The sequence below is a fragment of the Archangium primigenium genome (assembly GCF_016904885.1).
Classification (GTDB): domain Bacteria; phylum Myxococcota; class Myxococcia; order Myxococcales; family Myxococcaceae; genus Cystobacter; species Cystobacter primigenius.
This window is the reverse complement of sequence record NZ_JADWYI010000001.1, coordinates 4,108,535-4,223,877: the sequence shown is the minus strand read 5'-3', so window position 1 is coordinate 4,223,877 and position 115,343 is coordinate 4,108,535. Positions and strand designations below refer to the sequence as shown.

Below are 115,343 nucleotides of genomic sequence, written 5' to 3'. Positions count from 1 at the left end.
TGCGCCAGCTCCAGGAGCCCGAGCGGCTCACCGCGCTGCTCCAGGCCGTCCAGGCGCGACTCGCCCAGGTGGCGCCGGGCAAGCCCCTGTTCCTCAAGATCGCCCCGGACCTCACCCCCGAGGCCGTGGACGAGGTGGTGGACGTGGCGCGCGCCTGCGGGCTCGCCGGGCTCATCGCCACCAACACCACGATCGCCCGCCCCTTCGAGCACCCGGTGGCGAAGGAAGCGGGGGGCCTGTCCGGCGCGCCCGTGCGCGAGGCGGCCAACGCCGTCATCCGCCGGGCCTACCTGCGCGCCGGGGGCGCCCTGCCCATCATCGGCGTGGGCGGCGTCTTCACCGCCGCGGACGTGTACGAGAAGCTGCGCGCGGGCGCCTCGGTGGTGCAGGTGTACACGGGCTTCATCTACGAGGGGCCCGGCATGGTGCCCCGCCTGCTCGCGGGCCTGGGGCCACTGCTCGCGCGGGACGGCTTCGGCTCGGTGCGCGAGGCCATTGGCGCCGACCACCGCTAGGGAAGAAAGGCGCTCGCCGGGCCTTGGAGTTACACCGGCGAGCGCCCAGACCGTCCCGCTACTTCGTTGAGTCCTCGGACTGGATGTCGAGCGCGCCACTCACCGTGCTCACCTCGACCCGGCTCTTGCCATCGCCATAGCGCTTCGAGGCGGAGCCGAGCGTCACCGACTTGCCCTCGAAGCGGCCGCCGACCGAGGAGTACTCCACCTCGGCCCCCGCGCCGCGCGGCAGCTTGAGCGTCACGTCCCCCGACACGGTGGTCACCTCGGTCTTGCCGAGCACCTCGGGTACGAGCTCCACCTTGCCTTGCACCGTGACCACCTCCAGGGCCTCGCGCGAGCCGTGCACCGTGATGGACGACTCCACGCCCGTCAGATCCTGCTTGCCCGTCACCCCCTTCACCGTGAGCGGCGCGGAGACCACGCTCGCGTCCAGCGACGCGCCCCGGGGCACCTTCACCACCAGCGCCACCTCGGTCGCCTGGGCGCAGCTCTTCTTCTTGCTCGCGTCGCACGGGCCACAACACACCTCGATCTCCACCTCGTCCCCGTCCTGCTCGACCTGGATGAGGCGCTGGAGGTCCGTGCCGTCCGCGCCCCGCGCCTCCACCGAGACGGTGTTGCCGTCCACGCCCTCCACCTGGACCGAGCCCTTCACCAGGGAGATGCTCACCTCGGGCGTGACGCTCGTCTGTCCGCTCCACGTGAACGGGGAAGCGGGAGCGGCGGCCAGGATCAGCAGAAGGGGGGTGAGCATGCGCGGTGACCTCGAGGGAAACAGGGGGTTGCCCCTTCCCTACGGGTCACCGCGCCAACGATTTCATTCGCCTCGCACCACGCGGCGGTACAGCTCGTCGTGGCGGCGCACCATGCGCGTGAGCGACAGCTCCCGCTCCACGAAGGCGCGCGCCTCGGCGCCCATGCGCCGGCCGAGCTCCCGGTCCCCGAGCAGCGTGAGGAAGGCCTGGGCCAGCGTGTCGGGCTTGAGCGGCGGCACCACCAGGCCGCGCTCGCCGTCGGCCACCAGCTCCGGGTTGCCACCCACGTCCGTCACCACCATGGGCAGCCCCGCCGCCATGCCCTCCATCACCGCGTTGGACATGCCCTCGGCGCTGGAGCACAGCACGCCGAAGTCCGCCTGGGCGTAGATGGCGGGCACGTCGGCCCGGTGCTTGAGGAAGTGCACCCGGTCCGCGATGCCCAGCGTGCCCGCGAGCGCCTCCAGCTCCGGCCGCCGGGGCCCATCCCCCACCAGGAAGGCATGCAGGGCGTGGCCCGCGTCCCGCACGCGGGCCAGCGCGCGCAGCAGGTCCTCCTGCCGCTTCACCGGGTGGTTCATGTTCGCCACGTGCACCACCACGGGCGCGCCCTGGGTGTCCGGCAGCGGCGCCTGGAGCCCCTCGCGCACGCGCTGGTCGAAGCGCCGCAGGTCCAGCCCATTGGGGATGACGGAGATCTTCCCCGCGGGGATGCCCTCCTCCTCGATGAGCATCTTCTTCACGGCCTCGGCGTTGCCCACCACGTGGTCCGCCAGGAGGGTGAGCCCGCGCAACAGCGCGCGCCGCGCCTTGCCGTGCCAGTGCGCCAGGTCCAACCGCCCGACGATGACCTTGGCCCCGGCGAGCTTCGCCGCCGGCACCGCCACCATCGTCGCGTAGAAGTCGTGCACGTGGACGAGCTCCACCCGCTCGCGCTTGAGCCAGCGCGCCATGCGCGCCACCTGCGCGAGCGTGTTGGGGCTGGCCAGCGAGCCCTTCAGGGAGAACTCCTCGGGCTCGAGCCCCATCTGACGCAGGGGCTCCATGAGCGGCCCCACCGCGTCCAGCACGCACACCTGGACCTGGTAGCTCGAGGGCAGGCCGCGCAAGAGCTCCACCACCTGCACCTCGGTGCCCCCGAAGTAGAAGGACTTGGTGAACTGCACCAGGCGCAGCGGCGCCTCCCGCATCCGCGTGTCCTCACGCCGCATGGTTGCCGCCCTCCCAGACGCCACCCGCCAAGAGCTTCTGCCGCTTCTCTTCCCGCGCGCTCTCGCTCACCCGGACCTCGGCCCCCTGGGCGATGCGCTGCGCCGCCGCGGCCAGGCCGAAGAGCACGTAGAGGTGCGCGGACAGGATGTAGCCGGAGAACAGGTCACAGATGAGGTAGCCCGTCATGGAGGCCGCCAGGCCTCGGGCCATCCACCCCATGCGCGGGTCGCTCGAGGCCGCGAAGGCCCCGCCCGTGGCGCTGCCGGCGAACACCAGGAAGAACAGGAGCCCCACCCAGCCCAGCTCCCCGATGACGTCCAGGAAGATGTTGTGCGCCACGTAGGCCCGCGTGGCCTCGGGCGGCGCGTACAGCGGCCAGGCGTAGCGGAACGAGCCCGCGCCCACGCCGAGCAGCGGCTTGTCCAGGCTGATGCGCGACGTCACCTGCCAGGCGTAGACGCGGCCCATGGCCGAGGCGTCCTGGTGGAACGTCGTCACCGTCTCGTTGCGCTCCCAGAACGTCTTGGGCGCGAAGATGACGAAGCCCAGCGCCAGCGCGATGCCCAGGAAAACAGAGCGCATCTTCTTCTGCTCGCGCATGGCCCACACCGCCATGGCCACCGACAGGCCAATGAAGCCGCCGCGCGAGTAGGTGAACACGATGGCCACCGCCGCCATGATGATGGAGACCAGGCAGACGATCCTCCACGCCCAGCTCGTCTCCTTGCGCGCCACGAACGCCACCGCCAGCGGCACGATGATGGCCAGGTTCATGGCCGAGCGGTTCGGGTCCGCGTAGACCTCCACCCAGTGCGCGCGGTAGCCCTCGACGAGCGTCTCCGCCGTCCCCGTGAAGTGCTCGTTGATGACGCCATAGGACGTCACGATGGAGCCGAGCACCACCGCGCCACACACCGCCGCCAGCCGCTTGGGCGTGGTGATGACGTTGATGAGCGTCAGGTAGATGGCCGTGAGCTTGAACAGCTCGATGGCCGTGAAGCGGGACACCTCGGGGTTCACCGACCAGGCCACCGACGCCATCGCCAGCGCCGAGAAGCACAGGAGCGCCCCGCCGCGCATCCCATCGAAGTACATCGGTTCCGCGCGCCCCACCCGCCGCAGCGCCATGAACCCCGCGGCCAGTCCCGAGGTCAGCAGCGCCAGCCGCAGGGGCGCCAGCACGGGGAACCACACCTGGGGCAGCATGTACATCAGCGCCGCGAAGGTGGTCAGCGCGTAGAACGCCACCACGTCCCGGCGTTCCGCTTGATCGCCCAACTCCATCCGGACCCTCCTCCTCTCCCACGGCCCGACACCGCACGCGCGGACCGGACCTCACGCCCAGGGCGTCAGCAGGAGCCGTGCCACCCGTCCATGGGCGAAAAGTCCCGTGGATCCAGCACGTTGGCTCGCCTGCCCGGAGGGGAGCAGGAGGAGATCGGGAAGAATTACCGCTCGTTTCCCTCCATGGGCAGAAGAATGGACACGATGGAATCCAGGGTGCCCTCCTGGAGGAACGCCTCCCCCACCTCCTCCAACAGCCGGGCGAGGATCATGTCCACCCGGCGACGCAGCTCCGCCCGCGCGGACTCGGGCACGACAGGCTCCAGCACGTTCCGTGCGCGCGCGGCCACGTCCGGCTGGAGGCGCGGCGCGTCCGGCGTCCCGGTGAAGAGCTGGCGGCCGAGCTCCGCGCGCTGGGTCCGGGGCAGTGGCCGGGGATCCACGCGGCCCTCCAACAGGGCCTGGGCCACGGCGGCGGCGAAGAAGCGGTCCATGCCCAACACCCGTGGCTCCTCCGGGAAGCGGGCGAGCACCTCACGCGCGGCGGCGGGCGTGCCGCCCAGCAGCGCGCCGAGCAGCGCCACCTGCGCCTCGGCCCGGGTGAGTACCTCCTCGCTCGCGGCGAGCTCCCGGCGCGAGCGGAACGGCACGGGCTCCGCGCCCGGGACCTTGAGGGTGCGCCGGGGGCGCTTGCGGCGCAGGGCCTCCACCGCCACGGCCTCCTCGGGGAAGAGCAGCGGCGCGCCATCCACCTCGGCGAGCGGCGTCTTCATGAGCCGGTCCGCGCGGTACTTGAGCGCGAGCGTCAGGGAGAAGCCCACCTGGAAGATGCGCTGCATCTCCGTGTCGCGCACCACCTCCACCGCGCGTGAGGGCTGGCCCCCCGTCAGGTGCTCGAGCCCGAGCAACAGGTAGTCCCGGGCCATCTCGCCCACGCGGCGGATGGCGTCCATGTCCCCGGGCTCCTCCACCTCGGCCACCAGCGTGGCGTTGGCCAGGTGGCGCAGCTCCGCCTCCAGGTTGTCGCGCTCCTGCTCGCTCAGGCCGCTGAAGGCCGCCTCCAGGTAGTCCGGCTGGTCACGCTGGGCCACGAGCGCCGCGCCCACCTCGGGCGAGGGCCCCGGGCCGGGATCCACCCGGCTGAACAGCCGCACCGCGTCCTCCAGCGGCGGGAAGCCCAGGTCCTGCAGCCGCGCCGAGCGGAAGCGGTAGGCCGCCTCCTCCAGCTCGCCCGGCACGTCCCAGCGCGTGGCCTCCAGGAAGCGGATGGCCTCGAAGGGGTTGTCCGCGATGAGATCCGTGAGGAGCGTGCGCAGGGTGGTGAGCTCCACGCCCTCCAGGCCGTGGAACTCCACGAGGTAGCGGCCCTCGGGCGTCTCCATGGTGACGCCCGCCGGGTTCACGTCCGGATCCTCTTCCAGGTCGTGCAGCGTGGTGTAGGCGCGCACGATGAGCTGGAGCACCTCGGCGTCCGACTTGCGCAGCTTCTTGAGGAAGTCCTCGCCGCCCTCGCCTCGCGCGGCGCGCAGCCAGGCGAGCGCCGCGTGCGTGTCGAGCGTGTCGCGCCTCCAGGCGCCCAGGTCCACGAAGGTGCGGAACTGCTCGGGGGAGACGAGCTGGACGAGCTCGACCGCGTCGTCCAGGCCCACCTCCATGATGGTGAAGTAGAGGTCCTCCGCGGGCAGCGAGCGCACGAGCGCCCGGGCATGGCCCGACTCCAGGAGGACCTCCATGCGCTTGCGGCCGGAGACCGCCGCGAGTTGCCGACGCACGGTGCTCAGCGCGCGCTGGGTTTCCTCCGCCCTGCTTCCCTGTCCATTGCCATTGCCGGTCGACACGGCGGCGTGCCTAGCACGGCGCGGACGTGGCGCTCAACCCGCGTCAGTGCCGCCCCAACTGCCTGTCCCAGGCCGCCAGTCGCATGACCACCGTGAACTTGTAGCCGCTGGAGATGTCCGCGAAGTCCTCGGGCGCCAGCGCGGCGAGGCGCTCGCGCAGGAAGCCCGGATCGCGCAGGCGCTCACGGTGCTCGAAGTCGGGGTCCACGTCGACCAGGGCGGGCATCACCCGGAGCAGGACCTCCATGCACTCCTCGCGGGTCGCGTGTGCCATGCGTTCCACCGACCGTGACACGTGCTCACGCACCGCGATGGGGCCTCCGGGACACCACGCGTCCAGGGTCTCCCGGTAGAGGGAGCCGATGAGCTCCTCGAGTGTCTGTTGGGGGACGAGCACACCGAACGCGTAGCGGGGGCCCTGGAGCACGTCCCAGAAGCGCAGCAGCGCGGCGAGTCGCCGGGCCATGCGCTCCGCGCTCCGCAGTGGGTAGGGAGTCACCGCATGGAAGAGCGCGCCCCATGGGGTGCCCAGACAGAAGGACTCGAAGGCGCTCTCCGCGGACTGGCGCATCTCTTCTGGAACACCGGTGTTCAAGCCCATGAACGCGTGGGACAACAGGTGAACCCGCCACCGGGGCGCGGGAACGACGTCGAAGACGACGCCCGCTTCCATCTGCAGCTGTTCGCCAGGCTGGACCTGGAGCATCCGCTGCGGCTGCGTGAAAGCACCTGTGGTGACGTACTCCCGCGCCCATGCACGTCCCTTACTCCGCACGTTGCGCGAGACGGCGCCTGAGAGACCGTGGAGCATCGCGGGGAACTCGAGCACGGGTGATTGTCGAGAGGTCATCACATTCGGCCCTACCATGGAGGTTACTTGGGCATCAAGCCACGGGCTCCGTCCCCGACGCCAACGAGTGCGAGCGCGTCGCCGCTCATTCACTGACACTCCACGGGAAGGTAGACATGGCCCCGAAAGCCTTCGGGAAGGTCGCTCCCTTCATAAGCAGCCCGAATCGCTTGCTCGGCCAATTCACCGAGCGCTTCGGCTTCCGCGTCTGGGAGCGCTTCATCCGCTTGGGCCGCACGCTCCTTCCAGGACGCAGGGGACTTCGCACGCCGATAGCTCCAGCGGTAGAGCGTCACTCCAGGCTCTGGCGTACGCCAGGACAACTGCCAGAGCGCCCCACCCTTCTCGAAATCGATAAATAGGGAGCCATCGAAACCGGTGCCTCCCGTGAGTTTCTTGTCGAGCGCGACAACCTGATTCAGGGCCTTCAAATAGCGGCCCGCCTGCTCCCGTCCTTGCCTGCGCGACATCTCGTTATCTGGCTTGATTTCGAAGAGCACGAGGTCGCTGGCATCGGTGATATCCGGACGCAAAAGCCTGACGAACTCCGACAGACGGTGGCGATCTCCCAACCGCGCTCGCTCCACGATGTCCTGGAGATTGACGGTGTCGAGGAAGACAAGGTGAGAGGGGTGCTGCACGCGATACTGCCCGCCGATCGCGAAATGCGCTGCCCGGCCAAGAAAAGCGCCCCACGGCTCGGCGGAATCGGGCTTGCGGCCCGGGAGCTTGAGGGCAGGAGGCTCCGCGTGGGCGGAGAGCAACGTCCCCAGCAGCAGGAGACAGCCCATCAGCCGCCAGGCGCTCCTCGCCGTCCAGCGCATGCGCTCGTTCATGGAGGGAGCCCTAGTCGCGAACCCGGACCACCACCTTGCCGCGCGCCTGGCCCGACTCGGCATGGGCGATGGCCTCGCGCGTCTGGGCGAACGGAAAGACGCGGTCCACGTGGGGCCGCAGCGCGCCCGTGTCCACCAGGTCGCCGAGTGTCCGGAGCTGCTCGCCGCTCGGGTGCATGAAGAGGTACGTGTAGTGCGCGCCGTGGCGTCGGGCGGCGAGCGTCGCCCGGGCGCCGAGCAGCGCGAAGACGGGCCAGAGCATGGGAGACACGCCCCAGGTACGCGCCAGGGCCAGGGTGGGACGGTCCGTGATGGAGATGACGTGCCCGCCCGGGCGCACGCACCGGAAGCTGCGCAGCTGCGTGTCCGCGCCCACGGTGTCGAGCACCACGTCCGCGTCCCGCACCACGTCCTCGAAGCGCTGGGCGTGGTAGTCCACGACCTCGTCCGCGCCGAGCTGCTTCACGAACGCGTGGTTCTTCGCGCTCGCGGTGGCCACCACCCGCGCCCCGAGGTGCCGCGCCACCTGCACCGCCACCGCGCCCACGCCGCCCGCGCCCGCGTGCACCAGGATCGTCTGGCCCGCGGAGAGCTGTCCCACCTCCACCAGGGCCTGCCACGCCGTGAGGCCCACCAGGGGCAAGGACGCGGCCTCCTCGAAGGACAGCCGCGAGGGCTTGGGCGCCACCAGGGATGCGGGCACCACCACCTCCTCGGCGAAGGCCCCGATGCGGTCCTTGTCCAGGCGCGTCCACACCGCGTCGCCCGGCTTGAAGGCCGTCACCTCGGCGCCCACCTCCCGCACCTCGCCCGCGCAGTCGTTGCCGAGCACGAGGGGAAACCGGTACGGCAGCAGCACCCGCAGCGCGCCGTCGCGGATCTTCCAGTCCACCGGGTTGACGCTCGCCGCGTGCACGGCGATGCGCACGTCGTGAGGGCCCAGGGCGGGCGCGGGCAGCTCGCCCTCCTCGAGGACAGCGGGGCCACCGTACCGGCGGATGAAGAAGGCGCGCATGGGGACTCCAGGTTCGAAAGGAGCCCCCTGTCTACACCCACTTCACTCGCCCGGAGGATCTTCCCAGGAGAGGTCGAACTCGAAGTCCATCAACCCCCGGACGCGCGAGACCACCCGGGGCTCATGCGCCCCGCCCCGATCCATGAGTTCCAGGAGCAGGCCTTCGTGGAACGCGGGGGGCAGGAACTGCTCGCGCATGGTCCAGCGCCCGCTGCGAGGCCCCTGCCACACGAGGGAGTGCTCGCCCACGCTCGACGACATCCGGTAGCCGATGGGCGCGTGACTCACGATGCGCTTGGGTCCCTGGCCCGAGAGCTTGAGCAACATGCTGCCGGCGGTCGAGGACAGGAACCGGCTCACGCCCTGACGTCCCATGACGCGCAGGGCCGCCGACGCGCTTCCATGCCGCGCCACGAGCGAGGGCATCAGCAGCGCCAGCACCCGCAGCTGGCTGCTGACCGGGTAGTTGAAGAACTCCATGATGGGCCCGTTGCCGCACAGCGCGAGCGCCTGCCCCAGCAGGGCCTCATCCCCGAGCGCGCGCAACTGCTCCATGTAGGACTGGAGGAAGAACCCGCGGGTGGTGTGCTCGGGCAGCGCCCGGGCCACGCGCAACGCGAGATCGGCCTCCCAATCGTCCTCGGATGACATCGGTCCCTCTCCCTCCCGGCGCGGAGAGCATACCCACCCCGGCTGTCACCCTCCGCCGACGCTCCGTGCTCCGGGTTTCACCGGGCGCGGCTCCCGGTCCGGTCCGCCATCCGCGACGAGTTCGTGGCGCACCGGACCGAAGTCCTCGCCGGTGAAGGGCACGACGCCCAGCGCCTCGAGGAAGCGCGGGTCCTCCCGGAGCGACACGCGCAGGGGCAGCACCCGCAGCGGCGCGAGCAGCGCCTGGGCTCGGGGACGCGAGGGTGCGAGCACGTCCGCGAAGAGGTCCGTGCCCGCGTCGTCCCGCATCAACGCAGGGAGGTCGCGAGAGCCCGTGAGCGACTCGGGGGTGGGCGTCTCCGCTCAGCCCTTCACGCTGCCGAGCAGCGCGTCCCACACCTCGTCCAGGCCCATCTTCTCCGTGGCGGAGAAGGCCAGCACCGCCTCGCGCGGCAGGGACAGCTGCTCGGCGAGCGCCGAGAGCCGGGGCTTGCGCTTGGCCTTGGGCAGCCGGTCGATCTTCGTGGCCACCACGAGGATGCGCCGGTACTCCTGCAGGTAGTCGAGCGTCTGGAAGTCGTCCGGGGTGGGGCCCACCTCGGCGTCGATGATGCTCACCACGACCTTCAGGTCCCGGCGCTTCTCCAGGTAGGTGGTGATCATGGACTGCCACTCGGCGCGCTCGGTCTTGCTCACCTTGGCGAAGCCGTAGCCGGGCAGGTCGCAGAAGCGCACCAGGTGCGGCTTGCCGTCGCGCTCCACGTCCACGTCGAAGAAGTTGAGCGTGCGGGTGCGGCCGGGCGTGTTGGACACCCGCACGAGCTTCTTGCGGCCCGTGAGGGCGTTGATCATGGACGACTTGCCCACGTTGGAGCGCCCCACGAAGGCGATCTCCGGGGCGAGGCTGGTGGGGTAGCCCTTGGGCTCCACCGCCGTGGTGAGGAAGCGGGCGTCGAGGATCTTGATCACGCTAGTTCTTCTTGGACGCCTCGGGAGCGGCACTGTCCGCCCGGGCGTTCTTGTTGCCGGCCCGCTCGGCGGACCAGTGGTCGATGGCCTTGAGGGCCTCGACGAAGTTGAAGGGCTTGAGGGATGGGGACGAGGCGTCGTGGCAGGTGCGGCAGGACTTCTCGGACGGGTCCACCAGACCCACCAGCCGCGCCAGCTCCGCGTCCTTCATCACATACGAGGGGGAGTAGTGCTGCCCGGCGCCATGGCACGTCTCGCACGTGACGTGGGACACCGTCTGCGCCGACTGGTCCGGGGAGTGACAGGACAGGCAGCGGGCGTCCTTCTGCTGCGGGGGGGCGAGCGAGTCGCCCGCCCGGGCGTGCTTGGACTGCGTCCAGGCGTCATAGGCCGCCGGGTGGCAGCCCTTGCAGCTCTCCGGGCCGAGGAAATCCGCCGCCCCTGCGGCACCGCACAGGCCGAGGGCGACGACGAGGGTCAGCAGCGTGGGGCGCGAGGGACGCATCGGTCCGGTCACTAGCAGACGCATGTGGGACGAGCAAGGCGCGGGTAGGAAACACAAGCCCTTGAGCGCTTGAGCCGACATCGGGGAATCCGCTACATCCTAGGGATATGAAGACCCTCACCCTCGTCGCCGTGCTCCTCGCCGCCGCGCCCGTGGTGGCCAAGCCCTGGCAGGGAATCGAACCCGGCCAGACCCGGCGTGACAGTGTCATCAAGAAATTCGGAGAGCCCTCGCGTGCCATCACGGCGGACGGCAAGGAGACGATCGCCTACTTCGGCGACAAGGCCATCAAGGGCACCCAGCAGGTGCAGTTCACCGTGGACGTGGACAGCCAGCAGGTGGAGCGCATCTCGGTGTTCCCCGGCCCCGTGGTGGACATGGAGTCGGTGGAGAACACCTACGGTCCGGCCTGCCCGAGCGGCCGGGCCCCCGCCACGCCCTGCTACCAGAAGAAGGTGACGGACGAGTTCCGCACCTTCCTCTTCTACTCCCGGCTGGGGCTGGCCGTGTTCCTCAACGAGGACGGCAAGACGGTGCAGTCGCTCACCTTCAACGCCCTGGCGACGAAGTAGGCCCGCCGGTGAAGGTCTACGGACTGACGGGCGGCATCGCCTCGGGCAAGAGCACCGCGAGCCGGATGTTCCGCGAGCTGGGCGCCGAGGTGCTCGACGCGGACGTCATCGCGCGCGAGGTGGTGGAGCCGGGCACGCCGGGCCTCGCGGCCGTGGCGGAGCGCTTTCCCGGCGTGCTGGGGCCCGACGGGCGGTTGGATCGGGCGAAGCTCGGGGCGCGCATCTTCGGGGACCCGGCCGAGCGCGCCGCGCTCAACGGCCTGCTGCATCCGCGCATCCGCGAGCGCTTCCTCGAGCAGGCCCAGGCGCTCGCCGACGCGGGCGTGACGCGACTGCTCTACGACGTGCCCCTGCTCATCGAGAGCGGGCTGCACGAGACGATGGCGGGCGTGGTGCTCGTGTGGGTGCCGCGCGAGGTGCAGCGCGAGCGGCTGATGCAACGGGATGGCCTCGACGCGGCCGCCGCGGAGGCCCGGCTCGCGGCCCAGCTCCCCCTGGACGCCAAGCGCGCGCACGCGCATTGGGTGGTGGACAACGCGGGGGGCCTGGAGTCCACGCGCGCCCAGGTCCGTGACGTCTGGAATCAGTTGCGCGCACGAGACTAGGCCACGGCGGGTTCCACGGTATGCTGCGCGCCCCATATGAGTGACACGCGCAAGGAAGCCCCGGACACCGCCGGCACGTATTTCCTCACCGGCTTTCCGGGCTTCATCGGCAAACGCCTGGTCGAGCACATCCTCCGCGAGGAGCCCCGGGCGCACGTCTATGCCCTGGTGCAGCCCAAGCACCTCAAGGAGGCCCAGAAGCTCGCCGCCAAGCTCAAGGGCACGGGCGGCACGCTGGAGCTGCTCACCGGCGACATCGTGGACATGCACCTGGGCCTGTCCGGCGAGGAGTACCAGCGGCTGTGCGCGCGGGTGACGCACATCTACCACCTGGCCGCGGTGTTCTACCTGGGCGTGCCCAAGGAGACGGCCTGGCGCATCAACGTGGACGGCACGCGCAACGTGCTGGAGCTGGCGCGCGACTGCGAGCACCTGCGGCGCCTCAACTACTTCTCCACCTGCCACGTGTCCGGGGATCGGCTGGGCGTCATCGCCGAGGACGAGCTGGACTGCGGCCAGGCCTTCCGCAACGTATACGAGGAGACGAAGTTCCACGCCGAGCAGCGCATCCAACGCGCCGCGGCGAGCCTGCCCATCACCATCTTCCGCCCCTGCAGCGTGGTGGGCGACTCGCGCACCGGGGAGATCGACCGGTTCGAGGGGCCCTACTACCTGGGCATCCTCCTGGTGACGAGCCCGCTCGTCATGCCCATGCCCCTGCCGGGCAACGGCGTGGCCCCGCTCAACGTGGTGCCCGTGGACTACGTGGTGAAGGCCGTGTGGACGCTGTCGCACGATCCCCGCGCCGTGGGCCGCACCTTCCACCTGGTGGACCCCAACCCCATGAGCGCCCGCCGCGTCTACGAGCGCATCGCCGAGCAGTCCAACAAGAAGCTGCCCCGCTTCAACCTCTCGGCGCGCGCCGCGGACGTGATGATGCGGCTGCCCGTGCTGGAGAAGCTCGCCCGGCCCCAGCGCGCCGCGCTCGGCTACGTCAACCACCTGGCCATCTACAACTGCCACAACACCCTGGAGCTCCTGGACGGCACCGGCATCCGCTGCCCGCCCCTGGCCTCCTACCTGGATCAGCTCGTGGCCTACGTGCGCGAGCAGTACCGCCAGCGCCGCGAGCGCTCCTCCGAGGTGGAGGATCCCCTCGACCTGAGCCCCCCGCCGCTGGAGGACGACCCCTCCGACGCCGAGCCCCCCCGGAGTCGCTGATGCCCTCGCGCCACCCCCTCGCGCCCCTGCCCCTCCTCGGCCTCACCGCGCTGCTCGGCGCGGGGTGTCTGTCCACGACCGAGCCCCCCGCCCCGGTGGACCCCTGCGAGCCCAACCCCTGTACCCAGGGGGACAAGACGGCCTGCGTCAACGACAACGGCCGCGCGAGCTGCGTGTGCAAGGCGGGCACCATCCTGCGCCCCAACGGCGCGTGCGAGCCCCTGTCCGCCGCCAACTGCCCGGAGCACGCGGGCGACGCGGCCGAGCCGGATGACTGCCTCGCCCGGGCCGCGCCCCTCGCCACCGCCTCGGCCCTCACCGGGCGCACCATCGAGCCCGTGGGCGACTACGACTTCTTCCAGATCGACGGCACCGCGCGCACCATCTACACGCTCACGGCGGAGGCCTCGGCGGGCTCGCTCTTGCCCCGGCTGGACGTGTTCGATCCGCAGGGCGTGTGGCTCACGGCCCTGGACGCCACGACCTCGCCCCGGGTGAGCCTGGGCTTCAAGGCCCGGCTCAGCGCGCCCCACTACGTGCGCGTGAGCCACTCCCCGAGGGATCCCTCGCCCGGCACGGGCGCGTACACCCTGACGCTCGCGCCCTCCGTGGTGGACGACCATGGGGACACGGTCACCGAGGCCACGGGGCTCACCCCGAGCGCGGGCGGGAGCACCTCGCCGAGCACCCTCTCCGGCACCTTCGAGTACGGCCAGGACAAGGACGTCTTCTCCTTCCCGGTGACGCTCAACGCCGGCTACCGCGTGGAGTTCGACACGGCGGGCGGCCGCGTCATCCCCGCGCTCGCCGCCTACATCCGCGAGGACGTGCGCACGCCGTTCCGCACCGCGCAGAACGCCTTCATCGAGTTCCGCGCGGACTCCACCACCACGGTCTACCTGGAGCTGTCTCCGCCCACGGGCGCGACCGCCAGCTACTCCTTCAGGGTACTCGAGTTCCGCTAGCGCCCCGCGTGAGGATGACGTCCTGGTCCAGCAGCTGGACCAGGATGCCCAGCGTGTCCCGCCGCGACATGCCCGAGACGGCGAAGAGCGCCTCGTAGCTCGTGCGCCCGTCGATGCGCGACAGCAGGAAGCCCATGCGCGCATCCAGGCTGAGCTTCATCAACTCCGCCATGCGCAGCTTGAGCAGCGGCACCTGCCGGGTGTCCCCCAGCCGCTTCTCCCACTGCGTGCGCTGCACCTGCTCGCACCGCACGCGCGCCACCGCCAGCCGCCCATCCTCGGGCGCGCACCGCTCGGCCTTGTGCAGCAGTGCCAGGGCGCTCGTCACGTCCCCGAGGCCGAGCAACTCCTCCACGCCCACCAGGAGCGTGTCCACCTCGCGGGGCGGCTCGTCCTGGAGCGGCTCGTCCTGGAGCGGCTCGTCCTGGAGCGGCTCGTCCTGGAGCGGCTCGTCCGCGGCGGACTCCCGCTCGGACTCGGCCAGGTAGGCCAGCACGTCGTCGGTGATGGACGGCATGGAGGCCGTCGCCCCGGCCAGCAGCGACTCCTCGTCCTCCAACAGCACGACGCTCACCTCCACCAGGGAGGGCGTCACCGGCGCCGCGGCGAGCACGCCCAGGGCGGGCCCGGCGAGCACGGGTGCCAGTCCAGCGAAATGCGAAGGATCGCTCTTCATCACCCAGCCCCCTGCCTCACGCCAAGGACGAACCCCTCCCGAGACAGGAAAATCCGGGAAAGCGCGATGGCCTCTTGACATCCTAAGGAATCATGTTGTGGGAGTCAACGTTCTCGGCGGATTTTTGCAGGCTGAGAATATTTCGTGGACCCCCAGGCAACACGAAGCCCCGGCCCGCGGACACGCCCGTGAGCGGGGCGTGCGTGGCGGCACCGGGGCTCGGGAGCGGCCCGGGACGGAGGGGATGACTCAGGCGCGCAGGGCCTTCTCCAGCAGGCGCACGCCCTGGTCCAGGTCGTCGTGGGACACCGTATAGGCGGGGGCGAAGCGCAGCGTCTTCTCGCCCGCGGCGTTGAGCAGCAGGCCGAAGTCGCGGCACTTGGAGATGACGGGGGCGGCGTCCTGGAAGAGCTCCACGCCCACCAGCAGGCCCAGGCCGCGCACCTCCTTGATGACGGTGGGCAGCCGCACCTGCAGCTCGCGCAGGCGGCCGAGGAAGAACTCGCCCTTCTGCGCCACGTCGCGCAGCATCTGCGGCTCGCTCACCTTGCGGATGACGACGTTGGCGGCCACCGCGGCGATGAGGTTGCCGCCGAAGGTGGAGCCGTGCGTGCCCGGCGTGAGGCTCTGGCCCGCCTCCTCGGTGCACAGCATGGCGCCAATGGGCATGCCGTTGCCGAGCGACTTGGCCAGGCTGATGGCGTCCGGGAGGATGCCCTCGTGCTGGTAGGCGAAGACCTTGCCGGTGCGGCCCATGCCGGTCTGGATCTCATCCACGAGCAGGAGCAGCCCGTGCTCGTCGCACAGGGCGCGCAGGGCCTTGAGGAAGCCCGGGGGCGCCTGACGCACGCCGCCCTCGCCCTGGATGGGCTCCACGAGGATGGCCGCGGTGCGCTCGCTCACCGCGCGGCGCACGGCGTCGAGATCGCCGTAGGGCACGTGGGTGAAGCCCTCGGGCAGCGGCTCGAAGCCCTTGTGGTACTTGGGCTGGCCGGTGGCCGTGACGGTGGCCAGCGTGCGGCCGTGGAACGAGTTCTCGAAGGTGATGAGCTCGTAGCGGCCCGGCTGGCCCCGGTCCTTCTGCACCTTGCGCGCGAGCTTGATGAGCGCCTCGTTCGCCTCACCGCCCGAGTTGCAGAAGAAGGCGCGCGGCAGGCCCGCCGCCGCGGTGAGGCGCGCGGCCAGGTCGATCTGCGGCTGCGAGTAGAAGACGTTGGACACGTGCCAGAGCTTGTCGAGCTGGCCGCGCACCGCCGCCACCACCTCGGGGTTGCAGTGGCCCAGGCCGCACGTGGCGATGCCACCGAGCAGGTCCAGGTACTCCCGGCCATCCGCGTCCCACACGCGCGAGCCCAGCCCCCGCTCGAGCACGATGGGCTGCTGCTTGTAGTTCTGCAGCAGGTGCGCCTTCGCCTTGTCGATCCACTGCGCGTTCTTGGCCGGGGACGTGGGGGCGCGCGCCGCCTCCGGCTGAAGGGGGTTCAGGGTAGACACGGTGGCCATGGGGGAGCACTCCTAGGGGGGAACGGCTAGAGGATGTAACGCGAGAGATCTTCGTCTTGCACCACGGACGCCAGGCGCTCGCGCACGTAGACGGCGTCGATGAGCAGGGTCTTCGGTCCCTGCTCACTTGCCGAGAATGATACCTCGTCAAGCAGTCTTTCGAGCACGGTGTGCAGGCGCCGGGCCCCGATGTTTTCCGTCCGCTCGTTGACGTCCTGCGCGATGCGCGCGATCTCCACGACGGCGTCGTCGGAAAAATCCAGGCGCACGCCCTCGGTATCCATGAGGGCGGTGTATTGCCGCAGGAGTGAATTGCGCGGCTCGCGCAGGATGCGTACCAGGTCCTCGCCCCTGAGGGGCTCGAGCTCCACGCGGATGGGGAAGCGGCCCTGCAGCTCGGGGATGAGGTCGCTCGGCTTGGACACGTGGAAGGCGCCCGCGGCGATGAAGAGCATGTGGTCCGTCTTCACCTGGCCGTACTTGGTGTTGACGGTGGAGCCTTCCACGATGGGCAGGATGTCGCGCTGCACGCCCTCGCGCGACACGTCCGGGCCGGACTTGCCGCCGCCCTCGCGGCTGGCGATCTTGTCGATCTCGTCGATGAAGATGATGCCGCTGGTCTCCGCGCGCACGATGGCCTCGCGGTTGACGCGATCGGGCTCCAGCAGCCGCGCGGCCTCCTCCTGCTCCATGAGCTTGAGCGCCTCGGGCGCGCGCACCTTGCGCCGCCGCGAGCGGTTCATGCCCGGCATGTTCTTGAACAGCTCCTGGAGGTTGGCCCCCAGCTCCTCCATGCCCTGGCCCCCCATGCCGCGCATGAAGGGCGGCGCGCTGGCCTCCGCCGTCTCCACCTCCACCTCCTGATCATCCAGGGTGCCGGCGCGCAGCCGGGCGCGCAGCTTCTCGCGCTCGGCGTCCCCGAGCCGGGGCACCGCGGGGGGCGGCGGGGGCGGCGCCATGAAGCCCATGCCACCGGAGGGCCGCGCCGCGGGGCCATGGCCCGCGAGCAGCTGGGCGAGCCGGTCCTCGGCGAGCTCCAGGGCGCGCTCGCGCACCTTCTCCAGCTCCTCGTCGCGCACCAGCGCGATGGCGGCCTCCACCAGGTCGCGCACCATGGACTCCACGTCCCGGCCCACGTAGCCCACCTCGGTGAACTTGGAGGCCTCCACCTTGACGAACGGCGCCTGGGAGAGCTTGGCCAGCCGCCGGGCGATCTCCGTCTTTCCCACGCCCGTGGGGCCGATCATGATGATGTTCTTGGGGTGGATCTCCTCGCGCAGCTCGTCGGTGACCTGCTGGCGGCGCCAGCGGTTGCGCAGGGCGATGGCCACGGCGCGCTTGGCCGCGTTCTGGCCGACGATGTAGCGGTCCAGCTCGCCCACCACCTCGCGCGGCGTGAAGGCGGCAATCTTGCGGGGGTTGCTCATGGCGGCCCTCAGAGCTCTTCGTAGGTGACGTTGGAGTTGGTGTAGACGCAGATGTCGGCGGCGATCTGCATGGAGTGCGTGGCCACCTCGCGCGCGGACAGCTGGGTGTGGGTCATGAGGGCCCGCGCGGCGCTGAGCGCATAGGAGCCGCCGCTGCCCACCGCGGCGATGCCGTGGTCCGGCTCGATGACGTCCCCCGCGCCGGAGAGGATGAAGGTCTTCTCCCGGTCGGCCACGATGAGCAGCGCCTCCAGCCGGCGCAGGAAGCGGTCGGTGCGCCAGTCCTTGCCCAGCTCCACGCACGCGCGGGCGAGGTTCTTCTGGTGCTCCTTGAGCCGGGCCTCGAAGCGCTCGAAGAGCGTGAAGGCGTCGGCGGTGCTGCCGGCGAACCCGGCGAGCACCGAGCCGTCTCCGATACGGCGGACCTTCTTCGCCGTGTTCTTCATGATGGTCTTGTCGAGACTGACCTGACCGTCGCCCGCGATGACGACCTTCGACTCGCGGCGCACACAGAGGATGGTGGTGCCATGGAACATGTCCCCGGGTTTAACAAGCGCGCCCCGGCGTTTCCACGACACTCCCACGCTTCCCTGGACGGTTGTTGGGCGCCTCACGCCCGGGGGTGGGCGGCGTCGTAGACGGCCTGGAGCTGCTCCCAGCTCACGTGCGTATAGCGCTGGGTGGTGGACAGGCTCGCGTGGCCGAGCAGCTCCTGGATGCTGCGGATGTCCGCCCCTCCCCCGAGCAGGTGCGTGGCGAACGAGTGGCGCAGGGCGTGGGGGCTCACCTTGCGCTGCAGCGCGCACGCCAGCACGTGCGCGTCCAGGTGCCGGGCGATGCTGCGCGGCGTCAGCCGGCCGCCCCGGTGGTTGAGGAAGATGGCCTCCGGCACCTGGCCCGCGCGCGGCTCGGCCAGGAGCTCGTCCCGGCGCGCCAGGTACGCCTCGAGCGCGCGGATGGCCTGCGCGTTCACCGGGCACAGGCGCTCCTTGCTGCCCTTGCCCATCACCCGGAGGATGCGCCCCGGGCGGTCCACGTCCAACAGATCCAACCCGCACAGCTCGCTGATGCGCAGGCCCCCGCCGTAGAGGATTTCCAGGATGGCCCGATCGCGCAGCCCCAGCACCGTGTCCTGGGAGGGCACGTCGAGCAGCGCGAACAGCTCGTCCACGGGCATCACCTTGGGCAGCTTCTTGGGCTGCTTGGGGCTCTTGACGAGCTTGGCCGGGCTGCCGGGCAGGAGCTTCTGACGCACCAGGTACTTGTAGAAGCTCTTGATGCTGGCGAGCCGGCGCGCGCGGCTGGCCGGGGCGTGCTCCACGGCGAGCGTGCCCAGGTAGCCCCGGATGGCCGCGTGCGAGGCCGACAGGAGCGAGAGCTTCATGCGCTCGACGAGGTAGCGCTCGAAGTCCACCAGATCGATGAAGTAGTTGCGCACGGTGTGGGGGCTCGCGCCCTTCTCGTCCACCAGGTGGACCCGGAACTTCTCCAGCAGGGGCGACAGCGCGGCGGGACTCATGGGAGCTCCTAGCGTAGACGCCCCCCCGTGCCCCGCAAGCTTCCGCCCTCCCCTGGACGCACGGTCGGGTCGCGGAGACCCCCCCCGGGGACTATAGTGAACCTCGGGGGGTTCGTGGCCGGGCCCTTCATGCCAGGAGAGTCACCTTGAGCGGTTCGAGCGGTCCCGAGCGGCGTCGCCATCCCCGTCATCGGGTGCGTCTGCGCATCCAGTTCCTGAGGAACGACAGCGAGGTCGCCGGGGAGATCTTCAACATCTCGCGCTCCGGCTGCCTGCTCGTCACGCCCGTGAAGATGAACGAGGGCGAGCGCTTCAGCGTGTACCTGCCCACCCTGGGGCACTCCCAGGTCATCCAGGTGGTGCGCATCCGCCCGACGGGCATGTGGTTCGTGGTGGCCGTCAACTTCGAGCCGCAGCTGCTCGACGAGTCGGTGCTGCTCAAGCTCGCCAGCCAGGATACGGGCCCCCAGGAGGAGCCCGAGCAGCTCTTCTGAGCCGCGCGAGCCGCCGCGCTAGCCGTCCTTGCGCGCCACCAGCAGGTGCAAGCACCCGGTGTCCTCGGTCCACACCTCCCGCGAGCGCACACCGGGCAGTCCGTCCAGGAGCCGCAGCAGATCCTCCGGCTCGCGGTAGATGAGGTACCAGTCCAGCGCGGTCTCGATGAAGACGTGCATGGGGTTGCGCGCGTTGAAGTTGCCCACCACGAGCTGGCCGCCCGGGGCCAGTCCGTCCCACAGCTTCTGGGTGAGCCGCCGCGCGAAGCGCTCCGTCAGGTAGTCGAAGAGCCCGATGGAGTAGATGAAGTCCTGCGAGGCGGGCTCCAGGTCGCTGCGGTTGCGCAAGAGCTCCAGCACCGAGCCACACCACAACCGCAGGGCCGCGTGGTGCGTGGCGGGCAGCGCGCCCACGTGCGTGAAGTGCCCCAGCGCCGAGTCCAGCGCGCCCTGGTCCTGGTCCATCAACGTCACGCCCTCGAAGGCGATGTCGCGTGCCACCGCGACGAGCTCGGGCGCCGAGCCGGACGCCACGTTCATCACCCGGCGCGCTCCGCGTGCGTGCTCCTCGCGCAAGAGCTGGCTGAGCTTGTCCCGGCGGTTGCGCACCGCCTGGAAGCCCGGCAGCTCCAGGGCCCACGTGTCCATCCACCGCTCCTGCGGCGTCGTGCCCTCGGGCTCGCGCCGGTAGAGCGCCTCCATCATCATGAAGTCGCCCGCGTAGCCGCGGGGCTTCTCCCAGCAGCGCCGCAGCACCGCGCTCTTCCAGAAGAAGGGACCGGCCTGGGCGCGAAAGCGCTCCTGCTCCGGCGAGGCCCGCGTGAGGCCCGCCTGGCCGGGTGCACTCCCCGTACGCCACACCTCCCGCAGCAGTGCGTCCAATCGGGCCGCGTCATCGGCCGTGGGCGGTGATGCGATCCGTCCAGAATTTTCCAACTCCGCCAACCACGCACACAGCGTGGAAAGCGCGGCGTCGAAAGTTTCCGATGAGGCAGGAGCGACAGCGTGACGGGAGAGCGGGTTCAAGGCGGTCGTACCTAACCTGTGACGCTCACGCGATCCTCGGACGAGGACCCGGAGTCCCCATTGTGTCAGAATCAGAGAACCATGCCATCGCTTACCCACCAGGAATGCACGCAGCGAATGGACCTCGCTCCGGACTCGGCGACGGTGCGAGGCCTCATCTTCAATGCGGTCTTCAAGCTCGTGAAGCAGCACCACGGAGATGCGGCGAGCAATGAGTTGCGCGCCACCGTCTCGAAGAAACCGTTGGTGGATTTCTTCTCCTACTCCGCCCGCGATTTCCTCCAGGTCCTCTACCAGGCCGCGGAGCTGCTCGCGCCGCAGTACGGCTCGCACGAGTCCGCCATCCGGGCGTGCGGCGCGGCGGCCGTGGGCGGCTTCTTCGACTCGGGCGTGGGCCGCACGCTCACGCACATCATCGGCAAGGGAGACCCCAAGCGGCTCTTCTCGAGCGCGCCCACGGCCTACTCCACCACGGTGAGCTACGGGCAGCGCGAGTACGCGCTGCTCGGCGAGCGCAAGCTGCGCCTGCGCTTCACCGGGGACATGCAGCCGGTGGAGTTCCACCAGGGCCTCCTGGAGGCGGCGCTCCAGGGCATCGGCTGCCAGGGCCGCATCGAGGTGCAGCGCAGGGGGCTCGACGCGGCGGACTACATCATCGAGTGGTGAGCCCCAACACTCGGTGACTCACGGCCGCGCGGGGGCCACGTACACCCCCGCGCCCGCGCCCTTGAGCACGTAGACCGCGAGCGACTCGCCCGGCCCAGCGAAGTACACGGGCAGCTGGGCCCCCTGGTCGAGCAGGCGGCGCGAGTGGCTCTTCACGTCGTAGAGCGACACGTCGAAGGTGTCCGCGTCCATGCGCGCCGAGGTGGCCAGCACCCGCTCGCCGTCCTTGGAGAACTTGTAGCTGTAGATGCCCTGCAGCCAGGCGTCCGGCGCGGCCTCGGGCGCGGGGGGCAGCGTGAGCGCCTTGAAGTCACACGCGCGGCCCTCGCGCGTGCACCCCGAGCGGAAGACGAGCGCGCCGTTCTCCGGCGCGAAGCCGTAGCCGAACACGCCCGCCTGGGCCTTGCGCGCCTTCTCCTCGCCGCCCACCGCGTAGAGCATCAGGTCCACCGAGTAGATGGGCTTGAGGAAGCGCGACAGGTAGGCCACGTGCTTGCCGTCGGCGCCCCAGGTGAAGTTGGGCACGCGGCTGCCCACGAGCTTCGGCTCGCCGTCGGGCAGCGTCACCACGCCCATGAGGCCCGCGCGCGCGGACTCGTCGTACTTGGCCAGGAAGCCCAGCGCCCGCGAGTCCGGCGAGAAGGCGAGCTCCTTCACGCCGTCGCCCACCTTGCGGCCCGCCTCGCCCGAGGCCGGCCCCACCATCAGGTCGCCCAGCTGCTCGGGCTTGCCGCCGTCGTTGCGCGCCAGCCACTGGGAGTCCGGCGAGAAGGCGAACGCGGTGGTGCCCGTGGCCACCTTCTTGCCCTTCCACTCGGGGGCCTCGGCCACGTACAGGTCATACGTGCTCGCGCTGCCCCGCGACTGGTAGGCCAGGTAGCGCGAGTCCGCGGAGGACAGGTAGTCGCCCACCTGATCGCCCAATACGCGCGGCTCGGCCAGCGCGCCGGTGGCCAGGGGCTGCACCGGCACCGTCAACAGGCTGCCCGCCGCCCGGAGCTTGCGCTTGAAGAAGAGCGTCTGGCTGTCCGGGGAGAACTCCGCCGTGGCGACCTCGCCGCCCACCGGGCGGAACGGCCCCGCCGGCAGCGCGCCGAGCTTGAGCACGCCCCCATCCACGAAGGCCAGCTGCTTGCCGTCCGGGCTCGGCACGAAGTACGTCACCGCGTCGCCCAGGCGCTGCGGCTCGGCCGTGGGCTCGGCCAGCACGAGCGAGTGCAGCACCCCGGACTGGCTCGCCAGGTTGTAGCCGGTGAGGAACAGCACGTGCCGCGAGTCCGGCGAGAAGAGCAGCCCGCCGGGCACGTTCGTCACCCCGTCGCCAATCCTGCGCGGTTGGCCCCCCTCCACCGGCACCACGTAGAGCTCGCCCAGGCGCATCTGCGGCGGAATGCCCTCCACGGTGGGCTTGCGCGTCTTCTTGAGGAACGAGGCGAAGCGCCCGTCCGCCGACACCCGCAGGTCCTCGGCCGCGCCCTCCGCGAGGAGGATGCCCGTGCCGCCCGCGGCCTCCGCGTTCTGGGTGCCCGGGCGCGCCCGCCCCTTGGCCTCGCCCTCGCGCTTGCAGCCCGTCAGCGCGAGCACCACCAGGGCGCCCGTCAGGGCTCCCGTCGCCATCAATCGTCGGTTCATGCGCTCCTCCGGGGCTCGTCGCCAGGCGGCACGCTCGGCAGCCACGTGGCCAGGTCCGCGCGCGCGCGCTCCGCGTACTTCACCCGCTTGTCCGCCTTCTTGAAGCGTCCCTCCAGGGGCGGAAACAGGCCGAAGATGATGTTGGAGGGCTGGTAGTCGTAGTCCGCCGGGTGCGCCTCGCCCGTCACGTGGCGGTAGAGCGCGCCCAGGGCCGTGGTGGCCGGCGGCGGCAGGAACTCGGTGCCCGTGAGCCGCGCGTACACCGCCAGCGCCGCGAGGTAGCCGCACGCCGCCGACTCCACGTAGCCCTCCACGCCGGTGATCTGCCCCGCGAAGAACAGCCGCGACTCGGCCTTGAGCGACAAGTCCCGCCCGAGCAGCCGCGGCGCGTCGATGAAGGTGTTGCGGTGGATCTGCCCCATGCGCAGGAACTCGGCCTGGGCCAGGCCCGGAATGCAGGTGGAGAAGATGCGCTTCTGCTCACCCCACGTCAGGCGCGTCTGGAAGCCCACCATGTTCCACGACGTGCCGCCCTTGTCCTCCATGCGCAGCTGCACCACCGCGTGCGACTCGCGGCCCGTGCGCGGGTCCACCAGGCCCACCGGCTTCATCGGCCCGTAGGCCAGCGTCTGCTCGCCGCGATCCACCATGACCTCGATGGGCAGACACCCCTCGAAGTAGCGGGGTTCCTCGAACGCGTGCGGCTCGAGCTTCTGGCCCGCCTTCACCTCGGCGATGAAGCGCGCGTACTCGGACTCGGTGAGCGGCAGGTTGATGTAGTCGTCCCCGCCCCCCTTGCCGTAGCGGCTCGCGCGAAAGGCGATGGTCATGTCGATGGAGTCCCCCGACACGATGGGCGCGATGGAGTCGTAGAAATAGAGCTTCTCGCCCACGTAGCGCTCCAGGTCCCGCGTGAGCGCGTCCGAGGTGAGCGGGCCGGTCGCCACCACCACCACGCCCTCGGGCAGCACGTCCACCTCGCCGGCCACCACCTCCACGCCCGGCGCCTCGCGCACCGCGCGCGTCACCGCCCGGGAGAAGTCATCGCGCTGCACCGCCAGGGCGTCCCCGGCGGGCACCCGGTGCGCGTCCGCGCTGCCGAGGATGAGCGAGGAGAGCGCGCGCAGCTCCTGGTGCAGCAGCCCGATGGCGCTCTCCGGGTTGTCCGAGCGCAGCGAGTTGGAGCACACGAGCTCGGCGAACGTGTCCGTCTTGTGCGCGGGCGAGCGGCGCTGGGGCTTCATCTCCCGCAGCGTCACGGGCACCCCGCGCCTCGCCAGTTGCCAGGCGCACTCGCTGCCCGCGAGGCCACCACCAATCACCGTCACCCGCTGAAACGTCACGTCCTGCCTGCCTCTCTCCAGGCCCACCCGGGGCCGGTCCACGTGCGGCCCCTGTTAGCAGGCGCCCCCCCGCCCTGTCCTCGCCTTCCACGTCGGCGTGTCCACCCCGGACCCCCAGGGGCTCGCCCACTCGGCCGCTCCCCGGCCTTGCGAGGCGGGTAGGTGGGGGGGCCGCAGTTACCCTACCTCCTCGGAACTCCTACCTTTGGCCAGTTCAACCGCGCGCGAACCCACGAGCCGCGCGATTCATTCTCACGGGAGCCAGAGGCCATGAAGCGAGCCGACGACCTGCTGAACATCCGCAACCTGCTGCAGAAGCGGCGCCGCTCCATCCTCAACGCCACGGAGGGCACGCACCGCGAGCTCCGGGCGCTCAAGGATCAGGAGCGAGACCCCGAGTACGAGGAGCAGGCCCAGGCGGAGCTGGCCGACTACACCCTGTCCACGCTGATGGAGTCGCAGCGGCGCGAGGTGATGCTCATCGACGCGGCGCTGCGGCGCATGGACATGAACGTGTTCGGCGAGTGCGTGGACTGCGGGGGGGAGATCTCCATCGAGCGGCTGGAGGCCCTGCCCTTCGCCATCCGCTGCGAGGAGGACGCCACCACCCACGAGCTGGAGCAGCGCGGGGGCCACCAGCAGTCCATCCCCACGCTCTAGCGGGACCCCAGCCCCGGACACGGCCGGGGGAGCCCGAGGGCTCCCCCGGACGGCCTCACGCCGCCGTGGAGGCGTCGGGCGAGGGGTTCGGGGACGCGGCGGCCGCCGCGGCGACGGCCTCCGGATCCTGCACCTGCCGGCGGTAGTCGCACTCCTTGTTGGGACAGGCCACGAAGGGGCCGTCCCGCTTGGAGAACTTCTGCAGCAGGTAGGGCGACTGGCACTGCGGACAGGCCTCGGCGAGCGGCCGATCCCACGCGGCGAACTTGCAGTCCGGGTAGCGGTTGCACCCGAAGAAGATCTTCCCGAAGCGGCTGCGGCGCTCGGTGAGGTAGCCCTGCTTGCAGTCCGGGCACGACACGCCGATGGAGATGGGCTTGGACGTCTTGCACTCGGGGTAGCCCGAGCACGCGAGGAACTTGCCGAAGCGGCCGCGCTTGACGACCATGTTCTTGCCGCAGTTGGCGCACAGCTCGTCCGTGGTCTCCTCCTCCACGATGACGATCTTCCCCTCCACGTCGCGCTTGAAGTCCTTGGTGTTCTTGCAGTCGGGGTAGTTGGAGCAGGCCAGGAAGTGGCCCATCTTCCCCCACTTGATCACCATGATGTGGCCGCACTTCTCGCACGCCACGTCGGTCTTCACTTCCTCGCGCTTGACGTCGCGCATCTCCGTCTCGGCCTTCTCGAGCGTCTCCTTGAAGGGCTCGTAGAAGTCCTTGAGCACGGCCTTCCAGTTGGCCTCGCCCTCGGAGATCTGGTCCAGCTTCTCCTCCATGTTGGCCGTGAACGTCACGTCCAGCTCCTGGGGGAAGTGCTTGACGAGCAGATCGTTGCAGATGAGGCCCAGGTCCGTGGGACGGAAGCGGCCCTCGATCTTCTCCGCGTACTTCTTGTCCTGGATGGTGGAGAGGATGGCGGCGTAGGTGGACGGACGGCCGATGCCCCGCTCCTCCAGCTCCTTGACCAGGGTGGCCTCGGAGAAGCGCGGCGGGGGCTGGGTGAAGTGCTGCTCGTCCACGAGCTTCTGCAGGCCGAGCGTGTCGCCGTCGTTGAGCACGGGCAGGTCGCCCGTGGCGTCCTCGGCCGTCTCGTCGCCCGCGGCGCGCGCCTTCTCCTGGGCGGCCTCCTCCTCGGGGGTGAGGCTGGCGCCGTAGATGGCCAGGTAGCCGGGGAACTTGAGCGTGGAGCCCGAGGCGCGGAAGGTGGCCCGGCCCGCGGTGATGTCCGCGCTCGTCTGATCGTACACGGCGGGCTTGGTCTGGCACGCCACGAAGCGGTTCCAGATGAGCTCGTAGAGGCGGAACATGTCCGCGGCCATGTCGTCGTTCATCGCGTCGAACGCCGCCTTGACCTTGGCGGGCGGGTAGTCGAGCGACGTGGGGCGGATGGCCTCGTGCGCGTCCTGGGCGCCCTTCTTGGTGCGGTACACCACGGGCGCCTCGGGCAGGTAGTCCTGCCCGTACGTCTGCTGGATGAAGTCGCGCACGCCCGCCACGGCCTGGTCGGACAGACGGGTGGAGTCCGTACGCATGTACGTGATGAGCGCCGTCTGGCCCTCCTCGCCGAGCAGCACGCCTTCATAGAGCCGCTGGGCGAGCGCCATGGTCTTCTTGGCGGTGAAGTGCAGGCGGTTGGCGGCCTCCTGCTGGAGCTTGGAGGTGATGAAGGGGGCGGGCGCGTTGCGGCGCCGCTCGCGCTTGTCCACCTTGCTCACGGTGAAGGGCGCGCCCTTGACCTCCTCCACGAGGCCGCGCGTGGTGGCCGCGTCCTTGAGCTCCACCTTCTTGCCGTCCACGCGTGACAGCTTCGCCTTGAAGGGCGGCGGTCCCGAGGGCCCCTCGAGCACGGCGTCCAGCGTCCAGTACTCCTGGGGCACGAAGGCCTTGATCTCGCTCTCGCGCTCGCAGATGAGGCGCACGGCCACCGACTGCACGCGGCCGGCGGACAGGCCCCGGCGCACCTTCTTCCAGAGGATGGGCGAGATCTGGTAGCCCACGAGCCGGTCGAGGATGCGCCGCGTCTGCTGCGAGTCGTAGTTGTCCTGACTCAGCTGGCGCGGGTTGGCGATGGCCTCCTGGATGGCCGGCTTGGTGATCTCGTTGAACATCACCCGGTAGGAGTCCGGGTGGCGCAGCTGCTGGTTGATGTGCCAGGCGATGGCCTCGCCCTCGCGATCCGGGTCCGTGGCGAGGAAGACCTTGTCCACGCCCTGGGCGGCCTTCTTGAGCTCGCCGAGCACCTTCTCCTTGCCCTTGATGACCTCGTACTGGGGCTCGAACTCCTTCTCCAGGTCCACGCCCATCTTGCTCTTGGGCAGGTCCAGGATGTGGCCCACGGACGCCTTCACCGTGTAGCCCGAGCCCAGGTACTTCTTGATCGTCTTGGCCTTGGCGGGCGACTCGACGACCACGAGGTAGTGCGGACCCTTGCCGCGCCGGGCCGGCGTGTCCTCGCCCTCCCCCTCTTCCTCCGCGGAGGCCTCCACCGTGGCCAGCTCGCCCTTCTTGCCCTTGCCCTTGCCCCGCGCGGCCGTCTTCTTGGCCGCCGCCTTCTTGGCGGACGCCTTCTTCGCGGTGGTCTTCTTGGCGGTGGTCTTCTTGCGCGCCGCCGGCTTCTTGGCTGCCTTCCCGGAGGTCGCCGTCTCCTCGACCTCCTGCTCGCCCGCCGTGGCGGTCTTCTTCGTGCGCGTCGCCATGATTTTCCTCAAACCCTCTCGAACAACCTGCCAGGGTGCTGGACGATGAATCCCGACAATTCCAGTTCCACCAGGGCGCTGGTGAGCGCCGCGGGGGACAGCCGGCTGTCGGCCAGCACCTCATCGAATGACCTGGGAACCCGCTTCAACACCTCGTAGGTTCCCCTCGCTTCCCCGGAGAGGTCCTCCCACGACCCCTCTCCTGGCGGCACCGCCCGCTGGGGATCCACCCCCACGGTGCGCCAGACTTCCTCAACGCCGAGGCAGGCCCGGGCGTGGCCATCGCGGATGAGTGCGTTGCACCCCGCCGCCCCCTCGTTCATGACATCCCCCGGCAGCGCCAGGACGGGCCTGCCGCTCGCCCGCCCCGCCTGGGCCGTATACAGACTGCCGGAGCCCACTCCCGCCCGCAGGACCAGGATCGCGTCCGACGCGCCAGCGATGAGCCGGTTGCGGCGGGGAAAAGTCGTCGTGCTCGCCCGGACGCCGGGCGGCAACTCACTGAAGAACACCCCACCCCGCGTCAGCACGTGCGGCCACAGCTTCGCCTGGGCGGGATCCAACGCGTCCAGCGCCGAGCCCAGGAAGGCCCACGTTTCCCCACCCGCGTCCATGGCGCCCCAGTGGCAGGCCCGGTCCACGCCGGCCGCCGCGCCGGACACCACCCCCACCCCGCCCTCGGCGACCTGGCGGGCGAACGTCCGCGCGAAGGGAAGGAAGCCCTGGTCCGGATGGCGGCTGCCCACCATGGCCACGCGGCGGCGGGGGGGCCCCACGTGTCCCATGAAGAAGAGCAGGGGGGGTGCATCCGGGGCCTCGGCCAGGCGCGCCGGGTAGGCCCGCTCGCCCTGGAAGGCCACCCCCATGCCCGCCCGGGCGCAGCGCTCCAGGGCGTGGGCGGCCAGGGGCTCCAGGCTGGCGACCTCCGCGAGGCGACGGCGCACGGGCGGCGGCAGCGGGGCCTCGGACACCCAGTCCCTCACGGGGGCCTCGGCCAGGCGGGCGAGCCCGCCCCGGCTGAACGCGCGCAACTGTGCCAGCGTCCGCGGCCCGAGGCCCGGAACCGTCCAGAGCGCGAGCAGCGCGCGTTGCTCCGCCGTGAGTCTGTCCGCCGTGACGTCCACCATGCCCCGACCCCCTTCCCCGAGCCACCTATATAGAAGATGGGTCCGACGGGAAGAGGCCGGCACACATAAACACCTGACCGTCGGTGGTCAAGCGGGACATCCTGGGTGGTTGGGCGTTTGGGGGCCGATCCCAGGGGTCAAGAGCCCCCGGGCGCCTCGGCTCAGCGCTGGGCGGTGGCCGGATCCACGCGCATGATGGCCTCGTCGCCGGGGCCCACTTCCTGGAGGGAGCGGGTCAGCAGGCAGTTGGAGGCGCGATCCTTCACCTCGGTCACCAGGCACAGGGCGATGTTCTCCGAGGGGAACGGCGCCACCTTCTTCTTGCTGGGCAGCTCCAGGTTGAGCACGCGCTCCCGGGCGGGGTCGCCCCGCCGGGTGATGGTGAACACGTTGCCGCGCTGCACGCCGTCCGCGCTGCCCTTGTCGATCACCAGGAAGAAGTGCTCGGCCGTCAGCGTCTGGTAGGGCACGAGCGAGGTGACGACGACGCCCTTGAGCTCCTTCTCGTTGCGGCGGGGCACCACGTCCTCGCCGGTGCGGTCGTTGCCGTGCGGGCCCACCAGGTCGCCGCGCGCGATGGGATCCCACGTCTCGGTGATCTGCGCCTTGACGTAGGTGTCGCCCAGCGCCGTCACGCGCACCTTGCCCACGAACTCGGTGAGGTAGCCCACGGGCTTGCGCGTCACCGGGTGGAAGATCTGCTCGGCGGTGTGGAACACCACGTAGTCGGCGCCGACCTTGGCGTCGCCCTTGCGCTTGAAGCGCACGTAGGCCGTGTCCGGAAAGGACAGCATCTCCGCGCCGTGGGGCGAGCCCTCGATGCGGCCCGACTCGTCGAGCTCGCGCGTGGTCACGAACGCCAGCGTCGTCACCGTCTGCACGTTCTTGGGCTTGTAGGTGAGGTTGCCCGTCACCTCCACCGCGGCGCCCGACGACTGGGGCTCGGAGACGTCGTCCCCGCCCAGGGAGGTGGACGGACCGAGGCCCGCCTCCACGCGCGAGGGCACTTCCTCGCCCGCGGGGAAGAAGCGCACGTTGTTGCCCGGGTAGATCCAGTGCGGGTTGGCGATCTCGGGGTTGTAGGACCAGACCTTGGGCCAGTACCAGGGGCTGCCCAGGTAGCGCTGGGACAAGTCCCACAGGGTGTCACCCCGCTCCACCGTGTGCCGCTCGCCGGGCGCGGACTCACGGCCCTTGGTGCCCGGGGGAACGGTGAACTGGCCGGGCCGGGCGGGACGCCCCGGCTCGTCGACCACGTCACTGCCCTGGGTCTCGTCGGGGGTCTCGGCCTCCTGCTGTCCGTCTTCCGCGTTCTGGGCCCAGACGGGCGGCGCGAGGACGGTGGCGAGGAGGAGCGAGGAGAAGATCCGCGAGCGCATCGGACGACTTCCTTTCGGACTGCTAGTGCGAGAGGGACGCGAGCCGCTGCTCCGCCTGAGTGGCGGCGGCCGTGCCCGGAAACTGCGTGAGGATACGGGTGTACAGGGCCCGGGCGTCGTCTTTCTGGTCGAGCCGCAGCCGGCACTCGGCCAGCCGCAACATCCCATCGAGCACGGCGTCACCGGCCGGGTAGCGCGCGATGAGCCGCTCGAACGTCTTGGCCGCGGCCCCGTGCTCCTTGAGCCCCATCTGCCCGAGGCCACTGAAGTAGAGCGCGTTGTCGGCGCGGGCATGGCCCGGGTTCTTCTCCGCGAAGCTCAACAGCCCGCTCACGCCCCCCTCCACGTTGCCGGTGCGCAGCGCGGCCATGGCCTGCTCGAAGGCTGCCTCCAGCACGGGGTCGAGCGTCGGCTCCGCGGGCGCGCTGTCCGGCGGGCTCTCGCCCGCGTCGGCGTCGTCGGAGCCGTTGGCGATGAAGATCTCCATGTCCTCGGTCGAGGGCTCGACGACGGCGAACTTCACCGGCAGCTTGGGGGCGGGCTCGAAGCGGGGCTTGAGCTTGACCACCGCCAGGTCGGGGGTCTGGAGGGAAGGGGCCACCGGAGCGGAGGTGGAAGCCGCGGAGGCGGCGGCGGAAGACGCGGGGGCGGGAGCGTCCTGGGCGGCACGGGCCTGGCGCACGCTCGCGTGCAGTTCCACGCGCTCGAGCCGCTTCTCCAGCCGGGACTGGGTCTCGCGCAGGGCGCGCACCTCGGCCTTGAGCGACGCCACCTCCGCCGACGGGGCGGAACCGGTGGTGGCGCAGGCGGTCAGCGCGCACAGGGGGGCGATGGCGATCAGTCGGCGAATGGGGCGGCGCTCCGGGAACGGCCTCGGGGGATCCACCCCAAGGATAGGAAGCAGCGCCGGAGACCGTCAAGAAATCGGCCTGGGAGGCCGATCAGAACCGGTTCACCACGAAGTTCAAGTGGCGGCCCGTGCGCCCCGCGTCCCGACGGTGGGAGAAGAACCGGCGGGCGTCACACGCCGTGCACTCGGGCAGCACGTCCACCTGCCCCTCGGGCAAGCCCGCCTCGCGCAGGGTGTGGCGCACGGCGAGCGACAGGTCCAGCCGCACCGGCGTGTCACCCGGGGCGCCCTCGCGCGCGATCACCTCCGCGCCGAACCGGGACGTGAAGCGCCCGGCGAGCTCCTCGGAGACGACGTAGCAGCAGCGCTGGATGCAGGGCCCCACGGCCGCCAGGAGCCGCTCGGCGCGCGAGCCCCGGGCCACCAGCGCCTCCACCGCGCGCGCCACGATGCGCGCGTCCGTCCCCTTCCAGCCGGAGTGGACCGCCGCCACGTACCGCCGCTCCGGATCCACGAGCAGCACCGGCACGCAGTCCGCCGTGCCCACGGCCACCCACTGCCCGGGCAGCGCCGTCCACACCCCATCCGCCTCCTCGCCGAACGGACGCCGGGTCTCCCCGTGCCCCTCCTGCGTGGCCTCCACCACCCGATCCCCGTGCACCTGCCGCACCGTGTGCAGCGCGCCGAGTTCCACCCCCACCCGGGCCGCCAGCCGCCGGTGGTTCTCCTCCACGTGCTCGCGCACGTCGTTCACGGCGAAGCCCAGGTTGAGCGAGGCATGCACGCCCTCGGACACGCCGCCCTCACGCGTCGTGAAACCGTGGGGTACGGGCAGCAGCGCGGAGCGAAGGAACGAGGCAGCGGGCGCGATCATACGACCTCCATCCGAGCACGGGCCGTGGCCCGGCACGCAACAACTCCGTGGCTCGCGGCGAGAATCCCAAGTGAACTCTGTTTGACAGTGTGCGTCAGCCACACCGACAATCCACCCACTCACCACGGGGGAGATGACGGCACGGTGCCCGAGGCCCCCCTCCCCGCCTATGCCCCATCCTCCCTCCGTTGGCCGGAAGCTCCTGTGGAGCATCGCTCTTCCCGGGCTGCTGGCCGCCCTGGTGGGACTGGGACATTTCTGGTGGGAGGCCCGCCGGGCCACGCGGGACGCCACCCATGACGAGGCCATGGTGCTGGCGGAGTTCCTCGGCGCGGCCTTCCGGCTGCCGACCCCCGAGGGCCAGGCCCCCCACGCCCCCGTGGCCTCGCTGCTGGGCGCCCGCTCGCGCCTGGTCGACACCACCGCGGAGCTGAACATCCTGTCCCCGGATGGGCGCATCCGCTGGTCCCCCCGGCCCCAGGAAGTGGGCCAGCGCCATCCGGCCGCCGCGCTGCTGACCTCGCCCGGGCCGCAGTGGGCCCGCTCGGACAAGCACCAGACGGAGGTGTTGCGGCCGCTCGGGGACGCGAGCTGCGAGGGCTGCCACCCGGACGCCGGGACGACGCCGGTGGGCATGCTGCACCTGCGCGTCGCCGAGCCCGCGGTGCACCGCGAGCTGACCGATGCGCTCGGGGGCGCGCTGGCGGCGGTGTTGGCGCTCGGCTCCATCCTCATCCTCGCCATTGGCGTGTCGCTGCACTTCTTCCTCACCCGCCCCCTGCGCCGGCTCACCGCCGCCATGCGGCGCGCCGAGGAGGGGGATCTGCTGGTGCGCGCCGAGACCGGCGGCACGGACGAGCTCGCCCAGCTCGGCTCGGCCTTCAACGCCATGCTCGCGCGCCTCACGTCCATGAAGGCCGAGGAGATCGACACCCACCGCGACCTGCAGGCCACGCGCTCGAAGCTGTCGGCCAAGGAGGAGCTCGAGGAGCGCATGGCGGACCTGGCCCTGCTCTTCGACGTGGCGCACTCCCTCAACTCCACGCTCGAGTTGCCCGAGCTGCTCGCGCGCATCACCCACCTGGTGCCCGAGCGCCTGCACATCCCCGACTTCTCCATCATGCTCGTCAACGCCGAGGGCCAGTTGGAGGTCAAGAGCACGTTCCCCGAGGATCCGCGGCTCGAGGGCGTGACGTTCCAGGCGGGCGAGGGCGCGTGTGGCCGCGCGGCGGCGACCCAGCGCGGCGTGTACGTGCCGGACGTGGGCGAGCCCTCCAGCGGCTACACCCAGCGCGACCTGCGGCCTGGCCAGGACCGGGGCTCCATGCTGTGCGTGCCCATGGTGCACACCAACACCGTGCTCGGCGTGCTCAACTTCCAGCGGCCCGAGGTGGCCAGCTTCGCGCCCGAGGAGCTGGAGCTGCTCACCGCCGTGGCCGATCAGGTCGCCTCGGCGGTGAAGAACGCCCTGCTGCACTCCGAGGCGGTGCGGCTCACGCTGACGGATCCCCTCACCGGCGTGCCCAACCGCCGCCACCTCTTCAGCCGCCTGGAGCTGGAGGTGGCGCGCGCCCAGCGCTACGGCACCCCGGTGTCCATCCTCATGGTGGACATCGACCACTTCAAGAAGCTCAACGACGCCGAGGGGCACCGCGCGGGCGACGAGGCGCTGCGGCGCGTGTGCGACACGCTGCGCGGCCGCGTGCGCAAGGTGGACACGCTCGCGCGCTACGGCGGCGAGGAGTTCATGCTGGTGCTCTCCAACGTGTCCAAGGAGGACGCGTACGAGGTGGGCGAGAAGCTGCGGCGCGCCGTGGCGGAGTCACCCCTGCTCGCCTCACCCACCCAGCCGGGCGGCCACATCACCGTGTCCATCGGCGTGGCCACCCTGCCCACGGACGCGCCCGCGCAGGATTTGATGGTGGACTGCGCCGACGCCGCGCTCTACGCGAGCAAGCGCGGGGGCCGCAACCGCGTCACCGCCTACGCGCCCGGCATGGAGGTACACCCCAGCCGGGAGCGGGGCCTGGCGCGGCCGCACGATCCGTCCGCCGCCCACGTGGCCAAGGCCTGAATCAGGGGACGGACAGGGCGCGCAGGGACTGGCCGCTCGGCAACAGCACGCGCAGCAGCACCGTGCCGCCCGCGGGCGTCTTGCGGATGACGGCCGCCAGGGACTCGGCGCTCGTCACCGGCTTGCGATCCGCCTCCACCACCACCATGCCCGGCTCCAGCTCGGCCCGCTCGGCGGGAGAGCCCGGCTGCACCTCGGTGATGAGCGCGCCCTGGGACGCCTTGAGGCCGGCGCGCTGCGCCATGCGCGGATCCACGTTGCTCAGCGACAGGCCCACGCGCGCCTTGGAGGACTGCGCGTCGGAGTCCTCGCCCTTGCGCGAGCGCTCGCCCACCCGCTCGATGTCCGGCCGCGTGCCCAGCTGCACCTTCACCGTCTGCTTCTTGCCGTCGCGGTAGAGCTCCACCGTGGACGTGCTGCCCGGCGTCTTGAGCGCCACCGAGCGCGTGAGCTCGCCGCCCGAGGCCACCTTCTGCCCGTCGAGCGTCACGATGACGTCGTCCTGCTTCATGCCCGCGCGGCCCGCGGGCGAGTCCTCGTTGACCAGGGTGACGATGGCGCCCTCGTTGACGGGCAGCTTGAGGGCCCGCGCCAGCTCGGCGTTCAGGTCCTGGATGCCGATGCCGAGCCAGGCGCGCGTCACCGCGCCCGACTTCTCCAACTGGGGCAGCAGCGCCTTGACCAGGTTGCTCGGCACCGAGAAGCCGATGCCCGTGCCCCCGCCCACGATGGCGGTGTTGATGCCCACCACCTCGCCCTTGAGGTTGAACAGCGGGCCGCCCGAGTTGCCCGGGTTGATGGCCGCGTCCGTCTGCAGGAAGTCGTCATAGGGGCCCGCGTGGATGTTGCGCGCGCGCGCCGAGAGGATGCCGCTGCTCACGCTCGAGGCCAGGCCGAAGGGGTTGCCGATGGCCAGCACCCAGTCCCCCACCCGCATCGCGTCCGAGTCGCCCAGCTTCACCGTGGGCAGGTTCTCCGCCTTCTTGAGCCGGATGAGCGCCACGTCCGTGAGCGGATCCCGCCCGACGATCTCCGCCTCGAACGCCCGGCCATCATCCAGCCGCACGCGGATGGACACCGCGCCCTCGACGACGTGGTTGTTGGTCAACACCAGGCCCTTGGGGTCGATGATGAAGCCCGAGCCCGTGCCCTGGCGTACCGGCGCCTCGCGGCGGCGGCCCGAGCGCGGATCCCCTCCGAAGAAGCCAAAGGGGTTCTGCCCGACCGACATCTCGTCGGACTCGCCCCCGCGCGACTGCACGTCCACGTTGACCACGGCGCTCTTGACCGACTCGACCAGCGGAGCGAGCGAGGGCAGGGCCTGCGCCTCCCGAGTGGCGGGCTGCACGGGGCCGGCGGCGGGAGGGGCGGCCGTCTGGGCGGGCGCCAGGGTGGGAAGGACCAGGATGAGGGCACCGGCGACGGCACCCCGCGGAAGGCTCAGTGGCTTGTTCATGTCGCTCCCGAGATAAGACGCAAAGACGCCAAGGCAAGGCGGGATCCGCACCTGCCCCCATGGGGACGCAACACGCGACGCGCCCGTCTGTTCCCGACGACCTACAGGGGCCGGTAGACCCGGTAATCGATCTCCGGAAAGAGGTTGAGCGTTCCCTCTCGTGCGGTGAGCGCCGCCTCGTCGATGGTGTCCTGGCGCACCTGGTCGTGCAGGCGCTGGAAGTGCTCCAGGTGCTCGCGGGTGCGGCGCAGGGCGTACTCCACCATGGTGCCCGTCTTGAGGATGAAGGCCCAGTCCGAGGCCTGGGCGGCCAGCAGCTCCCGCGCGGCCTGGTTGAGCACCCGACGCCGCAGGGTGGAGGGCTCCGGGAAGTCCTTGGCCAGCGCCACCATCAGCCGGGCGCAGTGGTGCAGGTGGCGGTAGATCCAATCGTTGGAGCCATCCAGCCACATCTGGGCGTAGCCGCCCGCGCCCCACGAGCACAGCGGCGGCGTGGCCACCTGGTTCTCGGGGAACGCGGCCAGGTCGTCCGAGGGCGTCACGAGCCGGAAGGTGTCCTGCTCCAGGGCCACCTTGCGCAGGAGCGCGTCGAGGAACCAGGGGCCCTCGAACCACCAGTGGCCGAAGAGCTCCGCGTCATAGGGCGCCACCACCACGGGCGAGCGCCCCTGGACCTTGTCCGCGAGCCACTCGAACTGGCGCTGGCGGTTGAAGAGGAAGTGTCCCGCGTGCACGGCGGCCCGCGCGCGCGCGGCCTCTGGCACGTAGGGCTGCTTGTCGCGCGTCTTGCCGGTGATGCGGTGGTACTTGAAGCCCGTGTTCTTGCGCGCGCCCGTGGATTGCACGAAGGGTCGCACCTGCTCCAGCTCCAGCTCCCAGCCGATGTCCCGGTAGAACTCGCGGTAGGCGGGATCGCCGGGGTAGCCGTGCTCGGCGCTCCACACCTGCTGACTGCTCTCGGGATCCCGCCCGTACGCGGCCACGCCCACCTCGGTGTAGATGGGGGCGAAGGGACCGTTCAGGGGCCGGGGCGTGGCATCCGTGAGGCCGTGGGTGTCCACGAAGAAATAGCGGATGCCCTCGGCGGCGAGGAAGCGCTCCACGCCGGGGAAGTAGCCACACTCGGGCAGCCAGATGCCGGGCGGGTTGCGCCCGAAGTGGAGCCGGTAGTGGTTGGCGGCCACGGAGACCTGCGCGCGCACCGCCTCGGGCGTCTGCTGCATCAGCGGCAGGAAGCCGTGCGTGGCGCCGCAGGTGATGATCTCCAGCACCCCCGCGTCCTGCAGCGCGCGGAAGGCGCCCACCAGGTCACGCTGGTAGCGCCCGTGGAAGGCCGTGCGCAGGGACTCGAAGTGGCTCCGGTGGAAGTGCGCGATGGGCCCGAAGACGGGATCGTTCCGGGTGCGGTGCACCTCGCGCGCGCCCAGCTCGCACAGCGCATCGAGCCTGCGCGCATAGCGGCCCATGAGCAGCCCATCGCCCAGCATGCTAAGCAGCGGCGGCGAGAGCGTGAGCGTCAACCGGAAGGCGATCCCCTCCTCCACCAGCCGATCGAACACGAGCAGCAGGGGCAGGTACGTCTCGGAGATGGCCTCGTAGAGCCAGTCCTCCTCCAGGAAGTTCTCGTCCTCGGGGTGTCGGACGAACGGCAGATGGGCGTGCAGGACGAGCGCGAGCGAGCCGATGGTCATCCGCGTCTCCTCAGCGGACCGGCGAGGAGGGAAGGTCCGGGCGCCCCGAGGAGCCCAGCTCGGAGGAGCCCGAGGGGCCGTGCGACACGACCCAGTGCCCCGAGAACCCTTCCGGGGCGGACCCCACGGGCCCGTACCACCACACCCAGCGCGCCTCGCCCCGCGCGACCCCTCCTCCGTGCCCCGGCGCCTGCTCCGAGGATCCCACCGGCCCCGCCGAGCCCACCCACGCCCCGCCCGTCAGTCCCCCTGCCCCCGCGTCCCGACGGGGCTCCGAGGAGCCGACGGGCCCGGTGGAGCCGAACCACGGCCCCGCCTCGGCCCCGGGCACCTGCTCCGACGAGCCACCCACCGGCCCCGCGGACCAGAACCAGTGACCCGCCTCGCTCCGCCCACCGGCCCCTCCGGGCACCTGCTCCGACGAGCCGCCCACCGGCCCCGCGGAGGCGAGCCACGCCCCTTCCCCCCTCTGAACACCGGGAACACCGGGCCCCCCCGGCACCTGCTCGGACGCGCCGCCCAGGGGTCCCCATGAGGAGAAGGACGACGAGAAGGACGACGACAAGGACGAGGACACGGCGCCGCCCGGCACCTGCTCGGACGCGCCGCCCACCGGCCCCGACGAGCCGAACCAGGTCCCCTGCCCCGGAATGGACCCGACGGCCCGGACCTCGGAGGCGCCCTCGGCGCGCGGGGCTCCGGCCACGGCCTGGGTCCGCTCGCTGCCCGGCAGGCTCACGCGACGCCAGGTGATGTACGGGCGCGAGGCGTCGGCGGGCAGCGTTCGCAGCGAGGGCCCCCGCGAGGCCTCGTCCCGGGACGACAGGCGGGACGGCACGCGCATGAAGCGCACCGAGGTGTCCGCGGACGGGCCCCCGGGGGGCAGCATGACGCGGTTGGACGAGGGTCCGATGCGGCGCGTGGCCCCCTTGCGGCCCAGGAAGTGGACCTCGACCCGGTAGGGCTGACCCGCCGGAAGACCATGCAGGTAGTAGCCGCGGGACTCGAGCGCGATGTCGATGACGCTCAGCAACCGGTCCTGATCATTGAAGAGGCGCAGCACGGCGCTCGGGGACTCCAGGCCCTCCATGGCCCGCCGACGGCTCGCGGCGCTGAAGTCCCAGACCACGTAGAGCGTGTGCGGATCGCGCGGCAGCAGCAGGACCGTGTCGTCGCCATACTCCCGGGGCAGCCCCCCGGGCCCTTCCGGATGTCCCGGACCCGGAGGGGGCGGCGTGCCCGGACGCCCGAGGTGATGGCGCGCCGCTTCCTGCTCTCCGGCGATGCGCGCCACGAAGAAGCCCTCCACCAGGGGCTCGGCCTCCGTCGCCACGGGCGCCACGGCCTCGGCGTCCTCATCCCCGGGCGAGAACAGGGTGGCCTCCTCGTCCGGGGAGGGCCGCTGGGGCTTGGACTTGGGCTTGGGCGGGAAGTTGACGACCCGCACCCGGGGCGGCGGGATGTAGACGGGGGTCTTCTCCTCGTCATCCCCCGGCAGCGGGCCCCGGGGGGCGAGGGGCGCGTCCTTGTCCTCGGGCTTGTCGGACGGCGCGGCCCGGAGGGGCGAGGAGCGCGCGGGCCGCAGCCCCAGGCGCCGGGCCAGCCGCGACACCCCCTCCACGAGCACCCCCACCAGACCGGGGCGGCCCCGCATCCGTTCCAACCGCGCGTGGGCCAACTGCCGCAGGTGCTCCACCATGACGCTCTTGAGGTCGCCCATAAGCACGCAAGGGCTTAGTGGGGGGGAAAATCGCGGTCAACGGACGATTTCGCATCTGTTCGTGGGCATACCTCATGGGATTGGCCGGGGACGGTGACAAGTCGGGAGGGGCCTTTGTATTCTCCGGCCCGCTTTGAGCGACCTGCCCAGACTCCTGCTGTGCAGCTTTGACGTCATCCCCGGTCCATCTGGCTCCTCGCGCCGGGTGACCGAGTACCTGAAGGCATTGCCCGACCGGTTCACGGTGGTGGTGCTCTCGGTGAAGACGCCAGACCACACCCATATCGAGAAGTACGAGAGCGCGCGGCTCTTGCGCGTGCCCGTGGGCTCCGGCGATCTCGCCTCGCGCATCCAATCCTTCGAGCGCGCGGTGCGGCGCCAGTTGGAGAGCGAGGAGTACGCGCTCGTGCACTTCACGGACCCCTTTGGCGGCTATGCCCTGTGCGAGCTCAAGGGGGACTACGGCTACCGGATCGTGTACGAGGCGCAGAGCTTCCCCTCCCAGGAGCTGCGCTACACGCACCCGCAGCTGGAGGGTGACCGCAAGTTCCTCTCCAAGGTCCGGCGCCAGGAGCTCTTCTGCCTGATGAACGCGGACCGCGTCATCACCGGCTCGGCCACGACGGGCGGCTTCATCCGCTCGCTCGGCGTGCCGGACGAGGCGGTGCACGTGGTGCGCGCGCCCGTGGACCTGGGCCCCTACAACCCCGACGCCCTCGGCGTGCCGGACGGCCGCCCCATGCGGCTGATGTACCTGGGCAGCCAGGTGGCGTGGCAGGGGCTGGCGGGCCTGCTGCGGGGGCTCGCGCTGGCCGTCAAGGAGGAGGACGTGCGGCTCACGCTCGTGGGCGCCCGCCACCCCGACTGGCAGCCCCACCTGGAGGACCTGGTGGCCGAGCTGGGCCTCAAGCAGCACGTGGAGTTCCAGCCCGCCGTGGCCCACGACGACGTGGCCAAGGTGCTCACGCTCGCGGACGTGGGCGTGCTGCCGCTGGAGGACGTGGATCGCAACCGCGTGCAGGGCGGCGCGCTCGCCAAGGTGTCCGAGTACCTCGCCGCGGGCCGGCCGGTGCTCGCCGCGGATCTCCCGGTGACGCGCGAGCTCGTGCCCGCCTCGGCCGGTGTCTTCTACCCGCCCGGAGACGCCAAGGCGCTCGCCGAGCGCATCGTCGAGCTGGCCCGGGACGTGCCCCGCCGCCGCGCGCTCGGGCAGCAGGCGCGCGCCGCCGCGCAGAAGACGCTCGACGCGGGGCGCATCCGGGGCCAGCTGCTGGACCTCTATGATGGGCTGCTCGGCAAACAGCCGCCGCCGCGCGCGAGCGCCGAGAGCACGGAGTTCCACGCCACCACGATCGGCACCCCCACCAACCGCGTCCTCGCGCTCATGGGCAATGTCGGCACGGGCACGGGCGCGGGGGCCAGCGCCGCGGCCCCGTCCACGCCCCCCGGCACCGAGGAGGCCGCGTCCCCCGCGCAGTCGGACACGGATCCCGGCCTGGGCCAGCCCGTCAGCGACGAGCCCCCCGTCGTGGTGGGCATGGCGCTGTTGGACGACGGCCTCGACACGCGGCTCGTGAAGACCGAGCCGGATGCCCACCGGCCCGAGGGCCCTCCGGTGATCATGGGCCTGCCCCTGCGCGATGCGCCCTCCCCTCCCGCCGCCGCACCGCCTCCCATGCCCCCTCCGCTCACGCCCCCCGCCGCCGCGCCCGCGCCCGCCACGGCCCCCGCCGCCGTGAGCCCGCCGCCCATTCCGCCCCGGCCCTCGCTGATCACGCGCGCCGTGCTGCCCCCGCCCGCCGCCGAGCCCGAGCCCGCGCGGCCGCCCGCGCTGCCCTCGCGCCCGTCCATGGCGATTCCGCCGCTGCCTCCCCGCGGCGGCCGCGCGCCGAGCGGCCCCCGGCCCGCCGAGCCCGCCACCCCGCCCACGGCCGAGGAGGATGAACCCGAGGAGATCTCCTCCTCGCACGCGATGGCGCTCCAGGAGGACGACGACGTCTCGCCCACGCCCCGCGCCGCCCTGCCCCTGGAGGAGCCCGAGGAGATCAGCGACGACGAGCTCCAGGAGAACGAGCCCGCGGAGCTGCCGCCGCGCGAGCCGCCCGCCTCCCGCTTGAATCCGTGGTTCGCCCAGCTCGCCCACGGCTACTGTCCCCCCGAGGGGACCCACTTCGCCCGACACACGCCTCCCACCACCTTCCCGGGGCGGGATGAGCAGCCGGCCACCGCTGCCGATGCAAAGATCCAGGGCGGCGCTCGGGGCAAGAGTCCGTAAGCGGTCCCAGGGTCTCGCGCACTCGTGAAGCAGCCAACCGAGCCTGACGGGGAAACTTTCCAAGGCTTGTGGTGCGGATCTAGGATGTGCGGGTTTTCATTGATCTTTCCTGGGAAAAAAAGGGCTCATGGAGCGTCGCGTCCTTATCGTCGAGAGCAAGAATGACTTCGCCCTGAGCATGGCCACCGTGCTCAAGAGCGCGGGTTATCAAACGGCCATCGCCTCCAGTGCCGCGGATGCCCAGCGTGAGGTCGAGAAGCGCCGACCGGATCTGCTCGTCATCAACGCCGAGCTGAAGGGCAGTGATCAGTCCGGTCTGAGCATCTGTGGGCAGATCAAGCGCGGAAAGTGGGGCCACAACCTCCACGTCCTCCTCGTGTCCGAGGAGATGAGCCGCGAGGGCATCGAGCAGCACCGCCAGAGCCCGGGTGCCGCGGACGGCTACCTGCTGGTGCCCTTCGACATGGGCGAGCTCGCGGCGATGAGCATGGAGATCCTCCCCTCCGGGGACGAGTCCGCCAGCGCCCAGCAGGCCGCGCCGCGTGACGGCCCGCCGAGCATCCCCCCGCCCCTGCGGGGCCCGCCCACCCCGGCCGGCGCCCCGCCCCGGCTGCCCAAGCGCGAGCGCCGCAGCGCCATCACCGAGGAGGATCGCACCTTCCTCGAGCGCGCCTTCCAGTCCATCGCGGACCGCAAGGCGGAGCTGCTCGCCGAGTCGCGTCAGCTCAAGCGCCCGCCGCCCCGGCGCGACCTGATGGGCACGCCCGAGGGCAAGGTGCAGCTCCTGCGCGACGAGCTCAAGGGCCGCGAGTCGCAGATCGCCCGCCTCTCCGAGGTGTGGAACGTCCGCGAGCGCGAGCTCTTGTCCGTCGAGGACCGCCTCCACGACAAGGACGTGGAGCTGCAGGGCCTCAAGATGCAGGTGGATGACCTGCTGCGCCGCTTCAACGAGGCCCAGCAGGCCACGCTCCAGAAGGAGCGCGAGCACGGCGCCACCGTGGACGACCTGCTCCTGCAGAAGTTCTCCGCCGAGAAGGATCTCATCGAGGTGGTGGCCTCCAAGGAGAAGGACATCAACGTCCTTCGCCGCGAGGCCTCCAACCGCGAGGAGGAGCTGTCGCGCCGGGCCGCGGAGATCACCTACGTCCGCGACGAGTACGACAAGCTCGAGAAGCACCTGGGCATCGTCACGCTCGAGTTCGAGGTCAAGGAGCAGCGGCTCACCGAGACCGTCCAGGCCCACGAGGGCGAGCTGTCGCGGCGCCAGCAGAACATCGAGACGCTGGACGCCGAGCTGGCCCGCACCATCGGCGAGCGCGACCAGCGCTACTCCGAGCTGACGGGCGAGGTCCAGGCGCTCCAGGAGCGCCTGGCCCAGCTCGAGCAGGAGCGCGACACCACCGTGCGCACCCTCGAGGCCCGCGCCGGCGCCGCCGAGGACCATGGCGCCCGCGCGGACGCGGAGATCCAGCGGATCAACGCCGAGCGCGCCGCGCTCGAGGCCCGCCTCAACGAGCAGATCGCCGGCCTGGAGTCGGACCTCGCCCGCGCCACGGGCGAGCGCGATCAGCTCCAGGTGGACAAGGACGCCCAGGAGAGCGACCTCACGCAGCGGCTCGAGGACCGGGACGCGCGCATCGCCACGCTCGACCGCGAGCTGCAGGACAGCATCGCCCGCAACGAGAGCCACGAGGCGGAGCTCAACGCCAACATCCAGCAGCAGATGGAGCGCATCGGCGAGCTGGAAGGCGAGGTCGAGGCCGCCAAGACGCACCTGGCCGACCGCGAGGCCGAGCTCACCGCCGAGCTCGAGGCGATGACCCAGTCGCGCAACGACCTCGAGGCCGCCAAGAACGCCTCCGAGGCCGACCTCAACGGGCAGATCCAGGGGCTCCAGGAGACCGTCGCCGCGCGCGACGAGCGCATCTCCACCCTCACGGGTGAGCTGGAGGCCACGAGCAAGACGCTCGCCGACACCGAGACGAAGCTGGCCTCCACCGAGGAGACGCTGGCGACGACCCGCGGCGAGCTGGACGCCACCAGCCAGACCCTCTCCGAGACCCAGGCCACCCTCGCCTCCACCGAGGAGAAGCTCTCGGCCACCGAGACGAAGCTGGCCTCCACCGAGGAGACGCTGGCCACCACGCGCGGCGAGCTCGAGGCCACCAGCCAGACCCTCACCGAGACCCAGACCACCCTCAGCGAGACGCAGGGCACGCTCTCGGCCACCGAGACGAAGCTGGCCTCCACCGAGGAGACGCTGGCCACCACGCGCGGCGAGCTGGACGCCACCAGCCAGACCCTCGCCGAGACCCAGGCCACCCTCGCCGAGACGCAGGGCACCCTCTCCGCCACGCAGGACAAGCTGGCCTCCACCGAGGAGACGCTGGCGACGACCCGCGGCGAGCTGGACGCCACCAGCCAGACCCTCTCCGAGACCCAGGCCACCCTCGCCTCCACCGAGGAGAAGCTCTCGGCCACCGAGGTGAAGCTGGCCTCCACCGAGGAGACGCTGGCGACGACCCGCGGCGAGCTGGACGCCACCAGCCAGACCCTCACCGAGACCCAGACCACCCTCAGCGAGACGCAGGGCACGCTCTCGGCCACCGAGACGAAGCTGGCCTCCACCGAGGAGACGCTGGCCACCACGCGCGGCGAGCTCGAGGCCACCAGCCAGACGCTCTCCGAGACCCAGACCACGCTCTCCGAGACCCAGGGCACGCTGGCGGCCACCGAGACGAAGCTGGCCTCCACCGAGGAGACGCTGGCGACGACTCGCGGCGAGCTGGACGCCACCAGCCAGACCCTCTCCGAGACCCAGGCCACCCTCGCCGAGACGCAGGGCACGCTCTCGGCCACCGAGACGAAGCTGGCTTCCACCGAGGAGACGCTGGCCACCACGCGCGGCGAGCTGGACGCCACCAGCCAGACCCTCTCCGAGACCCAGGCCACCCTCGCCGAGACGCAGGGCACCCTCTCGGCCACGGAGGAGAAGCTCTCGGCCACCGAGACGAAGCTGGCCTCCACCGAGGAGACGCTGGCGACGACTCGCGGCGAGCTGGACGCCACCACCCAGACGCTCACCGAGACGCAGGGCACCCTCGCCGAGACGCAGGGCACCCTGTCGGCCACCGCCCAGGCGCTCGCCGAGCGTGACGCCGAGCTGCAAACGGCCCAGGCGGAGATCGTCCGCGTCAACGGCGTGTTGCAGGAGACCGAGGCGCTCAAGACGGCCATGGAGGAGGAGCTGTCCGAGCAGCTCGGCCAGACGCGCAACAAGCTGGCGGAGACCGAGGGCGACCTGGCCGCCACGCGCGAGGCGCTCACCGGCGAGCAGGCCGCGCACGCGCAGACCCAGCAGCAGACCACCGCCACCCGCGTGGAGCTGGAGACCCAGCTCGCCCAGGCGCGCGACCAGGGCCAGGAGCTCGAGGAGCAGCTCTTCCTCGTCAAGCAGGAGCTCGGCAGCAGCGTCGCCGAGGTCACCGAGCTGCGCTCCAAGCTCGCCCACTCCGAGGAGGAGCACCACACCCTCCAGGAGCGCTTCAACACGCTCACGGCCGAGTCCCAGCGCCGCATCGAGATGTTGGAGAAGGACGCCGAGCAGAAGAACCAGGACCTGTCCGACACGCTGCAGAAGCTCAGCGTGGCGACCCAGGACAAGGAGCGCTTCCGCGGCGAGGTGTCCGCCCGCACCGAGCAGATCAAGCAGCTCGAGGAGCGCCGCCACGCCGAGACCGAGCAGGCCAAGCGCGCCCAGGAGGACGCCGCCCGGCAGCTCGCCGCGCTCAACGCGGAGCTGGACGCCGCGCGCAAGCAGGTCGCCGCGCGCGACGAGCAGCTGCGTGCCGCGGGGGCTCAGCAGGCCAAGCTCCAGTCGGACCGCGAGGCCGTGAGCGCGCAGCTCGCCCAGGCCCAGGCCCAGGCCCAGGCCCTGCAGCAGACCCAGGCCCAGGAGCGCGCCGACACCAAGCGCGCCCAGGAAGAGCTCACCACGAAGCTGGCCCGTTCCGAGGCCCGCTCCGCCCAGCTCACCCAGGAGCTGCAGACCCGCGCCGACGAGGCCGACGCCCGGCTCAAGGAGGCCCAGGGGCAGACCGCCCTCCGGGCCAAGAAGGTCCAGGAGCTGGAGCTCGCGGTGGAGAGCGCCACGAGCACCAAGGCCCGCGTGGAGAAGGAGCTCACCGCCCGCGCCACCGCCGCCGAGGCCAAGGCCAACGAGGCCGTCGCCAAGTCGGCCGCCACCCTCAAGGAGCGCAAGGAGCTGGAGGCCCGGCAGCAGAAGGAGCTCGAGGACCTCAACGCCCGTCAGAAGGCGGAGCTCGAGCGCCGCGAGGCCCTCAAGGCGCAGGAGATCGCCCGCCTGCAGCAGTCCGTGCAGGAGAAGAGCAAGGCGCTCAAGGTGGCCGAGCTGGAGCTGGCGCGCTTCAAGACCAAGGCCCCCGCCGCGCCCAATGCCGTGGCCGCCAAGACGCCCGCGCCGGGCGGTCTGCTGGCGGAGGAGGATCTGTTCTCCACCCAGCAGGTGCCCACCGTGGCGCCCGCCGCCGCCATGCCCCGGGCCGCGCCCCGTCCCGCCGCCAAGCCGGCCGCCGCCGCCGCCGCGCCCAAGCGCGTCGCCCCGCCCGCGCCGCCCCCGGCGCTCGGCGAGGATGACGAGGTCTCCGAGCGCACCGTGATGATGCCCATCCCCACGGCCGTCGCCTCGGACGAGGCCGACTGGACCTCGCTCGTGGACGAGCTGGACAAGTAGTCGTCAGCAAGGACCCGGGCCCTCGGGCCGCGCCCCTACAGCGCGGCCCGGGCCTGCTGCACCACGTCCTTCATGTGCACCGTGGCCAGCACGTCCCGGAACGTCACCGGGACGCCGCTCACGAGCGCCTCCTGCTGGGCCAGGCGCCAGTGCTCCCACATCGTCCGGGAGGCCAGATAGGACACGAGCAGCACGAAGGCGCCTGGAACCACGGTCACCACCGCCACCAGCATCATCCGCCACACCCAGGACATGACCGCGACCTCCGTCGAGATGAAGACGGTTGGATGCATGGCGTGTGCCGTCTGTGAAAAAAGCGAACGCGCAGTCGTTCCGCTGGGTTGGCCGTCAGGGGTGCGGCGGGGGGGACTCGACCGCCCCGAGACCCTGGCGTTTTTGCCGCAGTGGCTTGAAAAACCTTCGACTAAGTTCGGGGCCGTGAGCCCTCCTTCTCCTCCGACCGCAGCGCACCTCCTGGCCCACGTGGAGGACGCGGCGACGCGCCTCGAGCAGGTGGGATATTTGGCTTCACCGGAGATCTCCACCGCGAGCTTCCTGGCGGATCGGCTCCAGAAGCCCATCCTGGTGGAGGGCCCGGCCGGGGTGGGCAAGACGGAGCTGGCCAAGGCGCTGGCCCAGGCGCTCGGGCGGCGCTTCATCCGCCTGCAGTGCTACGAGGGCCTCGACGAGGCCAAGGCGCTCTACGAGTGGGAGTACGCCAAGCAGCTGCTCTACACCCAGCTGCTCAAGGACAAGATTGGCGAGATGGTGCAGGGCGCGGGCACGCTGAGCGAGGCCGCGGATCGGCTGGCCACGAGCGACGCGGTGTTCTTCTCCGAGCGCTTCCTGCTGCCCCGCCCCATCCTCCAGGCGCTCTTGTCGGACACGCCGGCGCTGCTGCTGGTGGACGAGATCGACAAGGCGGATCCCGAGTTCGAGGCCTTCCTGCTGGAGGTGCTGTCGGACAACGCGGTGACCATTCCCGAGCTGGGCACCTTCCCGGCCCGGCACGTGCCGCGGGTGGTGCTCACCTCCAACAACGCCCGGGAGCTGTCGGACGCGCTCAAGCGGCGCTGCCTGCACCTGCACATCGACTTCCCGGATCGCGAGCGCGAGCTGCGCATCCTGCGCCGGCGCCTGCCGGACGTGTCGCGCACCCTGCTGGAGCAGGTGGTGGAGGCGGTGGCGGTGCTGCGCGGGCTGGAGCTCAAGAAGTCCCCCTCCATCAGCGAGACGCTCGACTGGGCCCAGAGCCTGGCGCTGCTCAACGCGGAGAGCCTCTCGGCGGACGTGGTGGCCTCCACGCTCAACCTGGTGCTCAAGCACGAGGGCGACATCGAGAAGGCCAAGGGACAGCTCGCGCGCATCGCCCAGGGCTGAGCCCGCACGCATTGTTTTGACTTGAAAGACCCGGCCGCGAAGAATGCCGCCACGCTGTACACCCACCCCATCAAGGATGTCCCCGTCATGAGCTCCACCTCGGCTCAAGTGCTGCGCTCCGATAAGATCTGGCTCGACGGCAAACTGGTCAAATGGGAGGAGGGTCAGGTGCACGTGATGACCCACGCCCTCCACTACGGGCTGGGGGCCTTCGAGGGCATCCGCGCCTACAAGACCCACGATGGCCGGCTCGCGGTGTTCCGCCTCCAGGAGCACGTGGATCGCCTGTTCGACTCGACCCACATCTGCATGATGAAGATGCCCTTCACGCGCGAGCAGGTGTTCCAGGGCTGCCTGGACCTCTTGCGCGCGCAGAAGGAGCAGTTCGCCAACGGCGCCTACCTGCGCCCCATCGCCTTCATGAGCGATGGCGCCATGGGCCTGGGCGCCATCAACCCCACGCGCGTGGCCATCACCGCCTGGGATTGGGGCGCATACCTCGGGGACAAGGGCATCCGCGAGGGCATCCGCGCCAAGGTGAGCTCCTTCACGCGCATGCACGTCAACGTGAACATGGTGCGCGGGAAGATCTCCGGCCAGTACGTCAACTCCATCCTCGCCAAGCGCGAGGCGGTGCTCGGCGGCTACGACGAGGCCATCATGCTGGACATCAGCGGCTTCGTGGCCGAGGCCTCGGGCGAGAACATCTTCCTGGTGAACAAGAAGGGCATCATCAAGACGCCGCCCCTCTCCTCGCCCATCCTGGACGGCATCACCCGGGACTCGGTGCTGCGCATCCTGCGCGACTCGGGCCGCGAGGTGGAGGAAGTCACGGTCACCCGCGACGCGCTCTACATCGCCAACGAGGTCTTCTTCACCGGCACCGCGGCGGAGATCACCCCCGTGCGCGAGGTGGACAACCGCACCGTGGGTGAGGGCAAGCCCGGCCCCATCACCCAGTACGTGCAGGACACCTACTTCCGGGCCGTCCGGGGCCTGGAGCCGCGCTACGCGCACTGGCTGACCTACATCTGACGTCCGCCCGGAGGCGCCTCCGAACCTCCAGGCGACCCTCCAGGCGACCGAGGCGCGCGCGGGAAGCGTGCCGAAACCGGGGCGGATCGGCTAAAAGAAGAGCCGATGCGCCCCGAGTACGCCGCCCCCGCCAATCCCTTCGGTCTCGAAAACCCCGCCATCCTCGACATCGCTCCGGCGGAGCCGAAGTCGCTCGAGGAGACGGGCCTGAAGATGGGCCTGTTGTCGGACATCGCCCTGCGCTACCTGTACTACCAGGGCACGGCGACCGGCATGGACATCGCCCAGGAGCTGCGCCTGCCGTGGCCTGGCGTCATCGAGGCCGTGGTGGAGTTCCTCACCTCGGAGAAGCTGGTGGACCTCCGGGGCGGCAAGGGCTTTGGCCGCGCCTCGGTGGACTTCGTGCTCTCCGAGCGCGGCCGCGAGTACGCGCGCGGCGCCATCGAGCGCAGCACCTACGTGGGCCCCGCCCCCATCCCCATCGAGCAGTACAACGCCCTCATCACCGCGCAGACCGAGGAGAGCCCGGTCATCAGCCGCGAGGACCTGGTGCTGGGGCTCAAGCACCTCACCGTGTCCGCGGACCTGATGGACAAGCTGGGGCCCGCGGTGAACTCGGGCCGCTCGCTCTTTCTCTACGGGCCCCCGGGCAACGGCAAGACGAGCCTCGCCGAGGCCATCAGCCGCATGTTCGGCGGCGAGGTGTTCATCCCCCACTGTCTGGAGATCGACAACCAGATCATCAAGGTCTTCGACGCGCTCAACCATGTCCCCGTGCGGCTGGAGAGCGAGCGCGACGCGGCGGGCCGCCGGCAGACCTTCGAGATGGATCACCGCTGGCAGTTGTGCCGGCGCCCCGCGGTGGTGGTGGGCGGCGAGCTGACGCTCGAGACGCTGGATCTCATCTACTCGCCCACGGCCCGCTTCTACGAGGCGCCCTTCCAGGTGAAGGCCAACGGCGGCATGCTCCTCATCGACGACTTCGGCCGTCAGAAGGTGCACCCCACGGATCTGCTCAACCGGTGGATCGTCCCCCTGGAGAAGCGGGTGGACTTCCTCACCCTGCACACGGGCAAGAAGTTCGAGATCCCCTTCGATCAGCTGCTCGTCTTCTCCACCAACCTGGACCCCAAGGAGCTGGTGGACGAGGCCTTCCTGCGGCGCATCAAGTACAAGATCGAGGTCACCAACCCCGACGAAGAGGTCTACCGGGACATCTTCGCCAACGTGTGCGAGGCGGCGGGCATCCCCTACGTGGAGCAGGCGGTCACCTACCTGTTCGAGCACTACTACCGGCCGCGCAACATGCAGCTGCGTGCCTGCCACCCGCGCGACCTGGTGCAGCTCATCCGGGATGCCGCCCGCTACCGGCAGATCCCGCCCGCGCTTTCCAAGGACCTCCTGGACCAGGCGTGCGAGGTCTTCCTCGTCAGCCTGTGAAGAACCATGGCGTTTTAATTGTCCTAAACACCTGGAATTTCTACAATCCAGTGCCCGTTGTCCCGGCCCTCGGCATGATTCCCCCCGAGGCGCCGCCATGCAGGGAGCCGGTGTGAAGGAGCGTCACGTCCGTGAAGGAACGCTACCAAGAGATTGACGAGAAGAACGAAACGCTGCGCGACTACCTTGGCATCTACAAGGACAAGGGTCGCGACTTCCTCGAGCGCTTCGAGATGTCGTGGATCTACCATGACGCGGCCCTCGAGGGGACGGTGTACACGCAGCAGGAGCTGCTCTCGGCGCTCTTCCCCGAGCGGGCCAGCATGGACCCGGCGATGATCCCGGTGGTGCTCGAGGTGCGCAACCACAAGGCCGCGTGCGACTACCTGCGCGAGGAAGCGGCGGCCACGGGCAAGAAGCAGGCGCAGATCACGCTCACCACCATCAAGCGCATCCACGACCTGGTGTGTGGCAACACGCCCGAGGCGCTCACCACGCGCGCCAACATCGAGCGGCGCGAGCGCACGGAGAAGGAACTGGCCAAGGAGCGCGAGCGCAGCGGCTACCGCAAGGACATGCCCCTGCACCGCACCTACTTCCACGAGATCTCCCAGCCGGCGAAGATCCAGCCCGCGCTGGAGAAGTACGTGGACTACACGGGCAGCGCCGAGTTCCGCGAGTTCCACCCCATCAAGCAGGCGGCGGTGGCCCAGCACAAGTTCATGCAGATCTTCCCGTTCACGGAGAACAGCGGGAAGGTCGGCCGGATGCTCACCAACCTGGTGCTGCTGCGCAACGGCTACATGCCCGCCATCATCCACTCCATCGATCGGCAGCGCTATTATGAGTCGCTGCGCGGCGCGGAGGGCATCTTCCGCGGCCTGCTCATGGATGCCATCGAGAACTCGCTCGAGAACGGCATCAAGTATTTCAAGGACATGGCCCGCCGGTACAAGGCCATCAACTAGCCCGCGCCGCCGTGAGTGGGCCAGGGAGGCGCTCGAGCCCTGGTCCTCCCGCCTCCGCGTGAAGTCATCGCGCCTCGTCCGCAATCTGAAGGGGCCGGTGATGTCCTCCGGCGTTCTCGAATCGTCACGCCAGAGGGAGTAGAACCCGTTTCCCATGCCTGCCACCCCCACAGCCAACAGCCGCAAGCTTGCCGGAGGCGGTGAGAGCGCGGAGCCTCCGTCACCGCGCCTCGCGACCCTGCCAGCCCGCGCCAAGCTGGAGCGGCTGATCCAGGTCGCCAAGGGCCGCAAGAAGGCCCTCGTGCTCACCCACGACAATCCAGACCCCGACTCGATCGCCGCGGGGGTCGCCCTGGCCCAGCTGCTGCGCGAGCGCGCGGGCGTGGAGGAGACGAAGGTGGGCTACAGCGGGCTCATCGGCCGCGCGGAGAACATCGCCTTCGTCAAGGTGTTGCGGCTGCCCGTGGTGCCCATCGCCCAGCTGGATCTGGACGCGTACGATCTGCTGGCGCTCGTGGACACGCAGCCGCCCACGGGCAACCACGCCGTGCCCCCGCGCCTGCGCCGCGAGGTGGACATCGTCATCGACCACCACCCCCTGCGCGACGAGAGCCTCGAGGCGCCGTTCGCGGACGTGGGCGGGGACTATGGCGCCACCTCGACGATGCTGGCGCAGTACCTGCGCGCCGCGCGTCTGGAGCCCTCCGCCGAGGTGGCCACCGCCCTCTTCTACGGGGTGAAGGCGGACACGCGCGACCTGGGCCGGGAGACGACGCCCACGGACATCGACACGTACCTGTGGCTCTTTCCCCGGGCGGACAAGCAACTGCTCGGACAGATCGAGCACCCGGAACTGCCCGCGCGCTACTTCCAGATGTACCACACGGCCTTCGAGCGGGCGAAGGTGTACGGGGACACGGCCATCGTCACGGATCTGGAGGAGGTCTACTCCCCGGACATGGTGGCCGAGGTGGCCGAGCGGCTGATGTTCCTCGAGGGGATGAAGTGGTCGCTCGCGTACGCGAGCTTCCGCAACCAGCTCTTCCTGTCGTTGCGCGTGAAGGACCGGCGCATGAACGCGGGGCGGCTCATCCGGGAGATCTGCGAGGACTACGGGGGCTCGGCGGGCGGCCACGGCAGCATGGCGGGCGCGCGCATTCCCCTGTCGGGCCGGGCCCATCAGCGCAAGGCGGTCAAGCGCGAGCTCGTGCGGCGCTTCCTGGAGGCCTTTGGCGTCGCGGACGAGCGGCCCGTGGCGCTCCTGTCCGCCCCCTCGCCGTGATCTACTGGGATCACAACGCGGCCACGCCGGTGCGGCCCGAGGTGGCCCACCTGCTCGCGCGGGCCTTCACCGAGGGCGGCCACGGCAACGCCTCCAGCGTGCACCGCGGCGGACGCGAGGCCCGGGCGCGCTTGGATGGCGCGAGGGCACGCGTGGCCCGGGTGCTCGGCTGCGCGCCGAAGGAGGTCTGCTTCGTGGGCTCGGGCTCGGAGGCGGATGCCCTGGCGCTCAAGGGCGCCTGGTTTGGGCGGCGGTCCCCCGGCAAGCGGCGCGTGGTGAGCTCCACCCTCGAGCACCCGGCGGTGCTCGGCGCGCTCGCGCAGCTCGAGGCGCTGGGCGCGGACGTGGTGCGAATCCCACCAGCCTCCACGGGCCAGGTGCCGCTGGAGGCCCTGCTCGAGGCGCTGACGCCCGACACCCTGCTGTGCTCGCTCATGTGGGCGAACAACGAGACGGGTGTGGTGCAGCCCGTGGAGGCGCTGTCGCGGGAGTGCCGGCGCCGGGGCATCCTCTTCCACACGGACGCGGTACAGGCCGCGGGCAAGCTGCCCATGACCCTGCACGAGGTGGACGCGGACCTGCTCGCGCTGTCGGCGCACAAGTTCGGCGGGCCGCCGGGCGCGGCCGTGCTGGTGGTGCGCACGGGCGTGGAGCTCCACGCGCTGACGCCCGGACACCAGGAAGCCGGACTGCGCGGCGGCACGCAGAACATCCCCTACGCCGAGGCCTTCGCCCTGGCCCTCGAACTCGCCCACGCGGAGCGGCCCGCGAACGCCGAGCGCCTGCGGCACCTCCGGGACACGTTCGAGCACGAGGTCCGCGCCCGCTTCGCGGACGTGTTCATCAACGGCGAGGCGGTGCCCCGGGTGCCCAACACGAGCAACCTGACCTTCCCTGGCGCGGACGGCGAGGCGCTGCTCATCGCCCTGGACCTGGAGGGCATCTGCGTCTCCTCGGGCGCGGCCTGTGCGTCGGGAACGCTGTCGCCCTCGCACGTCCTCAGGGCGATGGGGCTCACCCCGGCCCAGGCCAGCGCCACGCTGCGCTTCTCCCTGGGCACCTCGACGACCCCCGAGGACGTGGAGCGCGTCGTGGCCGCCCTGGCGCGGCATGTTCCCCGGGCCCGGGCGCTCGGCCTGGAGTAGCCGCTACCGGCGGCCGCCCCACTTCTGATCCGGCAGGGGCTTGTCGCTGACGTCCTTGGGGGGCTGGCCGTAGCCCTGCTGGCCGCCCTCCAGGTTGGACGAATCGGCGTCCGCCTTGCGCGTGTCCTGCTCCTCGGGCTGCTGCTCCTGCTCCTTCTTCGGGTCCACCATGGAAATCCTCCTGGGGTCAGGGGAGGAATTTCCGCACGGGACCGGTCCGCCGCACCGGGGCGGGCGGCCAACCGAGCCCTGCCCTACTTCGCGTCGGAGGCGCCGAACAATCCGCGGACCACGGCGGCGATGGCCAGGGGGGTGCCCACGCGCTCGTCGTAGTGGGGCGCGAGCGCCTCGGCGAAGGACTCGGCCGAGGGGAAGCGCTCGGACATGTCCGTGCTGAAGCCCCGGTGGATGATCTCCTCCAGCGCCTCGGGGATGGCGGGCCGGATGAGGCTGGGCGCCAGGTAGTCCCGGTAGATGATCTTCGAGAAGACCTCGTCCGGCGTGGACCCGGTGAAGGGCCGCTGGAGCGTGAGCAGCTCGTAGAGCACCACCGTGGCGGCCCACAGGTCCACCTGCGGCGAGAGCGCGCCCTGAAGGGCCTCGGGAGACAGGTAGTAGGGCTTGCCCAGGACCTCGCCACCCTGCAGCACCCCGTCCACGCGCAGCCGCGCCACGCCGAAGTCCCCCAGCTTGATGTCCCCCAGCCGGGAGATGAACAGGTTGGAGGGCGACACGTCGCAGTGCACGATGCCCAGCGCCTCGCCCTGGGGCCCCGTGCACGAGTGCGCGTAGGCCAGGGCCTCCAGCAGCACCCGGCACAGGTAGATGGCGAAGTCCAAGGGCAGGTGGATGCCGCGCAGCTTGCAGCGGCGCAGGATGTGGCCCAGGTCGCGGCCATCCACCAGGTCCATCACGATGAAGTGCTGATCCGAGACCGAGCCCACGTCCAGCACCTGGACGATGTTGGGATGGTCCAACAGCTTCGTGAGCCGCGCCTCGGAGGCGAACAGCTCGAGCGAGGCGGGATCCTGGGTGAGCGCCGGCAGCAGCCGCTTGAGCGCGACGATCCAGTTCTCACGCGGTCCGGACAAGACGCGGGCGCGGAACACCTCCGCCATGCCCCCCTTGCCCAACGCGGACAGAATTTCGTAGTTGCCGAGGATCCGCGGGATCCTCGAGGGAGCCGAGGAGTTCACGGGACCGGATATTGCCGCCTGCCGGCGGATGCCTTGGCATTGGGGGCGGTGACGTTGTTCGCGGCGCGCTGCATCAACTGAACGTACTTGACGTTGTAGGTGATGTCCGAGCCCAACTTCTTGAGGCCCTCGTCCTCGGGCTCCGGATTGATGGCGAGCCCGAGGCCCACCGCGCGCTCCAGGTTGTCCATGGCCCGGGGCAGTTGCCCCAGCCGACTGTAGGCGCAGGCCAGGTGGTAGTAGATGAGCGGCTCGCCCTTGCTCAGGTCCCGCGCCCTGTCCAGGGCGGAGATGGCCTCCTCCGGGTGGTTGCGCATGAGCTGGGCGGTCGCCAGGCTCAGCTGCGCGGTCCAGTTCTGATCATTGAGCGCGATGCTGCGCTCGAACTCGGCGACCGCCGCGATCCACTTCTTCTCCTTCATGAGCTGATCCCCGCGGTCCAGGGCCGCCTTGGCCGCCTCGGGATTGCGCTTGAGCCGGGGGCCCGACGCCGGGGGAACCGAGGGGGACGACGCGCCGTCGGACGACTCCGGATAGAAGACCACCAGCCCGCCCAGGCCCACCCCCGTGGCCGAGCAGCCCGACTGGGGTCGCACATAGGCCGTCAACGTTCCGTCCTCCGGCCCCGCGAAGGCCAGCAGCGGCAGCGCCACATGCGGAGGACAGGAGGGGCCCAGCAGGCACACCGTCAGCTGACCCACCAGCACCCGGCCCTGCCACTCTCCCTCGAGCACCTTGGACTGAGCGGGCAGGCAGCCGCCCCCTCTCACCGCGTGGCCGATCACCCGTGCGTTCTCATGGGTCAACTCCACCCGCCCCCACACGTCCGTCTGAAAGCCCCCGCGGGGGAGGCCCTGAGGGAGGCCCTGGGCTCTCAAGGTCGCGGGGACGATGACAATGAGGGCCGCGAAGCCGATTGTTCTCGAAACAGACGCCATGGGTGGAGCACGTCATCATAGAAGGCAGGGCCTCGCGTGTAAACGCACACCCATGGCTTGACCCACCACCCCCACGTCCTTATCATTCCTTCAAGTGCTTCTGGGCTTTTCCAGGAGTTCCAAGGTGTTGTCCCCTGCGGGGCGCGTGATGCCCAGCAGAAATTCGAACCGATACGTCCATCACGGGGTTCGTTTCAGGTTCCATGCGCAAGCCCTCCCCTCGCGGGATGAGGGAAGCCTACGGTTCCATGACTTCGAGTCCCACCTGGCTTTTTAGGGTTCAATGGACGCTAGGCACACGGCCATTTCGCGGGGGACTTTTTTTCTTTCTCTTGTCGGGGAGTGGGGACGGTGAGCGAGACGGTGGCGCAAGAGGGAGCGGTTCGGAAGGTGTCGCTGCGCGAGGAGCTGACGGCGCGACGCAAGGCGATGACGCCGGAGATGATCGACGAGCGGGGCATCAAGGTGCAGTCCCGCTTCCTGGCGACGCCGTACTACCAAAAAGCGCGCACCGTCGCGCTCTATGCCCCCATCCGGGGCGAGGTACCCACGCGGGACATCCTCATCGCGGCGCTGATGGACGAGAAGATCGTCTGCTACCCGCTCTCGCACGTGCACGGGCGCATCCTGGCCTTCCGGGCCATCAAGTCCGAGACCGAGCTGGAGCCGGGGCGCCTGGGGGTGCGGGAGCCCACCAACTCCGCGGACCTCATCGCGGTGGATCAGATCGATCTCTTCGTCGTGCCGGGGCTGGGCTTCTCGCCCGACGGCAAGCGGCTGGGGCGCGGCGGCGGCTACTACGACGCCACCCTGAAGGCGGCCTCGGCGCGCAGCCGGCGCGTGGGACTTGCCTTCAACGACCAGATCGTCCAAACCATCCCCACGAACAGTGACGACGTGGACATGGACCTCGTGGTCACCGAGTCGCAGACGATGCGCGGGCTCTACCGCGACTGGGATTTCCTCGACACGTGAAAGTACTCTTCATGGGAGATGTGGTGGGCAAGCCTGGCATGCAGGCGGTGCGCACCCTTCTCCCGAAGTTGATCGCCCGCCACTCGGTGGACCTCGTCATCGCCAACGCGGAGAACAGCGAAGGCGGGGCGGGCATCTCCCCCGAGTCGGCGGAGGCGTTGCTGGACTGTGAGGTCAACCTCCTCACCAGCGGCAACCACTTCTGGACCAAGAAGCAGATCTTCCCCTGGGTGGAGGAGCATCCGCACCTGCTGTTGCGGCCGGCCAACTACCCCAAGGGAGCGCCGGGTCGCGGGCACACCGTCATCCAGACGCCGGACGGGCGCAAGCTCGGGGTGCTCAACCTCGAGGGGCGCGTGTTCATGAAGCCCCTGGACAACCCGTTCGCGGTGGCGCCGGAGCTCGTGGCGGAGCTGCGCAAGCAGACGCCCTGCATCCTCGTGGACATGCACTGCGAGGCCTCGAGCGAGAAGAACGCCATGGGCGCGCACCTGGACGGCAAGGTCTCCGCCGTGGTGGGCACCCACACCCACGTGCAGACGGCCGACGAGCGGATTCTCCCCGGCGGCACCGCCTTCATCACCGACGTGGGCATGTGCGGCCCGCTCGACTCCGTCATCGGCGTGAAGAAGGAGCTGTCCGTCGAGCGCTTCGTCACCCTGCGCAACACGCCCTACGAGGTCGCCAAGAACCTCGTGTACCTGCAGGGCGTGGTCATCGAGATGGACGACAAGACGGGCAAGGCGCGCAGCATCGAGCGCATCCGCGAGCACCTGCCCGGCACCTGATCGCGCTGCCCCGGACGGGACTTTTCGGTTAGGGTCCCGCGCCGCCATGTCCGACCAACCGCTGCGCAAGGCGACCCCCCAGGAGCAGTTCGACGAAGTGACCCGCGGCACCGTGGACCTCCAGGTGCCCGAGGAGCTCAAGAAGAAGCTCGAGCGCTCGTATTCCACGGGCAAGCCGCTCGTCATCAAGGCGGGGTTCGATCCCAGCCGGCCGGACCTGCACCTGGGCCACTCGCTGCTGCTCACGCGCATGCGGCGCTTCCAGGAGTTCGGCCACCAGGTCATCTTCCTCATCGGGGACTTCACCGCCCTCATCGGAGACCCCTCGGGCAAGAACGCCGCCCGCCCGCCGCTCACGCGCGACGAGGTGAAGACCAACGCCCTGACGTACCAGGAGCAGGTCTTCAAGGTGCTCGACGGCCAGCGCACCCAGGTGCGCTTCAACTCCGAGTGGCTCGACAAGCTCGGCACCGAGGGGATGATCCGCCTGGCGAGCCGCTACTCGGTGCAGCGCATGCTCGAGCGCGACGACTTCAAGAAGCGCTACCGCGAGGAGCGCTCCATCTCCCTGCACGAGTTCCTCTACCCGCTCCTGCAGGGCTACGACTCGGTGGCGCTCAAGGCGGACGTGGAGCTGGGCGCGACGGATCAGCTCTTCAACCTGCTCGTGGGCCGCCAGCTCATGAAGGAAGAGGGCATGGAGCCCCAGGTCATCATGACCGGCCCCATCCTCGAGGGCCTGGACGCCAGGCTCGTCGACGGGAAGATCACCGGCGACAAGATGTCCAAGAGCCTGGACAACTACGTGGGCATCAGCGAGGCGCCGGAGCAGATCTACGGCAAGCTGATGAGCATCACGGACGATCTGATGTGGCGCTACTACGAGCTCCTGTCCTCGCGCACGCTGCCGGAGCTCGCCGCGCTCAAGGGCCAGGTGGAGCGCGGCGAGGTGCACCCCAAGCAGGCCAAGTCCGGCTTCGCCGAGGAGATGGCCGCGCGCTTCCACTCGCCCGAGGCCGCCCGGCAGGCGATGCAGGCCTGGGAGCAGCGCTACTCGCAGAAGAAGGTCGTCGCCGAGGATCAGCCGCTCGTGGAGGTGCCGCTCGCCGGCGCGCCCACCGTGCCGCTCGCCAAGGCGCTCGCCGAGGCGAAGCTCGTCGCCAGCGGCACCGAGGGCCGCAAGCTCATGGGCCAGGGCGGCGTGCGCGTCAACGGCGAGAAGGTGATGGACCCCAAGCACGAGCTGCCCGCGGGCGAGTACCTCGTGCAGGTCGGCAAGCACAAGTCGGCGCGGCTCAAACTATCCTGAGACCGCGCGGGCATCCGTCGCGTGCCCGACCCTCGGTCCGCGCGAGGGCTGCGACTTCAGTGGTCGTGAATAGGTTCGCTCCTCCGGTATGGAACACGCGACCTACTCCCCCGCTCTCTGTGTGGCCCTGGCCTTGATGGCGGGGATGTTGGCCCAGGTGCTCGCCCGTCGGCTGAGCATCCCGGGCATCGTGGTGCTGCTCGGCACGGGCGTGCTGCTCGGGCCCGAGGTGCTGGGGCTCGTGCGGCCCACCACGCTCGGTGGCGCGCTGCCGATGCTGGTCAACTTCTCGGTGGCCGTCATCCTCTTCGAGGGCGCGCTGAGCCTGGACGTGCGCCGCCTGCGCAAGGAGGGCCGCGTCATCCGCTGGCTGGTGACGGTGGGCGCGCTGGTGACGGCCCTGTGCGGCGCGCTCGCGGCCCGGCACGTGATGGGCTGGAGCTGGAGGAACGCGCTGCTCTTCGGCACGCTGGTGATGGTGACGGGGCCCACCGTCATCACCCCGCTCTTGCGCCGCATCCGGGTGGTGCGCCCGGTGGAGACGGTGCTCGAGGGCGAGGGCATCTTCGTGGACGCGGTGGGCGCCATCACCGCCGTGGTGGCCCTGGAGGTGGCGCTGCGTCCGCCCGAGGAGGCGCTGTCCACCTTCTTCCACGCGCTCGCGCTGCGCTGGGCCGTGGGCCTGGGCGTGGGCGGCCTCGCCGGGGGGCTCATCGCGCGCGGGCTCAAGTCCCAGCGGGCCATCCCCGAGGAGCTGCGCAACGTCTTCAGCCTGGCCATGGTGCTGGGGCTCGGGCAGGTGAGCGGCGCGCTCGCCCCGGAGAGCGGCGTGGTGGCCGTCATCGCCGCGGGCCTCGTGGTGGGCAACGCGGGGGTGCCCGTGCGGCGCGAGCTGGTGACCTTCAAGGAGCAGCTCACCGTCATGCTCGTGGGCATGCTCTTCGTCCTGCTGGCCGCGGACGTGCGGCTGCGCGAGGTGACGGCGCTCGGGTGGCGGGGGCTCGTCACCGTGGGGCTGCTCATGGTCGTGGCCCGGCCGCTCGCGGTGTGGGCCTCCACCCAGGGCGCGCGGCTGACGTGGCGCGAGAAGGGCTTCATCGCCTGGATGGGACCGCGGGGCATCGTGGCGGCGGCGGTGGCCTCGCTCTTCGCCAACCGACTGGAGGCCCATGAGATGGATGGGGGCCCCGCGCTGCGGGCGCTCGTGTTCCTCGTCATCGCGGTGACGGTGGTGGTGCAGGGCCTGAGTGGCGGGTGGGTCGCGGACTGGCTGGGCGTGCGGCGCACCGCGCCGGGCGGCTATGTGCTGCTCGGGGCCAATGGCCTGGGCCGGCTCGTGGCGCGGGCGCTCAAGGCCGCGGGCCAGCACGTGACCCTGGTGGACACCGGCGACGAGGCCTGCCGCCGTGCCCAGGAGGAGGGCCTGCACGTCATCTTCGGGGACGGCCTGGACGAGCGCACCCTGCTGCGCGCCCAGCTCGAGGGCCGCGCGGGCTTCGTGGGGCTCACCGTCAACGAGGGCGTCAACCTGCTCTTCACCCAGAAGGTCCGCGACCACGACCGCGCGGCGCCCCGGCTCGTCGCCATGCACCGGGGCCACTCGGCCATCCGCAAGGAGCACGCGACGGAGCACAACCGCGTCCTCTTCGGGGACGAACGCGGGCTCGACCTGTGGGCCTCGTGGTGCGATCGGGGGCAGGTCTCGCTCGAGCGCTGGGTGCTGGAGGCGCCCCAACTGGAGGCCTCGACGCCCGGCGCGAGCCGCGCGCTCGAGGACGCCCTGCTGCCCGTGCTGCACGTGCGCGACGGACAGGTGCGGCTCTACGACGACCTGACCCGGCCCCTGACGGGCGATCGCGTGGACTTCGCGCTCCACGCCGAGCGGGCCGACGTGGCCCGCGACTGGCTCGCCGCCCATGGCTGGCGGCCCGAGGCGAGCGTGCCCGCCCCGGCGTGGGTCGGGGGTATCCTCCCCGAGCCATGCGGCCCTCCCTCGCTGTCGTCCTGAGTGTCCTCCTGGGTTTTCTCCCCGCGCGCGCCCACGCCGCGGGGGCCTTCGTCTCCAGCGTGAAGCTGGAGGCGCTGGCCGAGCCCGAATCGAAAACCGTCGTCTTCACCGTCGAGCCGGACACGGCCTACCCCGTGCTCAAGAAGGGAGGGCCGGGCCGGGCCTGGTGCAAGGTGAAGAGCGCCACAGCCGAGGGCTGGGTGCGGTGCGATGGCACGGCGGAGCTGCCCGAGACCCCCCGCCTGAGCGGGGAGTTCCTCGCGTCGAGGGATCGCGTCCCCACGGCCGCGCCGCTCCCCGCCCAGGTGCCCGAGGCCACGGGCTGCGCGAGCCGCTGCACCCGCCCGCCCCTGTTCCGCGTGGCCCCGGAGCTCGCACCGGAGGATCGCGAGGTGCTGGGCCTGTGCCCCGCCCGGCCCGATGCCTCCGTGAGCGCGGGCGACGTCAGGCGCTTCCTCTCGGCGCACTACGAGGACACGCGCCTGCAACGGGCGCTGTCCGCCGCGGGCCGCCCGGGCGCGCGACAGGCGAACCTGGACTGGCTCACCGGCCTGTGGGTGAGCACGGGCCCGCGCAACGCCTTCACCCACGTCTTCTGCGGGGATGACTGGACGGGCCGCACCATCGGGGGCCTGCACTACCTGCCGCGCTACGCCCAGCTCGAGGCCGAGGGCAAGGTGTGCTTCGACGGCCCCGCCCGGGGCCGCGAGTCCCTGCAGGGCGGCCAGTACGTCATCCGCTTCCGGGGCGTGGCGCCCTGGTCCTGCGGCGAGAAGAAGCTCGGGGGCTTCGCCCAGCGGGTGGACCCCGTGGCGCTGGTGGCCATAGGCACCCGCGCCTTCGCCCGGTGCTGCGCGCGCGGCGGGGCCCAGAAGGAGGGCGGCGTCTACGCGGCCCCGGACGTGGGCCCGGGGGCGTGGCGCATCTGGTGCGGCACGCGCAACGGCACCTACGGCATCGCCTCGCTCTACCCCACCGACGAGCGGCCGACCTGCGGCGAGTGACGGCGACGTGCGCCGTCCCTCCGGCGAGGGCATACTCGGGGCATGTGTGGACGCGTCACCATCCAGACCCCCGCCCTCGCCATCGCCCGCGAGCTCAACCTCGCCGGTGTCCGCTCGGCCATCGAGCGCCCCCGCTACAACCTCGCCCCCACCCAGCAGATCCCCGTCGTGCTCAATGACGGCACGCGCCTGCTCGACACGGCGCGCTGGGGCCTCATCCCCTCGTGGGCCAAGGAGCCCGGGATTGGCAGCAAGCTCATCAACGCCCGCGCCGAGACGGTGGCCGAGAAGCCCAGCTTCCGCTCGGCCCTCAAGCGCCGCCGCTGCCTGGTGCTCGTGGATGGCTGGTTCGAGTGGAAGCAGAACACCAAGCCCAAGACGCCCTTCTACTTCCACCGCCAGGACGGCCGCCCCATGGCCTTCGCCGGGCTGTGGGAGGAGTGGACGGCCCCGGACACGGGCGAGGTCTTGCGCACCTGCACCATCCTCACCACTGGCCCCAATGCCGTGATGGCGCCCATCCACGACCGGATGCCCGTCATCCTCCAGCCCGAGGCCCAGGACCTCTGGCTGCGCCCCGAGCCCCAGGAGGCCGCCACCCTCCAGCCCCTGCTCGGGCCGGACGAGGCCTCACCCCTGGAGTTGTGGGAGGTGGCCCGGGTGGTGAACTCGCCCACCAACGACGTGGCGGCCTGCGTGGAGCGCGTGGCCAGCCAGGCGCCCCTGCTCGTCTGAAGTTCAGGCGGGGCTCAGGCCGAGGCCCGGCCCTGGAGCACGCCGTTGTCCAGCAACAGCCCCACCACGTCCGGCGGGGCGAGCACCCAGTTGTCGCGCACCGGGCTCCAGCGCACCGCCGAGCCCGCGCGGCCCAGCTCCTGGTTGATGTGCTCCACGAGCAGCTCGAACAGCCCCATGGGGTTGTCCCAGTCCGGCGCGTCGCCGGTGACGACGTGCCCGCCCGGCTCCACCTGGAAGCGCGGCGCGCCCGGCACCGGCCGCGCGGAGAAGCCCGGCAGGTGCTCCGCCGTGGCCTTCGCCACGCGCTCCAGCAGCCCCTCGTCCTCGAACGGGTGGGCGTGCTTCCAGTCGAAGAAGAGCCGCAGGTGGGGCTCGAGCAGCTCCAGCAGCGGACTGCCCGGACCCTGACGCCACAGGTGCTCCGCGAGGGGCTCGGGCGCCGCGGACACGGGCAGGCCCCGGGCCGCGAGCGCGCCCAGCAGGCCCTCCATGCGCTCCACCCACTCCCGGGGCGGCGCGGCCCGCTCCAGCCACTGCACGTGGGACACCGTCTGGCCTCGCCGCTGGCCGGAGACCCGGTCCCCCACCTGGAGGCGCAGGGGGCTCAGCTCCCCGTCGGGCTGCTCGGGGAAGAGGCCGCAGTGGGCCTGGGCTCCCGCGCCCTCCGCGCGCAGCCGCGCGAAACCGTGGGCCTCGTTGATGTCCTCGACGACGAAGGTGTCCGTGGGCGGCATGGGTTCCTTCTCTAAGCCGGAGCCGACGCCGGGGCCACCCGACGTCGCAGCCCGACGATGTAGACCTCCATGCTCGCGCCCCGGGTGGCCTCGGGCCGCACCAGCTTCACCTCCTCGAAGCCCGCGCGCACCTCGTCGCGGAACTCCTCGAACTCGCCGCCCATGAAGAGCTTGGCCACGAAGGCCGAGCCCGGGCGGCCCCGGGTGAGCGACACCTCGAGCGCCTTGCGCGCCAGGCGCAGGCTGCGCGCCTCGTCCGTGGTGCGGATGCCGCTCGTCTTGGGCGCCATGTCGGAGATGACGGCGTCGAAGGGCCCCTCGTACATCGCGAGCAGCTTCGCGTCGAAGTCGTCCGCCAGCACGTCCAGCACCGCCGTCTTCACGAAGGCCTGGGAGAAGGGCCGGATGGGTACGATGTCCACGCCAATCACCCGGCCGTTGGCCCCCACCGTGTCGGCGAGGATCTGCAAGAAGCCGCCCGGCGCCGCGCCCAGGTCCAACACCGACGCGCCCTTCTTCAAGAAGGGATGGCGCTTGAGGATTTCATCCACCTTGAAGGCGGACCGGGCCCGGAGCCCTTCTTGCTTGGCTTTCTTGAAATAGTGGTCTTTCGGACGGTAGGGCTTGCCCATGGCGGATGCGGTCCCTAGCATCCGTTACTGTCTTCGCAAAGCGGAGCGGTGCCGGAGGCCCCCGAGTCCCCGGAAACCTCGAAGAGCCGGAGGGGGCATGCGACTGTTGAGCGTGACGACGGCGCTGTTCGTGGGCGTGCTGTGCGCGGGCTGCGCGGTGGGCGCCTGGCACCGGGCGGAGGCGCTGCGCTCGGAGGCCTCGTGGTTGATGGAGCGCAGCCGGGCCCAGGCCACCGAGTACACCCAGAGCTTCAACGACGCCGTGGCCTCCCAGCAGTTGGAGACGTTCGCCAAGCGCCGCGCGGTCCTGGAGCAGGCCTACCTGTGGCAGCGCGTGCAGACGCTGGGCATCCTCTTCGCGGCGGCGGCGGCGGCCTGCGCGTGGGTGCTGAGTCTGCTGCGCCGGATCAATGGCGCGCTGGATGAGGCGACCGAGGGACTGGACGACACCTCGCTGCGCGCCGAGCCGATTCCGGTGCCCGTCCCCGTGCGCGCCCACCTTCCCCGCTCGCGCGCCTGACGCATGCCGGGCTGTGGGCATTGTGGCGGCGTGCTCGACGTCGTGGGCAACCAGGTGGGCCGGCGCGACACGTGCCCCCACTGCGGCAAGCCCCTGCGCTCGTGCCACAACTGCCGCCACTTCGACGAGCGCGCGCCCAAACAGTGCAAGGAGCCCTTCGCGGAGGTGCCCTCGGACAAGGACGCGCCCAACTTCTGCGACCTGTACCAGATCGGCGAGGGCGGCCGGAGCGACACGCCCGGCAAGGACGCCCTCGTGTCCGCCGCCGAGGCCCTCTTCAAGAAGCGCTGAGCGTCACGCGCCCCGGCGCACCTGGATGAGCTCGGCCACGATGGACACGGCGATCTCCTGGGGCGTGAGGCCTCCGATGGTCACGCCCATGGGCGAGCGGACCCGCGCCAGGGCCTCCGCGCTGAATCCCGCCGCCTCCAGCCGCATGCGGAAGCGGGCCGCCTTGCGCTCGCTGCCGATGACCCCCAGGTAGGCCCCCGGCTTGGGCAGGAGCGCCTCCAGCACGGCCTGGTCGAGCGGGTGATCGTGCGTGGTGATGCAGAAGAAGTCGTGCCCGTCCGGCTGACAGGCGCGTGCATGGTCGGCGGGATCCTCCACGCGGACCTCGCAGCCCGGGAAGCGCTCGTGCGAGGCCCACGCCGCGCGCGCATCCACCACCGTGACGCGAAACCCCACCCGGTGTGCCAGCGCGGCCACCTCCTGGGAGACGTGCCCCGCCCCATAGAGCGTGAGCCGCGCGGGGGCCTCCTGCTTCTCCAGGAAGACCTTCATCCGGCCGCCGCAGCACATGCCCAGCTCGTGGGTGAGGTGCGTCTCCAAGGTGCGCGTGCGCTCGGGCGAGCGCAACAGGGCACGCGCGGCCTCGATGATCTGGAACTCGATGGCGCCCCCGCCCACGGTGCCACGCAGCGAGCCGTCCTCGAGCACGACCATCTTCGAGCCGGGCTTCTGGGGCGTACTGCCCGCGCTCTCGATGACGGTGGCGAGCACGAAGGGGCGGCCTTCGGCGACGAGGGTGGCGATCTCCGCGTACAAATTCATCCCGGAGGGATTTTAACCATGGAGCCCGCCCGGGGTCTGTCCTCCGTGGGAAATCCGGCGCCAACGCCCGACCCCTCGAGGAGGACACCATGCTCGCGCTCACCCTGCTCCTGTCCGCGGCCCTGGGCGCCACGCCCGTGGAACCCGCCGCACCGCCCGACCCCGCCCGGCCGCTCGTCACCTTCGAGGGAACCTGTGATGCCTCGGGCGCCGTGGAGCTGAGCGACGGCCGCTTCCTCGTGGGGGATGACGAGAACAACGTCCTGCGCGTCTACGACAGCCGCCAGGGGGGCGGGCCCGTGCGGACCTTCGACCTCTCCCCCGCCCTGGGCCTGCCCCCGGGCAAGAAACAGCAGTCGCCCGAGACGGACATCGAGGCGGCCACCGCCATTCCGCCCCTGGCCTTCTGGCTGACATCCCATGGGCGCCGGAGCTCCGGGCAGGCGGATGCCAACCGGCTGCGCTTCTTCGCCACCCGCCAGGCGGCGGACGGCCAGGCGCTCCAACTCGAGGGCAAGCCGTACACGCGGCTGCTCGATGACCTGCTCGCCGCGCCGCAGTTGCAGACCTACGGACTGGCCGAGGCGGTCGGGCGGGCGCCCAAGCAGGAGGGCGGCTTCAACCTGGAGGGCATGACGGTGATGGCGGACGGCAAGTCCTTCCTGATTGGCTTTCGCAACCCACGCCCTGCGGGCAAGGCGCTCGCGGTGTCACTGCTCAACCCGGTGGAGATGGTGAACGGCGAGCCCGCCCAACTCGGGCCCGTGGTGCTGCTGGACCTGGGCGGCCAGGGCATCCGCTCGATGACGCGCTGGCGGGGCCGCTACCTCATCATCGGCGGCTCGCCGTCCGGCAATGACGGCTCACGCCTGTTCGTCTGGGACGGCACGGCCGAGAAACCCACGCCCGTGGAGGGCGCGGACTTCACCGGCCTCAATCCCGAGGCCTTCGTGTCCTACGAGAACGAGGACAAGATCCTCGTGCTGAGCGACGACGGCACGCACAAGATCGACGGAGTCGAGTGCAAGCGATTGAAAGACCCCACTCGGAAACGGTTCCGGGGCGTTTGGGTCTCCCCCATCGACAATGCGCCTCGGACCGCTACGGAAACGAACAGCGCCGACACGTCTCAACCTTGAGTTCAATCAGGCCACGAACGCCGTTGTGGACGCCGAGCCCACCAGCACAGGGTGCCTGCCAGCAGCAACCAAGCAGGAGAAGCGCTGGCTGCGGCACAGGAAAAGCCAACCCCACCACCCGTGACGCTTGGCTTTTCTGGAATAGAACCTGGCGGCAACACTACGTCAAAAGTATGTTTATTTTTGCTTTCAGCACTGCTGTTTCCTGAACTACTAACAACCTTCGTGCGCAAGGAGTGCCGCCCGTCCCTAAGCAATTTCACGGGTAAACGGAAAGCACCCGTCGCCGCGTCCGTGGCGACCGTCTTCCCCAGCGGTTCGTCATCCACGAAAACGTGCACCGTACTTCCTAATTCGGCCCAACCGGAAATAACTGGCGTCAAAGTTTCTACAATGGATTCGTCGGCTGGTTCCAGGATCGTGGCATCAGCGGGTACTCTAGCAACCACTCTCCAAGACCAAGAATCAAGCGGTCCTGGATTGCCCGCCTCATCCTCACCATAAACACAAAGGCTATAGCCATGATTATTCAGGTCCTCACGTGAGTAATCGAATGGACACTCAACAAACTCCAACGGCTCCGCGCATTTAATCTTCACAGCTTCATCTGTTGGAACGTCCTCATCAATCGCAATGTCGCCCCAATCAACAAGACTGCACCAGAACTTAGTTTCTGGCTCGCTTGAACCCAGCCTAAAAGATGCCTTTTGCGACTCACTCTTTTTCTCTGGCTTACTGTAGATGGACACAACAGGGGGGGTGTTATCAACACGAAATACAAATACAGTCTCCACAGAACCGCCAGCCTTATTCTCAACATATAGCCGAGCAAGATGATACCCAGGCTCCAACGACATGTCCTGCCCCTCTATATCTATCACCCACCTGCTCAGTCCGGCGGCCCGACTTGATTCATGCGCCAGAACAGACACAGAGGGGAATTGAGTAGGAATGCCAACCCGCACAAGACTGCCTTCGTCATCAACAGTAAAATAAATTTTTGGTTTTACCTCCTTGGTAATTGCAATGCCGTCCTTTCCCTTCCTGCCAAAGCCGTCAAACCCAACCACAGGAGCAGTCAAATCCATATACCAGTTATGGATCTTGGGCGGCGCCTCCTCGTTCTTGTAGACATCCAAAACATTGACCTGAAGCGTGTACAACCCAAAATCATCTGCACCGATGCCCTTAAGCGACTGGTCATACCACTCCATTCGCTCCGAATTTTCGGTTGGACACGACGTGCCCTCGTCTACGTTTTCGACCTTGCCACTCTTACGCAAAACATAGCTATAACAAGATTTCTCATTTGCGGAAATCTTGAAATAACTCTCAATTTCCGTCGACTGTTTTTCTTTTGGCTTGATCTTCCACGTCGACGTTAATGGAACTACATCCCAGGTTATGGATTTTGGCGCCGAGATGGCATGCCCCTCTTCATCAACCGCATAAATCGAGAATCTATACGTCCCAGGCGTTAAATCACTGAAGGACACTCCGGTTTCGCTGTCTGGACAACGTCCCAATCTTGGAAATTTTGTGTAACCCTCGGGAAAAACTTCCTGACAGACAAAATCGGCCTCACCGTCGCCATCACGAAATGAATAGGTGAACGCTGCTTTCCTGTTTGTGGTCGGCGATTTTATGGGTTTTCCGCCGTCGACAACAATCTCGCCTCTCTGCCCTTCCTGAACCAAAAATGTCACGTATTCCGATTGAAAACCAACAACACCAGTGGCGAAGTCACATTGGGCCGTGGCTCTGACATCGTATAAACGAAGCGGCAGCCAATAATTCTCATTCCAGTCCCAAGCCGACGGGAAGAACTCGACAGGTTTGTCGTCGGCATTTCCATTCTTGACCACTGGCTGTTTTCCCTCTGCTGGCCAGACAGGCACGAAGTCAGGCTCGGATTGCGCCCCAACGCCTGTGGGCTCATCTTTTATAGTTCTTATCTCAACCGAGATTGAACACTTGCTTGCATCCACAGGAATGCAATTCCCCGAATGAGCAAGACAGGCTTTGATGACAGGTGGACCACTCACTCCATTGTTTTCGCTCTCGACATATTTTGGCGGATATTTTACTACAACTCCATTTGGCATCAATCCGAGTTCAAGTCCATCTAGATGATTGGCAGTGTTTGAATCAATAATATTTTCCGCCAGAGATGAACTTGCACAAAAAGCCAGGGCCAGAACCAACCCAAAAACCCATATCCTCATCAGCCACCTCGAATGGACTGCATATGTGTCAATCCGGCCAGACGATCTTGAACTCCACGCGGCGGTTATGCTCGCGTCCCTTGACCGTACCGTTGTCGGCGACGGGTCGTGTGTCCCCGTAACCCAGGGCTTCCAACTGCTCGGGTTCCACTCCCCGCTCGACAAGGTATTGCAGCACCGCTTGGGCCTGGGCTTGCGTCAGGAGCAGGTTGGCCTCGGGCGAACCGCGGCTGTCTGAATGCGCTTCCACAGAGATGCGGCGGAATTCCGGGTGTTCCTTGATCACCCGTGCCACCCAATCCAGCTGGGCATGGGCGCGGGAATGCAGCGCTGGTTGATGGGGTACGAAGAAGACCCGGCCCAGCAGCTCGAAGTGGGTCCGGTGGAGGATGACCATCGGGATTTCATGGTCCGGGCATCCATGGTTCCGCTTCTTCCCCGCCATGTCCGGGCAACTGTCGAAATGATTCGCGAGGCCATCCGCGTCCCGGTCTTCTTCGGAGCTCAGGCGCGAAACTTCTTCTTCGTCCGCCACCTCTACATCCTCTTCCACGTCCAGTCCCGGGTACGCTGCCGCAATGTGCGCCAGGGCCGCTGGACGTCCGCTCTCACCTCGCGCATGAAGCATCGATGGGTTTCGCGCCGAGCCCGCCGTGCATTCAAACGAGCAAAGAGCCATCACCGGGAACACGCCCCAGAGGCCTGTTTTCATCGCACACCGCCCTTGACTCGTTCCCGTCTAGTCAGGCTGGACGATCTTGAACTCCACGCGGCGGTTCTGTTCGCGCCCCCTGACCATGTTGTTGTCACCGATGGGTCGCGTGTCCCCGTAACCCCGGGCTTCCAGCCGCTCGGGTTCCACGCCTCGCTCGATGAGGTACCACTGCACGGCTTGGGCCTGGGCCTGCGTCATGTACAGGTTCGTCTGGGCGAATCCCCGGTTGTCCGAGTGCGCGCCCACCGAGATGTGGTGGAACTCCGGGTGTTCCTTGATCACCCGCGCGACCCAGTCCAGCTGGGCATGGGAGCGCGCCTCCAGCTTCGGCTGGTTGGGTGCGAAGAAAACCCGGCCCAGCAGCACGAAGCGATCCCGTTCGAGATAAACCATGGGGATTTCATGGTCCGGGCACCCATGGTTCTCCGTCTTGCCCGCCATGTCCGGACAGCTATCGAGACTGTTGGCGAGACCATCGCCGTCCCGGTCTTCCTCGGGACAACCCTTGAACTTGGCCTCACCCGGTTGAAGGGGACAGGCGTCCACGTCGTCCTCGATCCCATCCCCATCCTTGTCCCGCCTCGGACAGCCACGGTTGTCGGCAGGGCCGTAATCCGCGGGACACGAGTCCACCTCGTCCGCCACCCCGTCTTGATCCCCGTCGGGCATGGGGCAACCCTGATAGGCGACCAGTCCAACCTCGGTGGGGCACCCGTCGCGCGAGTCCTCGATGCCGTCTCCGTCTTGATCCAGGAAGGGACATCCACCCCGCTCCAGGATTCCGGACTCGAAGGGACACTTGTCCACGACATTGCGGATTCCATCCTGGTCCTCGTCCAGCTCCGGGCACTCGTCCACCGTGTGCTTGAAGCCAGGCGAGCAGTTGACGGAGGACTCGCCCTTCATCCACGTGGGCGACACTCCCCCGAAGGCACTGCCCACCATCACCCGGTACAACGGGGTTCCCGCGCTCGCGCCCAGGCCCACTCCGCCCACCGCGAACAGCTCCACGGAGGTGTTGAGCAGGTAGCGGCCGCCCACCAGCACCTCCATGGACTTCGCGGAGTCCACCAGGGGCGAGGTCCCCACCACGTTGACCTCCCAGCGCAGCCGCTGGCCCAGCGTGGCCGCCACGGCGCCCAGGCGCAGCTCACTGCCCTGCGCCGCCTGCTGGATGGCGGCATCGGGCGTGGCGTCGATGCGCTTGCGCAGCAGGGCTTGCGCCTCCAACCCCAGACGGAACCACCCCAGCCGCCGGCCCACCATCACCTGGGGCGTGACATGGGCCCCGAGCTCCGGAGGCAAGCCGGAGGCATTGCCCAGGGGAAGGCCCAGGCTCAGCCCGAGCGCCAGGTCCATGGCGTGTCCACGCAACTGCGACAGCACGCCCAGGCGGGCCCCCAGCGAGGGTGTGGACACGCCGAACGGGGTAGGCGCCGCGAAGCCTTGCGCGACCGCGTCCTGGCCCCGCTGAAAGGCCACCAGCGGCAACTGGGCGCTCAGCTCGAGCCAGGTCGTCGGTGAGTAGGCGGCGGACAGGTGGGTGGTCAACCGGTTGCCGATGATCTGGTAGTGCGCGTTGCCCGAGGCCAGGAGGACCGGCTTGTGCTGGTAGTGCCACACGGTCGACAGGCGCAGCTCGCCCTGGGACAACAGCTCGCCCGTCCCGAGCAGCAAGGAGCCCGCGGCCCCGGGGTTCAACGCCAGGCGCTCCAGGGCGAAGCCGGGGGATCCGGCTGGCGCCCCGGCGAGCGCGACATTCGCGGTCAGCAGGGTCGCCAGCCACGACATCACCTGTCCGGGCGTGCTTCGGCTCATGCCTTTCCTCTCGATGCGCGGGGCCGCTCATTCGACAGCACGCGCCGGACCCCTCGCGGTGTCTGGCAACTACAGGAACAAACCTCCCCCCCACAAGGTGGCCCCCCTCACACTTCATGCGAACGCTTGCGCCAGTGTCAGGGGTTGAACGGGTTTGCGCGGAGTCCGACAGGCATTCACCCGCAGGAGCCAAGTCTTTGACTCCTGGTGAACAGATTATGGGCTCCAACTTGCAAGTGCAGTCCACGACATGCCAATGACTCGTTCACCTACAGCGTGCGTTGGTCTCGGGAAGACGGCGAGCCCTAGGGGGAAACGGGATACCCAGACGCACCCAGGGCGTGAGTTCAGAATTCCATCGGCGCTGAACGGCGTGATGCAGCGTCGCGAAGAGGAATCAATGCCAGCACCTCGACAAGCCCATTCACGGACTGAAATCCCACCGGTGACCGCCCGGATCGTGACGGGGCTGTTCGCCCTGCTGATGGGGACAGGCTGCGCCGCGAAGCGGCTGGAGCCGTGCGACAAGCCCCCGCCCTTCCACCTGACGCTCGAGGCCTCGGATCGCGTCAATCCGGATCGCCGGGGCCGCTCCATGCCCACGCTCGTGCAGGTGCTCCAGCTCAAGGATGGCCTTCGCGCGGAGCAGGAGGGCTTTCGCAGCCTGTGGAACAAGCCCGAGGCGGTGCTCAAGGACGATCTGCTCCAGGTGTCGGAGCTCACCGTGGCCCCGGGCCAGTCCGTGGAGCGGTGGATCAGCCGGGACCCCAAGGCGCACGTGGTGGTGGTGATGGGCCTGTTCTTCCAGCCCTCGGGCTGGAACTGGCGGACGATGACGGTGTTGCCGTCCGTGCCGCGCAACCTCTGCACCGACGAGCAGGCCCTGGGCCGCGCGGGCCAACCCCGCGCCACGGACGAGCGGCTGCGCTTCAAGCTGCAGGGGTATCAGATCGAACCGCTGCGGACGACGTCCTCCGCCGCGGGGGGGTTGGGCTCGGACGGCCTGGACCGCGGCCTCACGCCGCCATGGAGCAAGACATGAAGCCCCCGCAGCGAGTGGTGTGGTCGGAAGGGATGTTCATGAGCCCCCACCACCTGCAGCAACAGGACCTGTACCACGAGAACGTGCTGGAGGCCCGGCTGGGCGCCTTGCTGCCCCACCCCTGGGGCGTGGCGGAGCAGGAATTCGACATGGAGGCGCTGCGCGCGGGCCAGGTCCAGCTGTTGCGCTTCTCCGGCATCCTCCCGGATGGCCTGCCCATCGCCTTCATGCGGGGAGAGGACGAAGCCCCTCCCGCGCGTATCGTGGAGGGGCACTTCCCCGTGTCCGAGCACACGTTGGGCGTCTACCTGGGGATTCCCAAGGAGCGCAACGGGGTGGAGAGCTATGGCGTCAGTGGGCAGGTGGGCGCCAGCCCTCGTTTCACGCCGAAGAACCGGCCCATCGGCGATCTGCACGCCGCCACCTCCGTGATGCCGGTGGCGTTCGCGCAGCGCAACCTGCGGCTGCTCTTCGCCAATGAGCATCGGGACGACTTCGACGCCCTCAAGATCGCCGAGCTGTCCCGGGACAAGTCCGGCAACCTGGTGCTCGTGGCGACCTATGTGCCGCCCTGCCTGCGCCTCGACGCCTCGCCCTACCTGCTCAACGAGCTACGGTTGTTGCTGCGCCTCATCATCAGCAAGCAGCGCACGCTCTCCTCGCGTCGTCGGCACCGCAACGAGGCGGCGCTCGAGTTCACCGCCTCGGACGTGACGCTGTTCCTGGAGCTCAACGCCCTCAACGGCGTCATCCCCTTCCTCCAGCACGCCCTGGAGGCCGGCAACGTGACGCCGCGTGAGCTGTACCTGGCGTTGAGCCGGTGCGCGGGTCAGCTGTGCACCTTCACGCCAGACGCGGACCCGTCCACGCTGCCCTCGTTCCAGTACACGCACCTGCGCACCACCTTCGAGGCGCTGTTCCAGCGGCTCAACGAGCTGCTGCGCGCCGTGGCCCTGGAGCAGTGCCTGTCCGTCTCGCTGGAACTGGGCGCGGACCGCATCTTCCGCGGGGCCTTGTCCGACGAACGGCTGGAGCGCTGTGGTCAGTTCTTCCTCACGGTGCGCAGCGAATTGCCCGAGGCCCAGGTGGCCGCGCAACTGCCCAAGCTCGTGAAGGTGGCGTGCGCCTCGGAGATCCGCGACATCGTGCACGCCGCCTCGCCCGGTGTGCCGCTCAAGGTCACCTACCGGCCTCCGCCGGAGATCCCCGTGCAGCCGGGCACGTCGTACTTCGCGCTCGCGGTGCAGGACACCTGCTGGAAGAGCGCGATGCGCGAGCGCAACGTAGCGCTCTACCTGCCGCACCCCTTCGACATCAGCCGCACCAGCATCGAGCTGCTCGCCGTGCCGGCCAACGGCCAGTGAGCCTTCGTCCCGTCCAGGGGTTGGGAGTGTCATGGATCGTGTCAACGAAGCCACGAAGGACTGCTTCGATGTCCTCATTCAACTCCGGCAGAAGGAGCCGGGTCAGGTCCCCCCGCCGGAAAAGCTGAACCACAGCCTCCGGGGCGTGGTGGATGAGGTGCTCCGGCGCGCCGCGGTGCTCGGCTTCGGGCACCAGGAAGCCCAGGACATGGCCTATGCCCTGGTCGCGCTCCTGGACGAGACGGTGCTCGGCAAGTCCGATCAGTACCGGCAATTCTGGAGCAGCAATCCCCTGCAGTTGCACTACTTCAACGAGAACGTGGCGGGGGATGGCTTCTTCACCCGGCTCAACCGGCTGCGCAAGGACGCCCACGGAACGGAGGTGCTGCGCGTGTACTACTTGTGCATGCTCTTCGGCTTCCAGGGCCGCTACCGCATCCGCGGAGGCGAGCTGGAGCTGCTCACGCTCATCGACACGGTGCAGAAGGAGCTCGAGCGCGCCAGCCCTTTCGACTTCGACACCCTGGCGCCGCATGGGGAGCGGCCCTCGGAGAGCCTGTCCTCGGTCAAGCAGCGGGCCTCGTTGCTGAACATGTCCCTGGCCTCGGTGGGACTCGCGCTGCTCGTCTACGGAGGCTTCCTGCTCAGCCTGGATCGCATCGCCGCCTCGGAGCTTCGCGAGATTGAACGGCACGTCGACGCCCTCACCCAGGTGAAGTCCCCCAGCGAGGAGAAGCCATGATCGTCACCCTGCTCGCCGTGCTGCTTCTCACGCTGATCTGGAGCGCGATCTTCAAGCTGAACCTCGCCCCCTGGATGGGACTGGCCGCCACGGGAGTCGTCATCGTCTTCCTCGTCGCCCGGATCTGGCTGCGTCGCCGAAGCGCGCGCGCGGCGGCGGCCAGGAAGCTCGAGGAGGACATCACCGCCCAGGCCGAGGAGCAGGCCCGCGCGGTGCGCCCCGACCTGCGTCCCGAGATCCAGGCCATGAAGGCGGAGTTCTCGCGCGCGGTGGCCTCGCTCAAGAGCTCCAAGCTGGCACGCGGTGGCCGCGATGCGCTCGCGGTGCTGCCCTGGTACCTGATGATCGGACCGCCCGGAACGGGCAAGAGCACGGCCCTGCGCAACTCGGGGCTGAAGTTCCCCTACCTGTCCAGCCGAGGCGGGGGCGCCGTCCGGGGCGTGGGCGGCACGCGGAACTGCGACTGGTGGCTCACCAACGACGCCGTCTTCCTGGACACGGCGGGACGTTATACGACGGGCGAGGAGGATCGGGACGAGTGGATGTCCTTCCTCGACATCCTGGCGCGCAACCGGCCTGGCCGGCCCATCAACGGGCTCGTGGTCACGGTGAGCGTCACGGACCTGATGGACGAGGACCCCCAGGCCGCGGGAGCGCTGGGTCAGCGCATCCGCGAGCGCGTGGATGAAGTCACCAGCCGGCTCAAGGTGGTGGTGCCCATCTACGTGATGCTCACCAAGTGCGACCTGATCCAGGGCTTCGTGGAGACGTTCGCGGACCTGCCCCGCTCCGAGCGGGGTCAGATCTGGGGCTTCACCGTGCCCCTGTCGGCCCAGCGGGAAGCCCCCTCGGAGCTGCTGCTCAAGCGCTTCGACGAGCTGACCTCGGTGCTGGAGCAGCGCTCGCTCCGGCGCATTGGCCAGGAGCGCCGGTTGGAGACGCGCGAGCGCATCTATCAGTTCCCCCAGCGCTTCGACTCCCTGCGCAAGAACGTGGTGGAGTTCATCCAGCCCTTGTTCATGGAGAGCGTGTTCCAGGACACGCCCGTGCTGCGCGGGCTCTATTTCACCAGCGGGACACAAGACGTCCGCATGGCGGAGCACCAGGTGCCTGGCGCCGCGGCCGAGGTCTTCGGGGCCCACCAGCGTTCGGCGGCGGAGCGGGCCGAGGGACGCAGCTTCTTTCTCTGGGACGTCTTCAACAAGGTGATGTTCCAGGACCAGAAGCTCGCGGTGCGCAGCTCCATCGAGGAGTTCCGCCTGCGCCGACAGCGCTACGCGCTCACCGCCGCGAGCATGGCCACGTCCGTCATGCTCCTTCTGCTCCCCGCAGTGTCTTACGTGGAGAACAAGGCACTCTTGCGCCTGCTGCGCGACACCATTACCGCGGTGAAGCTCGCCGCCACGGACGACATTGGCCGGGTGGTGGAGCTGACGCCCTTGCAGCAACAGCTCAAGGTGCTCAACACGCACCGAGTGGAAGGCGCCCCCTTCTGGATGCGACTGGGCATGTACCAGGGAGATCGCCTCTTCGAGCTGGCACAGTCCTTCTACAACAATCAGCTCAAGGAGTTGTTGATCGGCCGCCAGCACGATCGCATCAAGCAGGCCCTCCAGCGCCTCGCCGACAACCACGACCGGCACGGAGCGGAACTCAACAACGATACGTACGGCCGGGGATTCAGCGATCTGAAGATGTACCTGCTCATCACCCAGCCCCACCGCGTGAATGAACCCGGACTCGATGCCACCCACCGGTCCTGGCTGGTCTGGCAGATCGTCAACCACTGGCGGGGCATCCGGGGCGCGGAGCGGGACACCAAGGTGGAAAACGCCATCATCCAGCACGCGGAGATGTACATCGCGATGATGGCCCAGGACCCCGAGAAGCTCGGCTTTCTTCGGGACGACAGCGTGGTCCGCAACGCGCGCCGGGTGCTCAACAATACATCCCTGGTGGAGCTCACCCTCCAGCAGCTCCAGGCCGAGGTCGAGCGGGAATACCCGGATTTGACCTTGGTGGACATGATCGGTGTGGTGCCTGAAATGAAGGCCACACAGCGCGTGCCCGGATTCTACACGAAGCGCCCGTGGGAGGAGGTGGTCAAACCACGCATGGATGAGGCCTTCCGTGAGTCCCAGGTCTGGGTCCTCGACCGCGACTCGAGAACAGACGAGGCCCGGCTGCGCGTCGAGCTGCGGGACCTCTACTACCGAAAGTACATCGAGGCGTGGGAACGGTTCCTGTTGTCCATCCGGGTCGCGGAACCGAGAAGCGCTGACGAGACCGTGCGGATGCTCACCAGCCTCACCCGAGGGGAGCCGATGCCCCTGGGCAAGCTCCTGAAGGCCGTGGATTACAACGTCAGTCTGGAAAAGCAGCCGGAGAGCCAGACGGTCAAGGAGGTCTCCCTCAAGGATCGAATGGTCCGCAAGGTCGAGAAGGCGATCCGTCCCCCCTCCCAGGAAGAACTCGACAAACAGCAAGCGGGGGCAGAAGCAAGAGCACAGGAGTACTCAGCCCGCAGCGTGGGCCTGCACTTCCGTGGCGTACTCGCTTTCGAGAAAGACGAGTACCTCACCGAGGACAAGAAAGAAAAATACACCCAGCTCAGGGACTACAAAGACAACCTCCTGCTGGCACTCAAGCTCGTGCGCGACGTGCGAGACAACCCCATGGAGATGGGCCAACTGAAGGCGCAGCTCAAGAAGATCCAAGGGGAAGTCGCGATGACCGTCAATAGCCGGGAAGGCGACCGCGCCCTGTTCTCGAACCTGTTGTTGCCCCCCATCGAGAACATCGTGATCACCACCATCCAGGGCGAGACCGAGAGAAAGAGCCAGCAGTGGTGCGAGGACATCGCGGGTCCCCACCTGAGCACGCTGGGCAACCTCTATCCCTTCAACAGAGACTCGCCCGTCGATGCCTCCCTGAACGACATCATCAACTTCTACCGGCCGAAGAACAATCGGGTGCGGGACTTCGTGACCACGTACCTGAACAACGACATCATCCATTTCGGGCGGAACCAAAGGCTGTCCCCCGGTGCCACGGGACAATACACGGAGAGACTGCCTCGTTTCCTGGAGCGGAGCGAGGCCCTGGGCGATGCGCTGTTCATGGGGGATGAAGCCCAACCGAACGTCAGGTTCCAGATCCGCATTCGGGCGGGGACCTCACCGGATGCCTCCGCGTCGGAGATCGCCTCCATCAAGTTCATCATGGACGGCACGGACATGCTCTACCGCAATGGTCCCGACAACGTCTGGCAGCGGCTCATCTGGCCCGGACAAGCGGGAGAAGCGGGTGCGGCCCTGCAGGTCTTCAACGCCAAGGGCGACATGTCGGAGCTCAGCCAGTCCGGCGAGTGGGGCCTGTTCCGGCTGCTCGAGCGCGCGAAGAGCCTCGAGCCCAGCCCGGATGGGCGCTTCTTCACCGCGACCTGGGAGATCGAGGAGTTCAACGGTGCCCTGGTGTCCGTCGACATCCGTCCGGAGCGTCTGGCGAATCCCTTCTTCATCGCGAACAGCGACGACATGAAGTTCATGCAGCTGTTCCGCGACCCCTACGTCCTTCCGCCCCAGGGAATCGACCTGAGCTCCAAGAAGGGCTGTGCACCGCCCTACACGGCCCGCGTGGAGCCCTGAGCATGCGCGCGTCCTCCGTCAGGGCGGGACTGGTGGGCAAGACGCCCTGCCAGACCGATTTCCTCCGCCTCCAGGCCACCAGCGTGCTCGCCGTCCAGCTGCACCTCTGGCTGGCCGAGGGCGTGGAGGCGGCCCGCGCCGCCCGGTGTGGGCTGCCCCCTGGGGTGGTGCACTTCCTGTTCACCGCGCCGGGTGAGGCGAACGTGCTGCTGGGGGTGTTCGCCCCCAGCACGGACGGCGTGGGCCGGGAGTTCCCCCTGGCGGTCTTCACCGAGCTGCCCGGCCCCACGGCGGCCAACCAGCTCGCCGTGTTGCCCACGGCGTTCGGCCCCTTCCTGGCCGCCGGTGCCGCGCTCCTGCACGACGCGGCGACCCTGGACGTGGTGGGCCTCACCCAGCGCGTCCGCGCCCTGCCCTACCCGCCACCCGAGGCCCTCACCCGGGCCCGACGCCAGCTCCAGGGGCTGTGGATGACCACCCGCGGCCCCGAGCTGCTCCAGCCCCTGCTGCGGCCCGGCGAAGCGCCTGGAAGCCCCTATTACGCCCTGCACACCTTCCGCACCGCCTGTGACGGGGAACGGCACCGGCAGCGGGGCCGCGCCCACGTCGTCCTGGAGTGCCCCCTGCCCCCGGGGCTCGGGCCCTCCGCCTGGCTGGAACTCGCGACCCGCCTGCTGCGCTGGCCCTCCGTGCCACCGGCCCTCCTCTGGGCCGAGCACCCCGAGCCCCGCCTGCTCTTGTGCCTGGGCGCGATGCCACCCGAGCTCCTTCCCCACCTGGCGCGTCCGGGCCCGGGCGGCCAGCGCCTCTGGCCCCTGCGCACCTCCCGCGGGGCCGCCATCGAGCAGGCGGCGCGCGCGCTCACCGAGCACCAGCGCCGGCTCATCGACTCTCCCACCACGTCCCTCGAGGAGCTGCTCCACGGCCTGTCGTGCTGAGCGCCCCCCCATGCCCACCTTGTCCCTCGAAGAGCTTCGCGAGCGCGCCCGAGCCTGGACGGAGCCCATCTCCGCGGAGACGCCGGCGGGCCGCTCCGCCAAGCACGAGCCCGCCTACGACATCGTCTCGCGGGAGGTGGCCCGACTGGAGTCGCCCACTGGGACGCCCGTGGACTGGGCCCGGGTGGTGGAGAACGCGGGCGGGCTGTTGCGGCGCGACACCAAGGATCTCTGGCTCGCCGCGTACCTGGCGCACGGGCTGCATGCCACCGATGGCCTGCGCGGTGCCGTGACGGGCATGACGGTGCTCACCGAGGTGCTTGAGCGCTACTGGCCCACCCTGTTCCCCGAGGCCACGCGTCTCCGGGGGCGCGTGAACGCGGTGCGCTGGTTCGTGGACCGGATGGTGGAGAGCCTGCCGGCCGCCCAGGTGTCCGCCGGGAACCGGGAGTGGGCGGAGTCGTTGGAGGACGCGGCCCGGCGTCTGGCGGAGGTGGCGCGCACGCGCTTCGAGGAGCAAAGCCCCCCGCTGGGCCCCTTGCTCGACGGCGTGCGCCGGCTCCAGGAGCGGCGGCCCGCGCCCGCCGACCTCCCCGCGCCCGTGAAGGTGGTCCCCGCGACCCCGCTTCCGCCGCCTCCCGCCCTGACCGCGGGCCAGGCGGGAGACGCGGACGCCGTGCTGGAGCAGCTCCGGGGCCTCGGCTCGGCCCTGGTGGAGTCCGCCCGGGTGCTGCGCGAGGCCCACGACGCCGAGCCGCTCGCCTACCGGCTGCTGCGCGTGGGGCTCTGGCTGCACCTCACCCAGGCCCCCGCGCCAGGGACGGAGGGCCGGACGTCCGTGCCCGGCCTGCCCGCCTCCCTGCGCGCGCAGTTGGAGCGGCTGGAGACCCATGGCCGCTGGGCGGAGCTGCTGGTGGAGGCGGAAGGCGCCATGGGCCAGCACCGCTTCTCCCTGGATCTCCAGCGCTACAGCGACGCCGCGCTGACGGGTCTCGGGGACACCCACACCGCCGCGCGCGAGGCGGCGCGGTGGGAGCTGGCCACGGTGCTCAAGCGCATGCCCGGCGTGTCGGGCTTGCTCGCCGCGGACGGAACGCCCTTCGCCGACGAGCGCACCCGGAAGTGGCTGGACACCACGCTCACCCCCCGCGACACGCCCGCCGCGCCGCCGCCGCCCCGCGCGCGCGAGGTGCTCGACGACGAGCGCTATGCGTCCCTGCCGCTCCCGGTCCGCGAGGTGTTGGCCGCGAGCGGTGTCGCGGAGGCCATTGCCTTGCTGCAACACCAGGTCACCCAGGCCCCCGCGGGCCGTCCCCGCTTCAAGGCCCGGCTCCTCTTGGCGCGGTTGTGTTTCCTTTCCGCACAGCCCGCGCTCGCGCGCGCCCTCTATGAAGAGCTGGTCGCCGAGAGCACGGCACGCGGTTTGGATGAATGGGAGCCCGCCTTGTCCGTGGAATGTCTGGAAGGACTCCTGCTCGTGGGCAGGACTGTGCAAAAGACTACCAACACCGTCTCCCCAGAGGCGTGGGCTCACTTTCGTCGTCTGACAAGACTTGACCCATCCGCCTCCTTTCGTTTAGGACAGTTCACACTGGAGGTATGATGTCTCGCCGCACAGGCTTCACGGACCGTGCGTTGCCCGTTGCATTTTCCACTCCCCCCACCCGAAGGAGCCGTCCTGCCCATGAGCAAGGAAAGTTCTGTCGCGCCCACCGAACGCGTCAACATCGTCTACAAGCCCGCCACCGGCACCGCGCAGGAGCAGGTGGAGCTGCCGTTGAAGATTCTGATGATGGGGGATTACACGCACCGGCCGGACGCGCGGGCGCTGGAGGACCGGGCCCCCATCAACGTGGACAAGGACAACTTCAACGAGGTGATGGCGCAGCAGGGATTGAAAGTGACGCTGTCGGTGCCCGACACGCTGTCCAACGATCCGGCCGCCGAGCTGCCGATGACGCTCGAATTCAAGACCCTGGCGGACTTCTCGCCCGAGAGCGTTGTCAATCAGGTGCCGGAACTCAAGACGCTCCTGGAGCTGCGCGCGGCCCTGCATGCCCTCAAGGGCCCCTTGGGCAACCTGCCCGCGTTCCGTCGCAAGCTGCAGTCGCTGCTCGCGGACCCGGACAGCCGACAGAAGCTGATGCGTGAGCTGGGCCTGAAGGATGACGCCACCCACGGACCCGCGTAGTCCTCCGAAAGGACCGATGACCCCATGAGCACCGAGACGAACGTGTTGAAGAGCGGCGGCATCGTGGAGACGGCGCAGTCCAATGCCTCTCTGCTCAACTCCATCCTCGCCGAGACGCGGCTCAAGCCCCAGGACGAGGGCTATGACGTGGCCCGGCGCGGCGTGCAGGCCTTCATCACCGAGATGCTGGCGCCCCACCGCGGCGAGGAGCGGGTGGACAAGGCGCTGGTGGACGCGATGATCGCGGAGATCGATCAGCGCCTGAGCACCCAGGTCAACGAGATCATCCACCACCGGGACTTCCAGGCGATGGAGTCCACGTGGCGCTCGCTCAAATTCCTCGTCGACAAGGTGGACTTCCGCGAGAACATCCGGGTGGAGATGCTCAACGTCTCCAAGGAGGATCTGCTCAAGGACTTCGAGGATGCCCCCGAGGTGGTCAAGAGCGGCCTGTACCGGATCGTCTACTCCAACGAGTACGGCGTGTTCGGCGGCAAGCCCTATGGCCTGCTGTGCGGCAACTACGACTTCGGCCCCGGTCCCCAGGACATGGAGCTCTTGCGCAAGTGCGCCGCGGTGGCGTCCATGGCGCATGCGCCGTTCCTGTCCAACGCCAGCGCGGAGTTCTTTGGCGAGGGGGACTTCCGCACCCTGCCCAACCTCAAGGATCTCAACTCGTTGCTCGGCGGGCCGCAGTACGCGCGCTGGCACTCGTTCCGCGACAGCGAGGACTCGCGCTACGTGGGCCTGTGCCTGCCGCGCTTCCTGCTGCGGCTGCCCTATGGGGAGGACACCATCCCGGTGAAGTCCTTCAACTTCCACGAGGACGTGGTGGGCGAGCACGAGCGCTACCTGTGGGGCCATGCCTCCATCGCGCTCGCCAGCCGCGTGGCGGACTCCTTCGCCAAATACCGCTGGAGCCCGAACATCATCGGCCCGCAGTCCGGCGGCGCGGTGGAGAACCTGCCGCTGCACCAGTACGAGGCCCTGGGGGAGATCCAGACCAAGATTCCCACCGAGGTCCTGCTCACCGAGCGCCGCGAGTACGAGCTGTCCGAGGAGGGTTTCATCGGCCTGGTGTTCCGCAAGTCCGCGGACAACGCCGCCTTCTTCTCCGCCAACTCCGTGCAGCGCGCCAAGTACTTCGGCGGCACGCCCGAGGGCAAGCAGGCGGAGACCAACTACCGGCTGAGCACACAGCTGCCCTACATGTTCATCATGAGCCGCCTGGCGCACTACATCAAGGTGCTGCAGCGCGAGCAGATCGGCAGCTGGAAGGAGCGCTCGGACCTGGAGCGCGAGCTCAACCACTGGCTGAGCCAGTACGTGGCGGACATGGATGACCCGGCGCCCGTGGTGCGCTCGCGCCGGCCGCTGCGCAGCGCGCACGTGAGCGTGGAGGACGTGGATGGGCAGCCGGGCTGGTACCGCTGCAACATCCAGGTGCGCCCGCACTTCAAGTACATGGGCGCGTCCTTCACCCTGTCGCTCGTGGGCAAGCTCGACAAGGAGTAGCCCGCCTTCGCCGTACCCGGAGCCGAAAGGCTCCGGCCCCCGCAACCCCGAAGTCCTCAGGAGAGCCCAACATGGCAGAGACGGTACACCTCTTTTTGAAGGCCAATGGCGCGGACATCAAGGGTGACAGCACCCAGAAGAGCCTGGGCCGCGACGGCTCCATCGAATGTGTCTATTACGAGCAGGAGGTCGTCACGGCGCGTGAGCGAGGCTCGGGCATCGCGTCCGGCCGGCGCCAGTACGCGCCCCTGCTCATCCGCAAGCGCATCGACAAGAGCTCGCCCCTGCTCATGAAAGCGCTGGCGGAGAACGCCGTCATCGAGGGCACGCTCAAGTTCTTCCGCCCCAACCCCACGGGGGATGGCACCACGGAGCAGTTCTACAGCGTGGCCATCAAGCAGGGCCGCATCAACCACATCAAGCAGTACGTGCCCAGCACCATCGTGCCCGCCACGTCCTTCGAGCCTCCGCTGGAGGAGGTCTCGTTCGTGTTCCACACCATCTCGTGGACCTACACGAACGGCGGCGTGCAGCACGAGGACACCTGGTCGGATCAGCGCTAGCCGTCGTCCCCCCTCAGGAGGTCTCCACCGATGTCCACCCGAGGTCTCCTCTCCCGGCTCGAGAACGGCGGCGTGCACCTGTCCTCGCGCCGGGAGGATCCGCTCGAATCCATCACCCGCCACCTGCGGGTGTTGCTCAACACCCGCAAGGGGGAGTCCGTCGCCGCCCCTGGCTACGGCATCCTGGACTTCAACGATGTCGTCCACTCCTACCCGGCGGCCCTGCAGAAGATCCAGGCCTCCATCCGCTCGGCCATCCAGGAGTACGAACCGCGACTGCGCAACGTGGTGGTGCAGCACCTGCCCGACGACAACGAGCCCGTGGCGTTGAAGTTCGAGATCACCGCGCAGCTCGCCCAGAAGGGCAGCCGCGACATTTTCCGCTTCCGGACCCGGGTGGGCGCCGGCGGCCAGGTCGAGTTGTGGTGAGTCCGTGAGGCGCGCGCATGTTCAGCAAATACTACCTGAGTGAGCTCACCTACCTGCGCGAGACGGGACGGGCCTTTGGCCTGGCCAATCCCACCGTGGCGGGCCTGCTCGTGGAGCGAGGGGGAGACCCCGACGTGGAGCGGCTGCTCGAGGGCTTCGCCTTCCTGACGGCGCGCGTGCGCGAGCGGGTGGAGGACGACATCCCGGAGATGGTGCACGTCCTCACGGATCTGCTGCTGCCGCACTACCTGCGGCCCCTGCCCGCCGCCACCATCCTGGAGTTCACCCCTCAGCTGCGCGCCCTGCGCGGCCGCGCCCAGGTGCCCGCGGGCACGGAGGTCGCGGCCCAGCCCATCGACGGCACGTCCTGTGTCTTCCGCACCACGTCAGACGTGGCCCTGCTGCCCCTGACGCTGGAGGACGCCTCGCTCGACAAGTCCGCCAGCGCCGCGCCCGTGCTGCGGCTCAACTTCCAGGCCCAGGAGCAGGGCCGCGTGGAGGTGTTCAAGCCCGGCGGCCTCCGGCTGTTCATCCACTCGGATCTGGCCACCAGCTCGCTCATCTTGCTGTGGCTCTTGCGCTACTGCCGGGGCATCGAGGTGCGCATGGGCTCGGGTCACAGCGTGTGGCTGCCGCCCCAGTCGCTCCGACCCATCGGCTTCGAGCGGGACTTCCGGCTGCTGCCCTGGCCCCGGGCGTCCGAGGGCTACCGGCAGATGCAGGAGTACTTCACCCTGCCGGAGAAGTTCCTCTTCTTCGAGGTGCACCAGCTGGAGTCCGCCGCCTCCGTCGCGGAGGACCGCTTCGAGCTCGCCTTCCACCTGCAGCGTCCTCCCCCCCTGGAGGCGCGCATTGGCCGGGACATGTTCCGGCTCAATTGCGCGCCCGCCATCAACCTGTTCTCCGCCTCCGCCCACCCGCTGCGCCACCACACCCTGGACGGCGAGCACCTCCTGCGCGCCTCCGACATGGAGCCCCGGCACTCGGAGGTGTACTCGGTGGACCAGGTGACGGGCCTGCGGTCGGGCCGCAACGACCGGCGCCACTACCGGCCCTTCTTCGACTTCGCGCATGGCGCGGGCGGCGACGCCGAGCCCGCCTTCTACCGGTTGAGACGTACGGCCTCACCCATCGATGACGGCATCGACACCTACCTCTCCCTGGAGACGGCCCGCGACGTGGTGCCCGCCCTCACCGAGGAGACCCTGTCCATCGAGCTCACCTGCACCAACCGCTCCCTGCCCACCCGGCTGCAGGTGGGCGACGTCTGTCTGCCGACGTTCACCTCGCCCACCCAGGCGCGCTTCAAGAACATCACCCCCGTGAGCCGGCCCGCCCGCGCGCCCCTGGGCACCGAGCTGCACTGGCGGCTGATGTCGCACCTGGCCATCAACCAGCGCTCGCTCGCGGACGCCGACGTGCTGCGCCGGTTGCTGGAGCTCTACAACTTCCACGCCCTCACGGACGACCTGACGGGCCGGGCCAACCGCCTGCGCATCAACGCCCTGCGCAAGGTGGAGGTGAGCACCTGCACCCGCTTCCTGCAGGGCACCCCGGTGCGCGGCACCCGCACGCTGTTGGAGCTCGACGGCACGAGCTTCATGGGCATCGGGGATGCGTTCCTCTTCGGGTGCATCCTGGACGAGCTGTTCGCCGCCAACGTCACCCTCAATGCCTTCAACGAGCTGGCGATGCGCGTCCAGCCCTCGCAGATGGAGTACGCGTGGCCTCCCCGGAACGGCACCCAGATGCTCTTGTAGCGGCCGCCGAGGCGCTCCGTCCCCGGGTCAACCGCCAGGCCTTCTTCCCCCTGGTGGCCTACCTCGAGCGGCTCACCGCGGACGCGGCGCGCGTCGGGGAGCTGGGGCCCGTGCTCCAGGAGCAAATCCGCTTCCGGCATGACCCGTCCTTGGGCTTCTCCGCTGGCGATGTCAGCGCGCTGGAGCTGCGGCAGGTGCCCGCCCAGGAAGAGGACGCCCTGGCCAGGCGGCCCCTGTTCGAGGTCATCACCTCGTTCCTCGGCCTCACCGGCTCGGTGTCGCCGCTGCCCATGTTCATGGCCGAGGAGGTGGTCCAGGAGGATCCCGACCGCCCCGTGCGGCGCGAGTTCCTGGACCTGTTCCACCATCGGCTGCTCTCACTGCTCTTCCGGATCGAGTCGCGCTACCGCGTCACCAGTGAGCTGACGTCCGACTGCGAGGACCAGTGGTCCCGGCGCCTGCTGGCCCTGGCGGGCTTCGACACGTTCGATCGGAAGCGGACCGGGAAGCTGCCCGCCTGGCGCATGCTGCGCATCGTTCCCATCCTCGCCAGCCGCGTGCGCACCGCCGAGAAGCTGGAGCTGGCGCTCCAGGACGTGCTCAGTGAGGAGCTCGGGGGCGCGCGCGTCACCGTGCACCAGTTCATGGGCCGGTGGGTGGACATCGACGCGCGGATGCAGCTGGGCCGCGCCCACCACCAGCTCGGGCGCACCACGCTGCTGGGGGGCCGGGCCTTCGATCGCACCGGGCGCTTCCAGATCGACATCGGCCCCCTGCCGCCCCAGGCCTGGCGGCGCTTGATGCCCGAGGGCGACCTGTATCCCCTCGCCTGCGAGGTGGTGGCGCTCTGCACGCGCGACCCCCTCGAGTACAGCTTCGAGCTCTCGCTGAGCGAGAGTGTCCAGCACTCGTTCCAGCTCACCCGGAACGAGCCGTCCCGGCTCGGACGGGACACCTGGCTCGGCACGAACCGGCAGAGCCGGATCTCCGTCCCGGGCGCCCCCTGACCCGCCCCCGTTCTCCTGGAGCCCGTCCCCATGCGCGTCGATCCGCAGGCCCTCGTGAAGCGCTTGACCCCCACCGCCACCCGCCTGCTCGAGGCGGCGGTCGGCCAGGCCAGCACCCGCCACTGTCATGAGATCGTCGTCGAGCACGTGCTCGCCCAGCTGCTTGGGGCCGAGGACTCGGACGCCGCCGTGCTGCTGCGCCGCTTCGAGGTGGATCCCCGGCGTTTCGCGAGCAGCCTGGAGCAGGCCCTGCGCGGCCTGCGCACGGGGAGCGCGGCCCGGCCGGTGTTCTCCGAGTCCGTCTTCCAGTGGTTCGAGGACGCGTGGCTGCTCGCGTCACTCCAGCTGGGGGACACGCGCATCCGCACGGGGGTGCTGCTGGCGCAGTTCCTCCTGCGGCCGAGCCGCTACACCGCCGAGCACTTCGCGGAGCTGGACGCCGTCCCCCTGGATGCGCTGAAGCGCTCGCTGGCGGAGGTGCTGCGCCCGGGGGCGGAGACGGTGGAGGCCGCGCCCGCCGCCAGCGGAGGCCCGAGCCCGGGCGCCGCGCCGGGACGCGCCGACGAGAGCACGCTCAAGCGCTTCGCCACCTCGTTCACCGCGCGGGTGCGCGAGGGGAAGATCGATCCCGTCTTCGGCCGCCACCGGGAGATCGCCCAGCTCGTGGACATCCTCTCGCGGCGCCGCAAGAACAACCCCTTGCTGGTGGGCGAGCCCGGCGTGGGCAAGACGGCCCTGGTGGAGGGACTCGCCTGGGCGATCGTCAAGGGCGAGGTGCCCGATGCGCTCAAGAACGTGGAGCTGCTGGGACTGGACCTGGGGCTGCTCCAGGCCGGCGCGGGAGTGCGGGGCGAGTTCGAGAACCGGCTCAAGGCCGTCATCGCCGAGGTGACGTCCTCGCCCGTGCCCATCGTCCTCTTCATCGACGAGGCCCACACGCTCATCGGCGCGGGGGGGGCCACGGGGGGCAGTGACGCCGCCAACCTGCTCAAGCCGGCGCTCGCGCGCGGGGAGCTGCGCACGCTCGCGGCCACCACCTGGTCCGAGTACAAGAAGTACTTCGAGAAGGACGCGGCCCTGGAGCGCCGCTTCCAGCCGGTGAAGGTGGAGGAGCCGAGCGAGGAGGACGCGATCCTCATGCTGCGCGGCCTGCGCGCCACCTACGAGGCCGCCCACGGTGTCGTCATCCGGGACGAGGCCATCACCGCGGCGGTGCGGCTGTCGCACCGCTACATCTCCGGGCGCCAGTTGCCGGACAAGGCGGTGGACCTCTTGGACACGGCCGCGGCGCGGGTGCGCATCGAGCAGTCCACGCGGCCCGAGGAGCTGTCCGCCCTGGAGGCCCGCATCGCCGGCGTGGAGCGGGAGCGGGACGCGCGCAAGCGGGACCTGATGGACGGGCACTCGGGAGACGCGGCGGAGCTGGAGGACCTGGAGGCGAAGCTCCGGGCGCTGCACGACGCGGTGGCCACGCTCCGGGGCCGCTGGGAGGGCGAGCGCACGGCGGTGGCCGCGCTCCAGGCCGCGCGCAAGGCCCAGGCGGAGAACGCGGCCGGGGCCTCCCGGACGGCGGTGGGCGAGGCGGCGGCTGCGGTGGCGCGCAGCCGGGGCGAGGAGGCCCTGGTGCACGCGGACGTAGACGCGGAGGTGGTGGCCCGGGTGGTGTCGGGGTGGACGGGCGTGCCCGTGGGCAAGATGCGCGGGGATGCCCTGGAGGCCGTGCTCGGCCTGGAGGCGAAGCTCAAGTCGCGGGTGCGGGGACAGACCGCGGCGCTCCAGAAGGTGGCCGAGACGCTGCGCATCTCCCAGGCCGGCATCCGCGACCCGGAAGCCCCCATCGGCGTGCTGCTCTTCGTGGGCCCGAGCGGCGTGGGCAAGACGGAGACGGCGCTCGCCCTGGCGGACAGCCTCTATGGCGGCGAGCGCTTCATGACCACGCTCAACATGTCCGAGTTCCAGGAGAAGCACACCGTCTCCCGGCTCATCGGCTCGCCCCCCGGGTACGTGGGCTTCGGCCAGGGCGGCCTGCTGACGGAGGCGGTGCGGCAGCGACCCTACTCCGTGGTGCTGCTCGACGAGTGCGAGAAGGCCGACCTGGAGGTGATGAACCTCTTCTACCAGGTGTTCGACAAGGGCCTGCTCTCGGACGGCGAGGGCCGCGCGGTGGACTTCCGCAACACCGTCCTCATCCTCACGAGCAACCTGGCCTCCGAGCAGGTGATGCGCCTGTACGCGCACGGCGCCACGCCCTCCGCCGAGGAGGTGGCGGCGGCCATCCGCCCCACCCTGAGCCAGCACTTCAAGCCCGCCCTGCTCGCGCGCATGACCATCGTCCCCTTCGCCCCCGTGGGCCCGGACGTCATGCGGGACATCACCGGCATGAAGCTCGCCGTGCTCGCGGACCGGCTGCGCGCCAGCCACCGGATTGAAACGACCTTCGCCCCGGAGCTCGTGGACACACTCGCGCGCCGGTGCACCGAGTCGGAGAAGGGCGCGCGCAACGTGGAGCACCTACTGCGCGGCTCGCTGATGCCCGAGGTCGCGCGCGAGCTGCTCCAGTGCCTGGTGGCGCAGCGCCTGCCCACGCACCTGCACGTCGGCCTCACCGCCGAGGGGCGCTGGCACACCGCGTTCACCGGCTCCCGAGCCTGATTCCTCTTTTCCAAACGAGCGACGCACCATGAAGCGAACGTCCCTTCTCGTCAGCGCGGGTCTGCTGCTCCTGCTCACCGGCTGCGCGGCCCCGCGCAAGGCGGGCATGTGTTCCATCGCCGTTCCCCGGGAGGCCCGGCTGGTGCTCTCGGCGGAGGAGTGGTTCGACCTCTTGTTGCACGGCTATGACCGCGAGCAGGGCACCGCGGCCCGGCCCACGCTGGACTGCTCGGGCTCTCCCGTGGTGTGGCAGGAGCCCGCGGCGGACGAATGCCGTCAGCCGGGACCGGACGTGCCCCTGTTGCCCACGAGTCCACGCCTCACGGACGAGGATCTCGTCATGGCGACGCTCCAGGCGGACCAGCGCCTAGTATGGGTCATCACGCGGCGCTACGCCAATGGAGAGGCGCTGGGACCCGTGGGACTGGTGGAGCGCACGGACACCGGACTCGTTGTTCGTGCCCTGGGCAGCCTGCGCTCCTTCCCACTCCACTCCAAGCTGACGCTGGAGCGCGTGGGTGGCACGCAGGTCCTGGTCGCCGAGGGAGAGCAGTGCACCCTGGAGGGCCCCTCGGTGTGCCGCCGCTTCGCGCGGCTGTTGCCCCTGCGGCACGGGCGCTTCTTCGCCGAGACCGTGACGAGCCAGGACGGCAAGTGTCTGGGCCCCACGTGGTTTCCCTTCAGCCACGAGCAGAACTTCCTGCTTCCGAGCGGCCTGCACCGTCAGCTGGTGATGACCTCCACCCTCAAGTTCGACGCCGATGGCATCCGCATCAACGAGGAGGTGACCGTGCATGACCTGGATCCCAAGCGGCCCGCCCTGCCTGCCCGCCTCCAACGGCGCGTCTCCGCCGAGCGGAAGCTCCAGCTCAAGGGTAACCAGATGGAGGGTACGGATGCCTCCCTGTGGGTGCGGCTGGAGGAGCAGGAGAAGCGAAAGGGCGCCACTCGCCTGGAGGCGACGACCTCGGCCCAGGCCAAGAGCACGCCATGAGCAAGCCCCTGCCTGGACAGCTCAGCCTCTCGGTGACGGGCCGGGGCGACACGGTCACCCACGGTCCCGAGCGCCATGAGACGGCCTCCCAGTCGGCCCCACTGCCGGTGCTCGTCATCGGCGCCGCGGGCCGCACGGGACGATGCCTTGTCGAGTTCGCGCTCGCCCAGGGGCATCTGGTGACCGCGTTCGCGCGGAATCTCCGCGCCCTGCCCGCCCCCCATGCCCGGCTGCGGCACGTCCAGGGCCGACTCGAGGACGCGGAGGCCGTGGAGCAGGCCGTGCAGCGGCAGCACGCCGTGCTGTGCGCCGTGGGGCCCACGGGCCGGAAGGATGCCGAGGCCATCGCCCAGGGGACCCGCGGCCTCGTCGAGGCGATGCAGCGCCAGCAGGTCCGGCGCCTCGTCTACGTGCCCTACCACGACAAGGCAAACGGCTGGGGGCCCTCGGCGCTCTTCGAGAAGCTCATGGCCTCCTTCCGGCCGCGCGAGGCCAACGACTGGCAACGCCGGGTGGAGGTCATCCGGGAGAGTTCCCTGGAGTGGGTCATCGTCCGGCCCACCCGGCTCACGAATGCGCCGGCGACCCGTGTGCACCAGGTCTCCATCAACCAGGGAAGAGTGCCCTTGCGCATCTCCCGGGCCGACGTGGCGGAGTTCATGCTTGAGCAGGTGCGCTCGCCCCGCTACGTCCGTAAGTCCCCCGTCATCGGCGGTTGAGCTACAAGCCAGACGTCTTGGTGAGGATCTCCTTCATCACCTCCGACGTCCCGCCCCCGATGGTGAGCAGACGCAGGTCGCGCCAGGCCCGCGCGATGTGCGTCTCCTCGATGTAGCCCATGCCACCGAAGAACTGCTGCACGTCGTAGGCGACCCGCTGCGCCAAGTCCGTGGAGAAGAGCTTGGCCATGGAGATCTCCCGCACGGCGTTCTGCTTCGCGTCGAAGAGCGCCACCGCGTGATAGGTGAGCCGCTTGGCCGCCTCGATGGACGCCATGTGCTCCACCAGCTTGTGCCGCCAGACCTGGAAGCCCAGCAAGGGCTTTCCAAACGCCTTGCGCTCGCGGCCATACTCGATGGCGTCTTCAATCATGCGCTCCATCGCGCCCACCGCGCAGATGGCACTCACCAGGCGCTCGCCCTGGAAGTTCGTCATGATGTGGTAGAAGCCCTGGTTCTCCTGCCCGAGCACGTAGCGGCGGGGAATGCGGCAGTCCTCGAAATAGAGGATGGCCGTGTCCGAGGACAGGTTGCCCACCTTGTCGAGCTTCTTGGACACCCCGAAGCCCTTCACGTCCGTGGGGAACGTCACCAGCGAGATGCCCGCGTGGCCCGCGCCGCCCGTGCGCACCCCCAGCGTGATGAAGTCCGCGCGCGTGCCGTTGGTGATCCACATCTTCGAGCCGTTGATGACGTAGTCATCCCCGTCCACCCGCGCCGTCGTCTGCATGTTCGCCACGTCCGAGCCCTGCCCCGGCTCGCTCACGCCCAGCGCCGCGATCTTCTCGCCCGCCAGCGCCGGCGCGAGGAACTCCCGCTTCTGCTCGTCCGTGCCAATCTCGTTGATGATGGGCGTCGCCATCTGGCTTTGCACCAGCAGGGCCATGTTCACGCCCGCGTTGCGGCTGCGCGACAGCTCCTCGGTGAAGGCCGTCACGTACCAGTAGTCCAGCCCGCTGCCGCCCGCCTCCGGCCCGTGGTTGATGCCCAGGAAGCCCAGCTCGCCACACTTGCGGAACAGCTCCTTCGGGAAGATGCCCGCCCGGTCCCAGTCCAAGGCATGCGGCGTCATCTCCTTCTCCACGAACGCGCGCACCGTCCGGCGAAACGCCTCATGCTCCTCGGTGAATGGATTGGACAGGCTCATGGGGGACTCCTTGGGGTCGGGAATGAACGCGGGGGATAGTACACGCATGCCCGCCGCTCCCTTCATCCTGCTCGCGCTCCTCGCCGCCGCCCCGTCCGCCCGGCCCTCCTCCGGCGACGTCCTCGGCGACTGGTGCCGCGAGGCCGCCGCGGACCCGCTCAACCCCTGGGCCCTCGCCCATGGGCTGGCCTTCGAGCGCCGCGCCTTCCGCGCCCGGGATGGACGCCTCGCCGCGGACGTCATCGTCTCGGACTTCCTCCAGCACGACCCCCTCCACTTCGCGGCCTCCACGCCCGACGGCACGCCCGTGGAGCCCCACCCCCACTTGATGGCCAAGAGCCTGCTGCTCGCGGGTTTCCCCCTCTCGCATGTCTTCCGGACCCCCTCCGGACCCGTGCCCCTGCGCGCGATCCTCGCGACCGTCTCGCGTGACTTCCGCCCCGAGGTAGCGCTCTCGCCCCAGGGCGCGTGGATGCTCGATGTCCTCGCCCATGCCCTGCCCGCCTCCGGCACCTTCACCCCCAGCGTGGGCCCCGCCGTCCACATCGGCCCGCTGATGGACGAGGCCCTCGCCCTGCTCGAGCGCGAGGAGGCGGACCTGCTCGCGGGCATGAAGGCGGGCCTGCCCCAGGTACCCAAGCGCAAGCAAGGCCTCTACGCGCACCCGTGTGGCGGACTGCATCTGGTGCAGGCCGTGCTCACCCACGCGCGTCACCCCACCGTGCGCGCCGCCTGGGGCTCGCGGCTCGACACCCAGGTGGACCTGCTCTTCTACCGGCTCGGCTCCGAGGCCCGGCAGTACGACGCCGCCCTCGCCGCCACGCCCCCCGCCGAGCGTCTTCCCGTGCTCGTGCAGAGGGTGAAGTTCTACGGCCACTGGCTGGAGACCCTCGGCCGCTACCGCGACGAGACGGGCTGGAAGCCCACCCCCGCGCAGCTCCAGTCCCTCCAGCACGCGGGCGCCCTGCTCGATGGCGCGGTGCGCCGTCTCGATGCGTCGGGCGCCTGGCGGACCCGGGAGGCCCTGAAGGCCGCGCGCAGCCCCCTCTTCCTCGATCTCACGGGCGACACGTGTCACGCGGCGCGCGGCTGGCATGACTGGAGACACCACCTGGGAGGTTGATACAAGGGCGTCATGCCCATCCCCTTTCGCCTCCTGGCCGCCACCGTGGCCCTGGCCGGGCTCGCGCTGTCCGGCTGCAAGAAGGAGAGCTGTCTCGGCAACGAGGCCTCGTGTCAGGTGCTCAGTCCCTGCACCGCGCTGAGCTACACGTGCGACCCCGCCGCGCAGTCGCTCGAGGTGCGCACGCTCACGCCCGCCGACAAGCGCGTGGGCAGCAACGATCCCGTCCCCGGCCCCGAGACCGTGCCCGGCGGCCTCAACGCCATCGCCTCGCGGGGCGACATCCTCCTGGGCAATGACCGCGCGGTGGCCGTGCTCGCGGGCCTCGGCAACACGCACCTGCTCGACCCCGGCGGCGGTTCGCTCCTGGACCTGAGCGTGCGCGGCAAGAACAACGACGGCCTCAACCAGGTGCTCCCCGTGGTGGGCGTGCTCCCGGCCGATGCCGTGCACTACACCTCCATGCGCGTCATCGACGAGCGGCCCACCCGCGTGGCCGTGCAGTTCGATGGCACGCTCGATGGCAAGCCCGAGTTCCCCGTCCACACCCTCTACGAGATGCGCCCCTGCGAGCCCGGCGTGCGCATCCGCACCGAGGTGGTGAATGCCTCCGTGGACCCGCAGCTCTGGGCGCTCTCGGATGGCTTCTACTGGAGCGGTCGCGAGGCCCTGCCCTTCACGCCCTCCAAGGGCTCGGGCTACGCGCACCCGAGCTTCAGCCTGCTCACGATCGGGGACGTCTACATCCAGTACCCCTACCTGGCCGCGGCGCTGCCCTCCGAGCCCGGTGTGAGCTACGCCCACGTGGCCTGCGGCGAGACGGACCTGCTCCAGGGCTTCCAGAGCGATCAGATCTCCACCTCGGGCCTGCCCCGCACCGTGGTGCCCCCGCGCGACTACCTCGTCTTCGAGCGCTTCCTCGCCGTGGGCGAACGGGGCGACGCCGCCGCCGCGGCGGACCTCGCCCAGGAGCTGCGCCAGAAGCTGCGCGGAGAAACCTACGTCACGCTGCGGGGCACGGTGACCCGCCGGCAGCCGACCACCGACCAGCCCCACACGTTGAGCATCCTCGTGAGCGAGGGCCAGCTGTCCGCTGGCGCGGAGACGCGCATCCCGTGGACGCAGATCACCCCCGACACCGAAGGGCGCTTCGAGGCGCGGGTGCCCGCGGGCCGCGACTACGTGGTGGAACTGCATGCCTTTGGCCGCAAGGTGGCTGACCGGCAGCTGGACAAGGTGACAGCAGATCTGGACCTGGGCACCTTCGCCGAGCCCTCGCACTCCCGGCTCACGGTGCGCGTCGAGGACGCGGTGGACAGCGCCGCGCTCACCGCCGAGGTCTTCCTGGTGCCCGTGGACGCGACGGTCGCGGCGGACACCACGGGCAGCCTGCACGGCGCCTTCGGCACCTGCGCGCCCTGGCTGGGGCCTCCGCCGGGGCCCTCGCCCGCGTGCAACCGCTTCCTCGTCACCAACGGCACCGCCACCGTGAACGTCCCCCCGGGCCGCTTCCACGTGTATGCCTTCAAGGGCCCGTTCTGGACGCTCGGCCACGACACGGTGACGTTCGACCGCGCCGACACCACCCTCTCCTTCCGCCTGCGCCCCCTGCCCCTGCAGCCCTCCGGCACCGTGAGCGCGGACCTGCACGTGCACGGCGCCGCCAGCTTCGACAGCTCGCTGCCCGACCTGGACCGGGTGCTGTCCTTCGCCGCCACGGACCTCCAGGTCATCGTCGCGTCGGACCATGACGTCGTCTACGACTACAGCCAGGTCGTCCGGAGCCTCGGCCTCCAGGAGCGCATGAGCACCGTGGCGGGCCTGGAGACCACCGGCCACATCCTCTGGCTCAAGCGCCACGGCTACGACATCCCGCTCGTGGTGGGCCACTACAACTTCTGGCCCCTCGCGTACGACCCCACCCAGGTGCGCAACGGCGCCCCGGACGACGAGCGTGTCGAGCCCGGCGAGCTGTTCGACCGGGTGAAGGCCAGCGCCCCGCCCGCGCTCCAGGAGCAGCTGCTCATCCAGCTCAACCACCCCTGGGCCAACCAGGAGTTCGGCCGCGACCTGGGCTTCCCCCGCGCGCTCGCGCTCAACACGCTCAAGAACCTGCCCACCCATGACGATGGCACCAACGGCGGCATCTACGTGCGCACGCCCCGGGGCGGCTTCGCCAACAACGGCCAGCACACCCAGGAGGTGATGAATGGCTCGGCCAACGGCCTGCTGCCCAGCTACCGCGCCTTCTGGTTCTACGTGCTCGGCCAGGGCCAGCTCGTGACGGGCACGGCCAACAGCGACTCGCACAGCCTCACCGACAACACCGTGGGCATGCCGCGCAACATCGTCTACGCGAACACCCAGGCGGGGCCCGGCTTCGACACCGCCCGCTTCAACGCGGCCCTCAAGGCCGGTGACGCCTTCGGCACCAACGGCCCCGTCATCGAGGCCACCCTGGACACCGCCACCGGCCGCCAGCGCCACGGCCTGCGCCCGGTGGTGCCCGCTCCCGACGCCCAGTTGCACCTCAAGGTCTCCGCCGCCCCCTGGGTGCCCGTGGACGAGGTGCGCATCATCGTCAACGGCCGGCTCGTCAAGACGCTGGAGGGCGCGGCGCTCCAGCGGCCCCCGGATGCCCTGGGCACGGAGGGCCTGGTGCGCTACGAGGGCGCGCTGCCCCTGTCCGAGCTCGTCACCGGCACCGGGGACGCCTGGCTGGTGGTGGAGGCCGGCACGGCCCTGCAGCTCACGGCCGACTTCGGCGGCCCCGGCGGCGACGGCCCGGACGGCATCCCCGACACGGGCGACAACAACGGCGACGGCGTGGTGGACCGGCGCGACATCGCCGAGGGCTCCGCGTACGGCCCGCTGAAGGATCCCGTCCTGCCCACCGAGGAGAGCAACCCCCTGTTCCACTACGCGCAGATCCTCGGCGGCTACCCCTACGCCTTCACCAACCCCTTCATCCTCGACCGGAACGGCAACGGACGCTTCGATGCCCCCGGCGTGACCGCGCCGTGAACCGAGGGCCATCCGTGAATCCCTTCCGACCGCTGCTCGCCGCACTCGTGCCGCTCCTGCTCGCGGCCCCCGCCGCCCGGGCCGAGGGCCCGTGCGACACCTGGGTGTCCCCCGCGCTCCCCGAGGGCCCCGTGCCCTTCGGCTTCCAGGCCGCCGACGTGGCCACCGGCCGCCGCGCCTGCCCTCGCACCGAGGTGGGCCTGGGCGTCCAGGGCCAGGCCCTCATCGAGACCCAGAACCTCTATGGCGCCATCACCGCCACGGGGCTCGTGTCCGGCAGCCTCGCCGTGCGCCGGGACGTGGAGCTGTTCGCCACGCTCGAGGTGCCGCGCTTCCAGTACGTGCAGAACGCCTCGCTCACCGGCTCGCGGCTCACCCTGGGCCAGCTCACCGTGGGCGGCACCTGGCTCGGCTTCACCCGGGGCGCCTTCGCCCTGGCCCCGAGCGTCCGGCTGCAACTGCCCACCTCCTTCGCGAGCCCGCGCACCCGCACGCTCGGCGGCGAGGTGGGCGCCGCGGTGCTCTACCGCCCCGTGCCCCGCTTCGACGTGCACGGCTACGCGGGCGTGGACGCGGACCTGGGGCTCGGGGCCGCCGCCGCCCAGCCCCGCGCCGGGGTGCTGCTCAACGCGGGTGCCGCGTACGCCCTGTGCTCGGGCTTCGCCGCCGTGCTCGACGCCAACGTGCGCCTGGGCCGCCGGGCGGGGCTCGACTCCGTGGCCCCCGCGATCGGCCTGCGCTTTCGCGCGGGCGAGCACTTCGGCGCGGAGCTCGGCGCGGCCCTGCCCGTGCTCGGCGCCGAGCGCAGCCTGGTGAGCGGCGGGCTCAAGCTCTCCTGGCGGCTGTGACGGGCTAGAGGAACGTCATGGCGCGCTGGAGCGCGCGCGCCGCGTCGTCCCCGTGCGCCACCTTCTCGTGTGCCACCACGAGCCGCACGAGCCCGGGCAGTTCCGCGTAGCGCCTCAGGTTCTCGCGGAACGCCGCCTTGTCCTTGATGAACAGGAGCTTGCTCAGCCGGGAGACGCGCGGGCCCGGCGCCGAGCCCATGACGGTGGTGATGAGCCAGCCCAGCACATCCTTCTTCGGATCCATGTTGAAGACGGCGTCGTTGAGCACCACCGTCGTCCCGTCCTTCGAGCGCACGAGCATCGCGCCCTCGGCCTCCTTCACTCCGTCCAGCGTCTCCAGCCGGACCGTGTCGTCGGCCGGGAAGTCCTCGTAGGCGCCGTCCACGCGCACCCGCTCCTCCACCTTGGCGCGGCTGCCCCGGGGCGCGTAGACCTTCAGGTCCGGGTAGCGCTTGAGGTAGGCGGGCGCGTCCAGCCGGTGCAGCCCATTGGGCACGAGCAGGACCGCGGGCCGACCCAGTGCCTCCAGCTCGCGCAGTTCCTTGTCGCCCAGGGCGATGGCGCTGTGGATGACGAGCGTGCCGTCCCCGCGGCGCGCCACCGTCATCACGCGCTTGAGCGACATGTCCGGCAGATCGCCCTCCACCCACCAGAGGTTGTCGGAGAGCGGTACCAGCGGACCGTGCCGCAATACGTTCCAGTCGTCGGAGATCTTGGAGGCCATGGGGCGCCACCCTAACCCGGGGCGTCACACGCCGAACACACCGCGTGAACACGGTTGGCACGTCCCTGTCCGCGCTTCCAGCATGGCGCCCACCATGCACCACAGCCGACTCAGCACCTTCGTCATCGACTGCCAGTCCGAGGACCTCGAGCGGGCCACCGACTTCTGGAGCCAGGCGCTCGGCCGCGACGTGAAGCCGCCGCAAGCCGACAGCCCCGGGTACCGCGAGCTGGCGACCTCGTCCGAGGAGCCCCTGGTGCTCATCCAGCGGGTGGACCACCCCGGCCGCATCCACCTGGACATCGAGGCGGATGACCTGGAGGCGGAGGCGAAGCGGCTCGAGGCGCTCGGGGCCAAACGCGTGGCCTTCATCAAGCGCTGGTGGGTGATGGAAGCGCCCACGGGCCAGCGCTTCTGCATCGTCAATCCCCAGCGCGGACCGCTGGACGCACAGAACGCCAACGCGTGGAGCGGCGGCGAGTAGTTCCCGCCCTGGCGCTACTCGGGGTCGTCGTCCGAGGACGTCGGGGAGAGTTCCTTGATGGGCAGCAGCACGCGAAAGCACGTCCCCTCGCCCACGCGGCTCTCCACCTGGATGTCCCCGCCCAGGCCCTTCACGATGCTGTGACTGATGGACAAGCCCAGGCCCGTGCCCACGCCCACGGGCTTGGTGGAGAAGAAGGGATCGAAGATGCGCTTGAGGTGCTCGGGCGCGATGCCGTTGCCCGAGTCGCGCACCTCCACCACCACCCAGGGGGCCTCCTCGCGCAGGGTCACCTCCACCGTGTGGCGGTCCGGGGTCCCCTCGGGGATGGCCTGCGCGGCGTTGAGCAGCAGGTTGAGGAAGACCTGCCCCAGGCGCTCCTCGCTGCCCTTGACCCGCGGCACCTCGCTCAAGCGGTTGATGAACCGGGCGCGCATCTTGATGGTGCCCAGGGACATGTGGATGGAGCGCGTGAGCGCCTTCTCCACGTCCGCCAGATCCTCGACCGAGTCCTCGCCCCGCGCGTAGGTCTTCAGGTCCCGCGTGACGTGCGAGAGCCGCTGCGTGCCCTGTCGCGCCTCGTCCAGGGCCTCGGCGCACTCGTCGAGCACCACCGACGCGGCCGACAGCTCGGCGGTCCCACCCTCGCCCCGCAGCAGCTTGGACAGCTCGGCCAGGCCCTTGAGGGCGAAGTTGAGGTTGGAGGAGATGAAGGCCAGGGGGTTGCTCACCTCGTGCGCCACGCTCGCCGCCAGGGTTCCCAGCGCGGCGAGCCGGTCCGCCTGCAACAGGCGCAGTTCCAGGGTCTTCTGCAAGGTGATGTCCCGGATGAGGAAGGTCACGCTCGGCAGGGGGGAGAGCGACAGGACCTCGGAGCAGAACCAGCGGCGTCCGCCCGCCACCTCCAGGGCGTACTCGAAGCGGTCGAAATGGCCCGTGGCCACCACGCGGCTGACTCGCTCCACCATGGGCTCGGCGGTCTCGGGCCCGAGGATCTCGTGCAGCCTGCGCCCGCGCATCGACGCCTGCGGTGCCGCCAGCAGATCGTCCGAGCGGGCCCAGACCGACAAGCAGCGGCCCTCCGCGTCCAGTTCCATGACGATGCCGTCCGTCTGACCGAGCACGGCGCGCAGACGCTCATCGGAAGCCTCGAGCTGGCGCTGCAACGATTCATCACTCCCAGGAGAGAGAGAAGAGGCACTCCGGCCCGCGGAATCACTCATGGCGGTCACGTACACCCCATCTTGCCTCAGTTCGCGGCGCGGCGCCGCCGCCGAATCCATGGCGTCACGTGTCATCTAGACGGAGCGTCCGTGTCGCTCCTACGGAGAGAAGGCGCCGATCCGAGCCCATGATTTCCAGTGTAGACACGGAGTCTTCAGCCACGCTCGCCCGCTCCCTCGCATTCACGGCCTGGCGGGCAGGCGCTCCACGGAATGGCTGGTGCGCGAACGGTCCCGCTCTGTTGGGTTGTCGCTCAATATACCGATCGGTATATCCCTGGCGTGGAGACGCGAGCCCTCATCCAGAGCCAGGCCTTGAAGCTCTTCGCCGCGCGCGGCTACGACGCCATTGGCGTGCAGGAAATCTGCGAGGCCTCGGGCATCACCAAGCCCACGCTCTACCATCACTTCGGCAACAAGCGCGGGCTGCTCGACGCGCTGTTGCACGAGCGCTGCGAGCCCTGGCTCCTCCGGCTCGAGCAGGCGACGGAGTACCGGGGAGACCTGCCCGGGACGCTCCAGCGCACCACCGAGGTCTGCTTCCAGTTCGCCCGCGAGGAGCCGCTCTTGAGCGGGTTGCTGCTCGCGCTCCGGTTCGCGCCGCCGGAGAGCGAGGCCCGCCCGACCGCGGCCCGCATCAATGACAGACAGCGTGCGCTATTGCTGGAGCTCTTCCGCCGCGCGGCCCAGCAGCACGGCAACATGCGCGAGCGACATGCCGTCCACGCCGAGGCCTTCCTCGGCCTGTTGCAGACCTACGTGGGAATGGCCCTGGAGGGCCGCTGCACCCTGAATGACGCCACGGCCCGGCAGGCCGTCCAGCACTTCTCATACGGAATCTATTCGTAGCACCCCGGGCCCCCCCCGGCCCGTCTTCCCAGACAACCTTCCCGCGTCTCGTGCGCGGAAGTGGAGATCGCCATGCCTTCATGGGCCTCGGATGCCATTGTCTATCACCTCTACCCGCTCGGACTGTGCGGCGCGCCCGCGCGCAATGACTTTCAGTCTCCTCCCGTTTCCCGGCTGGCCCGGCTGCGCGGGTGGACGCCGCACCTGCGCGCCCTGGGCATGAACGCCGTGTACCTGGGCCCCGTCTTCGAGTCGGGCACGCATGGTTATGACACGGCCGACTACACGCGGGTGGACCGGCGCCTGGGCACGAACGCGGACCTGCGCCAGTGGCGGGACGAGCTGCACGCGGCGGGCATCCGCCTCGTCGTCGACACGGTCTTCCACCACGTGGGGCGGGACTTCTGGGCCTTCCAGGATCTGCGCGCGCGGGGCGAGCAGTCGCGCTACCGGGACTGGTTCGCGGGGGTCGACTTCCGCCAGCGCAGCCCGCTCGGGGATGCGTTCGCCTACGAGACGTGGCGCGGCCACGCGAGCCTGGTGAAGTGGAACCTGCGCAACCCCGAGGTGCGCGCCTACCTGTTCGGCGTGGTGGAGGGGTGGATCTCCGCGTTTGGCATCGACGGCCTCCGGCTCGACGTGGCCGAGGACATGGACCTCGACTTCCTGCGGGAGCTGGCCGCCTGGCGCCACCGCGTGAAGCCCGACCTGTGGCTGCTGGGCGAGGCCATCCACGGGGACTACCGGCGGCTGGTCAATCCCCAGACGCTCGACTCGGCGACCAACTACGAGTGCTACAAGGGGCTGTACTCCAGCCACAACGACCGCAACTACTTCGAGATCGCCCACTCCCTGCACCGCCAGTTCGGCGAGGGCGGCCTCTACAAGGACTTGTCGCTCTACGCCTTCGTGGACAACCACGACGTGGACCGGATCGCCAGCACCCTGCGCGAGCCCGCCCACCTCGTGCCCCTGCACGTGCTGCTGTTCGGCATGCCGGGGGTGCCGTCCGTCTATTACGGCAGCGAATGGGGCCTCCAGGGCCGCAAGCACGGGGGCGACGACGCGCCGCTGCGCCCCGCCCTCGAGGCGCCCGGCGAGAGCCCGTTGACCTCGCTCGTGGCGCGGCTGGCGCGCATCCGCCACGCCACCCCCGCGCTGCGTCGGGGCAGCTACCGGCAGCTCTTCGTGGCCTCCGAGCAGCTCGCCTTCGCCCGCGAACACGAGGGCCAGCGGGTCCTCGTCGCCGTCAACGCCGCCCCCACCCCAGCCACCTTGAGCCTGGAGGCGGGCCGGCCCGAGGGGAGTGTCTTCGTGGATGCGCTCGACCCCAGTGCCTCCTTCCGCGTCCGGGATGGCAGACTGCCGCTGGAGGGGCTCGCGCCCCGCTCGGGGCGGATCCTCGTCCCCGCGTGACGTCCAGACACCGGAGCCGCGCCATGACCCCGTCGCCCCTCAGTCCCACCGGCCCCCGAGGCCTGCCCCTGCTCGGGGTCATCCGCGACGTGCGCCGCGACTCCCTGGGCTTCCTGCGGCGTGCCTCCCGGGAGTACGGCCCCGTCTCCACCTACCGGCTGGGGCCGCGCCGCTCCTACCTCGTGGCGCATCCGGACGGCGTCAAGCACGTGCTCCAGGACAACGTGCGCAACTACACCAAGGACCACGTCAGCTACTCGCTGATGCGGCGGGTCGTCGGGGACGGCCTGCTCACCAGCCAGGGCGACACGTGGCTCAAGCAGCGCCGGCTCGCGCAGCCCGCCTTCCACCGCGCCCGCATCGCCGCCATGGCCACCCAGATGGTGCGCGCCACCCAGGAGCTGTCCGAGCAGTGGAGCGAGTCCCAGCGCTCGGGGGAGCCGCGCCGGGCGTCCCGCGACATGCTGGAGCTCACCCTGCGCATCGTGGGCGAGGCGCTGCTCGGCACCGACGTGCGCGCGCAGACGGACGCCGTGTCCGCCTCCTTCAACGTCCTCAGCGAGCAGATCGTGGGGCGCTTCCGCACGCTGCGGCTGATTCCCCCCATCCTTCCCACCGCCTATGACCGGGCCTTCCGCGAGGCCAATCGCTCGCTGCGCCAGGTGGTGAGCACGCTCGTCACCGAGCGCCGCCGGAACCTGGAGGACCACGGCGATCTGCTGTCCATGTTCATGCTCGCCCAGGACGAGGAGACGGGGGCGCGCATGGATGACGCCCACGTGCAGGACGAGGTGCTCACCATGCTGCTCGCGGGCCACGAGACCACCGCCACGGCCCTGACCTGGACCTGGGCCCTGCTCGAGCAGAACCCCGAGGCCGAGCGCACCCTGCACGCGGAGCTGGACCGGGTGCTCGCGGGCCGCCCGCCCACCGTGGAGGACGTGCCCCGGCTCGAGTACACCCGACGCGTCCTCGACGAGGCCATGCGGCTCTACCCGCCCATCTACATCCTCAGCCGCTCCATCGTGGAGGACGACGTCATCTGTGGCTACCGGGTGCGCGGCGGCACGATGCTCGACCTGAGCCCCTACGCCACGCACCGGCTGCCGGAGTTCTGGCCCGAGCCCGAGCGCTTCGATCCGGACCGCTTCACCCCCGAGCGCGTCGCCGCGCGGCCCCGCTACGCCTACTTCCCGTTCATCGGGGGGCCGCGGCAGTGCATCGGCAACAACTTCGCCCTCATGGAGGGCGTGCTCATCCTCGCCACGCTCGCCCAGCGGCACCGCCCGCGCATGGTGGTCGGCTACACGCTCCGGGCCGAGCCGCTCATCACCTTGCGGCCCTCCGAGGAACTTCCCGTGCACATCAGCGCGCGCTGAGGCTCAGGCGCCGCCCCAGTTCATCGTCAGGCCGCCGTCGATCACCCACGTCTGGCCCGTGACGTAGTCGCCATCGTCCGAGGCGAGGAAGAGCGCCAGCCGGGCGATCTCCTCGGGCTGGCCGGGGCGGTGCCAGGGAATCTCCTTCATCGACTTCTCGCGCTCCTTGGGATCGTCCAGGCGCTTCTGCGTCATGGGCGTCTGGATGAGGCCCGGGGCGATGCCGTTGACGTTGATGCGATCCGGCGCCAGCTCCACCGACAGGCTGCGGGTGAACGAGCCCACGCCCGCCTTGGACATGCCGTAGGGCGCGCTCTGGGAGGTGGGCAGGTGCTGGGCCACCGAGCTGATGTTCACGATGCGGCCCTTGCCGCCGTTCGCCTTGCGCAACTGGATGAAGGGGCGCGCGCAGAAGAGCGGCCCCATGAGGTTGACGCGGAGGATCTTCTCGACCTGCTCGTCCTTGAGCTCGGCCACCGGCACGCTCTCGCCCATGGCCTGGCCCGCGTTGTTCACCAGGATGTCGAGGACCCCCAGCTCCTTCACCGCGCGCTGGAAGAAGGCATTCACGGAGGCCGAGTCCCCCACGTCCCCCTGGAGCACGAGCGCGCGGCGCCCGTGCTTCTCCACGCGCTGGCGCGTCTCCTGCGCGCCCTTCTCGTCCGTGTGGTAGATGATGGCGACGTCCGCGCCCTCCTGTGCGAACAGCGCCGCGATCTCCTGCCCGATTCCCGAGTCCGCCCCCGTGACGAGGGCCCGCTTGCCTTGGAGTTTCATGCGGACAGCAGTGCCCGCCCCACCCGTCCGAGACAAGGCGAACGGGCACCAGACCGAGAGGACTGTTCAGCCGGTGGACGCTTGGACGCGGGGAGATGTGAGCCAGTAGCGCTCGCGTTGGAAGGCATAGGTCGGCAGGACAGCGCGGCGCCGGACCCGGGAGGGCTCGATGGCCGCCCAGTCCACCTCCACGCCCCGGACATACAGCGCGCCGAGTGACGTGAGCAGCGTGCTCCACGCCGGTGAGTCCAGCTCCAGTCGTACTGTCGCCGCCGCGTCCACGGGGCTCACCACGGGAGGCGCCACCGTGCCCGCGAGCGCGCCCCGCAGACCCTCCGCCAGGCCCACCCGCTCGGCGGCCACCGCCGCCACCCAGGCGCCCACGCCCGGGGCCTCCCAGGCCTCCGGCCGTACGCCCCACGCGCGCCACAGCCGCGTCAGCGCCCACGTCCGCACGAACCCGGCCGCCCGGGCCATCGCGTCGCTGGCCGCGCCGCCGAACAGCACCGGCAACAGGGGCCCGTCCACGAGGCCCCCGCTCGCGCTCGCGCCCGCCTCCAGCGCCTCGCGGAACACGGGCTGGGTGTCGAACAGCGCCCGCGTCTCCTCCGGGAAGGCCGGGCCGTCGCTCCTCAAGACGAACACCACGCCGGGCGCGGCGGTGACGGGCGGAGCGAGCCGCGCCGAGGCCGCGCGCAAGAGCCCCTCGCGCACCTCACGCGCGTCCCGCCCCACCACCGCCAGCCGGTGCTCGAAGTGCGTGCGCCCCGTGGCGGCCGTGAAACACAGGTCACCCAGGGGCTCGGGGCTCGTCTCCAGGAAGCGCGCGTGGCGCTCCACCTGCGCGCGCAGGGCCGCCTCGCTCCGCGCCGAGACCACCCACAAATGCGCGGGCCGCTCCACGCCCGGCACCGCCTCGGCGCGCGCGGGAGGCTCGGCGAGCACCACGTGCGCCACCGTGCCCGTGCGCCCATAGGAGGTCACCCCCGCCACGCGCTCGCCCTGGGTGGGCGTCCACGCCGTCAGCTCGCGCGGCACGGTGACGCCCATGCGCGCCCAGTCGATGCGCGGGTTGGGCGTCTTCAGGTGCAGGTGCGGCGGCAGTTGGCCGTGCCGCAGCGCCAGCACCACCTTCATCATGCCCACCACCCCCGAGGCCGCCTCCGCGTAGCCCAGGTTCGTCTTCACCGAGCCCATCCACAGGGACTCGCCTCCCACCCGGCCTTCCTTGAGGGCGGACCACATCGCCTCTGCCTCGATGGGGTCGCCCATGGGCGTGCCCGTACCGTGCGCCTCCAGGTAGCTCACCCGCGCGGGCGCCACGTCCGCCGCCCGCAGCGCCTGGCGGATGACCTCCCGCTGCGCCACCCCATTGGGCACCGTGAAGGCGCTGCTCGGCCCGTCATGTCCCACCGCCGAGCCCCGGATGACCGCGAGGACGTTCGCGCCCCGGGCCCGCGCGTCCGCCAGGCGCTCGAGCACCAGCACCCCGCACGCCTCCGCCCGCCCGAAGCCGTCCGCCGCCGCGTCGAAGCCCCGGCACCGCCCGTCCGGCGACAGCGCCCCGCTGCTGGACAGGTAGATGCTCGCCTCGGGCGACAGCAAGAGGTTCACCCCGCCCGCCAGCGCCAGCGTGCTCTCGCCCTCGCGCAGGCTCTGACACGCCAGGTGCACCGCCACCAGCGAGGAGGAGCACGCCGTGTCCACCACCAGGCTCGGCCCCTGGAAGCCCCACAGGTACGACAGCCGCCCGGCGATGGCGCAGTTGGCCCGCGCCCCCATGAAGTGCGGATCAATGCCCTCCAGGCCCTCGGTGTTCAGCACCCGCTGGCCATAGTCGTTGTTCATCACCCCCACGAAGACGCCCACCCGCTCGCGCCGCGCGCGCGCCACCGCCACCCCCGCGCGCTCCAGCGCCTCCCACCCCACCTCCAGCATCAGCCGCTGCTGGGGATCCATCCGCTCCGCCTCCCGGTCGGACAGGCCGAAGAAGCGCGCGTCGAAGTGCGCCACGTCCCGGAGGAAGCCGCCGCGCCGGGTGCGGATCTTCCCCCGCGCGCCCGGCTCCGGGGAGTACAGCACCTCGGCGTCCCAGCGGTCCGGGGGCACCTCGCTCGTGGCGTCCTCCCCCCGGGCCATCAGCTCCCAGAAGGCCTCGGGCGTCTCCACGCCGCCCGGCAGCCGACACGCCATGCCGACGATCGCGATGGGCTCGCGGCGCGCGGCCTCGGCCTGCTCCAGCCGCGCCTCCAGCTTGCGGATCTTCACCAGCTGCTGCTGCAGCAGCTGGCGGTAGTTGATCTCCTCGCTCATGCCGTCCTCCTCACGAGTCCCTCGCCAGGTCTTCCGCCACCAGCCGCGCCAGCTCCTCGTCCGACAGCCCGTCCAGGTTGTCCCCGGCTCCGGGCGGAGCCACCACGGGTGCCGCCGTCGGCACGGGAGCCACCGCGGGCACCTCGCCCCCGTCCAGCTTCAACACCTCGGCGAGCAGATGGCGCGCCAGGAAGTCGATGGTCGGGTGGTCCAACGCCACCGTGGCCGGCACCGACACCCCGAGCTGCTTCTGGAGAATGTCCCGCAGCTCGATGGCCATCAGCGAGTCCATGCCCAGCTCCGCGAAGCCCTGACGCCAGTCCACGCGTGAGGCCTCCAGCCGCAGCACCCGCGCCGCCTCGTCCTGGAGCCCGCGCGCCAGGAGGCGGGCCCGCTCGTGGGGCGCCACCTCCTGGAGCCGTCGGGCGAGCGGTGCGTCCCGGACGGGTGCGGGGAGTCGCGCCGGCGCGGGCACACGGCCCCCATAGAAGGAGGAGCGGCCCAGGGCCCCGAGCGCCTCCAGGTACACCGGCCACTGAATGGACATGAGCGCCACGTGCGGCGCGCCGTGCCGCAGCGCCTCCTCGAACAGCGCGAGGGCCCGCTGGGTCGGCAATGGGCGGATGCCCCGCCGTGCGAGCGCTCGCGCCAGCTGGCCATCGGGCGCGCCCACCATGCCCGTCTCCGCCCACGGCCCCCAGGCGAGGGACTGCGCTGGAAGCCCCTGGGCCCGCCGCTCGTGCACGAGCGCGTCCAGGAAGGCGTTGGCCACGGCGTAGTTGCCCTGGCCCGGCGAGCCCACGGTGGCCGAGGCCGAGGAGAAGAGGACGAAGAAGTCCAGGGACAGGCCCCGCGTGAGCCGGTGCAGGTTCCACGCGCCCGCCACCTTCGGGTCCATCACCCGCGCGAAGCGCTCGCGGTCCTGCTGGCCGAGCGCCCCGTCATCGAGCACGCCCGCCGCGTGGACGATGCCGCGCAGGGGCGGCGCGTCCACGTCGATGCGGTGCAGCAGCCGCACGATGTCCTCCTCGCGCGAGACGTCCACCGACTCGACGGCGACGTGGGCGCCCGCGCGCTCCAGCTCGAGGATCGCCTCCTCGGCGGCGGACGACGGCGCCCGGCGGCCCACCAACATCAGGTGCCGCGCGCCCCGCTCCACCATCCACTTCGCCACCTCCAGGCCCAGCCCTCCGAGTCCTCCGGTGATGAGGTACGTCGCCTCGCGCGCGAAGCCCACGGCCCCGTCCGCGACCGGCGGGCCCTCGCGCAGCACCGGGTGCAGGCGCGTGCCGCCCCGGAAGGCCACCTCGCGCTCGGCGGGATCCACGCCCGCGGCCAGCTCGGCGAGCAGCAGGTCCAGACCCCCCGCGTCGTCCCCGGGCTCCAGGTCCACCCGGGCCCAGCGCGAGCCGGGCAGTTCCCGATCGATGACCCGGCCCAGGGCCCACAGCGGCGCCTGGGCCAGGGCGGGCGCGGCCCCGGGCGCCACTGTCCGCGCGCCTCGGGTGACGAGCCACACCGGCGTGTCACCTCCGCGCGCGCCCAGGGCCTTCACGAGATCCAACACGCCCCCGCTCGCCTCGAGCACCGCGTGCTGGGCGGCCTCGGCGGAGGCGTTGTCGGGAATGCGCGCGTCGAGCCCCGCGAGGTACACCACTCCCAGGCTCTCCGGCGGCAGTTCTCCCGCGGAGTGGATCCGCCGCACCGTGGCGCCGCTCGCCTCCAGCTGGCGGGCGAGGTGCTCGCCCACGCCGCCCGCATCCATCCACAGGCTCCAGGGGCGCCCTCCGTCCAGGAGCGAGCCCGGGGCGCGTGGCGGCGCGGGGGCCCAGTGCACCTCGTAGCGGGCGTCCTCCGAGCGGGGCGCGGCGCCCACGTGGAAGACCTCGCGGCTCGCCATCCGGCCCCGGAAGCCGAGCGCCTCCGCCACCAGCCCCTCCTCGTCGAAGAGGCGCAGGTCGCCCCCCACGAGGGTGTTCTCCTCCTCGCGGCCCTCGCGGATCCGCGCATGGCACCACACCGCGCCCCTCGGTCGGCGGTGCACGGTGAAGCGCTCGAGGCTGAAGGGGATGAGCAGGGTGTCCTGCTGCTTCGCCAGGAGATCCAACGTCCAGCTCGCGAGCACCTGGAAGCACGAGTCCACCAGGCCCGGGTGCAGCACGTGATCGTCCAGCGAGTCGCGCAGCGCGGGCAGCCGCAGCTCGCCCACCAGCTCATGGCCGCCGCGCGCCACCGAGTGGATCCACTGATAGCCCGGCCCGAGCGTGTAGCCGCGCGCGCGCATGGCCTGGTACAGCGTCTCGCCGGAGTGCCGCTCGGAGCAGCGCGGCAGGAGCTGCTCGCGGGACGACCAGGGCTCGGGGGACGTGGGGGACCCCACGCGCACCGTGCCGCTCGCGTGCAGCACCCAGGCGTCCGTGCCGTCGCGCGCGCCGCTCCAGGACTTCACCTCGAAGGCCCCGCCCCGCTCCGGCGGCGCGACGATGACCTGGAGCGTGCGCTCCTCGTCGTCCCCGAGCGACAGGGCCTGGGGGAAGGCCACGTTCTCCAGCGTGCACACGGGCGAGCCATGCACGTCCTGGAGCACCGATAGCACCAACGACACGTGCGAGGAGCCCGCGGCCACCCGCGTGCCGAAGAGCCGGTGGTCCTCCAGGTGCACCGGCCCCGAGGGGCCATACACCGCCTCGTACACGAGCGCGTCGAGCGCGGGCGAGCGCAGCCGCCGGCCAAAGTGGGGCACGGCGTGAGGCACATGCGACGCCGCGGCCACCGGACGCACCGCCGGCTCGCGCCACCAGTAGCGCTGGCGCTCGAAGGGATAGGTGGGCGCCTCCACCCGGTGTCCACCCGGGGGCGCCGGGGTGCCCTCGCCGAGCGCCTCGGCCCGCGCACGCGCGCCCGCCAATTCCCGTCCCGCTTCCACCTCCAGCAGGCGCGCGCGCAGCTCCTCCGCCGTCCGGGCCGTCCAGGCCCCCCGGTGCTCGAAGCGCGCCCGCCCCACCGCCGCCGTGAAGCACAGGTCCTCCAGGGACGCGCCCGCCTCCAGCGCCCGCGCGTAGCGGCCCGCCAGCACCCGCAGGGCCTCCTCGCTGCGCGCCGAGAGCAGCAGCACGTGCTCGCGCGCCTCGCTCCGGGGTTGCTCGGGCGCCGGGGGGGCTTCCTCCAGCACCACGTGGGCGTTCGTCCCGCTGAAGCCGAACGAGCTCACCCCCGCGAGGCGCCGGCCCTGGGTGGGCGCCCAGTCCGTCAGCGCCACCGGCACCGTCACCCCCATGCCCTTCCAGTCGATGTGGGGGTTGGGCGTCTTCAGGTGCAGGTGCGCGGGCAGTTGCCGGTGCCGCAGCGCCAGCACCACCTTCATCACGCCCGCCACGCCCGCTGCCGACTCCAGGTGGCCCAGGTTCGTCTTCACCGAGCCCATCCACAGCGAGGCGCCCGGCGCCCGGCCCTCCTTGAGCACGGACCACATGGCCTCCGCCTCGATGGGGTCGCCCAGCGACGTGCCCGTGCCGTGGGCCTCCAGATAGCTCACCTCCGCCGGGGCCACGCCACCGCGCCGCAACGCCTGCTGGATGACCTCGCGCTGCGCCAGGCCGTTGGGCACGGTGAGGCCGCTGCTCGGCCCGTCCTGGTTCACCGCCGTGCCCCGGATGAGCGCCAGCACGTTGGAGCCCCGGGCGCGCGCGTCCGACAGCCGCTCGAGCACCAGCACCCCGCAGCCCTCGGCCCGCGCGAAGCCATTGGCCGAGGCGTCGAACGTCTTGCACCGCCCGTCCGGCGCCAGCATGCGCGCCCGGCTCGCCGCCATCATCGGCTCGGGGGCGAGGATGACGTTGACGCCCGCGGCGAGCGCCCGCGTGGACTCGCCCGAGCGCAGGCTCTGACACGCCAGGTGCAGCGCCGTGAGCGACGAGGAGCACGCCGTGTCCACCGCCATGCTCGGGCCCTTGAAGCCGAACGTATACGACACGCGCCCGGCCACCGCGTTGAGCGACGTGCCCGAGGCGAACCACGCATCCACCGCCTCGGGGCGTCCCTGGAGGATGACCCGGGCGTAGTCCGTGGTGGTGACGCCCACGAAGACACCCGTGGCCGAGTCGCGCAACGCCGTCGTGTCCTGGCCCGCCCGCTCCAGCGCCTCCCACGCCACCTCCAGCATCAGCCGCTGCTGGGGATCCATGCTCTCCGCCTCGCGCGGCGAGATGCCGAAGAAGCCCGGATCGAAGCCCGCCACGTCGCGCAGGAAGCCGCCCTGGCGCACGGCCATCTTCCCCGGGGTGGCCGGGTCGGGGTCGTACCAGTCCTCCACCGCCCAGCGATCCCGGGGAATCTCCGAGATGGCATCCGTGCCGTCGCGCAGCAGCCGCCAGAAGGCCTCGGGGGTCTCCACGCCGCCGGGCAGCCGGCACGCCATGCCGACGATGGCGATGGGCTCCTCCGCGTCCACCACCTCCCGGGGCGCGGACGCCGCGGGGGCTTCCTCCACCTGCGAGCCCAGCCGCGTGGCCAGGTGCTCCGTGAGGGCCCGGACGCTCGGGTAGTTGAACGCCAGGGTCGCTGGCAGCGTCAGCCCCAGCGCGGCCTCCAGGCCCGTCTTGAGCTCCACCGCCATGATGGAGTCCAGCCCCAGCTCGTGGAAGCCGCGCGTGTCGTCCACCCCGGCCTCCGCGGGCAGGCCGAGCGTGCGCGACACCGTCTCGCGCACGAGCACGTCCAGGGCCCCGGGCGCGGGGGGACCTCGCGTCGGCGCGCGCGGGACGTTCTCACTCCCGGGCAGCAGCGACAGCAAGGGCCTCGGGCTCCGGGCCTCGAGCAGGGGCCGCAGCCGCTCCCAGTCGACCAGGGCCACCACGCCCTCGGTCACGTCCGCGCCCACCAGCCGCGCCCACCAGGCTCGTCCCGAGGCGCGCGGCAGGGCGCCCAGGCCCACGCTCTCCAACCACCGCCGATCCCGCGCCGTCCCCGTGCCCTCGCCCTCCCAGAGGCCCCAGGCGATGCTCGTGGCCACCAGCCCCTGGGCCCGCCGGTGCGCCGCGAGCGCGTCCAGGAAGGCATTGGCCGCCGCGTAGGCGCCCTCGCCCGCCGAGCCCCACACCGCGGCCACCGACGAGAAGAGCACGAAGAAGTCCAGCGGCGTCTCGCGCGTGAGGGTGTGCAGGTGCCACGCCCCCTCCGCCTTGGGCGCGAGCACGCGGCCGAGCGCGTCCGCGTCCAGCGTCCGGCCCTCGCGCTTCTCGGACACCGCCGCCGCGTGCACGAGACCGCGCAGGGGCGGCAGCGCGCCGCGCATCCGCTCGAGCAGGGCCGCCATGTCCTCGCGCCGGGAGACGTCCGCCTGCACCAGCCACACCTCGGCGCCCGCCGCCTCCAGCTCCCGCACCGCGGAGATCCGCGCCGCGCGCTCATCCCCCTGGCTCACGAGCTCGTCCCAGTGCGCGCGCTCGGGGAAGGCGCCGCGCGAGGTGAGCACCAGGTGCCGCGCGCCCCGACCCACCAGCTCGCGCGCCAGCTCCAGGCCGAGCGCGCCCTGCCCGCCCGTCACCAGGTAGGTGGCGTCCGCGCGCACCGCGAGGGGCTGGGTCGCGGGCGGCTCGCGCTTCACCAGCCGCGCCACTTGCCGCGTGCCGCCCTCCAGGCGGAGCTGATCCTCGCCGCCCGGGGCCTGGAGCGCCGCCCAGAGGCCGTCCACGTCCCCGCCCGCGTCCAGGTCGATGAGTCCGCCCCAGTGCCGGGGGTGCTCCAGCGTCAGGGTCCGTCCGAGGCCCCAGAGCACCGCCTGGGCGGGCGCCTCCCGCCACGCCCCCCGCGTCACGGCCCAGACCCGGGCCCGCGCCTCCGGCACCGCCTCCAGGGCCCGCAGCGCCGCCGTCAGCTCCAGACAGGCCGCGCCCACCTCCGGACCCGTCACGTCCCGCGCGTCCAGCCCCGAGAGCACCACCACGCCCGCGCAGTCGGCCCACGCCGCGCCCTCGGGCAGTCGCCGCGAGCGCACGCAGGTGCCGCCCTGGGCCTCGATGCGCGCGGCGAGCCGCTCGGCCACGCCGCCCCCGTCCTCCAGCACCCACCAGGTGCCGGGCGCCGGGCCGGGCACGGGCGCCGCGGCGGGCACGCTCCGCCACTCCACGCCGTACAACTCCCCCGCCTCGGCCGACGCCGCGCGCGGAGCCGGCGCCGACTCGGACAGGGCCCAGTGTCGCTGCCGCTGCCACGGGTAGCGCGGCAGCACCACCCGGCGCCGCGTGGGCTCCGGGTCCACTTTCTTCCAGTCCAGCGCGAGGCCCCGGACGGACAGGTGGCCGAGCACGTCCAACATCTGCTCCAGGTCGTCCTTGCCCTTGCGCAGCGAGGAGAGCCAGCCCGGCCCGTCCCCGAGGCTCGCCCGGCCCAGGCCCAGCAGCGTGGCGTGGGGCCCCACCTCCACGAAGACGTCGATGCCCAGGCCGCGCAGGGCCTCCATGCCCTCGCGGAAGCGCACGGCCTCGCGGGCATGACGCCGCCAGTAGCCCGGCGCGCCCAGCTCCTCGGGCGCCACGGGCCGGCCCGTCACGTTGGACACCAGGGGAATCGTCCCCGGCTTGCGCGCCAGCCGCGCCGCCTTGGCCTCCAGCGCGTCGAGCATCGGCTCCATGAGGTGCGAGTGGAAGGCGTGCGAGACGTTGAGCTTGCGGCAGGAGATGCCCTGGGCCTCCAGGGCCGCGGTGAGACGCGCGACGGCCTCGGCCTCGCCGGACACGGTGAGCTGTCCGGGCGCGTTGTCCGCGGCGATCGAGACGCGGCCCTCCTCCCGGACGAGCAGCGGCGCCACCTGCTCGCGCGAGGCGAACACCGTGGCCATGACACCGCCGGGCGGCAGGCCCTGCATGAGCCGGCCGCGCTCGGCGATGAGCTCCAGCGCGTCCTCCAGGGAGAGGATGCCCGCCACGCACGCGGCGGCGAACTCCCCCACGCTGTGGCCCATGACGGCGGTGGGCACCACGCCCCACGCGCGCCACTGCTCCGCGAGCGCGTACCCCAGGGCGAAGAGCGCCGGCTGGCTGTAGCCCGTCTGATCGATGGGCGAGAGCGCGCCTTCCTTGGGGAAGAGCACCCCGAGCAGATCCATCCTCGGCGCGAGCCGCGCGGCGCAGCGCTCCAGGGCGGCGCGGAAGACGTCGGACGTCTCGAACAGGCGGCGGCCCATGCCAGCGAACTGCGCGCCCTGGCCGGTGAAGAGGAAGGCCACCTTGGGCGGGGCCTCCGCGGCCCGGCCCGAGGCCAGGCGCTCGCGGGGCGCGTGGCCCGGCGTGAACGCGGACAGGTGACCGGCGATCGCCGCCGCCGAGTCGCCCACCACGGCGAGCCGGTACGGCAGGCGCGCGCGCGCGGTGTTGGTGGTGAAGCACACGTCGGCCACGTCCTCGGCCGGGTGGGTGGCCAGGTGCGTGGCGTGGCGGCGGGCCAGCGCCTCCAGCGCGGCCTCGCTCCGAGCGGAGAGCGTGAGCAGGTGCGCGCTGCGCCGGGTGGCGGGCCGCGGGCGCGGGAAAGGCACCGGGGCTTCTTCTATAATGATGTGCGCGTTGGTGCCGCTCATGCCGAAGGCGCTCACGCCCGCGACGCGGGGTGTGCCCGAGCGCGTCCAGGGCACCGTCTCCGTGGGGATGAAGAAGGGCGTGTCCTCCAGGCGGATGCGGGGGTTGAGCCGGGAGAAGTTCAGGTGCCGGGGAATGGCCTCGTGCTGGAGCGCGAGGATGGCCTTCATGAGGCCGGCGATGCCCGCGGCGGCCTCCAGGTGGCCGAGGTTCGTCTTCACCGAGCCGATGGCGCAGCGCGAGCCATCCGCGCGCGCCTGGCCCAGCACCTCCACCAGGGCCTCCACCTCGATGGGATCGCCCAGGGGGGTGCCGGTGCCATGGGCCTCCACGTACCCGAGCGCCGAGGGCTCCACGCGGGCCTGGAGCAGCGCCTGACGCAGCAGGGCCTGCTGGGCGAGCCCGTTGGGCGCGGTGAGCCCCTGCGAGCGCCCGTCCTGGTTGACGGCCGAGCCCCGGAGCACGGCGAGAATGGTGTCGCCCTGGGCGGTGGCGTCCGACAGGCGCTTGAGCACCACGAGACCCGCGCCCTCGCCCCGCACGAAGCCGTTGGCGCGCGCGTCGAAGGCGCTGCACCGCCCGTTGGGCGAGAGCGCCTGCATCTTCACGAGGGTGTGGGTGACGGTCGGGTCCAACACCAGGTTGGCGCCGCCCGCGAGCGCCACGTCGCACTCGCCCGAGCGCAGGCTCTGGCAGGCCAGGTGCACCGCCACGAGCGACGAGGAGCACGCCGTGTCCACCGCGAGGCTCGGCCCGCGCAGGCCCAGCGTGTACGACAGGCGGCCGGGCGGAAAGCAGTGCCCGTTGCCGGTGCCGAAGTAGGCGTCGATGCGCTCGGGCTCGGCGGGCAACAGGCGCGCGTAGTCATCGCCCGTGAGGCCCACGAAGACGCCCGTGGGCGTGTTCATCAACCGCTCGGGATCCTGCCCCGCGTGCTCCAGCGCCTCCCAGGCGACCTCCAGGAGCATGCGCTGGCGGGGATCCAGGCTCGCGGCTTCGCGGGGCGACAGCCCGAAGAAGTCCGCGTCGAAGCCGCTCACGTCGTCCAGGTAGCCCGCCCAACGGGTGGTGCTGTCCGAACCCACGCGCCGGGAGGCGGGCTCGCGCCGCACGGCATCGCGCCCCGCGGCGAGCAGCTCCCAGAAGGCCTCGGGCGTGTCCGCGCCCCCGGGGAAGCGGCAGCCCATGCCCACCACGGCGATGGGCTCGGAGCGGGCGCGCTCGAGCGTGTCGATGCGCGCCTGCATCTTCTGCATCACCAGGACGGCGCGCGCCAGGCGCTGCTTGAGCTCGTCCTTCACCTCCTCGCTCACGACGCGTCCTCCCAGGCGGCCAGGGCGTCATCCGCCATCTCGAGCAGCTTGCGCTCGGACAGGTCCACGAGCGGCCGGGACTCGGGGGCGGCGGGCGGAGGCCGCGTCTCCTTGGCGCGGGGCTTGTCCTTGTCCTTCTTGCCGGAGGGCGCCGCGGCGCGCTCGGCCGGGGCGCCCAGGCCCAGTTGCTCCAGCAGGTAGGTGGCGAGCGCCGCCAGCGTGGAGTGGGCCCACAGCAGCGTCACCGACAGCTTCAGGTCCAGCGCGGCCTCGATGCGGTTGCGCAGCTCCAGGCTCATGAGCGAGTCCAGGCCCAGGCCCCGGAAGGCATCGTGTCGGCCCACGCGCCCCGCGTCCACGCGCAGCACGTGGCACAGCCGCTCGCGCAGGTAGTTCTCCAGGAGGCCCGCGCGGGCCGGGGGCGCGGCGCGCCGCAGATCCATCAGCAGGGCGGACTTGTTCTTCGCGCCCTCGCCGCCGCGCTCCGCCGCCAGCTCCTCCCACACGCGCTGGGAGGCGGCGTTGGGGAAGAACTGCAACCACTGGCGCAGGTCGAGCGACACCGCGCCCACGTGCACCGCGCCCTCCGCGAGCAGCCGCTCGAGCAGCGCCTCGCCCTGCTGCGGGGTGAAGCTCGCCATGCCCTGGTAGGCCAGGCGCTCGCCCCGGTTGGATTGGGCCGCGGCGAGGCCCACCTCGGAGAAGGGGCCCCAGTTCACGCTGAGCGCCGGCAGGCCCTGCTGGCGCCGGTGGTGGGCCAGCGCGTCCATGGCCGCGTTGGCCGACGCGTAGTTGCCCTGGCCCGGCATGCCCAGCAGCGCCGACATGGAGGAGTAGAGGACGAAGAAGTCCAGCGATTCGTCCCGGGTGAGGGTGTGCAGCGACCACGCGCCGCGCACCTTGGGGCTGAG

At 70.4% G+C, this 115,343-nt stretch carries 92 protein-coding genes and 1 other RNA gene (2 of these 93 running past the window's edge); 49 read left to right on the top strand and 44 right to left on the bottom strand.

Annotated features, from left to right (window positions below; genetic code table 11):
- Positions 1–515, top strand: partial view of a quinone-dependent dihydroorotate dehydrogenase gene (locus I3V78_RS17535; protein WP_204489589.1) — the 3' portion only. The gene continues 559 nt to the left of window position 1, outside the view; the window shows 515 of its 1,074 coding nt (coding positions 560–1,074); the start codon falls outside the window, past its left edge; it ends in the stop codon at positions 513–515.
- A gap of 58 nt (positions 516–573) precedes the next feature.
- Here I3V78_RS17535 and I3V78_RS17530 read toward each other — a convergent pair whose 3' ends face one another.
- The 11 genes from I3V78_RS17530 to I3V78_RS17480 all read right to left on the bottom strand — a co-directional run bounded on the left by I3V78_RS17530 (position 574) and on the right by I3V78_RS17480 (position 10,433).
- Positions 574–1,272 (bottom strand): DUF4097 family beta strand repeat-containing protein, encoded by a 699-nt coding sequence (locus I3V78_RS17530; protein ID WP_204489587.1) that lies wholly within the window; start codon positions 1,270–1,272, stop codon positions 574–576.
- Positions 1,273–1,335: 63 nt separating this feature from the next.
- The gene (locus I3V78_RS17525; protein WP_204489584.1) at positions 1,336–2,484 is read right to left on the bottom strand and encodes a glycosyltransferase; all 1,149 of its coding nucleotides are present in this window, start codon (positions 2,482–2,484) and stop codon (positions 1,336–1,338) included.
- Positions 2,474–3,769 carry an O-antigen ligase family protein gene (locus tag I3V78_RS17520; protein WP_204489582.1) on the bottom strand — a complete coding sequence of 432 codons (1,296 nt, stop codon included), beginning with the start codon at positions 3,767–3,769 and terminating at the stop codon, positions 2,474–2,476. The genes I3V78_RS17525 and I3V78_RS17520 overlap by 11 nt, the downstream gene beginning before the upstream one ends.
- Positions 3,770–3,933: 164 nt before the next feature.
- Positions 3,934–5,607 (bottom strand): DUF6178 family protein, encoded by a 1,674-nt coding sequence (locus tag I3V78_RS17515; RefSeq protein WP_204489580.1) that lies wholly within the window; start codon positions 5,605–5,607, stop codon positions 3,934–3,936.
- Between the two features lie 43 nt (positions 5,608–5,650).
- Positions 5,651–6,313: a hypothetical protein gene (locus I3V78_RS17510; protein WP_338023639.1), complete on the bottom strand. Its 663-nt coding sequence runs from the start codon at positions 6,311–6,313 to the stop codon at positions 5,651–5,653.
- Positions 6,314–6,546: 233 nt separating this feature from the next.
- Positions 6,547–7,293: a hypothetical protein gene (locus I3V78_RS17505; protein ID WP_204489575.1), complete on the bottom strand. Its 747-nt coding sequence runs from the start codon at positions 7,291–7,293 to the stop codon at positions 6,547–6,549.
- 10 nt (positions 7,294–7,303) lie between these two features.
- On the bottom strand, positions 7,304–8,308 hold the full coding sequence (locus tag I3V78_RS17500; protein WP_204489572.1) for an NADP-dependent oxidoreductase: 1,005 nt from the start codon (positions 8,306–8,308) through the stop codon (positions 7,304–7,306).
- Positions 8,309–8,350: 42 nt separating this feature from the next.
- Positions 8,351–8,959, bottom strand: coding sequence for a TIGR02265 family protein (locus tag I3V78_RS17495; RefSeq protein ID WP_204489570.1), 609 nt, complete (start codon positions 8,957–8,959; stop codon positions 8,351–8,353).
- A gap of 45 nt (positions 8,960–9,004) precedes the next feature.
- Complete coding sequence (locus I3V78_RS17490; protein ID WP_204489568.1) at positions 9,005–9,268, bottom strand: hypothetical protein; 264 nt, start codon at positions 9,266–9,268, stop codon at positions 9,005–9,007.
- Between the two features lie 54 nt (positions 9,269–9,322).
- Positions 9,323–9,928, bottom strand: coding sequence for a ribosome biogenesis GTP-binding protein YihA/YsxC (yihA, locus tag I3V78_RS17485; protein ID WP_204489565.1), 606 nt, complete (start codon positions 9,926–9,928; stop codon positions 9,323–9,325).
- A gap of 1 nt (position 9,929) precedes the next feature.
- Positions 9,930–10,433, bottom strand: coding sequence for a multiheme c-type cytochrome (locus I3V78_RS17480; RefSeq protein WP_204489562.1), 504 nt, complete (start codon positions 10,431–10,433; stop codon positions 9,930–9,932).
- A gap of 107 nt (positions 10,434–10,540) precedes the next feature.
- On the opposite strand from I3V78_RS17480, the gene I3V78_RS17475 reads away from it, so the two are divergent.
- Genes I3V78_RS17475 through I3V78_RS17460 form a run of 4 tightly spaced genes read left to right on the top strand, consistent with a single transcriptional unit; the run spans position 10,541 to position 13,796 of the window.
- Positions 10,541–11,005: a hypothetical protein gene (locus I3V78_RS17475; protein WP_204489560.1), complete on the top strand. Its 465-nt coding sequence runs from the start codon at positions 10,541–10,543 to the stop codon at positions 11,003–11,005.
- An 8-nt stretch (positions 11,006–11,013) separates the two neighbouring features.
- On the top strand, positions 11,014–11,610 hold the full coding sequence (gene coaE, locus I3V78_RS17470) for a dephospho-CoA kinase (protein ID WP_204489557.1): 597 nt from the start codon (positions 11,014–11,016) through the stop codon (positions 11,608–11,610).
- A gap of 36 nt (positions 11,611–11,646) precedes the next feature.
- Positions 11,647–12,831 (top strand): SDR family oxidoreductase, encoded by a 1,185-nt coding sequence (locus I3V78_RS17465; protein ID WP_204489555.1) that lies wholly within the window; start codon positions 11,647–11,649, stop codon positions 12,829–12,831.
- Positions 12,831–13,796, top strand: a complete 966-nt coding sequence (locus I3V78_RS17460) for a hypothetical protein (RefSeq protein ID WP_204489552.1) — start codon at positions 12,831–12,833, stop codon at positions 13,794–13,796. Before I3V78_RS17465 ends, I3V78_RS17460 begins: the two co-directional genes overlap by 1 nt.
- On the opposite strand, the gene I3V78_RS17455 is transcribed toward I3V78_RS17460, so the two are convergent.
- The 5 genes from I3V78_RS17455 to I3V78_RS17435 form a co-directional block, all read right to left on the bottom strand.
- The gene (locus I3V78_RS17455) at positions 13,774–14,472 is read right to left on the bottom strand and encodes a hypothetical protein (protein WP_204489550.1); all 699 of its coding nucleotides are present in this window, start codon (positions 14,470–14,472) and stop codon (positions 13,774–13,776) included. The genes I3V78_RS17460 and I3V78_RS17455 overlap by 23 nt on opposite strands.
- A 249-nt stretch (positions 14,473–14,721) precedes the next feature.
- Positions 14,722–15,975, bottom strand: a complete 1,254-nt coding sequence (locus tag I3V78_RS17450; RefSeq protein ID WP_204489547.1) for an aspartate aminotransferase family protein — start codon at positions 15,973–15,975, stop codon at positions 14,722–14,724.
- Between the two features lie 26 nt (positions 15,976–16,001).
- On the bottom strand, positions 16,002–17,402 hold the full coding sequence (gene hslU / locus I3V78_RS17445) for an ATP-dependent protease ATPase subunit HslU (protein WP_204489545.1): 1,401 nt from the start codon (positions 17,400–17,402) through the stop codon (positions 16,002–16,004).
- Positions 17,403–17,410: 8 nt separating this feature from the next.
- The gene (gene hslV, locus I3V78_RS17440) at positions 17,411–17,938 is read right to left on the bottom strand and encodes an ATP-dependent protease subunit HslV (RefSeq protein ID WP_204489543.1); all 528 of its coding nucleotides are present in this window, start codon (positions 17,936–17,938) and stop codon (positions 17,411–17,413) included.
- A gap of 74 nt (positions 17,939–18,012) precedes the next feature.
- Positions 18,013–18,921 carry a tyrosine recombinase XerC gene (locus tag I3V78_RS17435; protein ID WP_204489541.1) on the bottom strand — a complete coding sequence of 303 codons (909 nt, stop codon included), beginning with the start codon at positions 18,919–18,921 and terminating at the stop codon, positions 18,013–18,015.
- Positions 18,922–19,067: 146 nt separating this feature from the next.
- Here I3V78_RS17435 and I3V78_RS17430 point away from each other — a divergent pair, with 146 nt between their 5' ends.
- Entirely contained in the window at positions 19,068–19,415 is a 348-nt protein-coding gene (locus tag I3V78_RS17430; protein WP_204489538.1) for a PilZ domain-containing protein, read from the top strand.
- Positions 19,416–19,433: 18 nt separating this feature from the next.
- Here I3V78_RS17430 and I3V78_RS17425 read toward each other — a convergent pair whose 3' ends face one another.
- On the bottom strand, positions 19,434–20,297 hold the full coding sequence (locus tag I3V78_RS17425; RefSeq protein WP_239576470.1) for a class I SAM-dependent methyltransferase: 864 nt from the start codon (positions 20,295–20,297) through the stop codon (positions 19,434–19,436).
- A 261-nt stretch (positions 20,298–20,558) separates the two neighbouring features.
- Between I3V78_RS17425 and I3V78_RS17420 the strand changes: the two genes are divergently transcribed.
- Entirely contained in the window at positions 20,559–21,107 is a 549-nt protein-coding gene (locus I3V78_RS17420) for a DUF2378 family protein (protein ID WP_204489536.1), read from the top strand.
- A gap of 18 nt (positions 21,108–21,125) precedes the next feature.
- Here the strand turns inward: I3V78_RS17420 and I3V78_RS17415 are convergent, their stop codons facing one another.
- Positions 21,126–22,739, bottom strand: coding sequence for a gliding motility protein (locus I3V78_RS17415; protein ID WP_239576469.1), 1,614 nt, complete (start codon positions 22,737–22,739; stop codon positions 21,126–21,128).
- The gene (gene trmFO / locus I3V78_RS17410; protein WP_204489534.1) at positions 22,736–24,082 is read right to left on the bottom strand and encodes a methylenetetrahydrofolate--tRNA-(uracil(54)-C(5))-methyltransferase (FADH(2)-oxidizing) TrmFO; all 1,347 of its coding nucleotides are present in this window, start codon (positions 24,080–24,082) and stop codon (positions 22,736–22,738) included. The genes I3V78_RS17415 and trmFO overlap by 4 nt, the downstream gene beginning before the upstream one ends.
- 270 nt (positions 24,083–24,352) lie before the next feature.
- Here trmFO and I3V78_RS17405 point away from each other — a divergent pair, with 270 nt between their 5' ends.
- Entirely contained in the window at positions 24,353–24,742 is a 390-nt protein-coding gene (locus I3V78_RS17405) for a TraR/DksA family transcriptional regulator (RefSeq protein WP_204489532.1), read from the top strand.
- 55 nt (positions 24,743–24,797) lie between these two features.
- On the opposite strand, the gene topA is transcribed toward I3V78_RS17405, so the two are convergent.
- From topA to pgeF, 5 genes are all read right to left on the bottom strand, one after another.
- Complete coding sequence (gene topA / locus I3V78_RS17400) at positions 24,798–27,437, bottom strand: type I DNA topoisomerase (RefSeq protein ID WP_204489530.1); 2,640 nt, start codon at positions 27,435–27,437, stop codon at positions 24,798–24,800.
- Positions 27,438–27,445: 8 nt separating this feature from the next.
- Entirely contained in the window at positions 27,446–28,564 is a 1,119-nt protein-coding gene (locus tag I3V78_RS17395; RefSeq protein WP_204489528.1) for a DNA-processing protein DprA, read from the bottom strand.
- A gap of 161 nt (positions 28,565–28,725) precedes the next feature.
- The gene (locus I3V78_RS17390) at positions 28,726–29,943 is read right to left on the bottom strand and encodes a LysM peptidoglycan-binding domain-containing protein (RefSeq protein WP_204489526.1); all 1,218 of its coding nucleotides are present in this window, start codon (positions 29,941–29,943) and stop codon (positions 28,726–28,728) included.
- 22 nt (positions 29,944–29,965) lie between these two features.
- On the bottom strand, positions 29,966–30,829 hold the full coding sequence (locus I3V78_RS17385; protein ID WP_338023638.1) for a tetratricopeptide repeat protein: 864 nt from the start codon (positions 30,827–30,829) through the stop codon (positions 29,966–29,968).
- A gap of 55 nt (positions 30,830–30,884) precedes the next feature.
- Positions 30,885–31,667, bottom strand: coding sequence for a peptidoglycan editing factor PgeF (pgeF, locus tag I3V78_RS17380; protein WP_204489524.1), 783 nt, complete (start codon positions 31,665–31,667; stop codon positions 30,885–30,887).
- Positions 31,668–31,836: 169 nt separating this feature from the next.
- Between pgeF and I3V78_RS17375 the strand changes: the two genes are divergently transcribed.
- Positions 31,837–33,741 carry a GGDEF domain-containing protein gene (locus tag I3V78_RS17375; protein WP_204489522.1) on the top strand — a complete coding sequence of 635 codons (1,905 nt, stop codon included), beginning with the start codon at positions 31,837–31,839 and terminating at the stop codon, positions 33,739–33,741.
- Between the two features lies 1 nt (position 33,742).
- On the opposite strand, the gene I3V78_RS17370 is transcribed toward I3V78_RS17375, so the two are convergent.
- The 3 genes from I3V78_RS17370 to I3V78_RS17360 all read right to left on the bottom strand — a co-directional run bounded on the left by I3V78_RS17370 (position 33,743) and on the right by I3V78_RS17360 (position 38,608).
- A complete protein-coding gene (locus I3V78_RS17370) occupies positions 33,743–35,197 on the bottom strand; it encodes a trypsin-like peptidase domain-containing protein (RefSeq protein ID WP_204489515.1) in 1,455 nt (484 codons plus the stop codon).
- Positions 35,198–35,298: 101 nt separating this feature from the next.
- Positions 35,299–36,888, bottom strand: coding sequence for a glycoside hydrolase family 57 protein (locus I3V78_RS17365; RefSeq protein ID WP_204489514.1), 1,590 nt, complete (start codon positions 36,886–36,888; stop codon positions 35,299–35,301).
- A 10-nt stretch (positions 36,889–36,898) separates the two neighbouring features.
- Positions 36,899–38,608, bottom strand: coding sequence for a DUF4912 domain-containing protein (locus I3V78_RS17360; RefSeq protein ID WP_204489513.1), 1,710 nt, complete (start codon positions 38,606–38,608; stop codon positions 36,899–36,901).
- Between the two features lie 175 nt (positions 38,609–38,783).
- Here I3V78_RS17360 and I3V78_RS17355 point away from each other — a divergent pair, with 175 nt between their 5' ends.
- Positions 38,784–40,883, top strand: a complete 2,100-nt coding sequence (locus tag I3V78_RS17355; RefSeq protein WP_476756498.1) for a glycosyltransferase — start codon at positions 38,784–38,786, stop codon at positions 40,881–40,883.
- A gap of 127 nt (positions 40,884–41,010) precedes the next feature.
- Complete coding sequence (locus I3V78_RS17350; protein WP_204489511.1) at positions 41,011–45,636, top strand: response regulator; 4,626 nt, start codon at positions 41,011–41,013, stop codon at positions 45,634–45,636.
- A 35-nt stretch (positions 45,637–45,671) separates the two neighbouring features.
- Here I3V78_RS17350 and I3V78_RS17345 read toward each other — a convergent pair whose 3' ends face one another.
- A complete protein-coding gene (locus I3V78_RS17345; protein ID WP_239576468.1) occupies positions 45,672–45,890 on the bottom strand; it encodes a hypothetical protein in 219 nt (72 codons plus the stop codon).
- Positions 45,891–46,074: 184 nt separating this feature from the next.
- Here I3V78_RS17345 and I3V78_RS17340 point away from each other — a divergent pair, with 184 nt between their 5' ends.
- The 6 genes from I3V78_RS17340 to I3V78_RS17315 all read left to right on the top strand — a co-directional run bounded on the left by I3V78_RS17340 (position 46,075) and on the right by I3V78_RS17315 (position 52,886).
- Entirely contained in the window at positions 46,075–47,016 is a 942-nt protein-coding gene (locus tag I3V78_RS17340) for an AAA family ATPase (RefSeq protein ID WP_338023634.1), read from the top strand.
- Between the two features lie 87 nt (positions 47,017–47,103).
- Positions 47,104–48,051, top strand: a complete 948-nt coding sequence (locus I3V78_RS17335; RefSeq protein WP_204489509.1) for a branched-chain amino acid transaminase — start codon at positions 47,104–47,106, stop codon at positions 48,049–48,051.
- 105 nt (positions 48,052–48,156) lie between these two features.
- Positions 48,157–49,491 carry an AAA family ATPase gene (locus I3V78_RS17330; RefSeq protein WP_204489508.1) on the top strand — a complete coding sequence of 445 codons (1,335 nt, stop codon included), beginning with the start codon at positions 48,157–48,159 and terminating at the stop codon, positions 49,489–49,491.
- 131 nt (positions 49,492–49,622) lie between these two features.
- Positions 49,623–50,459: a Fic family protein gene (locus tag I3V78_RS17325; protein WP_204489507.1), complete on the top strand. Its 837-nt coding sequence runs from the start codon at positions 49,623–49,625 to the stop codon at positions 50,457–50,459.
- Positions 50,460–50,613: 154 nt separating this feature from the next.
- Positions 50,614–51,741: a DHH family phosphoesterase gene (locus I3V78_RS17320; protein ID WP_204489506.1), complete on the top strand. Its 1,128-nt coding sequence runs from the start codon at positions 50,614–50,616 to the stop codon at positions 51,739–51,741.
- Entirely contained in the window at positions 51,738–52,886 is a 1,149-nt protein-coding gene (locus tag I3V78_RS17315) for an aminotransferase class V-fold PLP-dependent enzyme (protein WP_204489504.1), read from the top strand. The genes I3V78_RS17320 and I3V78_RS17315 overlap by 4 nt, the downstream gene beginning before the upstream one ends.
- A gap of 3 nt (positions 52,887–52,889) precedes the next feature.
- On the opposite strand, the gene I3V78_RS17310 is transcribed toward I3V78_RS17315, so the two are convergent.
- The 3 genes from I3V78_RS17310 to I3V78_RS17300 all read right to left on the bottom strand — a co-directional run bounded on the left by I3V78_RS17310 (position 52,890) and on the right by I3V78_RS17300 (position 54,888).
- Complete coding sequence (locus I3V78_RS17310; protein ID WP_204489503.1) at positions 52,890–53,057, bottom strand: hypothetical protein; 168 nt, start codon at positions 53,055–53,057, stop codon at positions 52,890–52,892.
- Between the two features lie 83 nt (positions 53,058–53,140).
- Positions 53,141–54,082, bottom strand: coding sequence for a protein kinase domain-containing protein (locus I3V78_RS17305; RefSeq protein WP_204489502.1), 942 nt, complete (start codon positions 54,080–54,082; stop codon positions 53,141–53,143).
- Complete coding sequence (locus I3V78_RS17300; protein ID WP_204489500.1) at positions 54,079–54,888, bottom strand: tetratricopeptide repeat protein; 810 nt, start codon at positions 54,886–54,888, stop codon at positions 54,079–54,081. Before I3V78_RS17300 ends, I3V78_RS17305 begins: the two co-directional genes overlap by 4 nt.
- Before the next feature lie 260 nt (positions 54,889–55,148).
- On the opposite strand from I3V78_RS17300, the gene ssrS reads away from it, so the two are divergent.
- The 7 genes from ssrS (at position 55,149) to I3V78_RS17265 (ending at position 61,839) form a co-directional block, all read left to right on the top strand.
- Positions 55,149–55,340, top strand: a non-coding RNA gene (gene ssrS, locus I3V78_RS17295) — 6S RNA.
- 31 nt (positions 55,341–55,371) lie between these two features.
- Positions 55,372–55,995 (top strand): 5-formyltetrahydrofolate cyclo-ligase, encoded by a 624-nt coding sequence (locus tag I3V78_RS17290; RefSeq protein WP_204489499.1) that lies wholly within the window; start codon positions 55,372–55,374, stop codon positions 55,993–55,995.
- A complete protein-coding gene (locus I3V78_RS17285) occupies positions 55,992–56,783 on the top strand; it encodes a TIGR00282 family metallophosphoesterase (RefSeq protein WP_204489498.1) in 792 nt (263 codons plus the stop codon). Before I3V78_RS17290 ends, I3V78_RS17285 begins: the two co-directional genes overlap by 4 nt.
- A gap of 46 nt (positions 56,784–56,829) precedes the next feature.
- Positions 56,830–58,092 carry a tyrosine--tRNA ligase gene (gene tyrS / locus I3V78_RS17280; RefSeq protein ID WP_204489496.1) on the top strand — a complete coding sequence of 421 codons (1,263 nt, stop codon included), beginning with the start codon at positions 56,830–56,832 and terminating at the stop codon, positions 58,090–58,092.
- An 88-nt stretch (positions 58,093–58,180) separates the two neighbouring features.
- Positions 58,181–60,100, top strand: coding sequence for a cation:proton antiporter (locus I3V78_RS17275; RefSeq protein WP_204489495.1), 1,920 nt, complete (start codon positions 58,181–58,183; stop codon positions 60,098–60,100).
- Positions 60,073–61,104 (top strand): EndoU domain-containing protein, encoded by a 1,032-nt coding sequence (locus tag I3V78_RS17270; protein ID WP_204489494.1) that lies wholly within the window; start codon positions 60,073–60,075, stop codon positions 61,102–61,104. Before I3V78_RS17275 ends, I3V78_RS17270 begins: the two co-directional genes overlap by 28 nt.
- A 42-nt stretch (positions 61,105–61,146) precedes the next feature.
- On the top strand, positions 61,147–61,839 hold the full coding sequence (locus tag I3V78_RS17265; protein ID WP_204489492.1) for an SOS response-associated peptidase: 693 nt from the start codon (positions 61,147–61,149) through the stop codon (positions 61,837–61,839).
- 14 nt (positions 61,840–61,853) lie between these two features.
- Here I3V78_RS17265 and I3V78_RS17260 read toward each other — a convergent pair whose 3' ends face one another.
- Both I3V78_RS17260 and I3V78_RS17255 read right to left on the bottom strand, forming a co-directional pair.
- Entirely contained in the window at positions 61,854–62,576 is a 723-nt protein-coding gene (locus I3V78_RS17260) for a hypothetical protein (RefSeq protein WP_204489491.1), read from the bottom strand.
- 11 nt (positions 62,577–62,587) lie between these two features.
- The gene (locus I3V78_RS17255; protein WP_204489490.1) at positions 62,588–63,229 is read right to left on the bottom strand and encodes an SAM-dependent methyltransferase; all 642 of its coding nucleotides are present in this window, start codon (positions 63,227–63,229) and stop codon (positions 62,588–62,590) included.
- Positions 63,230–63,305: 76 nt separating this feature from the next.
- On the opposite strand from I3V78_RS17255, the gene I3V78_RS17250 reads away from it, so the two are divergent.
- Positions 63,306–63,728, top strand: a complete 423-nt coding sequence (locus I3V78_RS17250) for a hypothetical protein (RefSeq protein WP_204489489.1) — start codon at positions 63,306–63,308, stop codon at positions 63,726–63,728.
- A gap of 3 nt (positions 63,729–63,731) precedes the next feature.
- Positions 63,732–64,019: a hypothetical protein gene (locus I3V78_RS17245; RefSeq protein ID WP_204489488.1), complete on the top strand. Its 288-nt coding sequence runs from the start codon at positions 63,732–63,734 to the stop codon at positions 64,017–64,019.
- 3 nt (positions 64,020–64,022) lie between these two features.
- On the opposite strand, the gene xdhC is transcribed toward I3V78_RS17245, so the two are convergent.
- Positions 64,023–64,781, bottom strand: coding sequence for a xanthine dehydrogenase accessory protein XdhC (xdhC, locus tag I3V78_RS17240; RefSeq protein ID WP_204489487.1), 759 nt, complete (start codon positions 64,779–64,781; stop codon positions 64,023–64,025).
- An 89-nt stretch (positions 64,782–64,870) separates the two neighbouring features.
- On the opposite strand from xdhC, the gene I3V78_RS17235 reads away from it, so the two are divergent.
- Positions 64,871–65,920: a DUF3616 domain-containing protein gene (locus I3V78_RS17235; RefSeq protein ID WP_204489486.1), complete on the top strand. Its 1,050-nt coding sequence runs from the start codon at positions 64,871–64,873 to the stop codon at positions 65,918–65,920.
- A 2-nt stretch (positions 65,921–65,922) separates the two neighbouring features.
- Here I3V78_RS17235 and I3V78_RS17230 read toward each other — a convergent pair whose 3' ends face one another.
- The 3 genes from I3V78_RS17230 to I3V78_RS17220 all read right to left on the bottom strand — a co-directional run bounded on the left by I3V78_RS17230 (position 65,923) and on the right by I3V78_RS17220 (position 70,678).
- The gene (locus I3V78_RS17230) at positions 65,923–68,124 is read right to left on the bottom strand and encodes a hypothetical protein (protein ID WP_204489485.1); all 2,202 of its coding nucleotides are present in this window, start codon (positions 68,122–68,124) and stop codon (positions 65,923–65,925) included.
- A gap of 49 nt (positions 68,125–68,173) precedes the next feature.
- A complete protein-coding gene (locus I3V78_RS17225) occupies positions 68,174–68,680 on the bottom strand; it encodes an OmpA family protein (protein ID WP_204489484.1) in 507 nt (168 codons plus the stop codon).
- 204 nt (positions 68,681–68,884) lie between these two features.
- Positions 68,885–70,678: an OmpA family protein gene (locus I3V78_RS17220; RefSeq protein WP_204489482.1), complete on the bottom strand. Its 1,794-nt coding sequence runs from the start codon at positions 70,676–70,678 to the stop codon at positions 68,885–68,887.
- A 445-nt stretch (positions 70,679–71,123) separates the two neighbouring features.
- On the opposite strand from I3V78_RS17220, the gene tssJ reads away from it, so the two are divergent.
- The 15 genes from tssJ to I3V78_RS17145 all read left to right on the top strand — a co-directional run bounded on the left by tssJ (position 71,124) and on the right by I3V78_RS17145 (position 90,241).
- A complete protein-coding gene (gene tssJ / locus I3V78_RS17215) occupies positions 71,124–71,720 on the top strand; it encodes a type VI secretion system lipoprotein TssJ (RefSeq protein WP_338023633.1) in 597 nt (198 codons plus the stop codon).
- A complete protein-coding gene (gene tssK, locus I3V78_RS17210; RefSeq protein WP_204489478.1) occupies positions 71,717–73,084 on the top strand; it encodes a type VI secretion system baseplate subunit TssK in 1,368 nt (455 codons plus the stop codon). Before tssJ ends, tssK begins: the two co-directional genes overlap by 4 nt.
- A 31-nt stretch (positions 73,085–73,115) precedes the next feature.
- Complete coding sequence (locus tag I3V78_RS17205; protein ID WP_204489469.1) at positions 73,116–73,826, top strand: DotU family type IV/VI secretion system protein; 711 nt, start codon at positions 73,116–73,118, stop codon at positions 73,824–73,826.
- On the top strand, positions 73,823–77,473 hold the full coding sequence (tssM, locus tag I3V78_RS17200; RefSeq protein ID WP_204489467.1) for a type VI secretion system membrane subunit TssM: 3,651 nt from the start codon (positions 73,823–73,825) through the stop codon (positions 77,471–77,473). Before I3V78_RS17205 ends, tssM begins: the two co-directional genes overlap by 4 nt.
- Positions 77,474–77,475: 2 nt before the next feature.
- Entirely contained in the window at positions 77,476–78,411 is a 936-nt protein-coding gene (gene tagF / locus I3V78_RS17195) for a type VI secretion system-associated protein TagF (RefSeq protein ID WP_204489459.1), read from the top strand.
- A 10-nt stretch (positions 78,412–78,421) separates the two neighbouring features.
- Positions 78,422–80,014 carry a type VI secretion system protein TssA gene (gene tssA / locus I3V78_RS17190; protein WP_204489457.1) on the top strand — a complete coding sequence of 531 codons (1,593 nt, stop codon included), beginning with the start codon at positions 78,422–78,424 and terminating at the stop codon, positions 80,012–80,014.
- An 81-nt stretch (positions 80,015–80,095) separates the two neighbouring features.
- Positions 80,096–80,602 (top strand): type VI secretion system contractile sheath small subunit, encoded by a 507-nt coding sequence (gene tssB, locus I3V78_RS17185; RefSeq protein WP_204489449.1) that lies wholly within the window; start codon positions 80,096–80,098, stop codon positions 80,600–80,602.
- A gap of 24 nt (positions 80,603–80,626) precedes the next feature.
- Positions 80,627–82,117: a type VI secretion system contractile sheath large subunit gene (gene tssC, locus I3V78_RS17180; protein WP_239576466.1), complete on the top strand. Its 1,491-nt coding sequence runs from the start codon at positions 80,627–80,629 to the stop codon at positions 82,115–82,117.
- 71 nt (positions 82,118–82,188) lie between these two features.
- Entirely contained in the window at positions 82,189–82,680 is a 492-nt protein-coding gene (gene tssD, locus I3V78_RS17175) for a type VI secretion system tube protein TssD (RefSeq protein ID WP_204489441.1), read from the top strand.
- Between the two features lie 30 nt (positions 82,681–82,710).
- Positions 82,711–83,109 carry a type VI secretion system baseplate subunit TssE gene (tssE, locus tag I3V78_RS17170; protein ID WP_204489438.1) on the top strand — a complete coding sequence of 133 codons (399 nt, stop codon included), beginning with the start codon at positions 82,711–82,713 and terminating at the stop codon, positions 83,107–83,109.
- A gap of 17 nt (positions 83,110–83,126) precedes the next feature.
- On the top strand, positions 83,127–84,869 hold the full coding sequence (gene tssF / locus I3V78_RS17165) for a type VI secretion system baseplate subunit TssF (RefSeq protein ID WP_204489435.1): 1,743 nt from the start codon (positions 83,127–83,129) through the stop codon (positions 84,867–84,869).
- Positions 84,833–85,876 carry a type VI secretion system baseplate subunit TssG gene (gene tssG, locus I3V78_RS17160; RefSeq protein WP_204489428.1) on the top strand — a complete coding sequence of 348 codons (1,044 nt, stop codon included), beginning with the start codon at positions 84,833–84,835 and terminating at the stop codon, positions 85,874–85,876. The genes tssF and tssG overlap by 37 nt, the downstream gene beginning before the upstream one ends.
- A gap of 30 nt (positions 85,877–85,906) precedes the next feature.
- Positions 85,907–88,528, top strand: coding sequence for a type VI secretion system ATPase TssH (tssH, locus tag I3V78_RS17155; RefSeq protein WP_204489426.1), 2,622 nt, complete (start codon positions 85,907–85,909; stop codon positions 88,526–88,528).
- 28 nt (positions 88,529–88,556) lie between these two features.
- Positions 88,557–89,522, top strand: coding sequence for a hypothetical protein (locus tag I3V78_RS17150; RefSeq protein ID WP_204489423.1), 966 nt, complete (start codon positions 88,557–88,559; stop codon positions 89,520–89,522).
- On the top strand, positions 89,519–90,241 hold the full coding sequence (locus I3V78_RS17145) for an NAD(P)-dependent oxidoreductase (RefSeq protein ID WP_204489421.1): 723 nt from the start codon (positions 89,519–89,521) through the stop codon (positions 90,239–90,241). Before I3V78_RS17150 ends, I3V78_RS17145 begins: the two co-directional genes overlap by 4 nt.
- A 1-nt stretch (position 90,242) precedes the next feature.
- Here the strand turns inward: I3V78_RS17145 and I3V78_RS17140 are convergent, their stop codons facing one another.
- The gene (locus tag I3V78_RS17140) at positions 90,243–91,382 is read right to left on the bottom strand and encodes an acyl-CoA dehydrogenase family protein (protein ID WP_204496679.1); all 1,140 of its coding nucleotides are present in this window, start codon (positions 91,380–91,382) and stop codon (positions 90,243–90,245) included.
- Positions 91,383–91,434: 52 nt separating this feature from the next.
- On the opposite strand from I3V78_RS17140, the gene I3V78_RS17135 reads away from it, so the two are divergent.
- From I3V78_RS17135 to I3V78_RS17125, 3 genes are read left to right on the top strand one after another with little or no spacing between them, the layout of a single operon-like run.
- Positions 91,435–92,511 carry a hypothetical protein gene (locus tag I3V78_RS17135; protein ID WP_204489419.1) on the top strand — a complete coding sequence of 359 codons (1,077 nt, stop codon included), beginning with the start codon at positions 91,435–91,437 and terminating at the stop codon, positions 92,509–92,511.
- 12 nt (positions 92,512–92,523) lie between these two features.
- The gene (locus tag I3V78_RS17130; protein WP_204489417.1) at positions 92,524–95,535 is read left to right on the top strand and encodes a CehA/McbA family metallohydrolase; all 3,012 of its coding nucleotides are present in this window, start codon (positions 92,524–92,526) and stop codon (positions 95,533–95,535) included.
- Between the two features lie 14 nt (positions 95,536–95,549).
- Positions 95,550–96,383: a hypothetical protein gene (locus I3V78_RS17125; RefSeq protein WP_204489415.1), complete on the top strand. Its 834-nt coding sequence runs from the start codon at positions 95,550–95,552 to the stop codon at positions 96,381–96,383.
- 4 nt (positions 96,384–96,387) lie between these two features.
- Here I3V78_RS17125 and I3V78_RS17120 read toward each other — a convergent pair whose 3' ends face one another.
- Positions 96,388–97,107, bottom strand: a complete 720-nt coding sequence (locus I3V78_RS17120; RefSeq protein WP_204489412.1) for a hypothetical protein — start codon at positions 97,105–97,107, stop codon at positions 96,388–96,390.
- A gap of 94 nt (positions 97,108–97,201) precedes the next feature.
- Here I3V78_RS17120 and I3V78_RS17115 point away from each other — a divergent pair, with 94 nt between their 5' ends.
- Positions 97,202–97,591, top strand: coding sequence for a VOC family protein (locus I3V78_RS17115; protein ID WP_204489410.1), 390 nt, complete (start codon positions 97,202–97,204; stop codon positions 97,589–97,591).
- A 14-nt stretch (positions 97,592–97,605) separates the two neighbouring features.
- Here the strand turns inward: I3V78_RS17115 and I3V78_RS17110 are convergent, their stop codons facing one another.
- Complete coding sequence (locus tag I3V78_RS17110) at positions 97,606–98,757, bottom strand: sensor histidine kinase (RefSeq protein WP_239576465.1); 1,152 nt, start codon at positions 98,755–98,757, stop codon at positions 97,606–97,608.
- 339 nt (positions 98,758–99,096) lie between these two features.
- Here I3V78_RS17110 and I3V78_RS17105 point away from each other — a divergent pair, with 339 nt between their 5' ends.
- The 3 genes from I3V78_RS17105 to I3V78_RS17095 all read left to right on the top strand — a co-directional run bounded on the left by I3V78_RS17105 (position 99,097) and on the right by I3V78_RS17095 (position 102,458).
- Positions 99,097–99,663 carry a TetR family transcriptional regulator gene (locus I3V78_RS17105; RefSeq protein ID WP_204489404.1) on the top strand — a complete coding sequence of 189 codons (567 nt, stop codon included), beginning with the start codon at positions 99,097–99,099 and terminating at the stop codon, positions 99,661–99,663.
- Between the two features lie 72 nt (positions 99,664–99,735).
- Positions 99,736–101,079, top strand: a complete 1,344-nt coding sequence (locus tag I3V78_RS17100) for an alpha-amylase family glycosyl hydrolase (RefSeq protein ID WP_204489402.1) — start codon at positions 99,736–99,738, stop codon at positions 101,077–101,079.
- 23 nt (positions 101,080–101,102) lie between these two features.
- Complete coding sequence (locus I3V78_RS17095; protein WP_204489399.1) at positions 101,103–102,458, top strand: cytochrome P450; 1,356 nt, start codon at positions 101,103–101,105, stop codon at positions 102,456–102,458.
- A 3-nt stretch (positions 102,459–102,461) separates the two neighbouring features.
- On the opposite strand, the gene I3V78_RS17090 is transcribed toward I3V78_RS17095, so the two are convergent.
- From I3V78_RS17090 to I3V78_RS17075, 4 genes are all read right to left on the bottom strand, one after another.
- A complete protein-coding gene (locus I3V78_RS17090) occupies positions 102,462–103,235 on the bottom strand; it encodes an SDR family NAD(P)-dependent oxidoreductase (protein ID WP_204489389.1) in 774 nt (257 codons plus the stop codon).
- A 66-nt stretch (positions 103,236–103,301) separates the two neighbouring features.
- A complete protein-coding gene (locus I3V78_RS39925) occupies positions 103,302–105,548 on the bottom strand; it encodes a type I polyketide synthase (RefSeq protein ID WP_204489387.1) in 2,247 nt (748 codons plus the stop codon).
- A gap of 10 nt (positions 105,549–105,558) precedes the next feature.
- Complete coding sequence (locus tag I3V78_RS17080; RefSeq protein ID WP_204489384.1) at positions 105,559–114,432, bottom strand: type I polyketide synthase; 8,874 nt, start codon at positions 114,430–114,432, stop codon at positions 105,559–105,561.
- Positions 114,429–115,343, bottom strand: partial view of a type I polyketide synthase gene (locus I3V78_RS17075; RefSeq protein ID WP_204489381.1) — the 3' end only. It continues 6,810 nt past the right edge of the window; the window shows 915 of its 7,725 coding nt (coding positions 6,811–7,725); the start codon falls outside the window, past its right edge; its stop codon occupies positions 114,429–114,431. The genes I3V78_RS17080 and I3V78_RS17075 overlap by 4 nt, the downstream gene beginning before the upstream one ends.

What these genes read in the sequence shown, in the direction of transcription:
- I3V78_RS17150 (WP_204489423.1), top strand. Translation starts at nt 88,557, where the DNA reads ATGAAGCGAACGTCCCTTCTCGTCAGCGCGGGTCTGCTGCTCCTGCTC.
- I3V78_RS17455 (WP_204489550.1), bottom strand. Translation starts at nt 14,472, where the DNA reads ATGAAGAGCGATCCTTCGCATTTCGCTGGACTGGCACCCGTGCTCGCC.
- I3V78_RS17510 (WP_338023639.1), bottom strand. Translation starts at nt 6,313, where the DNA reads ATGCTCCAGGTCCAGCCTGGCGAACAGCTGCAGATGGAAGCGGGCGTC.
- I3V78_RS17265 (WP_204489492.1), top strand. Translation starts at nt 61,147, where the DNA reads ATGTGTGGACGCGTCACCATCCAGACCCCCGCCCTCGCCATCGCCCGC.
- I3V78_RS17330 (WP_204489508.1), top strand. Translation starts at nt 48,157, where the DNA reads ATGCGCCCCGAGTACGCCGCCCCCGCCAATCCCTTCGGTCTCGAAAAC.
- I3V78_RS17480 (WP_204489562.1), bottom strand. Translation starts at nt 10,433, where the DNA reads ATGCGTCCCTCGCGCCCCACGCTGCTGACCCTCGTCGTCGCCCTCGGC.
- I3V78_RS17205 (WP_204489469.1), top strand. Translation starts at nt 73,116, where the DNA reads ATGGATCGTGTCAACGAAGCCACGAAGGACTGCTTCGATGTCCTCATT.
- I3V78_RS17275 (WP_204489495.1), top strand. Translation starts at nt 58,181, where the DNA reads ATGGAACACGCGACCTACTCCCCCGCTCTCTGTGTGGCCCTGGCCTTG.
- I3V78_RS17505 (WP_204489575.1), bottom strand. Translation starts at nt 7,293, where the DNA reads ATGAACGAGCGCATGCGCTGGACGGCGAGGAGCGCCTGGCGGCTGATG.
- I3V78_RS17090 (WP_204489389.1), bottom strand. Translation starts at nt 103,235, where the DNA reads ATGAAACTCCAAGGCAAGCGGGCCCTCGTCACGGGGGCGGACTCGGGA.
- I3V78_RS17530 (WP_204489587.1), bottom strand. Translation starts at nt 1,272, where the DNA reads ATGCTCACCCCCCTTCTGCTGATCCTGGCCGCCGCTCCCGCTTCCCCG.
- I3V78_RS17500 (WP_204489572.1), bottom strand. Translation starts at nt 8,308, where the DNA reads ATGCGCGCCTTCTTCATCCGCCGGTACGGTGGCCCCGCTGTCCTCGAG.
- tssK (WP_204489478.1), top strand. Translation starts at nt 71,717, where the DNA reads ATGAAGCCCCCGCAGCGAGTGGTGTGGTCGGAAGGGATGTTCATGAGC.
- tssB (WP_204489449.1), top strand. Translation starts at nt 80,096, where the DNA reads ATGAGCAAGGAAAGTTCTGTCGCGCCCACCGAACGCGTCAACATCGTC.
- I3V78_RS17235 (WP_204489486.1), top strand. Translation starts at nt 64,871, where the DNA reads ATGCTCGCGCTCACCCTGCTCCTGTCCGCGGCCCTGGGCGCCACGCCC.
- I3V78_RS17250 (WP_204489489.1), top strand. Translation starts at nt 63,306, where the DNA reads ATGCGACTGTTGAGCGTGACGACGGCGCTGTTCGTGGGCGTGCTGTGC.
- I3V78_RS17490 (WP_204489568.1), bottom strand. Translation starts at nt 9,268, where the DNA reads ATGCGGGACGACGCGGGCACGGACCTCTTCGCGGACGTGCTCGCACCC.
- I3V78_RS17320 (WP_204489506.1), top strand. Translation starts at nt 50,614, where the DNA reads ATGCCTGCCACCCCCACAGCCAACAGCCGCAAGCTTGCCGGAGGCGGT.
- I3V78_RS17095 (WP_204489399.1), top strand. Translation starts at nt 101,103, where the DNA reads ATGACCCCGTCGCCCCTCAGTCCCACCGGCCCCCGAGGCCTGCCCCTG.
- I3V78_RS17270 (WP_204489494.1), top strand. Translation starts at nt 60,073, where the DNA reads ATGCGGCCCTCCCTCGCTGTCGTCCTGAGTGTCCTCCTGGGTTTTCTC.
- tssC (WP_239576466.1), top strand. Translation starts at nt 80,627, where the DNA reads ATGAGCACCGAGACGAACGTGTTGAAGAGCGGCGGCATCGTGGAGACG.
- hslV (WP_204489543.1), bottom strand. Translation starts at nt 17,938, where the DNA reads ATGTTCCATGGCACCACCATCCTCTGTGTGCGCCGCGAGTCGAAGGTC.
- I3V78_RS17365 (WP_204489514.1), bottom strand. Translation starts at nt 36,888, where the DNA reads ATGACCATCGGCTCGCTCGCGCTCGTCCTGCACGCCCATCTGCCGTTC.
- tssE (WP_204489438.1), top strand. Translation starts at nt 82,711, where the DNA reads ATGTCCACCCGAGGTCTCCTCTCCCGGCTCGAGAACGGCGGCGTGCAC.
- tssD (WP_204489441.1), top strand. Translation starts at nt 82,189, where the DNA reads ATGGCAGAGACGGTACACCTCTTTTTGAAGGCCAATGGCGCGGACATC.
- I3V78_RS17115 (WP_204489410.1), top strand. Translation starts at nt 97,202, where the DNA reads ATGCACCACAGCCGACTCAGCACCTTCGTCATCGACTGCCAGTCCGAG.
- I3V78_RS17370 (WP_204489515.1), bottom strand. Translation starts at nt 35,197, where the DNA reads ATGAACAAGCCACTGAGCCTTCCGCGGGGTGCCGTCGCCGGTGCCCTC.
- I3V78_RS17435 (WP_204489541.1), bottom strand. Translation starts at nt 18,921, where the DNA reads ATGAGTCCCGCCGCGCTGTCGCCCCTGCTGGAGAAGTTCCGGGTCCAC.
- I3V78_RS17310 (WP_204489503.1), bottom strand. Translation starts at nt 53,057, where the DNA reads ATGGTGGACCCGAAGAAGGAGCAGGAGCAGCAGCCCGAGGAGCAGGAC.
- xdhC (WP_204489487.1), bottom strand. Translation starts at nt 64,781, where the DNA reads ATGAATTTGTACGCGGAGATCGCCACCCTCGTCGCCGAAGGCCGCCCC.
- topA (WP_204489530.1), bottom strand. Translation starts at nt 27,437, where the DNA reads ATGGCGACGCGCACGAAGAAGACCGCCACGGCGGGCGAGCAGGAGGTC.
- I3V78_RS17360 (WP_204489513.1), bottom strand. Translation starts at nt 38,608, where the DNA reads ATGGGCGACCTCAAGAGCGTCATGGTGGAGCACCTGCGGCAGTTGGCC.
- tssF (WP_204489435.1), top strand. Translation starts at nt 83,127, where the DNA reads ATGTTCAGCAAATACTACCTGAGTGAGCTCACCTACCTGCGCGAGACG.
- I3V78_RS39925 (WP_204489387.1), bottom strand. Translation starts at nt 105,548, where the DNA reads ATGAGCGAGGAGATCAACTACCGCCAGCTGCTGCAGCAGCAGCTGGTG.
- I3V78_RS17120 (WP_204489412.1), bottom strand. Translation starts at nt 97,107, where the DNA reads ATGGCCTCCAAGATCTCCGACGACTGGAACGTATTGCGGCACGGTCCG.
- I3V78_RS17525 (WP_204489584.1), bottom strand. Translation starts at nt 2,484, where the DNA reads ATGCGGCGTGAGGACACGCGGATGCGGGAGGCGCCGCTGCGCCTGGTG.
- I3V78_RS17405 (WP_204489532.1), top strand. Translation starts at nt 24,353, where the DNA reads ATGAAGCGAGCCGACGACCTGCTGAACATCCGCAACCTGCTGCAGAAG.
- I3V78_RS17375 (WP_204489522.1), top strand. Translation starts at nt 31,837, where the DNA reads ATGCCCCATCCTCCCTCCGTTGGCCGGAAGCTCCTGTGGAGCATCGCT.
- I3V78_RS17415 (WP_239576469.1), bottom strand. Translation starts at nt 22,739, where the DNA reads ATGAACCGACGATTGATGGCGACGGGAGCCCTGACGGGCGCCCTGGTG.
- I3V78_RS17475 (WP_204489560.1), top strand. Translation starts at nt 10,541, where the DNA reads ATGAAGACCCTCACCCTCGTCGCCGTGCTCCTCGCCGCCGCGCCCGTG.
- I3V78_RS17465 (WP_204489555.1), top strand. Translation starts at nt 11,647, where the DNA reads ATGAGTGACACGCGCAAGGAAGCCCCGGACACCGCCGGCACGTATTTC.
- I3V78_RS17395 (WP_204489528.1), bottom strand. Translation starts at nt 28,564, where the DNA reads ATGGTGGACGTCACGGCGGACAGACTCACGGCGGAGCAACGCGCGCTG.
- hslU (WP_204489545.1), bottom strand. Translation starts at nt 17,402, where the DNA reads ATGAGCAACCCCCGCAAGATTGCCGCCTTCACGCCGCGCGAGGTGGTG.
- I3V78_RS17255 (WP_204489490.1), bottom strand. Translation starts at nt 63,229, where the DNA reads ATGCTAGGGACCGCATCCGCCATGGGCAAGCCCTACCGTCCGAAAGAC.
- I3V78_RS17520 (WP_204489582.1), bottom strand. Translation starts at nt 3,769, where the DNA reads ATGGAGTTGGGCGATCAAGCGGAACGCCGGGACGTGGTGGCGTTCTAC.
- tyrS (WP_204489496.1), top strand. Translation starts at nt 56,830, where the DNA reads ATGTCCGACCAACCGCTGCGCAAGGCGACCCCCCAGGAGCAGTTCGAC.
- I3V78_RS17390 (WP_204489526.1), bottom strand. Translation starts at nt 29,943, where the DNA reads ATGCGCTCGCGGATCTTCTCCTCGCTCCTCCTCGCCACCGTCCTCGCG.
- I3V78_RS17450 (WP_204489547.1), bottom strand. Translation starts at nt 15,975, where the DNA reads ATGGCCACCGTGTCTACCCTGAACCCCCTTCAGCCGGAGGCGGCGCGC.
- I3V78_RS17345 (WP_239576468.1), bottom strand. Translation starts at nt 45,890, where the DNA reads ATGTCCTGGGTGTGGCGGATGATGCTGGTGGCGGTGGTGACCGTGGTT.
- I3V78_RS17335 (WP_204489509.1), top strand. Translation starts at nt 47,104, where the DNA reads ATGAGCTCCACCTCGGCTCAAGTGCTGCGCTCCGATAAGATCTGGCTC.
- I3V78_RS17100 (WP_204489402.1), top strand. Translation starts at nt 99,736, where the DNA reads ATGCCTTCATGGGCCTCGGATGCCATTGTCTATCACCTCTACCCGCTC.
- I3V78_RS17245 (WP_204489488.1), top strand. Translation starts at nt 63,732, where the DNA reads ATGCCGGGCTGTGGGCATTGTGGCGGCGTGCTCGACGTCGTGGGCAAC.
- I3V78_RS17420 (WP_204489536.1), top strand. Translation starts at nt 20,559, where the DNA reads ATGGACCTCGCTCCGGACTCGGCGACGGTGCGAGGCCTCATCTTCAAT.
- tssM (WP_204489467.1), top strand. Translation starts at nt 73,823, where the DNA reads ATGATCGTCACCCTGCTCGCCGTGCTGCTTCTCACGCTGATCTGGAGC.
- tagF (WP_204489459.1), top strand. Translation starts at nt 77,476, where the DNA reads ATGCGCGCGTCCTCCGTCAGGGCGGGACTGGTGGGCAAGACGCCCTGC.
- I3V78_RS17130 (WP_204489417.1), top strand. Translation starts at nt 92,524, where the DNA reads ATGCCCATCCCCTTTCGCCTCCTGGCCGCCACCGTGGCCCTGGCCGGG.
- I3V78_RS17495 (WP_204489570.1), bottom strand. Translation starts at nt 8,959, where the DNA reads ATGTCATCCGAGGACGATTGGGAGGCCGATCTCGCGTTGCGCGTGGCC.
- pgeF (WP_204489524.1), bottom strand. Translation starts at nt 31,667, where the DNA reads ATGATCGCGCCCGCTGCCTCGTTCCTTCGCTCCGCGCTGCTGCCCGTA.
- I3V78_RS17350 (WP_204489511.1), top strand. Translation starts at nt 41,011, where the DNA reads ATGGAGCGTCGCGTCCTTATCGTCGAGAGCAAGAATGACTTCGCCCTG.
- I3V78_RS17135 (WP_204489419.1), top strand. Translation starts at nt 91,435, where the DNA reads ATGCCCGCCGCTCCCTTCATCCTGCTCGCGCTCCTCGCCGCCGCCCCG.
- I3V78_RS17220 (WP_204489482.1), bottom strand. Translation starts at nt 70,678, where the DNA reads ATGAGCCGAAGCACGCCCGGACAGGTGATGTCGTGGCTGGCGACCCTG.
- I3V78_RS17260 (WP_204489491.1), bottom strand. Translation starts at nt 62,576, where the DNA reads ATGCCGCCCACGGACACCTTCGTCGTCGAGGACATCAACGAGGCCCAC.
- I3V78_RS17460 (WP_204489552.1), top strand. Translation starts at nt 12,831, where the DNA reads ATGCCCTCGCGCCACCCCCTCGCGCCCCTGCCCCTCCTCGGCCTCACC.
- I3V78_RS17145 (WP_204489421.1), top strand. Translation starts at nt 89,519, where the DNA reads ATGAGCAAGCCCCTGCCTGGACAGCTCAGCCTCTCGGTGACGGGCCGG.
- tssA (WP_204489457.1), top strand. Translation starts at nt 78,422, where the DNA reads ATGCCCACCTTGTCCCTCGAAGAGCTTCGCGAGCGCGCCCGAGCCTGG.
- tssH (WP_204489426.1), top strand. Translation starts at nt 85,907, where the DNA reads ATGCGCGTCGATCCGCAGGCCCTCGTGAAGCGCTTGACCCCCACCGCC.